The sequence below is a fragment of the Streptomyces sp. NPDC005303 genome (assembly GCF_040607335.1).
Taxonomy (GTDB): domain Bacteria; phylum Actinomycetota; class Actinomycetes; order Streptomycetales; family Streptomycetaceae; genus Streptomyces.
Map to the genome: position 1 here is coordinate 1 of NZ_JBEXGM010000009.1, position 114,753 is coordinate 114,753.

Annotated in this window: 94 protein-coding genes and 1 pseudogene (1 of these 95 only partly in view); 47 read left to right on the forward strand and 48 right to left on the reverse strand. The window is 71.1% G+C overall.

Annotated features, from left to right (window positions below):
- The coding region (locus ABZT93_RS15635; RefSeq protein ID WP_356104278.1) for a hypothetical protein at positions 1–186 on the reverse strand (186 nt) is incomplete at its 3' end.
- Between the two features lie 56 nt (positions 187–242).
- Here ABZT93_RS15635 and ABZT93_RS15640 point away from each other — a divergent pair.
- Complete coding sequence (locus ABZT93_RS15640) at positions 243–1,013, forward strand: LuxR C-terminal-related transcriptional regulator (RefSeq protein ID WP_356104282.1); 771 nt, start codon at positions 243–245, stop codon at positions 1,011–1,013.
- Here the strand turns inward: ABZT93_RS15640 and ABZT93_RS15645 are convergent.
- From ABZT93_RS15645 to ABZT93_RS15670, 6 genes are all read right to left on the reverse strand, one after another.
- The gene (locus tag ABZT93_RS15645; protein WP_356104810.1) at positions 988–2,463 is read right to left on the reverse strand and encodes an MFS transporter; all 1,476 of its coding nucleotides are present in this window, start codon (positions 2,461–2,463) and stop codon (positions 988–990) included. The genes ABZT93_RS15640 and ABZT93_RS15645 overlap by 26 nt on opposite strands.
- Before the next feature lie 107 nt (positions 2,464–2,570).
- Entirely contained in the window at positions 2,571–4,016 is a 1,446-nt protein-coding gene (locus tag ABZT93_RS15650) for an alpha-amylase (protein WP_356104285.1), read from the reverse strand.
- A gap of 58 nt (positions 4,017–4,074) precedes the next feature.
- Complete coding sequence (locus ABZT93_RS15655; RefSeq protein ID WP_356104288.1) at positions 4,075–7,452, reverse strand: pyruvate carboxylase; 3,378 nt, start codon at positions 7,450–7,452, stop codon at positions 4,075–4,077.
- A 147-nt stretch (positions 7,453–7,599) separates the two neighbouring features.
- The gene (locus ABZT93_RS15660) at positions 7,600–8,388 is read right to left on the reverse strand and encodes a DUF427 domain-containing protein (protein ID WP_356104291.1); all 789 of its coding nucleotides are present in this window, start codon (positions 8,386–8,388) and stop codon (positions 7,600–7,602) included.
- A gap of 14 nt (positions 8,389–8,402) precedes the next feature.
- Positions 8,403–9,599 carry a cysteine desulfurase-like protein gene (locus ABZT93_RS15665; protein WP_356104294.1) on the reverse strand — a complete coding sequence of 399 codons (1,197 nt, stop codon included), beginning with the start codon at positions 9,597–9,599 and terminating at the stop codon, positions 8,403–8,405.
- A 376-nt stretch (positions 9,600–9,975) separates the two neighbouring features.
- Positions 9,976–10,344, reverse strand: coding sequence for a MerR family transcriptional regulator (locus ABZT93_RS15670; protein ID WP_356104297.1), 369 nt, complete (start codon positions 10,342–10,344; stop codon positions 9,976–9,978).
- A 99-nt stretch (positions 10,345–10,443) separates the two neighbouring features.
- Here ABZT93_RS15670 and ABZT93_RS15675 point away from each other — a divergent pair, with 99 nt between their 5' ends.
- The 3 genes from ABZT93_RS15675 (at position 10,444) to ABZT93_RS15685 (ending at position 13,621) form a co-directional block, all read left to right on the forward strand.
- Positions 10,444–11,517: an alkene reductase gene (locus ABZT93_RS15675; protein ID WP_356104300.1), complete on the forward strand. Its 1,074-nt coding sequence runs from the start codon at positions 10,444–10,446 to the stop codon at positions 11,515–11,517.
- Between the two features lie 74 nt (positions 11,518–11,591).
- Positions 11,592–12,851 carry a glycosyltransferase family 4 protein gene (locus ABZT93_RS15680; RefSeq protein ID WP_356104303.1) on the forward strand — a complete coding sequence of 420 codons (1,260 nt, stop codon included), beginning with the start codon at positions 11,592–11,594 and terminating at the stop codon, positions 12,849–12,851.
- Positions 12,848–13,621, forward strand: a complete 774-nt coding sequence (locus ABZT93_RS15685) for a hypothetical protein (RefSeq protein ID WP_356104307.1) — start codon at positions 12,848–12,850, stop codon at positions 13,619–13,621. Before ABZT93_RS15680 ends, ABZT93_RS15685 begins: the two co-directional genes overlap by 4 nt.
- Positions 13,622–13,659: 38 nt before the next feature.
- Here ABZT93_RS15685 and ABZT93_RS15690 read toward each other — a convergent pair whose 3' ends face one another.
- Positions 13,660–14,814: a cytochrome P450 gene (locus ABZT93_RS15690; protein WP_356104310.1), complete on the reverse strand. Its 1,155-nt coding sequence runs from the start codon at positions 14,812–14,814 to the stop codon at positions 13,660–13,662.
- A gap of 121 nt (positions 14,815–14,935) precedes the next feature.
- On the opposite strand from ABZT93_RS15690, the gene ABZT93_RS15695 reads away from it, so the two are divergent.
- The 4 genes from ABZT93_RS15695 to ABZT93_RS15710 all read left to right on the forward strand — a co-directional run bounded on the left by ABZT93_RS15695 (position 14,936) and on the right by ABZT93_RS15710 (position 20,015).
- Positions 14,936–16,462, forward strand: coding sequence for a hypothetical protein (locus ABZT93_RS15695; RefSeq protein ID WP_356104312.1), 1,527 nt, complete (start codon positions 14,936–14,938; stop codon positions 16,460–16,462).
- 61 nt (positions 16,463–16,523) lie between these two features.
- Positions 16,524–17,744: an AAA family ATPase gene (locus ABZT93_RS15700; RefSeq protein ID WP_356104315.1), complete on the forward strand. Its 1,221-nt coding sequence runs from the start codon at positions 16,524–16,526 to the stop codon at positions 17,742–17,744.
- Complete coding sequence (locus tag ABZT93_RS15705; RefSeq protein WP_356104319.1) at positions 17,741–19,006, forward strand: VWA-like domain-containing protein; 1,266 nt, start codon at positions 17,741–17,743, stop codon at positions 19,004–19,006. Before ABZT93_RS15700 ends, ABZT93_RS15705 begins: the two co-directional genes overlap by 4 nt.
- A gap of 109 nt (positions 19,007–19,115) precedes the next feature.
- On the forward strand, positions 19,116–20,015 hold the full coding sequence (locus ABZT93_RS15710; protein ID WP_356104322.1) for an amidohydrolase: 900 nt from the start codon (positions 19,116–19,118) through the stop codon (positions 20,013–20,015).
- A 105-nt stretch (positions 20,016–20,120) separates the two neighbouring features.
- Here the strand turns inward: ABZT93_RS15710 and ABZT93_RS15715 are convergent, their stop codons facing one another.
- Entirely contained in the window at positions 20,121–20,897 is a 777-nt protein-coding gene (locus tag ABZT93_RS15715) for an AraC family transcriptional regulator (protein ID WP_356104325.1), read from the reverse strand.
- Positions 20,898–20,967: 70 nt separating this feature from the next.
- Between ABZT93_RS15715 and ABZT93_RS15720 the strand changes: the two genes are divergently transcribed.
- The 5 genes from ABZT93_RS15720 (at position 20,968) to ABZT93_RS15740 (ending at position 25,152) form a co-directional block, all read left to right on the forward strand.
- The gene (locus ABZT93_RS15720) at positions 20,968–21,789 is read left to right on the forward strand and encodes a phytanoyl-CoA dioxygenase family protein (protein ID WP_356104328.1); all 822 of its coding nucleotides are present in this window, start codon (positions 20,968–20,970) and stop codon (positions 21,787–21,789) included.
- Positions 21,790–21,791: 2 nt separating this feature from the next.
- On the forward strand, positions 21,792–22,073 hold the full coding sequence (locus ABZT93_RS15725) for a hypothetical protein (RefSeq protein ID WP_356104812.1): 282 nt from the start codon (positions 21,792–21,794) through the stop codon (positions 22,071–22,073).
- A 92-nt stretch (positions 22,074–22,165) separates the two neighbouring features.
- The gene (locus ABZT93_RS15730; RefSeq protein ID WP_356104331.1) at positions 22,166–23,923 is read left to right on the forward strand and encodes a SpoIIE family protein phosphatase; all 1,758 of its coding nucleotides are present in this window, start codon (positions 22,166–22,168) and stop codon (positions 23,921–23,923) included.
- Positions 23,924–24,223: 300 nt separating this feature from the next.
- A complete protein-coding gene (locus tag ABZT93_RS15735) occupies positions 24,224–24,598 on the forward strand; it encodes a hypothetical protein (RefSeq protein ID WP_356104333.1) in 375 nt (124 codons plus the stop codon).
- Positions 24,599–24,753: 155 nt separating this feature from the next.
- Positions 24,754–25,152, forward strand: a complete 399-nt coding sequence (locus ABZT93_RS15740) for a metalloregulator ArsR/SmtB family transcription factor (RefSeq protein WP_356104814.1) — start codon at positions 24,754–24,756, stop codon at positions 25,150–25,152.
- Here the strand turns inward: ABZT93_RS15740 and ABZT93_RS15745 are convergent.
- From ABZT93_RS15745 to ABZT93_RS15755, 3 genes are read right to left on the reverse strand one after another with little or no spacing between them, the layout of a single operon-like run.
- Positions 25,118–25,663: a hypothetical protein gene (locus tag ABZT93_RS15745; RefSeq protein WP_356104336.1), complete on the reverse strand. Its 546-nt coding sequence runs from the start codon at positions 25,661–25,663 to the stop codon at positions 25,118–25,120. The two genes, ABZT93_RS15740 and ABZT93_RS15745, sit on opposite strands and share 35 nt — an antisense overlap.
- Positions 25,660–27,120: an ATP-binding protein gene (locus ABZT93_RS15750; RefSeq protein ID WP_356104339.1), complete on the reverse strand. Its 1,461-nt coding sequence runs from the start codon at positions 27,118–27,120 to the stop codon at positions 25,660–25,662. Before ABZT93_RS15750 ends, ABZT93_RS15745 begins: the two co-directional genes overlap by 4 nt.
- Complete coding sequence (locus tag ABZT93_RS15755) at positions 27,117–27,812, reverse strand: response regulator transcription factor (RefSeq protein WP_356104341.1); 696 nt, start codon at positions 27,810–27,812, stop codon at positions 27,117–27,119. The genes ABZT93_RS15750 and ABZT93_RS15755 overlap by 4 nt, the downstream gene beginning before the upstream one ends.
- 158 nt (positions 27,813–27,970) lie before the next feature.
- Here ABZT93_RS15755 and ABZT93_RS15760 point away from each other — a divergent pair, with 158 nt between their 5' ends.
- Together ABZT93_RS15760 and ABZT93_RS15765 are read left to right on the forward strand one after the other, a co-directional pair.
- Positions 27,971–28,762, forward strand: coding sequence for a DUF3152 domain-containing protein (locus ABZT93_RS15760; protein ID WP_356104344.1), 792 nt, complete (start codon positions 27,971–27,973; stop codon positions 28,760–28,762).
- Between the two features lie 30 nt (positions 28,763–28,792).
- Complete coding sequence (locus ABZT93_RS15765) at positions 28,793–32,182, forward strand: S8 family serine peptidase (protein WP_356104346.1); 3,390 nt, start codon at positions 28,793–28,795, stop codon at positions 32,180–32,182.
- An 80-nt stretch (positions 32,183–32,262) separates the two neighbouring features.
- On the opposite strand, the gene ABZT93_RS15770 is transcribed toward ABZT93_RS15765, so the two are convergent.
- Together ABZT93_RS15770 and ABZT93_RS15775 are read right to left on the reverse strand one after the other, a co-directional pair.
- Positions 32,263–32,769: an ArsI/CadI family heavy metal resistance metalloenzyme gene (locus ABZT93_RS15770; RefSeq protein ID WP_356104349.1), complete on the reverse strand. Its 507-nt coding sequence runs from the start codon at positions 32,767–32,769 to the stop codon at positions 32,263–32,265.
- A gap of 127 nt (positions 32,770–32,896) precedes the next feature.
- Positions 32,897–34,180 (reverse strand): MFS transporter, encoded by a 1,284-nt coding sequence (locus ABZT93_RS15775; protein WP_356104352.1) that lies wholly within the window; start codon positions 34,178–34,180, stop codon positions 32,897–32,899.
- A gap of 486 nt (positions 34,181–34,666) precedes the next feature.
- On the opposite strand from ABZT93_RS15775, the gene ABZT93_RS15780 reads away from it, so the two are divergent.
- From ABZT93_RS15780 to ABZT93_RS15790, 3 genes are all read left to right on the forward strand, one after another.
- Positions 34,667–35,341 (forward strand): polysaccharide lyase family 7 protein, encoded by a 675-nt coding sequence (locus tag ABZT93_RS15780; protein WP_356104355.1) that lies wholly within the window; start codon positions 34,667–34,669, stop codon positions 35,339–35,341.
- 157 nt (positions 35,342–35,498) lie between these two features.
- Positions 35,499–35,894: an NAD(P)H-binding protein gene (locus tag ABZT93_RS15785; protein ID WP_356104358.1), complete on the forward strand. Its 396-nt coding sequence runs from the start codon at positions 35,499–35,501 to the stop codon at positions 35,892–35,894.
- Between the two features lie 257 nt (positions 35,895–36,151).
- Entirely contained in the window at positions 36,152–38,650 is a 2,499-nt protein-coding gene (locus ABZT93_RS15790; RefSeq protein WP_356104360.1) for a SpoIIE family protein phosphatase, read from the forward strand.
- Between the two features lie 19 nt (positions 38,651–38,669).
- Here the strand turns inward: ABZT93_RS15790 and ABZT93_RS15795 are convergent, their stop codons facing one another.
- The 6 genes from ABZT93_RS15795 to ABZT93_RS15820 all read right to left on the reverse strand — a co-directional run bounded on the left by ABZT93_RS15795 (position 38,670) and on the right by ABZT93_RS15820 (position 47,291).
- Complete coding sequence (locus ABZT93_RS15795; protein ID WP_356104363.1) at positions 38,670–39,830, reverse strand: substrate-binding domain-containing protein; 1,161 nt, start codon at positions 39,828–39,830, stop codon at positions 38,670–38,672.
- Positions 39,831–39,886: 56 nt separating this feature from the next.
- The gene (locus ABZT93_RS15800) at positions 39,887–40,993 is read right to left on the reverse strand and encodes an ABC transporter permease (RefSeq protein WP_356104365.1); all 1,107 of its coding nucleotides are present in this window, start codon (positions 40,991–40,993) and stop codon (positions 39,887–39,889) included.
- Positions 40,990–42,537, reverse strand: coding sequence for a sugar ABC transporter ATP-binding protein (locus ABZT93_RS15805; protein ID WP_356104816.1), 1,548 nt, complete (start codon positions 42,535–42,537; stop codon positions 40,990–40,992). Before ABZT93_RS15805 ends, ABZT93_RS15800 begins: the two co-directional genes overlap by 4 nt.
- 135 nt (positions 42,538–42,672) lie before the next feature.
- On the reverse strand, positions 42,673–45,546 hold the full coding sequence (locus ABZT93_RS15810; RefSeq protein WP_356104368.1) for a SpoIIE family protein phosphatase: 2,874 nt from the start codon (positions 45,544–45,546) through the stop codon (positions 42,673–42,675).
- Between the two features lie 130 nt (positions 45,547–45,676).
- The gene (locus ABZT93_RS15815; RefSeq protein WP_356104371.1) at positions 45,677–46,645 is read right to left on the reverse strand and encodes a cyclase family protein; all 969 of its coding nucleotides are present in this window, start codon (positions 46,643–46,645) and stop codon (positions 45,677–45,679) included.
- 217 nt (positions 46,646–46,862) lie between these two features.
- A complete protein-coding gene (locus ABZT93_RS15820; protein WP_356104374.1) occupies positions 46,863–47,291 on the reverse strand; it encodes a secondary thiamine-phosphate synthase enzyme YjbQ in 429 nt (142 codons plus the stop codon).
- A gap of 132 nt (positions 47,292–47,423) precedes the next feature.
- Here ABZT93_RS15820 and ABZT93_RS15825 point away from each other — a divergent pair, with 132 nt between their 5' ends.
- The 5 genes from ABZT93_RS15825 to ABZT93_RS15845 all read left to right on the forward strand — a co-directional run bounded on the left by ABZT93_RS15825 (position 47,424) and on the right by ABZT93_RS15845 (position 51,484).
- A complete protein-coding gene (locus ABZT93_RS15825) occupies positions 47,424–47,507 on the forward strand; it encodes a putative leader peptide (RefSeq protein WP_349817350.1) in 84 nt (27 codons plus the stop codon).
- Between the two features lie 123 nt (positions 47,508–47,630).
- A complete protein-coding gene (locus tag ABZT93_RS15830; RefSeq protein WP_356104377.1) occupies positions 47,631–48,536 on the forward strand; it encodes an ABC transporter permease in 906 nt (301 codons plus the stop codon).
- Positions 48,509–49,288 (forward strand): ABC transporter ATP-binding protein, encoded by a 780-nt coding sequence (locus tag ABZT93_RS15835; RefSeq protein ID WP_356104381.1) that lies wholly within the window; start codon positions 48,509–48,511, stop codon positions 49,286–49,288. Before ABZT93_RS15830 ends, ABZT93_RS15835 begins: the two co-directional genes overlap by 28 nt.
- Before the next feature lie 41 nt (positions 49,289–49,329).
- The gene (locus tag ABZT93_RS15840) at positions 49,330–50,352 is read left to right on the forward strand and encodes an ABC transporter substrate-binding protein (RefSeq protein ID WP_356104384.1); all 1,023 of its coding nucleotides are present in this window, start codon (positions 49,330–49,332) and stop codon (positions 50,350–50,352) included.
- A 55-nt stretch (positions 50,353–50,407) separates the two neighbouring features.
- Positions 50,408–51,484: an NAD(P)-binding domain-containing protein gene (locus ABZT93_RS15845; protein WP_356104386.1), complete on the forward strand. Its 1,077-nt coding sequence runs from the start codon at positions 50,408–50,410 to the stop codon at positions 51,482–51,484.
- 13 nt (positions 51,485–51,497) lie between these two features.
- Here ABZT93_RS15845 and mltG read toward each other — a convergent pair whose 3' ends face one another.
- Complete coding sequence (gene mltG, locus ABZT93_RS15850) at positions 51,498–52,346, reverse strand: endolytic transglycosylase MltG (protein ID WP_356104388.1); 849 nt, start codon at positions 52,344–52,346, stop codon at positions 51,498–51,500.
- Positions 52,347–52,408: 62 nt separating this feature from the next.
- A complete protein-coding gene (locus tag ABZT93_RS15855) occupies positions 52,409–54,244 on the reverse strand; it encodes an ABC transporter ATP-binding protein (RefSeq protein WP_356104391.1) in 1,836 nt (611 codons plus the stop codon).
- A gap of 94 nt (positions 54,245–54,338) precedes the next feature.
- Here ABZT93_RS15855 and ABZT93_RS15860 point away from each other — a divergent pair, with 94 nt between their 5' ends.
- On the forward strand, positions 54,339–54,776 hold the full coding sequence (locus ABZT93_RS15860) for a MarR family transcriptional regulator (protein WP_356104394.1): 438 nt from the start codon (positions 54,339–54,341) through the stop codon (positions 54,774–54,776).
- A 148-nt stretch (positions 54,777–54,924) separates the two neighbouring features.
- Here ABZT93_RS15860 and ABZT93_RS15865 read toward each other — a convergent pair whose 3' ends face one another.
- The 3 genes from ABZT93_RS15865 to ABZT93_RS15875 form a co-directional block, all read right to left on the reverse strand.
- Positions 54,925–56,283 (reverse strand): cation:dicarboxylase symporter family transporter, encoded by a 1,359-nt coding sequence (locus ABZT93_RS15865; protein WP_356104396.1) that lies wholly within the window; start codon positions 56,281–56,283, stop codon positions 54,925–54,927.
- Between the two features lie 169 nt (positions 56,284–56,452).
- Complete coding sequence (locus ABZT93_RS15870; protein ID WP_356104399.1) at positions 56,453–58,072, reverse strand: peptide-N4-asparagine amidase; 1,620 nt, start codon at positions 58,070–58,072, stop codon at positions 56,453–56,455.
- Between the two features lie 56 nt (positions 58,073–58,128).
- Positions 58,129–58,854 carry a hypothetical protein gene (locus tag ABZT93_RS15875; protein WP_356104402.1) on the reverse strand — a complete coding sequence of 242 codons (726 nt, stop codon included), beginning with the start codon at positions 58,852–58,854 and terminating at the stop codon, positions 58,129–58,131.
- 192 nt (positions 58,855–59,046) lie between these two features.
- Between ABZT93_RS15875 and ABZT93_RS15880 the strand changes: the two genes are divergently transcribed.
- The 4 genes from ABZT93_RS15880 to ABZT93_RS15895 all read left to right on the forward strand — a co-directional run bounded on the left by ABZT93_RS15880 (position 59,047) and on the right by ABZT93_RS15895 (position 64,000).
- Positions 59,047–60,921 (forward strand): ABC transporter ATP-binding protein, encoded by a 1,875-nt coding sequence (locus ABZT93_RS15880; RefSeq protein ID WP_356104405.1) that lies wholly within the window; start codon positions 59,047–59,049, stop codon positions 60,919–60,921.
- Positions 60,918–62,699 (forward strand): ABC transporter ATP-binding protein, encoded by a 1,782-nt coding sequence (locus tag ABZT93_RS15885; protein WP_356104409.1) that lies wholly within the window; start codon positions 60,918–60,920, stop codon positions 62,697–62,699. Before ABZT93_RS15880 ends, ABZT93_RS15885 begins: the two co-directional genes overlap by 4 nt.
- A 491-nt stretch (positions 62,700–63,190) precedes the next feature.
- Positions 63,191–63,661: a DUF5709 domain-containing protein gene (locus tag ABZT93_RS15890; protein WP_356104411.1), complete on the forward strand. Its 471-nt coding sequence runs from the start codon at positions 63,191–63,193 to the stop codon at positions 63,659–63,661.
- Between the two features lie 78 nt (positions 63,662–63,739).
- Positions 63,740–64,000, forward strand: a complete 261-nt coding sequence (locus tag ABZT93_RS15895; protein ID WP_356104415.1) for a type B 50S ribosomal protein L31 — start codon at positions 63,740–63,742, stop codon at positions 63,998–64,000.
- A gap of 23 nt (positions 64,001–64,023) precedes the next feature.
- On the opposite strand, the gene ABZT93_RS15900 is transcribed toward ABZT93_RS15895, so the two are convergent.
- Positions 64,024–64,818 carry a metal-dependent hydrolase gene (locus ABZT93_RS15900; protein WP_356104418.1) on the reverse strand — a complete coding sequence of 265 codons (795 nt, stop codon included), beginning with the start codon at positions 64,816–64,818 and terminating at the stop codon, positions 64,024–64,026.
- Positions 64,819–64,963: 145 nt separating this feature from the next.
- On the opposite strand from ABZT93_RS15900, the gene ABZT93_RS15905 reads away from it, so the two are divergent.
- Positions 64,964–67,477 (forward strand): DUF3516 domain-containing protein, encoded by a 2,514-nt coding sequence (locus ABZT93_RS15905; protein ID WP_356104421.1) that lies wholly within the window; start codon positions 64,964–64,966, stop codon positions 67,475–67,477.
- Between the two features lie 91 nt (positions 67,478–67,568).
- On the forward strand, positions 67,569–68,435 hold the full coding sequence (locus ABZT93_RS15910; protein ID WP_356104424.1) for an acyl-CoA thioesterase II: 867 nt from the start codon (positions 67,569–67,571) through the stop codon (positions 68,433–68,435).
- Positions 68,436–68,445: 10 nt separating this feature from the next.
- On the opposite strand, the gene ABZT93_RS15915 is transcribed toward ABZT93_RS15910, so the two are convergent.
- On the reverse strand, positions 68,446–69,327 hold the full coding sequence (locus ABZT93_RS15915) for a DUF6397 family protein (protein WP_356104426.1): 882 nt from the start codon (positions 69,325–69,327) through the stop codon (positions 68,446–68,448).
- Between the two features lie 123 nt (positions 69,328–69,450).
- Entirely contained in the window at positions 69,451–69,864 is a 414-nt protein-coding gene (locus tag ABZT93_RS15920) for a roadblock/LC7 domain-containing protein (RefSeq protein ID WP_356104429.1), read from the reverse strand.
- 114 nt (positions 69,865–69,978) lie between these two features.
- Here ABZT93_RS15920 and ABZT93_RS15925 point away from each other — a divergent pair, with 114 nt between their 5' ends.
- A complete protein-coding gene (locus ABZT93_RS15925) occupies positions 69,979–70,407 on the forward strand; it encodes a PPOX class F420-dependent oxidoreductase (RefSeq protein WP_356104431.1) in 429 nt (142 codons plus the stop codon).
- A gap of 32 nt (positions 70,408–70,439) precedes the next feature.
- Here ABZT93_RS15925 and ABZT93_RS15930 read toward each other — a convergent pair whose 3' ends face one another.
- The 5 genes from ABZT93_RS15930 to ABZT93_RS15950 all read right to left on the reverse strand — a co-directional run bounded on the left by ABZT93_RS15930 (position 70,440) and on the right by ABZT93_RS15950 (position 75,440).
- Positions 70,440–71,045: an ATP/GTP-binding protein gene (locus tag ABZT93_RS15930; RefSeq protein WP_356104434.1), complete on the reverse strand. Its 606-nt coding sequence runs from the start codon at positions 71,043–71,045 to the stop codon at positions 70,440–70,442.
- Positions 71,046–71,174: 129 nt separating this feature from the next.
- The gene (locus ABZT93_RS15935) at positions 71,175–71,588 is read right to left on the reverse strand and encodes a DUF742 domain-containing protein (protein ID WP_356104436.1); all 414 of its coding nucleotides are present in this window, start codon (positions 71,586–71,588) and stop codon (positions 71,175–71,177) included.
- A 22-nt stretch (positions 71,589–71,610) separates the two neighbouring features.
- Entirely contained in the window at positions 71,611–72,054 is a 444-nt protein-coding gene (locus ABZT93_RS15940) for a roadblock/LC7 domain-containing protein (RefSeq protein ID WP_356104819.1), read from the reverse strand.
- Positions 72,055–72,080: 26 nt separating this feature from the next.
- Positions 72,081–74,606, reverse strand: a complete 2,526-nt coding sequence (locus ABZT93_RS15945) for a sensor histidine kinase (protein ID WP_356104439.1) — start codon at positions 74,604–74,606, stop codon at positions 72,081–72,083.
- A 60-nt stretch (positions 74,607–74,666) separates the two neighbouring features.
- A complete protein-coding gene (locus ABZT93_RS15950) occupies positions 74,667–75,440 on the reverse strand; it encodes an MHYT domain-containing protein (RefSeq protein WP_356104442.1) in 774 nt (257 codons plus the stop codon).
- Positions 75,441–75,592: 152 nt separating this feature from the next.
- On the opposite strand from ABZT93_RS15950, the gene ABZT93_RS15955 reads away from it, so the two are divergent.
- Complete coding sequence (locus ABZT93_RS15955; protein WP_356104446.1) at positions 75,593–76,192, forward strand: class I SAM-dependent methyltransferase; 600 nt, start codon at positions 75,593–75,595, stop codon at positions 76,190–76,192.
- Between the two features lie 6 nt (positions 76,193–76,198).
- On the opposite strand, the gene ABZT93_RS15960 is transcribed toward ABZT93_RS15955, so the two are convergent.
- Positions 76,199–76,954: an alpha/beta hydrolase gene (locus tag ABZT93_RS15960; protein WP_356104449.1), complete on the reverse strand. Its 756-nt coding sequence runs from the start codon at positions 76,952–76,954 to the stop codon at positions 76,199–76,201.
- A gap of 107 nt (positions 76,955–77,061) precedes the next feature.
- Between ABZT93_RS15960 and ABZT93_RS15965 the strand changes: the two genes are divergently transcribed.
- Positions 77,062–77,595 (forward strand): PadR family transcriptional regulator, encoded by a 534-nt coding sequence (locus ABZT93_RS15965; protein WP_356104452.1) that lies wholly within the window; start codon positions 77,062–77,064, stop codon positions 77,593–77,595.
- Between the two features lie 21 nt (positions 77,596–77,616).
- Here the strand turns inward: ABZT93_RS15965 and ABZT93_RS15970 are convergent, their stop codons facing one another.
- Positions 77,617–78,999, reverse strand: coding sequence for a monooxygenase (locus ABZT93_RS15970; protein WP_356104821.1), 1,383 nt, complete (start codon positions 78,997–78,999; stop codon positions 77,617–77,619).
- A 392-nt stretch (positions 79,000–79,391) separates the two neighbouring features.
- On the opposite strand from ABZT93_RS15970, the gene ABZT93_RS15975 reads away from it, so the two are divergent.
- Positions 79,392–79,688: a hypothetical protein gene (locus ABZT93_RS15975; RefSeq protein ID WP_356104823.1), complete on the forward strand. Its 297-nt coding sequence runs from the start codon at positions 79,392–79,394 to the stop codon at positions 79,686–79,688.
- A 135-nt stretch (positions 79,689–79,823) separates the two neighbouring features.
- Positions 79,824–80,843, forward strand: a complete 1,020-nt coding sequence (locus ABZT93_RS15980; RefSeq protein WP_356104455.1) for a hypothetical protein — start codon at positions 79,824–79,826, stop codon at positions 80,841–80,843.
- A 52-nt stretch (positions 80,844–80,895) separates the two neighbouring features.
- Here the strand turns inward: ABZT93_RS15980 and ABZT93_RS15985 are convergent, their stop codons facing one another.
- A complete protein-coding gene (locus ABZT93_RS15985) occupies positions 80,896–81,078 on the reverse strand; it encodes a hypothetical protein (protein ID WP_356104458.1) in 183 nt (60 codons plus the stop codon).
- Positions 81,079–81,208: 130 nt separating this feature from the next.
- Positions 81,209–82,267: an acyl-CoA desaturase gene (locus tag ABZT93_RS15990; protein ID WP_356104461.1), complete on the reverse strand. Its 1,059-nt coding sequence runs from the start codon at positions 82,265–82,267 to the stop codon at positions 81,209–81,211.
- A gap of 410 nt (positions 82,268–82,677) precedes the next feature.
- Here ABZT93_RS15990 and ABZT93_RS15995 point away from each other — a divergent pair, with 410 nt between their 5' ends.
- Together ABZT93_RS15995 and ABZT93_RS16000 are read left to right on the forward strand one after the other, a co-directional pair.
- The gene (locus ABZT93_RS15995) at positions 82,678–85,338 is read left to right on the forward strand and encodes a DEAD/DEAH box helicase (RefSeq protein WP_356104825.1); all 2,661 of its coding nucleotides are present in this window, start codon (positions 82,678–82,680) and stop codon (positions 85,336–85,338) included.
- On the forward strand, positions 85,335–86,603 hold the full coding sequence (locus tag ABZT93_RS16000) for an SWF or SNF family helicase (RefSeq protein WP_356104462.1): 1,269 nt from the start codon (positions 85,335–85,337) through the stop codon (positions 86,601–86,603). The genes ABZT93_RS15995 and ABZT93_RS16000 overlap by 4 nt, the downstream gene beginning before the upstream one ends.
- Here the strand turns inward: ABZT93_RS16000 and ABZT93_RS16005 are convergent.
- Positions 86,583–87,758 carry a cytochrome P450 gene (locus tag ABZT93_RS16005; RefSeq protein ID WP_356104465.1) on the reverse strand — a complete coding sequence of 392 codons (1,176 nt, stop codon included), beginning with the start codon at positions 87,756–87,758 and terminating at the stop codon, positions 86,583–86,585. The two genes, ABZT93_RS16000 and ABZT93_RS16005, sit on opposite strands and share 21 nt — an antisense overlap.
- Positions 87,759–87,810: 52 nt before the next feature.
- Entirely contained in the window at positions 87,811–88,656 is an 846-nt protein-coding gene (locus ABZT93_RS16010; protein WP_356104468.1) for a patatin-like phospholipase family protein, read from the reverse strand.
- Positions 88,657–88,756: 100 nt separating this feature from the next.
- Here ABZT93_RS16010 and ABZT93_RS16015 point away from each other — a divergent pair, with 100 nt between their 5' ends.
- Complete coding sequence (locus ABZT93_RS16015; protein ID WP_356104471.1) at positions 88,757–89,437, forward strand: TetR family transcriptional regulator; 681 nt, start codon at positions 88,757–88,759, stop codon at positions 89,435–89,437.
- A gap of 51 nt (positions 89,438–89,488) precedes the next feature.
- Here ABZT93_RS16015 and ABZT93_RS16020 read toward each other — a convergent pair whose 3' ends face one another.
- Both ABZT93_RS16020 and xylA read right to left on the reverse strand, forming a co-directional pair.
- A complete protein-coding gene (locus ABZT93_RS16020) occupies positions 89,489–89,944 on the reverse strand; it encodes a hypothetical protein (protein WP_356104474.1) in 456 nt (151 codons plus the stop codon).
- A gap of 180 nt (positions 89,945–90,124) precedes the next feature.
- Positions 90,125–91,291, reverse strand: coding sequence for a xylose isomerase (gene xylA, locus ABZT93_RS16025; protein ID WP_356104477.1), 1,167 nt, complete (start codon positions 91,289–91,291; stop codon positions 90,125–90,127).
- A 146-nt stretch (positions 91,292–91,437) separates the two neighbouring features.
- Here xylA and xylB point away from each other — a divergent pair, with 146 nt between their 5' ends.
- The 5 genes from xylB (at position 91,438) to ABZT93_RS16050 (ending at position 97,967) form a co-directional block, all read left to right on the forward strand.
- On the forward strand, positions 91,438–92,883 hold the full coding sequence (xylB, locus tag ABZT93_RS16030) for a xylulokinase (RefSeq protein WP_356104479.1): 1,446 nt from the start codon (positions 91,438–91,440) through the stop codon (positions 92,881–92,883).
- Between the two features lie 7 nt (positions 92,884–92,890).
- Positions 92,891–94,099, forward strand: coding sequence for an ROK family transcriptional regulator (locus tag ABZT93_RS16035; protein WP_356104481.1), 1,209 nt, complete (start codon positions 92,891–92,893; stop codon positions 94,097–94,099).
- 311 nt (positions 94,100–94,410) lie between these two features.
- Positions 94,411–95,010: an N-acetylmuramoyl-L-alanine amidase gene (locus tag ABZT93_RS16040; protein ID WP_356104484.1), complete on the forward strand. Its 600-nt coding sequence runs from the start codon at positions 94,411–94,413 to the stop codon at positions 95,008–95,010.
- Positions 95,011–95,106: 96 nt separating this feature from the next.
- Entirely contained in the window at positions 95,107–96,387 is a 1,281-nt protein-coding gene (locus ABZT93_RS16045) for a GAF domain-containing protein (RefSeq protein WP_356104485.1), read from the forward strand.
- Between the two features lie 56 nt (positions 96,388–96,443).
- Positions 96,444–97,967, forward strand: coding sequence for an aldehyde dehydrogenase family protein (locus ABZT93_RS16050; RefSeq protein ID WP_356104488.1), 1,524 nt, complete (start codon positions 96,444–96,446; stop codon positions 97,965–97,967).
- Positions 97,968–98,549: 582 nt separating this feature from the next.
- On the opposite strand, the gene ABZT93_RS16055 is transcribed toward ABZT93_RS16050, so the two are convergent.
- Both ABZT93_RS16055 and ABZT93_RS16060 read right to left on the reverse strand, forming a co-directional pair.
- On the reverse strand, positions 98,550–99,368 hold the full coding sequence (locus tag ABZT93_RS16055) for a hypothetical protein (protein WP_356104491.1): 819 nt from the start codon (positions 99,366–99,368) through the stop codon (positions 98,550–98,552).
- 84 nt (positions 99,369–99,452) lie between these two features.
- Positions 99,453–102,821: an RHS repeat-associated core domain-containing protein gene (locus ABZT93_RS16060; RefSeq protein WP_356104493.1), complete on the reverse strand. Its 3,369-nt coding sequence runs from the start codon at positions 102,819–102,821 to the stop codon at positions 99,453–99,455.
- Between ABZT93_RS16060 and ABZT93_RS16065 the strand changes: the two genes are divergently transcribed.
- The 3 genes from ABZT93_RS16065 to ABZT93_RS16075 all read left to right on the forward strand — a co-directional run bounded on the left by ABZT93_RS16065 (position 102,810) and on the right by ABZT93_RS16075 (position 105,681).
- Positions 102,810–105,014, forward strand: a complete 2,205-nt coding sequence (locus tag ABZT93_RS16065; RefSeq protein ID WP_356104495.1) for a DNRLRE domain-containing protein — start codon at positions 102,810–102,812, stop codon at positions 105,012–105,014. The two genes, ABZT93_RS16060 and ABZT93_RS16065, sit on opposite strands and share 12 nt — an antisense overlap.
- 198 nt (positions 105,015–105,212) lie before the next feature.
- Positions 105,213–105,470, forward strand: a complete 258-nt coding sequence (locus ABZT93_RS16070) for a hypothetical protein (protein ID WP_356104498.1) — start codon at positions 105,213–105,215, stop codon at positions 105,468–105,470.
- A 10-nt stretch (positions 105,471–105,480) separates the two neighbouring features.
- Complete coding sequence (locus ABZT93_RS16075) at positions 105,481–105,681, forward strand: hypothetical protein (RefSeq protein ID WP_356104501.1); 201 nt, start codon at positions 105,481–105,483, stop codon at positions 105,679–105,681.
- A 4-nt stretch (positions 105,682–105,685) separates the two neighbouring features.
- On the opposite strand, the pseudogene ABZT93_RS16080 reads toward ABZT93_RS16075, so the two are convergent.
- A pseudogene (locus tag ABZT93_RS16080) lies at positions 105,686–105,904 on the reverse strand (transposase); the annotation flags it as partial.
- Positions 105,905–106,590: 686 nt separating this feature from the next.
- Between ABZT93_RS16080 and ABZT93_RS16085 the strand changes: the two are divergent.
- Entirely contained in the window at positions 106,591–107,046 is a 456-nt protein-coding gene (locus tag ABZT93_RS16085) for a hypothetical protein (protein WP_356104504.1), read from the forward strand.
- Between the two features lie 164 nt (positions 107,047–107,210).
- On the opposite strand, the gene ABZT93_RS16090 is transcribed toward ABZT93_RS16085, so the two are convergent.
- The 4 genes from ABZT93_RS16090 to ABZT93_RS16105 all read right to left on the reverse strand — a co-directional run.
- Positions 107,211–109,367 carry an alpha-galactosidase gene (locus ABZT93_RS16090; protein WP_356104506.1) on the reverse strand — a complete coding sequence of 719 codons (2,157 nt, stop codon included), beginning with the start codon at positions 109,365–109,367 and terminating at the stop codon, positions 107,211–107,213.
- A gap of 89 nt (positions 109,368–109,456) precedes the next feature.
- Positions 109,457–110,257: an endonuclease/exonuclease/phosphatase family protein gene (locus ABZT93_RS16095; protein ID WP_356104827.1), complete on the reverse strand. Its 801-nt coding sequence runs from the start codon at positions 110,255–110,257 to the stop codon at positions 109,457–109,459.
- Between the two features lie 103 nt (positions 110,258–110,360).
- Positions 110,361–113,294 (reverse strand): hypothetical protein, encoded by a 2,934-nt coding sequence (locus ABZT93_RS16100; RefSeq protein ID WP_356104508.1) that lies wholly within the window; start codon positions 113,292–113,294, stop codon positions 110,361–110,363.
- Between the two features lie 2 nt (positions 113,295–113,296).
- A protein-coding gene (locus ABZT93_RS16105; protein WP_356104511.1) for an HSP90 family protein crosses the window boundary here: on the reverse strand, positions 113,297–114,753 show its 3' portion. It continues 400 nt past the right edge of the window; only the last 1,457 of its 1,857 coding nucleotides appear in the window; its start codon lies off the right edge, out of view — the gene reads right to left on this strand; the stop codon is at positions 113,297–113,299.

Consider the following 114,753-nt stretch of genomic DNA (forward strand, 5'->3'; position numbering starts at 1 on the left):
CACCGCGCGCTCGATGTCCTGGAGCGTGTTCTTGCTGGCGAGCCGCCACGCCTTGCCGCCGATGAGGTACGCCGGCGGCCCGCACGAGTCGCGGCCGGCGCTGCCGTCCCGCGGGGGAACAGGCGTATCCGACGGGCCGCCCTCCCCCACTGCGGCCCGCCGGAGCTTCAATGTGCTGGAGTACATCCGAGAACGTCGATGTTGCTCGGATGAAGTGTGGGTCAGCGAGGTACAGGGCCGGTATGGGTACAACTGCGTATGAGCGGATGCTGTCGGTCGCCGTGGCCGCGCTCCACGAACACGACCCTGAGCGCTTGTGGCCCCTCCTGGCAGCCGAACTGCCGGCCCTGTGCGGTGGCGACGCCCTGATCTACAAGCTGGACAACTGGAACGAGAGCGAGGGGACGCTGGGACTGTCCCCCGGCGCCGACGCCGAGTTCGGCTCGCTCGGCGAGGAGGAGACGAAACTGCTGCGCGCGGGCTACCCGTTGGCCGGGCACTACGCGGGCCGAGCGGACCGGACGCCGGTCACGGCGCGCCGGCTGGCCGGCCGTTCCTGGTCGGGGAGCCCGACCGCGCAGTTGCTCGACGACCTCCTGGACGTCGATCACGTGCTGGGGATTCCGCTGCCGCAGTCGACCACCCCGGTCACCGGGTGCATGGTGTACCGCTCCGGGCGGGACTTCAGCGACGACGAGCTGCGTCTGGCCGAGCAGGCGCAGCCCCTGCTGGCCGCCGTCGAGCAGCAGCGCCAGCTCCTGCGGCGGCTCAACGCCCCGTCCGAGGAGGCGGCCGACCTGGCGCTCACGCCCCGGGAGACGACCGTGCTGCTCCTGCTCGGCGACGCCCTGACCGCCGTGTCGATAGGCCGCAGGCTGGGGATATCCGAGCGTACGGTCCACAAGCACATCGCGAACATCTACCGGAAGCTCGGCACGCACGACCGCGTCAGCACCGTGCTGCAGGCCCAGCGGCTCGGGCTCGTCCCTACGGCATCGGCGGCCCGCCCTTGAGGCGTTCCAGGTCGGAGGGGCGGACCTGGATGACCACGAGGGCGATGAGCGCGGCGAGCACAGCGAAGATCGCGGCCACGACGAAGGCGGCCGAGACGCCGGCGGTCAGGACCTCGTCGCCCCAGGAGCCCGGAAGTTGACCGGTGCGGGCGAAGAGGCGGCGCTCGGCCGTGGTGGCCTGGGCGAGGAAGTTCGGGACCTGCTTCTCCGCCTCGTTGGTGCTGGCCGTTCCGAACGTGGTGACCAGGATGGACAGCCCGAGCGAACCGCCGACCTGCTGGGTGGCGTTGAGCAGCCCGGAGGCGGCGCCGGTCTCCTCGGTGGGCACGTTGGAGAGCGCCATCAGGGTCAGTGACACGAACTCCATGCCCATGCCGAGGCTGAAGACGAGCATCGGCCCGAGGACACTGCCCGCATAGGTGGAGTGGACGTCGGTCAGGGTCAGCCAGGCCAGCCCGGCCGCCGCGAGGATCGCGCCCACCACCATGAAGGGTTTGGGCCCGTAGACGGGCAGGAACCGGGACGCGAGACCGGCACCGATCGCGATGACCACGCTGACCGGCAGGAACGCGAACCCGGTCGCCAGGGGGCTGAAGTCCAGCACGTTCTGGGTGAAGAGGGTCAGGAAGAAGAACATGCCGAAGATCGCGGCCGCGAGGCACAGCATGATGCCGTAGGTGCCCGCGCGGTTGCGGTCGGCGAACATGTGCAGCGGGGTGATCGGCTGCCGGGAACGCTTCTCGATCAGCACGAACACCACGAGCAGGACGACCGCGGCGGCGAACGAACCGAGGGTGAGCGCGTCCCGCCAGCCTTCCTGGGCGGCCCGGATGAAGCCGTACACCAGCAGCACCATGCCCGCCGTGGCGGTCAGCGCTCCGGCGATGTCGAAGTTGCCGGGATGCCGCTCGGACTCGCGGATCCAGCGGGGCGTGGCGAGCGCGATGAGCAGTCCGATGGGGACGTTCACGAACAGCACCCACCGCCAGTTCAGCCACTCGACGAGCACTCCTCCGGCCAGCAGTCCGATCGCGCCGCCGCCCGCCGAGACCGCGGCGAAGACGCCGAACGCCCGGTTGCGGTCGGGTCCTTCGCGGAAGGTGGTACTGACCAGGGAGAGCGCGGTCGGGGACGCGATGGCGCCGCCGACGCCCTGGAGGGCGCGTGCGGCGAGGAGTTGGCCCTCGTTCTGGGCGAGGCCGCCGAGCAGCGAGGCGAGCACGAACAGCAGCACTCCGCAGACGAACATGCGGCGCCTGCCGAGGATGTCGCCGGTGCGGCCGCCGAGCAGCAGCAGCCCGCCGAAGGTGAGGGTGTACGCGTTGACCACCCAGGCCAGGCTGGTGGTGGAGAAGTCCAGGGAGCGCTGGATGTCCGGGAGCGCGATGTTCACGATGGTGATGTCGAGCACCACCATGAGCTGGCAGGACGCGATGACCAGCAGGGCCATGGCGTTTCCGCCCCCGCCGGAGTCCGGTGGGGTGGTCCGTGGTGCAGAACTCGCCTGCGGGTCAGTGCTCATGGTCTCCGTACGACGGTACGCCCGTGCCGTGGCCGTCACCACTTGAGCACGTGGCAGCCCCAGCCCTCCAGGGCGACGTACAGACCGGAGTCGGTCAGTTCGTCTCCGTCACGGTCGTACACCGCCCCGGTGAGCAGGTCGGTCGCCCGGCACACACGGCCTCTCAGGTCGTCCCACGGCAGGGGCAGCCTGGCCCGGGCCGGCCCCTCGGAGTCGTTGACGACGACCAGGTGGCGGGCGTCGCTGTGGGTCCAGGTCCAGGCGAGCAGACGGCGGTGGGTGTCGTCGTCCGGCCGGCCCTCGGGTGTCACCGACCGCCAGTCCCCCCGGCGTACGGAGGCGGCGGTGGGCAGCAGCCGGGCGTAGAAGTCACGCAGGGGCTCGTCGACGGGCTCCGGCGGCCTGCGCCTCAGGAACACCGGTGGCCGTACCCGGCGGCCCTCGAACTGGCCCTCGTGCCAGAGCGTGGCGCCCGGCAGGGTCGCGACGGCCACGGCCGCCGCCCGTCCCCGGTCGCCGGGCAGGGTGGCGGCGGCCCGTGGCTCGTCGTGGTTCTCCAGGAAGCGGACGAGACCGTGCTGGTAGGTGGGGTCGGCGCTCAGGTGGGCGCGCACGGAGTCGGCGTCCTCGTGCAGGAGCCGGTCGTAGAGGCGCTTGTCGTAGCAGTGGTCGAAGCCCTGCCGCTGGAGGGGCCCTTCGAGATCCCAGTAGGCCTCGGCGACCAGGAGGAGGCCGGGGTGACGGGCCCTCACGCGGGGGATGACGTACGGCCAGAAGTCCTCGGCCGGGGCCGTGCCCACCCGGTCACCCCAGGTTCTGCCGAAGACGTCGTTCATCAGCAGCATGGCCATGTCGATGCGCACGCCGTCGGCCTGGTCGCCGATGGACACGAGGGTCTCGACGGTCCCCTCCCGGAGTGCGTCGGAGAAGGCGTTCAGCTGCACGACGTCGGGCCAGGGCGGGAAGTACGGGTCGCGGCCGCGGGCGAAGATCCGTCCCCCGGCCTCGATGAAGTCGGCCGGAGCGCGGGCCAGGTCGTCGGCGGTGCCCTGGACGAGACGGTCGGGGTCCGAGGTGAGCCAGGGATGGTCGGGGGCCACGTGGTTGGGGACGTGGTCGAGGATCAACCGCAGTCCCCGCGCGGCCAGTCGGGCGCGGGCGGCGGCCAGTCCGTCAGGCCCTCCCAGGGAGGCGGCCACGACGTAGTCGCGTACGCAGTACGGCGATCCGGCGATGTCCGCCTCGGTGACGTCGGGCAGGGCTTCACGGAAGGAGGCCCTGAGTGCCTCGTCACGCAGGGCGATCTCCAGTCCGGCCGGGCTGCGCTCCCACACTCCCATCAGCCACACGGTGTCCACGCCGGGCGGTGCGACGGAGTCCCAGTCCTCGTCGGGCACGTCACCGAGGGTGACGGGACGGCCGTGGCGGTGGCTCAACTCGCCCAGCCAGACGAGGGTGTTGATCTCGTGGATCACGGTCATGACAAGGGCTCCTCCCTGCCACCGCCCGACCGCGGGGACCCCGCCGGTCGCGTCCGGCTCAGCCGATCTCGACCAGCAGGTCACCGCCCTCCACCTGCTGGATCTTGTTGATGGCGAGGCGGGTGACCCGGCCGGCCTTAGCGGCGGTGATCGAGGCCTCCATCTTCATGGCCTCGATGGTGGCGACGGTGGCTCCGGCCGCCACCTCGTCGCCCTCGCTCACGGCGAGCGTGACGACGCCGGCGAACGGGGCGGCGACATGGCCGGTGTTGGCACGGTCGGCCTTCTCGGTGACCGGGATGTCGGAGGAAGCCGCGTGGTCGCGGATCTGGATGGGTCGCAGCTGGCCGTTGAGCGTGGACATCACCGTGCGCAGGCCCCGCTCGTCGGCCTCCCCGATCGCCTCCAGCGCGATGAGGAGCCGTACACCCGGTTCCAGGTCGACGGCGTACTCCTTGCCCGGGCGAAGACCGTAGAAGAAGTCCTTGCTGTCCAGGAGGCTGGTGTCGCCGTAGGACTGACGGTGTGTCTCGTACTCGCGGGTCGGGGCGGGGAACAGGAGCCGGTTGAGGGTCGAGCGGCGGTCCTTCTCCAGGCCGGTGCGGTCCTCGGAGTTCAGTTCCTGGACGGGCTTGGCGTCGGCGCGGCCCCGCAACGCCTTGGTGCGGAAGGGCTCGGGCCAGCCGCCGGGCGGGGTGCCGAGTTCACCGCGCAGGAAACCGATGACGGAGTCGGGGATGTCGAAGCGGTCCGGGGTCTCCTCGAACTCCTTGGGGGTGACCCCGGCGCCGACCAGGTGCAGCGCGAGGTCGCCGACCACCTTGGAGGAGGGGGTGACCTTCACCAGATGCCCGAGGAGCCGGTCGGCCGCCGCGTACATCGCCTCGATGTCCTCGAAGCGGTCGCCGAGGCCGAGGGCGACGGCCTGGGTGCGCAGGTTGGAGAGCTGTCCGCCGGGGATCTCGTGGTCGTAGACGCGCCCGGTCGGGGAGGCGAGGCCCGCCTCGAAGGGGGCGTAGATCTTGCGGACGCTCTCCCAGTACGGCTCCAGGTCTCCGACGGCCTTGAGGTCGAGGCCGGTGGGGCGGTCGGAGTGGTCGGTCGCGGCGACGATCGCGGAGAGGGAGGGTTGCGAGGTCGTACCGGCCATGGAGGCGACGGCACCGTCCACGGCGTCGGCGCCCGCCTGGATCGCGGCCAGGTAGGTGGCGAGCTGGCCGCCCGCGGTGTCGTGGGTGTGGATGTGCACCGGCAGGTCGAACTCGCGGCGCAGCGCCGAGACGAGCTTCGCGGCGGCCGGGGCGCGCAGCAGGCCCGCCATGTCCTTCACGGCCAGGACGTGGGCGCCCGCGTCCACGATCTGCTCGGCGAGGCGCAGGTAGTAGTCGAGGGTGTAGAGGCGCTCGTTCGGGTCGGAGAGGTCCGAGGTGTAGCAGAGGGCCACCTCGGCGATCGACGTGCCGGTGGTGCGTACGGCCTCGATGGCGGGGCGCATCTGGCTGACGTCGTTGAGGGCGTCGAAGATGCGGAAGATGTCGATGCCGGTCTCGGCGGCCTCCTGCACGAAGGCGTCGGTCACCTCGGTCGGGTACGGGGTGTAGCCGACGGTGTTGCGGCCGCGCAGCAGCATCTGGAGGCAGATGTTGGGGACGGCCTCGCGCAGGGCGGCCAGCCGCTCCCAGGGGTCCTCGGCGAGGAAGCGCAGGGCGACGTCGTAGGTGGCACCGCCCCAGCACTCCAGGGAGAGCAGCTCGGGCAGGGTGCGGGCGACCGTCGGGGCGACGGCGAGCATGTCCTTGGTCCGCACGCGCGTGGCCAGCAGCGACTGGTGGGCGTCGCGGAACGTGGTGTCGGTGACGCCGATGGTCGGCGACTCGCGCAGCCACCGCGCGAAGCCCTCGGGGCCGAGTTCGGTGAGCTTCTGCTTGGAGCCCGCGGGCGGCTCCACGCTCGTGTCGACGCTCGGCAGCTTGGAGACCGGCTCGATCAGCTCGGGCCGCTCGCCATGCGGTTTGTTGACCGTCACGTCGGCCAGGTAGGTCAGCAACTTGGTGCCGCGGTCGGCGGACTGCCGGGCCGTCAGCAGATGCGGGCGCTGTTCGATGAACGACGTGGTGACGTTGCCCGCCTGGAAGTCCGGGTCGTCGAGGACGGCCTGGAGGAACGGGATGTTGGTGGCCACACCACGGATGCGGAACTCGGCGACGGCACGCCGGGCCCGGTTGACCGCGGTGGTGAAGTCCCGGCCCCGGCAGCTGAGCTTGACCAGCATCGAGTCGAAGTGGGCGCTGATCTCCGTACCGGCGTGGGTGGTGCCGCCGTCGAGGCGGATGCCGGAGCCACCGGGCGAGCGGTAGGCGCTGATCCGGCCGGTGTCCGGGCGGAAGCCGTTGGCGGGGTCCTCGGTGGTGATACGGCACTGGAGGGCGGCGCCGTGCAGCCGCACCGCCTCCTGGGAGAGCCCGAGGTCGGCGAGGGTGGCGCCGGCGGCGATCCGCAGCTGGGCCTGAACGAGGTCGACGTCGGTGACCTCCTCGGTGACCGTGTGCTCGACCTGGATGCGCGGGTTCATCTCGATGAAGACGTGGTTGCCGTCGCGGTCGAGGAGGAACTCCACGGTGCCCGCGTTGCGGTAGCCGATCTCGCGGGCGAAGCGGACGGCGTCGGCGCAGATCCGGTCGCGCAGCTCCGGGTCGAGGTTGGGCGCGGGCGCGAGCTCGATGACCTTCTGGTGGCGGCGCTGCACCGAGCAGTCACGCTCGTAGAGGTGGATGACGTTGCCCTCGCCGTCGGCGAGGATCTGGACCTCGATGTGGCGGGGCTCGACGACGGCCTTCTCCAGGAAGACGGTCGAGTCGCCGAAGGCCGAGGCCGCCTCGCGCGCGGCCGCCTCGATGGACTCCCGCAGCTGGGCGGGGTCCTCGACCCGGCGCATACCGCGCCCGCCACCACCCGCGACGGCCTTCACGAACACCGGGAAGCCGACGTCCTCGGCGGCCCGCACCAGCTCGTCCACGTCGGTGGAGGGGGCCGAGGAGCCCAGGACCGGCACGCCCGCGGCGCGGGCCGCGGCGACCGCGCGGGCCTTGTTGCCGGTCAGTTCGAGGATGTCGGCGCTGGGGCCGACGAAGGTGATGCCCGCTTCCTCGCAGGCGCGGGCGAGCTCGGGGTTCTCGGAGAGGAAGCCGTAGCCGGGGTAGACGGCGTCGGCGCCGGCCTGGCGGGCGGCGCGGATGATCTCGTCGACGGAGAGATAGGCCCGTACGGGATGGCCCGGTTCGCCGATCTCGTAGGCCTCGTCGGCTTTGAGTCGGTGCAGTGAGTTGCGGTCCTCGTGGGGGAAGACGGCGACCGTCCTCGCGCCCACCTCATAGCCCGCGCGAAACGCTCGGATCGCGATCTCACCACGGTTGGCGACCAGTACCTTGCGGAGCATTCCCGTTCCCTTCGGCCTGCCGGTGACGCCCCCATGTTCTCGGCAAAGGCGGTCGGTGGCCATGAGAGTCAGGTCACGTGTCGCGGACGGTTTGGGGATGATCCGCGCAGGTACAGCGGTTGTACGACCTCGTGCGGCCGACCGTGATCACTTCACCGTACCGGTGAAGGGGGTCACCGGCCGCTCCAGGCGCTCCCCGTCCACGGTGATGTCGACGGCCTCGTTGAAGAAGGCGAGAAGTCCCTTGACGGCTCCCACGGCGGGGAGCGGGTCGGGGTAGCTCCAGACGATGTTCGCGTGGCCGCCCACCGACCAGTACTCGGCCGTGCCCTTGTAGGGGCAGCCGGTGTGGTGGTCGGTGGCTTCGAGGAGGTCGAGGCGGACGTCCTCGCGCGGGAGGTAGTACCGGGTGGGCAGGCCCGTCTCGAAGAGCAGGACGGGGCGGCGGGTGTCGGCGACGAGCGTCCCGTCGATCTCCACCTGGACATGTCGGCTGCCGGCCATGGCGTCGACGCGTTTGTGGGGGTCACGGGGGTGGATGAAGATCTCTTCCTCCTCCTCGTACCAGTGGTCGAGGCCGGTGCCCCAGCGCCGGAACCACGCGAAGGCGATGTGGTCGGCGAGGTCGGCGGCCGGGAAGGTCCAGGCGGCGTTCTCGACGAGCTCGCCGTCGGCCTCCAGGTCGTAGAAGACCTGTGATCCGGTGTGGGTGCCGGTCGCCGGGTTCTTCGCGGGGCGCAGCAGGTCCTCGCGGACGTCGGCGCGCGGGAAGGCGTACAGCGGTACGGGTACGTCGGGCTCCCAGACGAGGACGGGGTGGCGGCTGTCGACGACGGTGACGTCTCCCTTGCGGCCGCGCACCCAGCGCTCGCTGGGCTCCCACAGCAGGCCCTCCGGGGTGGTCCGTACGTCTCGTGCGGTGGGGAACGTGGTCATGATCGGTTCTCCCTTCACCTCTTCAGGAAGTCTGCCAGTCCGGTCAGGAGCCGGTCGACGTCCTGTGTGTCGTTGTAGGGGGCGAGGCCGACGCGCAGGCCGCCGGTGTCGCCGAGGCCGAGGTGGCGGGAGGCCTCGACGGCGTAGAAGGAGCCGGCCGGGGCCTGGACTCCGCGCTCGGCGAGGAAGCCGTACGCGTCGGCCGTGCTGTGGTTCTCGAAGGTCAGCAGGACGGTCGGGGTGCGGTCGGCGGCCCGGGAGTGGACGGTGACACCGTCGAGCGCGGCCAGCCCTTCGTCGATGCGGGCGCGCAGGACGTGTTCGTGGGCTTCGAGGGCGGCGAACCCGGCGGCCAGCCGCTCGCGCCGGCTGCCGGTGGCCGTCGTGTCGAGACGCTCGGCGAGGAAGTCGACCGCCGCTGTCGTGCCGGCGAGGAACTCGTAGGGCAGCGTGCCCAGTTCGAAGCGCTCCGGGACGGTGTCGGTGGAGGGCAGGAGCTTGTCCGGGCGCAGGGTCTGCAGCAACTCCGGGCGGGCGGCGAGGACTCCGTGGTGCGGGCCGAGGAACTTGTACGGGGAGCAGACGAAGAAGTCCGCGCCCAGCTGCTCCGTCTCCACGAGGGAGTGGGCGGTGTGGTGGACGCCGTCCACGTAGAGCAGTGCGCCGACCTCGTGGGCTGCCCTGGCGATCGCGGGGATGTCGGGGCGGGTGCCGATCAGGTTGGAGGCGGCCGTGACGGCGACGAGCCGGGTGCGCCCGGACAGGACGGCGCGGATGGCGTCGACGCTCAACTCCCCTGTCTTCGGGTCGAATTCCGCCCAGCGCACGGTGGCGCCCGACTGGACCCAGGGGCGGATGTTGGCGTCGTGGTCGAGGCGGGTGACGACCACTTCGTCGCCGGGCGACCAGGTTTTGGCGAGGGTGCGCGAGATTTCGTAGGTGAGCTGGGTGGCGCTGCGGCCGAAGACGATCCCCGCCGGGTCCGCCCCGAGCAGGTCGGCCATGGCCCGGCGGGCCTCCGTGACGATCCGCTCGGCGTTGCGCTCCCCCAGCGTGATCCGTCCCCGGTTCGACAGGGGCTGTGCCAGGGCGTCGGCGATGGCGCGGATGACGGGTTCGGGGGTCTGGGTGCCGCCGGGGCCGTCGAAATGGGCGGTGCCGGCGGCCAGGGCCGGGAAGTGGGAGCGGAGGGCGGCGATGTCGTACGTCACGTGGGGCTCCTCGGTCCGGCCGGTTGACGGTGTGACCTCAGCGTGTCACGCCGTGCGCGGCGGCTCACGGTGGGCCCGGTTCGTGGCCGTCGGTCCGTCGGGGCCGTCGGTCCTTCGGGTCCGTCGGTCCGTCGCGGACAGGCGGCACGGGTCCGGACGAGCTCGGCGAAACGCGCGATGCCGGGCCCGGAGCCCCACAGGACACGCGGGGCTCCTCCGTCCGGCGGTCCACGGCGTGGGCTCAACCTGCCACCCCATGCGCGGGGGCTCACGGTGGGCCCGGTGCGTGGCCGTCGGTCGAGATGCCGGGCCCGGAGCCCCCACAAGGACACCTGGGGCTCCTCGGTCCGGCGGTCGACGGTGTGAGCTCAGCCAGTCACCCCGTGCCCAGGGTCTCGTGGTAAGCACGGTTCGTGGCCATCAGTCCGTCCAGGGCGTCCCGGGTGCGGATCAGGTCCTGGATGTGCGCGGAGAGCCGGTCGCGTTCCTCGGCCATCCGCACCAGCGCGGCGTCGGACGTCTCCTCGCTGGGTGACTCGACGCACGGCAGGAGCTCGGTGATCGTGCGGCTGGACAGTCCGGCCGCGTACATCCCCTGGAGGAAGAGGACGCGCTCGACCGCGTCCTCCGTGTAGTGCCGCTGCCCGCTCGCGCTGCGCGTGCTGGTGAGCAGGCCCTGCTCCTCGTAGTAGCGCAGGGCCCGGACGCTGACCCCGGCCCGTGCCGCCAACTCCCCGATGCGCACGACTTCCTCCCTGACGGACTTGACCCTCACGTCGACGTCAGGTTTTAGCGTAACCACGTGCTCGGGACACGGGCACGAGGATCACGAAGGAGACGTGACGTGACAACGCTTTTCACCGGTTTCCGGCTCGGCGGACTGCTGCTGCCCAACCGGGTGGTCATGGCCCCGATGTCACGCGTGCGGGCCGCCGAGGGCGGTCTGGCGACGCCTTCGATGGCGCGCTACTACGCCCAGCGGGCCACGGCCGGCCTGATCGTCAGCGAAGGGGTGCAGCCGAGTTTGATCGGGCAGTCCAATCCGGGCACACCGGGGCTGCACACCGACGAGCAGGTGGCCTCGTGGCGCCCGGTGACCGAGGCCGTGCACACCAACGGGGGCCGTATCTTCGCGCAGATCATGCACGGCGGGCGGGTCTCGCACCCGGACACCAACGGTCTGCGGCCCGTCGGCCCCTCGGCCGTCCCGGCCACCGGCGAGGTGTTCACGCCCACCGGACCGCAGCCCGCGCCGGTTCCGCGGGCGTTGGACACGGCGGAGGTGCCCGAGCATGCCGCGTCGTACGCCGAGGCCGCGCGGCGCGCCGTCGACGCCGGGTTCGACGGGGTGGAACTGCACGGCGCCAACGGCTACTTGATCTCCCAGTTCCTCTCCTCCAACGCCAACCTGCGCACGGACGCTTACGGCGGCTCGGTGGCCGGCCGGATCCGGTTCGCCGTCGAAGCGGCCGCCGCGACCGTGGACGCGGTCGGCGCGGAGAGGACCGGGATACGGCTCTCACCGGGCGGCACGTTCTGGGGAGTCGAGGAGTCGGACGTGACCGAGCTGTACACCGCGCTGCTGACCGAGCTGTCCGGGCTCCAACTGGCCTACGTCCATCTGGAGGCCACCGCTCCCGAGGAGACGCTCCTCGCCCTGCGCCGGGCCTGGCCGGGCGCGCTCGTCATGAATCCCGTACTGCCGATGGGCGCCAAGCAGACCGGCCGCTCGGAGGCCGACCACTGGCTCGGCCTCGGCGCCGACCTCATCAGCTTCGGCCGCGCCTTCATCGCCAACCCCGACCTGGTCGAACGGCTGCGCACCGACCTGCCGATCGCCCCCGCCGACGAGGCCACGTACTTCCAGGGGGGCGACAGCGGCTATCTCACTTATCCCGCATACCAGTACACGGCATGACGTCCGGGTGGCGAGGACACCACGAAAGGGTAACGAGGGTCAACCGTAGGCAATGTCGGGTGGTCTAGCCCGACATGAAGATCTCTTTCCTGCTCCACAACGCCTACGGGATCGGAGGCACCATCACCACCACGTTCAATCTGGCCCAGGCCCTGGCCGAACGGCACGAGGTGGAGATCGTCTCCGTGCTGCGGCACCGGGAACTGCCCAACTTCGTGCTGGATCCCCGGGTTTCGCTGCGGCCACTGGTCGATCTGAGGCAGGAGAGGGATCACCCCTTACATCAGAGACCGGCGCGGGTGTTCCCGCGCTCGGAGTACCGGTACGGGCAGTACAGCGAACTGACCGACCAGCGCATGTCCCAGGCCCTCGCCACCATCGAGGCGGACGCGGTGATAGGCACCCGCCCCGGGCTCAACGTGCATCTCGCCGGCCAGGCGCCACCCCATGTGGCCCGCGTCGGCCAGGAGCACCTCACCCTCGACAACCACTCACCCCGGCTGCGCACCGCGCTGCGCCGGGCCTACCGCGGGCTCGACGTGCTCACCACGGTCACCGAGGCGGACGCGGCCGCCTACCGGCGCCGGATGCGGCTGCCCGGCGTACGGGTCGAGGCACTGCCCAACAGCGTGCCGGACCCCGTGCTGCCGGCCGCGGACGGCTCCGCCAAGGTGGTCGTCGCGGCCGGACGGCTGGTCCCGGTGAAGCGGTACGACCTCCTCGTCGAGGCCTTCGCCGCGGTCGCCGCCGAGTATCCGGACTGGCAGCTGCGCATCTACGGCAAGGGCGACGAACACGACCGGCTGCGGCGGCTCATCACCGATCTCGGCCTGTGGAACAACGTCTTCCTCATGGGTGCCGCCGCCCCGATGGAGGCCGAGTGGGTCAAGGGCTCGATCGGTGTGGCCGCCTCCGACTTCGAACCCTTCGGCATGACCATCGTCGAGGCCATGCGGTGTGGGCTGCCCGTGGTGAGCACGGACTGCCCCCACGGACCCGCCGAGATCATCGCGGACGGCGTGGACGGCCGTCTGGTGCCGGTCGGGGACCGGGACGCGATGGCCGCCGCCCTGCTGGAGCTGGCCGGGAACGACGAGCTGCGGCGCCGGATGGGCAGGGCGGCCCTGGAGAACGCGCGGCGGTTCGCTCCCGGTCCCGTGGTCGAGCAGGCCGAGCGGCTGATCACGGAGGCGGTGTCGGCGCGGCGGGCGGGCCGGCGGGTCGTGCGGCAGCGCCAGGGCGGAACGCTGACCGCCCGGAGTTCCGCCGCCAGGGACACCGCGCTGATCGCGGCGAGCGGCGCGCTGCGCCTCGTACGGAAGGGACGGTCATGACCACGCCACGCGCCGGATGCGCTATCGACCCGGAGGGCCGGATCATCTTCGAGCTGCCGGCGGCCCGCGAGCAGCGGTTGCTGCTGCGGCTGCGTCCGAAGAAGGGGGAGCCCGAGGAGACCCTGCACGTCCTCGACCTGGACACCGTCGGCGAAGGGCGCACCCAGGCCGTGCTGGGCCCCGACCCCGTGCTCGTGGAAGGGCGGTGGGACGTGTATCTCCTTGACGGGTCCGAGCGCACCCGTCTGCGTCCGGGCCCCCGTGACCTGCGGGCCCTGGTCGACGGGGACCTGCGGGAGCGGCGGGGGCCGCTGGCCGTACGGGTTCCGTATGCCACCAAGGACGGCTACCTCGCGGTGCGGACCTGGCTGAGGCCCGCGCACGCGGAGGCCGACCGCGTGGACGTCACGGGCCCTGCACTGAGGGTCGCGGCCCGGCTGCACGGCGCCTCGCTGCTGGACGGTGCCGAGGTGCGGCTGCGGCTGCGGCGCGGTGAAGGGGCCGTACGCACGCTGGAGCCGCTGATCGAGGAGGACGGCCAGGGCTTCTCGTTCACGGTCGACGACGCGACCCTGGACATCGGCATCTGGGACATGTACGTACGGCCCGCTCCCGAAGCCCCGTTGATCCGGCTCGCCCGTCTCCTGGACGACGTGGCCGACCGCAAGCACGTCTTCGTCTACCCCGGTGCCCAGGCCGGGAAAGTCGTCGTGCGGCCGTACTACACCGTCGACAACGACCTGTCCCTGGAGGTGACACGGGCCAAGTGAGACGCCCGGTTCGGTCCGCCGGGACACCGTGCTGAAGGTCAGCCCCAGAGAACGTGCAGCGTGGGTGGCTTGCGGAAGACCAGGCCGTGCGGGGCGGCCGGGTGGGCCGGGTCGAGGCGGAGGGCGGGGAGACGGTCGAGCAGGTGCCGTAGGGCGATGCGGGTCTCCAGGCGGGCCAGGTGGGCGGCGAGGCAGTAGTGGGGGCCGTGTGCGAAGGCCAGTTGGAGGCGGGCGTTCGCGCGGCGGACGTCGAAGCGGTCGGGGTCGGGGAAGACGGCGGGATCCCGGTTGACGCCGGTCAGGGAGACGGTGACGAGGTCGCCCTTGTGGATCGCGGCCGGACCGAGGGTGATGTCACGGGTGGCGTAACGGTCCACTACGGCCGCGCCGGGTTCGAGGCGCAACGACTCCTCGATCGCGCTGTCCAGCAGCGCGAAGTCGGCCTGGACCAGGGCGAGTTGGTCGGGATGGCCCAGGAGGTGCAGCAGTGCGTTGGTGATCATGGCCTCGGTGGTCTCTATGCCGCCGAACATCAGCACCGCGGCGTTGGAGGCCACTTCCGGCAGCGCGAGCCGCCCGGCGGCGGTGGTCAGGAGCGAGTGGGCCCCGTCCGCGACCGTCGCCTCGACCGCCTTCCGGAGCTGTGCGTACGCCGCCGGGCCCTCGGGTCCCGCGGCCCGGCCTTCCGTGAGGTCCGAGACCGACCGCACGATGGCGTCGTACCAGGACAGCACCGTGCCCGTGTCGGCGCCCACCAGTCCGAGTGCCTCGGTGACGACGGCGACGGCGAGCGGGCCGGCGAAGGTGCGGCGCAGTTCGGCGGCGCCCGCAGGTTCGAGTGCGGTGACGAGCCGGTCGGTCTCCCGCTCGATGAACTCGGCGAAGCCGTCCCGCACTTCACGCGGGCGGAAGGGCGCGGTGAACGGCTCGCGGTGGCGGGCGTGTTCGTCGCCGTCCAGCGAGAGCATGCTCGGGCCGACGATCCGGGCGGTCGAGAAGCGGGGGTCGTCGACGGTGAAGGTCTCTGCGTCCCGCATCACGTCGAGCGCGAGATCGCGACGGGTCACCAACCAGCCGTTCAGTTCGGGCAGCCAGGACACGGGTTCGTGCGCGCGGAGTGCGGCCAGGCGCGCGTGCGGATCACTGGCGAGTTCGGCTGTCGTGGTGGCGGCGCCGAGCGGGAATGCGATCACGCCTCAGCCTAACCCGGCGGAAAACACGTGGCAGAGGCGCGTCGGGCGGCTTACGCTGCTCCGCGATGACGACTCACCCTCCCGAACGATTGGGGGTCCCGTCCGCGCAAGGTGAGTGCTGATGCTCACCTCGACCGCGAACGAGGACATCCGTACGTCCTTCTGGCCGCGCGTGCGCGAGTTCGCCGTGCCGGCCTCCATGATCGAGACCGCGACCGCCCGTCGCCTCGCCGGGGACTGGGCGGGGGCGTGTGCCGCCGCGGGCTTCGACGTCGATCTCGACCTCAGGGCCGTGGCGCGCGAGCACGGCCGGGAGCCGGCTTCCCGGGTCCGGGCCGATCTCCGCGCCCTCGCTCCCGACCTGCTGCGCTGGCACATGCCGAGGATCGCCCCGGACGGGCTGCTGCGGCCCGGGCTCACCCTGACCCTGGCGCGGTACGAGGCCGCCGAGGGCCCGGTGCATCTCGTGGCCCGCACCGCGCCCGCCTGGGCGGATGCCGGGCAGCGGATCAGCCTCGCACTGTGGTCCCGGTCCACGGCCGACGCCGTACGGCATCCGCACTCCCGCCCGAGCCGACGCTTCCGGCTGGATCTGCACCGGCATCTGTGGGATGCGGGCAGGGTCGGGGAGTTGCGGGGACGGTCGGGGGCAGGTGGGGAGCGGGGCTGGGGCGGTGAGGTCGGCGACCGAACCGAAGCGAATGACAACCACGCCCGGTCCGGAACCCGCCGGACCCACGACCGGACCGGAACCGGAGAAGACCACCACCGGACCAGGACCGATGAGCTGCAGCAAGGGTCTGAAGCCGGTGAGCCCTCGCTCCGGTCTCGATCTGATCAACTCCCCCTCCATACAGCGGAGTTGATGATGTCGACCGCTTGTGCCGTCGATCGGTGGGCGGCGGAGGCGCGGCTACTGCTCGCGGCCGAAGGACGGACCGGCGGACTCCTGCTGGTGCGGCTCGGCAGGCGGCAGCGGCTGGTGCTGGAGCTCGCCGCGGACGACGACCTGATACGCCCCGTGCCGACCCCCTCGGGCGGTACCGTCTCCGCACTCCCCGTCCTGCCCGACGCGGCGACCTGGGTGCTGCCCGACCTCCGGCTGTTGCGCGCCGGCGCGATCGAGGCGGATCGGCTGCACCCCCTGGTCGCCACCGCGTTGGCACCGGGCCGCGCGGCCACCGGACCACCCCGCACGCCCGACCGGTCCGGACGACCGCGTCTCGTGGAGTGCCGGGGAGCCCGTCACCGGATCGGTCTTGTCGACGGGGTGCTGGTTCCGCTGGACCACGACCCGGACGAGATCCGGCGGGAAGAACTGCTGGTCGCGCTGACCGGCACCCCGCTCCCCTGTCTCCAGGCCATCGATGAGGCACATCGCCGTCCGCACTGCCTCGAGGGCGTCCGCGAACGTCTCCTGCACGGCGACACCAGCGGCGCGCTGGCCGTCGTGGAAGGCCTGCTCGGGCCAGAGGCACTGCTACGCACCGGCCCGTTCCGGGACGAACTGGAGGCGGCGGCGCTGCGGCGCGTCACCTACGGCCTGTTCAGGGCGGGTCTGACGGGCCCCGGGCCCACCTGGTTCCGGCCGCGCCCGACTGGTCGCGACTCCCGGATCCGGCGCACCCATCCGCGTCACGCGACCTGAATCCTGCACCGGGGAAACCGCTCCCCCTCCTCACCCGCTCCTAGCCCAAAGGTGATCACACATGCCCATGACAGCCCCTGCGCCCGCATCCCAACTCGACATCGCTGCCGACCTGTTGACCCTCCTGCGCGATTCCACCACCGAACCGCGCCCCGACTCCCAACTGGAGGCCCTCACCCTGGCCGTGGCCGCCGATCTGCCCGTGCTGCTGTGGGGTGAGCCGGGCATCGGCAAGACCGCCGCCCTGACCCAGCTCGCCGCGGCCCTGGACCTGCCGCTGACCACGGTGATCGCCAGCGTGCACGAGCCGTCCGACTTCTCCGGGCTGCCCGTGGTCGGGGACGATCCCGCGACCCAGGGCGTGCCGATGGCCCCGCCGGACTGGGCCGTACGGCTGGTGCGGGCCGGGCGGGGGCTGCTGTTCCTGGACGAGTTGTCCACCGCGCCGCCCGCCGTCCAGGCCGCGCTGCTCAGGCTCGTCCTGGAACGGCGCATCGGCACGCTCCAGCTGCCGCCCGGCGTAAGGATCGTGGCGGCCGCCAACCCCCGGTCCTCGGCGGCCGACGGGTGGGAACTGAGCCCGCCGCTGGCCAACCGGTTCGTCCATCTCCAGTGGACCCACGACCACGAGGTCGTCGTACGCGGACTCGGCGGGACCTGGCCGCGGGCCACCCTGCCGCGGCTCGACCCGGGCAAGCTGCCGGAGGCCGTGGAGTTCGCCCGCCGCGCGGTGTGCGGGCTGCTCGCCGCGCGGCCCACGCTCGTGCACCGGCTGCCCACCAACGAGACGCGGCGGGGCGGCCCTTGGCCCTCGCCGCGGAGCTGGGACATGACGCTGTCCCTGATCGCCTTCGCGACCGCCGCCGGTTCCGCGCGGGACGTGCTCTCCCAGCTGGTCCGGGGCACGGTGGGCGACGGTCCGGGCCTTGAGCTGCTGGCGAGCCTGGACCGGCTGGACCTCCCGGACCCGGAGGACGTGCTCGCCGATCCCGCGGGGGCCGTCCTGCCCGAGCGCGGAGACCTGCGGCAGGCCGTGCTGGACGGTGTCGTGGCGGCCGTACGCGTGCGTCCGGACCGGGCCCGCTGGGACTCGGCGTGGGCGGTGCTGGCCCGGGCGCTGGAGACCGGGGCCCCGGACCTAGTGGTGGTGCCCGCGACCACGCTCGCCTCGCTGCGGCAGCAGGACTGGGAGGTGCCGGCGACGATCGAGCGGCTCGCCGGGACGGTGGCGCTGTCCCGGCGGGCGGACCGGGCGGCAGTCGCCTCCAAGGCCCGCCGATGAGCACGAGCACCCCCGAAAAGGGGGGCCATCTGGACCGCGACAAGCTCTTCGCCGCCCGTCTCCACGCCGCTCGGGCCCGTCCCTATCTGGCCACCGCGCTGTTCGCGCTGCACACCGTCGCGTCGAAGCAGGTGCCGACGATGGCCGTCGACCGGCACTGGCGGTGCTATGTCTCACCGGCGTTCGTGGACCGCATGCCGGTGGAGGAGCTCGCGGGCGTGTGGGTGCACGAGGTGTCCCATCTGCTGCGGGACCACCACGGGCGCGGTGACCGGGTGGCGCGTGAGCGCGGGCTGACCGGTGTCGGAGACCGGCTGCGGATGAACATCGCCGCGGACTGCGAGATCAACGACGACGTGTACGGCGACGGACTGGTCGCGCCCAAAGGCGCCGTCCGGCCCGGGCGGTTGAGGCTGCCCGTGGGGCAGCTGATGGAGGAGTACCTGAGCGGGATCAGCTTCGGGCCGCTCACCCTTGACCTGTCCTGGCTGGACTGCGGCAGCGGTGCCGACGGTCTGGAGCGCGAGTGGGACCTGGGCTCCGACGGCGCGGACGGGCTGAGCGAGCAGGAGCGGGACGCGGTTCGTTTCCGGGTGGCGCAGGGCATCAAGGCGCACCCGGGGAGCACTCCGCAGGGCTGGCAGCGGTGGGCACAGGAGGCGTTCCATCCGCCGCAACCGTGGCGGGACCTGCTGGGCGCGGCGCTTCGTTCGGCGGTCTCCGGCTCCGGCGCGGGCGACGACTACAGCTACGGGCGTCCCTCGCGTCGTTCGGCGGGGGTCCCCGGCGCGGTGCTGCCGAGCCTGCGGCGTCGGCCGCCGCGGGTCTGCGTGATCATCGACACCTCCGGCTCGGTCAGTGACGGCGAGCTGGGCAGCGCGCTCCTGGAGGTTGCCGCGATCTCCCACGCCGTGGGCGGCCGACGTGATCTGGTCCACGTGCTGTCGTGCGACGCGGCGGCCGGGGTCGTGCGTCCGCTGTGCCGGGCCGAGGGCATCCCGCTGGTCGGCGGCGGGGGTACGGATCTGCGCACGGGCTTCGAGAGGGCGCTGCGCTCGCGGCCCCGTCCGGACGTCGTCGTGGCCCTGACCGACGGGCAGACCCCCTGGCCGAGCGCACAGCCCTCGTGCCGTACGGTCATCGGCCTGTTCCCCCGGCCGGGGAGGAGCGGGGCACGACGCGAGAACAATCCCGAGTACGTACCGGACGCACCGCCTCCCTGGGCCCGCGTGGTGGAGATCGGCTCTGCTGGTAACCGGTGAGCCACTGACCTCGCGGCGCCCTTGGGGTGGACGTGAAGGTGGTGGAGCACGAGATCATGGGGGCCGGAGGAGTCCGGAGCACAGCGCGGGCCTGGGTGGGAGGAGCGGCATGACCAATGTCGACGTGCACCAGCATCTGTGGAGCCCGTCGCTGGTGACGGCCTTGAGGGCGCGCCGCGAGCCGCCGTACGTGGACGGTTGGACGCTGTATCTGCACGGTGAGCCGCCCTACGACCTCCCGCCCGCCGACCACGACGTGAACCTGCGCGCGGAACTCGCCGCCTCCGACGGCCTCGGCCTCGCGCTCGTCTCCCTCTCGGCGCCGATCGGCGTGGAGTGGCTGCCCGCGGCCGAGGCACGGCCGCTGCTGGACGCCTATCACGAGGGCGCGGCCGCGCTGCCCGCGCCGTTCGGAGCGTGGGCCGCCGCCTGTGTGCGGGACATCGACGCCAGGGCGACGGCCGCATACCTCGACCAGGGGTTCGTCGGCCTCCAGCTGCCCGCCGACGCCCTTGTGGACGCGGCCGGTTACGCCCGGTGCGCCCCACTGCTCGATCTGCTGGCGGAGCGCGACCTCCCGCTGTTCGTCCATCCGGGGCCCGCCGCCGGTGGCTCCGAGGGGCCCGGCTGGTGGCCCGCGATGGTCCCGTACGTCCAGCAGATGCACGCCGCCTGGTTCGCCTTCCGCGCCTACGGCCGTCCCCGTCACCCACGGCTGCGGGTGTGCTTCGCGCTGCTGGCCGGGCTCGCCCCGCTGCACGGGGAGCGGTTCGCCGCGCGCGGGGGCGGCGGGACACAGCCGGACCCGTCGGTCTTCGTCGAGACGTCCTCGTACGGCCCGCGTGCCGTCGAGTCCGTCGTGCGTGCCCTGGGCGTGGAGGCCGTCGTCCAGGGTTCGGACCGGCCGTACGCGGAGCCGCCCCAGCATCCCGGCCACGGGCTCGGAGGGGCGGCGGCGTACGCCTTCCGTATCGCCAACCCCCGGCGCCTGCTCACCGGGAAGGAGTGACGGGGGCAGGCAATTATCGGCAACGGTTTTCACAGGCGCGCGTGCTGGGACCGAACGGCGCCGAGTGCCCGGCGTACGGTTGCGACGCCCGCCTGAGGGTCCGCGCTATCCGCTCCGCTCCCGCACGGTGCGCGGTGAGGCCCCCAGCTCCTTGCGGCAGGTCTTGTTGAAGGCCTGGAGGTCGGGGATGCCGACGGTCGCCGCGATGGCCGGGATGGCCAGGGTCGAGGCGATGAGCAGGTGCCGGGCGCGTTCCATGCGGCGGCGCCGGATGTAAGCGACGACGGTATGTCCGGTGTCCTCGCGGAACAGCCGGGTCAGATGGGTGTGCGAGACCCCGGCGGCACGGGCGATGCCGGGGACGGTCAGGGGCCCTGCCAGGTGCTCCTCGATGTGGGCTACGGCCGTCCGCAGCGCGGGGTGGCGGGCCCGGTCCTCGCCGGCGCCGGTCAGGCCGGTGGTGCGCCACAGCACCGTCCACAGCTCGGCGGCGGCCCGGGCCGGGGACTGCGCGCTCGCCGCGACCGTCTGCCGCAGCAGCCCGGTCAACACCGCCGCGTCCGCGCCGGCGTCCTGCATCACCGGGACCCGGCACCGCTCGCCGCCGCCCGGCAGCCGGAAGTGGGCGTACAGGTGCTCGCAGCGCGCGGCGTCGTAGTGGAAGTGCACCTCGGTGTCGGGCGGGACGAGGCTCACGTGTCCGGGGCGGATCGGGTGCCGGGAGCCGCCGAGCTCCAGGGCGCCCGAGTAGTCGTAGAGATGGAGCTGCCACAGGTGCGGGAGCCGGAACACGTCGTGCGGGCCCGCGGTGCCGTGCACACCGACGCCCGCGTTCTCCACCTGCGGGGGCAGGTGGAGGGCCAGGTCGACATGGCGTGTCATGGTGGAAAATTACCAGTGGTCGTCGATTACGACCCACGACAGCGGCCGCTGTTGTTCCTACGGTTGCCGTATGTCAACCACACGACAGCTGCTGAACTCCGCCCAGGTGGCGCGGTTCGTGGCCCACGGCTTCCTGCGCCTGGACGGCATCGTGCCCCGGGAGATGAACGAGGAGGCGCTCGGGGTCTTCGCCGACGGGCTGCCCTCCGTGCCGTACGGCACTCCCGTGCCGAAGGCGTTCCCCGAGGGTTCCTTCGCCCGCCGACTGGTCGAACTGCCCGCCGTCGCGGGGGCGTTGGAGAGTCTGGTGGGCCCGGACCCGACCGTCGACCACCATTTCGTACACACCCGTGAGCCGCGTGAGGGCAGTGCGCAGCCGCTGCACGGGGACGCCGTCATCGATGTGCGGCCCGACGCGTTCGACGTGCAGCTCATGTACTACCCGCAGGAGGTCACCGCCGAGATGGGCGGCACCCTCATCGTGCCCGGCAGCCATCTGCGGCGTACCAACGAGACCGACACCGGCCGCTATCAGAACCTGCGCGGGCAGATCCGGCTGACCTGCCCGGCCGGCACGGTCGTCCTGCTGCACCACGGGATCTGGCACGGCGGGCGGCGCAACGACAGCGACATCGTCCGCCACATGTACAAGATCCGCTTCAACCCGACCGTGCCCCAGGTGCGACTGTGGGACACCGCGGACCTGGACGCGCCCGCCGTCCGGGAGGAACTGGGACGCGGTTTCCCCTGGTACGAGCAGGCCACCGGCCGGCTGGAGATCCTCAACCGGATCAGGCTGTGGCGCGCACTGTCCGGCGACCCCGCGTTCGACGTCGAGTACTGGGCCACCCGTATCGCCAACCGGCCCGCCGCACAGAGGAGCCAGGCGTGACCATGTCCACCACCGTGCGCCAGCAGGTTCTCGTCCTGTACCTGGACACCTCCGCGCTCGACTCACGGGTCGTCGGCTGGGCCCGCTACGACGGCACCGGCGCCGCCCGTCCCACGACCGGGGACAGCGACGAACCGCCGTACGAGACGGGCGTCGCCGCCCTGGAGGACGGCTGGCGGCTCTTCCAGGCCGCGCAGCTCGTCCCGCCGTATCCGGGGACGGAGCACGAGACGTCGTTCCTCAAGCACGAGTTCTTCTTCGAGAAGCTGGTGAGCGGCGGATGAGACAGAGCTCATAGCCGTGAATGCCTCGAATATGGTCCAATACGCCGTAAGTATGACGAATCGGACTCCGGATCTTCGAGGAATCACACCAGATGACCCACCCCCGCCTGTCCGCGCGATCCGCCCCGTTCCTGCCCTCGGGGGCGCTGCGGGAGCTGACCGAGGCGGCCCGGACGGCGGGCACGGGGCAGGTGCTGGACGAGCTGTGGACGGCCCGCCGGTTCCTGGACGGGACACCGGCTGCCGTCGCGGTCCTGGACGGTGACCTGCGCTATCTGTACCTCAACGACACCCTCGCCGAGCTCAACGGGCTGCCCGTCCAGGAGCACCTCGGCCGCCCCATGCCGGAGGTGACCCCCGGCTCCGGACCCTCGGCGGAGGTGGCCCGCGAGGTGCTCCGCACCGGACGGCCGCAGACGGTCGTGTTCGACGGCCGGACGCCCGACGACACGATGGATGTGCCGCGCTGGTGGCTCGGCGCCTTCCACCGGCTGGAGGGCGAGGACGGCGAGATCCTCGGTGTCGCCGCCGTCGTCATGGAGGTCACCGATGACATCCGGCAGCGCGAGTCGCTCAGGCGGGCCCAGCAGCGTCTGGAACTGCTGGAGGAGATCGCCGCCCGGGTCGGCGGCACGCTTGACGCGGCCGAGGCCTGCCGGGCACTGACCGATGTGCTGGTGCCGCGCTTCGCCGACTACGCCGCCGTGGACGTGCTCGACCCCGAGGGCACGCGCCGGGCTCCGGCCACACCGGTCCCGGTGCGGCTGCGGCGCATGGCGGTGGCCGCCGCACCGGGGGTGCCCGAACCGGTCACCCCGGCGACCAGAAGCGGCGAGGTGATCTTCCACCAGGCCAGTTCGTCGATGTCCCAGGTACTGACCGCCCACAAGCCCGTGGTGCTCAACCGGCCCGACGACGACACCCTGCGCATGCTCGCCCCCACGCGGCAGCGGCTGGAGCGCTACCGCGCCCTGGAGCTGCACTCCGTGGCCTACCTGCCCCTCATGGTCGGCGGCGAGCCCGTCGGGGCGGTCATCCTCGGCCGCAGGGCGCACTCCCCCGAGTTCGCGCCGGACGACGTCGAGCTGCTGGAACTGCTGACCGCGCGGGCCGCGACCGGCATCGGACACGCCCTGCGCTACACCCACGAGCACGAGACCGCACTGGAGATGCAGCGCGCCTTCCTGGCCACCCCGCACATACCGGGACCGGGCGTGGAGATCGCCAGCCGTTATCTGCCCGCCGGGAGGGGCGCCGAAGTGGGCGGCGACTGGTTCGACGCCGTCGCGCTGCCCTCCGGACGCACCCTGCTCGTGGTCGGGGACGTCATGGGGCACGGGGTACGGGCCGCCGCGGCCATGAGCGAGTACCGCTCGCTGCTGCGTGCGCTGGCCCTGCAGGGCCTCGCGCCCGACCGGCTGCTCACCGAGGCGGACCGCACCGCCCACGCGCTCGACCTGGACCGCGTCGCCACCTGTGTGCTGGCCCTGCTGGATCCCGCCGCCGGACAGGCGGTCCTGGCCACGGCCGGTCATGTCCCGCCCCTGCTGGTCCGGCCCGGCGCCACCCCCGACCTCGCGGACCTGCCGGTCGGACCTCCGCTGGGCACGGGTTCCGGCGGATACGAGAGCCGGCCCTGCCCGATGCCGCCGGGCACCCTGCTGCTGGCCTACACCGACGGGCTCGTGGAGCGGCGCGGCGAGGACATCGAGACGAGCCTCGCCGCCCTCGCCGGCATCCCCGTCACGGCCGGACAGGCCCTGCCGGACGTCCTGAACACCGTCCTCGACCGGCTGGCGCCGGCTGACTCCGAGGACGACGTCACGCTCCTGGCGGCCCGCATCCTGTAGACACGGCTCAGCCGTCCGGTACCGGGGGCGACGGCCGCTCGTCACCTGTGCGCGGCACGCGCCTGTGCCTTTCGGCCGAGGCGGTCCAGGAAGCGCCGCGTCCGCTCCGGGCGTCATCTTCGGCCCCTGGAAGGCCAGTTGTGGGTCCGTGGGCGGTCCTGTCGGTATGGCGTTCGGTCAACGGGAGGCAGTCCCGAAGACCCCCGCGCCCGGCCCCCGCTCCGCGCATAAGGTCCCGGCATCCGGCGGACGGGCCCGACCACGGGTCCGCCGCGATCCACAGGCACAAGGGGAGGCACCGTGGCGAGTGTGGAAGTGTCGCTGAAGGAGATGATGGCCGGCACCGAAGGGGCGGTGGCGGCCGCGGTCGTCGACTACACCAGCGGAATGGCGCTGGGCACCCTGGGCGGCGGCAAGGACCTGGACCCGACCATCGCGGCGGCCGGCAACACCGACGTCATCCGCGCCAAGGTCCGCACCATGGAACAGCTGGGGATCAAGAGCGACATCGAGGACATCCTGATCACGCTCGAGAGCCAGTACCACCTCATCCGCCTGGTGACGGGCCGCACCGGCAACGGGCTGTTCCTCTACCTGGTCCTCGACAAGGCCCGCTCGAACCTGGCGATGGCCCGCCACCAACTCAAGCGCGTGGAACAGCAGTTGGAGGTCTAGAACGGCTCCCGGCCGGGACGCCGTGCGCCCACGATGTGAAGACTTCTTCAAGTCACCACATCCACATGAGCCCAATCCCTGGCCGCCCGGCGTCCCCGCCCAGCAGGATCGGCACCGACGACCCCGTACCGTCCGGCAGGGAGCGAGCGCCGCCCATGCACGTCCCCCTCTACCAGGCCAAGGCGGACTTCTTCCGCATGCTCGGCCACCCCGTGCGCATCCGCGTCCTGGAACTGCTCCAGCACGGGCCCGTGCCGGTCCGCGATCTGCTCGCCGACATCGACATCGAGCCCTCCAGCCTCTCCCAGCAGCTGGCCGTGCTGCGGCGCTCGGGCATCGTCGTGTCCACCCGCGAAGGCTCCACGGTGAGTTACGCCCTCGCCGGCGGTGATGTCGCCGAACTCCTGCGCGCCGCCCGCCGTATCCTCACGGAGCTGCTGGCGGGCCAGAACCAGCTCCTGAGCCAGCTCCGGCAGGCCGACACCGCCGAGGCGGAGTCTCCAGCGGTGGAAAGAGTCCTCACCGATCGGGGCAGCTCTCGTCCGACCCCCTGACCCGCCGTCCGGAGCCGCCGGTCACCTGGGCGGTGACCGCGTCGACCGACGGGCGGGTGAGGCGGTACGCGGCGGCGGCCGTGCAGATCATCTGCCGCACCCCGGTGTCGCTCAACCTGTCCACGCCCGGGGGGAGTCGGATCGTCATCGTGCCACCCGCCACGGTCACCGTCGGGGCGTCGGACGAGGGCTTGCCGGGCACGTCGGCGGTGGCCGTGGGGAGGGGCGCGGAGGTCGCCGGGCCCGGTACCTCGGTGAACAGGCCGCCCAGGCCCCCCTCCCCTTCCAGCGGACCGGCCATCAGCAGCCGCAGCGCCGCCTCCGGGTCACCGGGCGACTCGGTCGTGCGGGGCGTCGCGACGAGCGCGCCGTTCTTCTCGACGAAGTAGACCGGCGTCTGGGGCAGGGTCCCGCTCGCCGGGCCGCCGGCCTGGACCACTCCGGTCGCGGGGATCCCGCAGGAGGTGAGCGCGAGGAGCGCCAGCAGCGGGACGCGGCGCAGGGGCTTCATGAGGGATCCTCCTCGACCGACTCGTCCCGCCTCAGCGGAAGTTCTACGGTGAAGACGGCACCGCCCGCCGGGTGGTTGGCCGCGTGGACGGTGCCGCCGTGGATACGGACGTTCTCCGCGGTGATGGACAGGCCGAGCCCGCTGCCCTCGGAGCGGATCCGGGCGGAGTCCGACTTGTAGAACCGCTCGAAGACATGGGGCAGGACGTCGTACGGGATGCCGGGGCCGCTGTCCCGTACCTCGATCACGGCCACCGCGTCTGCGGCGCTCAGACGCACCTGCACCGGAGGGGCGCCGTGTTTGAGGGCGTTGCCCACCAGGTTGGCGACGACCACGTCGAGGCGGCGCGGGTCGACGCCCCCGCGGACCGCGTCCGGTGGTGGCAGATCGGTCGCCACCGTGTCCGTCCAGCCGCGTGAGGCGAGGGTGCGGCGGATCGACTCGGCGAGGTCGATCTCGTCCAGGTGCAGCACCGCCGCGCCCGCGTCGAAGCGGGAGATCTCCATCAAGTCGTCCACGAGACGGGCCAGTTTGACGGTCTCCTCGCTGATGAGCCGGACCGCGGTGGCGGTGTCCGGGTCCAGTTCGGCGGCGTCCTCGTCGAGGACGTCGGTGACCGCGGACATGGCGGCGAGCGGGGTGCGCAGTTCGTGCGAGACGTCGGCGGCGAAGCGACGGGCCCTGGACTCCATTTCGCGGAGCTCCGCGACCGACGCCTCCAGCGCGGCGGCCGTCTCGTTGAACGTGTGGGACAGGTCCGCGAGTTCGTCCGAGCCGTTGACCGCGAGCCGGGTGTCCAGGCGCCCTTCGGCGATCCTGCGGGTGGCGAGCCGCAGCTTGCGCACCGGCACCAGCACCCCGCGGGCGGCGAGGAGCGCGAGCACGACGGCCAGCGCGAGCGCTGCCACCATGGCCCGTTCGACGGCGGTGACCAGGGCGTCGACATACGCCTGTTCCGTGGTCTGCGGAACGACGAGGAAGACCTGGACCCCGGTGGCCGTGGGGGCGGTGTCCCGGCCGCCGAAGAGGAGCGACATGCCGACGACGAGGGAGGTGCGTCCCTCGCCGCGCACCCGCTGGAACACGGTGGCCCGGCTGGATGCGACTGCCTCACGCAGGGCCGGCGTCACCTCGGTGAAGGGGTCACCCGGAGCGGAGGAGCCGCTGAGGTCGCCGTAGTTCACCAGCACCCGCCAGCTGCCCTGCGACTCGGTGGCCGCGGTCTCCCGCGCGAACTTCCGCAGGGCGGACTCGTCGGGGGGCACGGCGAGTTCGGCGGCATGCTGGTTCAGCTGGGCCCGCAGTTGTCTGATGGTGGCGTCCTGGCTCTGCTGGAGCACTCCGGTGCGCGCCTCCCGGAAGGTCAGGGCGCCGGTCGTGATGGCCGCGATGGTGGCGACGAGTCCGAAGGCCACCACCAGACGGGCACGCAGGCCCCGCAGCCGCCGCTTCCTCACGGCGCCGAGAAGCGGTAGCCGAAACCGCGCACGGTGTGGATGTAGCGGGGTGCGCGGGGCGGCTCGGACATCTTGGTGCGCAGTCGTTTGACGCAGGCGTCCACCAGGCGGGCGTCGCCGTGGTAATCGTGCTCCCAGACGGCCTCCAGGAGTTGCTGACGGCTGAACACCTGGCCCGGTGAGGCGGAGAGGGTGAGCAGGAGCCGCAACTCGGAGGGGGCGAGGGCGATCTGATCGCCACTCAGCGAGACGGTCAGTCCGGCCCGGTCGACGGTCAGGTCGCCGTACGTGTCTATCTTGGGCAGGCCCTCGGCGCCGGGCGCACCGCCTGCCGCCCGGCGCAGGACGGCGCGTATGCGCGCGTCGAGCACCCGGGCCAGTACGGGTTTGACGACGTAGTCGTCGGCGCCCGCCTCCAGGCCCACGACGATGTCCACCTCCTCACCCCGTGCCGTCGCCATGATGATCGGCAGGGTCTGGTCCACGGCCCGGATGCCCCGGCACACGTCCAGTCCGGTCATGCCGGGCAGCATCAGATCGAGGACGACGATGTCCGGCCGAAAGGCCCGCAGCCGGTCCATCCCCTCCTCGCCGGTCGCGGTGGCGGCGACGTCGTGGTTCTGGCGGCGCAGGGCCAGGGCGACGCCCTCCCGCACGGCGGGGTCGTCCTCGATCAGCAGTACACGTGGCATGCGCACAGTATCCACACGGCCATGACCACGAGGAGGGTTATCGGTTCGTTATCTTCCGGGCCAGGTCCGATCACATGGCGATCACATCGTGAACGACCGTGACAGCGCACAGACGAAACCCCGCCGGCAACCGTCGCCGTAAGCGCTCCGAGCGGAGCGTGAAGAGACAACTGACGGGCGGACTGGCCGCGTTGGCGGTCTTCGCGGCAGTCGGTGGCGCGGTGGTGGCGTGGCTGCCGTCCGACGCGAAGCGAACGTCCGCGGCTTCCACACCGGTTGAGAGTCCGACGCCTCAAGAGACCGCCGGATCATCGGAACCGGACCCGCAATCGGAGCCGGACCCGGAACAGTCCAGCGCGCCCCCCGGCCCCGCCACGACCCCCCTCCCCCAGAGCGGTCCGGGGACCTTCGTCACCGCGCCCGGCGGGAGCGGACGGGTCGGCAAGGGAACACCCCTGCGCTACCGGGTCGAGGTGGAGAAGGGCATCACGATCTCCCCCGAGGACGTAGCCGCACAGGTGGAGCGGACCCTGGCCGACCCGCGCGGCTGGACGGCCGACGGACACTCGGCGTTCCAGCGGGTCTCCGACGGTCCCACCGACTTCGTGGTCCGCCTCGCCACCCCGGCGACCGTCGACAGGAAATGCGCCGAGGGCGGCCTCGACACCGGCGGCAAGGTCAACTGCAGTGTGAACCGCACTGTGATGGTCAACCTCAGACGCTGGGTCCTGGCCACCGAGTTCTACCGCGAGGACGTCGTCGGGTACCGCTCGCTGATCATCAACCACGAGGTGGGCCACTTCCTCGGTCACGGCCATGTGACCTGCCCCGGCAAGGGGCAGCCGGCCCCCGCGATGATGCAGCAGATCAAGGGCCTGCTCGGCTGCGTCCCCAATGTCTGGCCGTACGACAGCGACGGCCGTCCCCTCACGGGCCCCTCCGTCCCGTGACGTCTTGATCCCCAACTGTCAGGAGTTCAGATGGAGTTACGCGTACGCCACAGACATGCGGCCATGGCCGCGGGGGTGGCTTCCGCGGCCCTGGTCCTCGCCGGGCTCCCGGCCGGCGCGGGTGCCGTCGACGCCGTCTCTGCCAAGAGCGCCCGTACGGCCTCCGCGGTGCGGACCGTCACGCTCGTCACCGGCGACCGGGTCCTGGTGGACGCCACCGGCCAGGTCTCGGGAGTGGAGCGGGCGCAGGGCCGGAAGAACATGCCGTTCTCGATCCGGGTGGTAGCCGGGCACACCCGGGTCGTCCCCGGTGACGCCGAACTGCTTCTGGCGCGGGGCAAGTTGGACCCGCGCCTGTTCGACGTCACCCAGCTGGTCAAAGACGGCTACGACGACGCGCACCGCTCCGACCTCCCCCTGATCGCCACGTTCCGCGGCGGGAAGGCCCCCTCGACGAGCCCGTTCACCGAGGCCGGGGCGCGGATGGGACGGCGATTGGCCGTCGTCAACGGCCGGGCGATGCGCTCCGCGAAGAAGCGCGGCGCCGGGTTCTGGAAGGCCGTCACCCACAAGTCCTCGCAGGGCACGGCGGAGTTCACCGCCGGCACCGGCGTCGAGAAGCTGTGGCTGGACGGGAAGCGCCGGGCCTCCCTCGACAAGAGCGTCCCGCAGATCGGCGCACCGGCCGCCTGGGCCGCGGGATTCGACGGCACCGGAACCAAGGTCGCCGTACTGGACACCGGAATCGACACCAGCCACCCCGACCTGGCGGGCAAGGTGGTCGCCGAGCAGGACTTCAGCGGCACCGGCGCCACCACCGACAGGTTCGGCCACGGCACCCATGTCGCGTCCACCGTGGCGGGCAGCGGGGCGAAGTCGGACGGGAAGTACAAGGGGGTCGCGCCGGGCGCGAGGCTCCTCAACGCCAAGGTCCTCAACGACACGGGCGGCGGCAGCGACTCCGACATCATCGCCGGCATGGAGTGGGCGGTGGCCCAGGGCGCGGACGTCGTCAGCCTCAGCCTCGGCGGCCCCGACTTCCCCGAGGTCGACCCGATGGAGGAGGCCGTCAACCGGCTCTCCGCCGAGTCCGGCACCCTGTTCGTCATCGCGGCCGGCAACGAGGGCGAGTCCGGCGAAACCACCGTCGGCTCGCCCGGCAGCGCCGCGTCCGCGCTCACCGTCGGCGCGGTCGACAAGTCCGACGCGCTCGCCGCCTTCTCCAGCCGCGGTCCGCGGGTCGGCGACAGCGGGGTCAAGCCCGACCTGACCGCGCCGGGTGTCGCCATCACGGCCGCGTCCGCCGCGGGCAGCGTCCTGTCCGAGTGGTACCCCTCCGACATCCCCGGGTACCTCACCATCGACGGCACCTCCATGGCCACCCCGCATGTCGCGGGCGCGGCCGCGCTCCTCGCCCAGCAGCACCCCGACTGGAGCGGTGAGCGCCTCAAGGCGGTCCTGACCGGTTCGGCACAGCCGGGCGCGTACAGCTCCTACCAGCAGGGCACCGGACGGGTCGATGTGGTCCGGGCGCTGGACGAGAACGTCGTCACCGAGCAGGGACCGGTCGACTTCGGCGTCCAGCAGTGGCCGCACGACGACGACAGGACGGAGACCAAACAGCTCACCTACCGCAACCTCGGCTCCACGCCGGTCACCCTCGACCTGTCCGTGGACGCCTACGCGGTGGACGGAAAGCCCGCCGCCGAGGGCATGTTCACCGTCTCCCCGCAGCGCCTCACCGTCCCGGCGGGCGGCGAGGCGAGCGCCGAGGTCACCGCGGACACCCGTGTCGGCGCCGTGGACGGCAGCTTCGGCGGGTCGGTGACAGCCGCCTCCGCCGACGGCAAGCTGCGGGTGCGGTCCGCCGTCGGTGTGGTCCGCGAGGTGGAGTCGTACGACCTGACGCTCAAGCACATCGACGAGGAGGGTGCGGCGACGGGCGACGCCGTGACCTCCGTCGCGGGCCTCACCGGCAGCTTCTACGCCGACTACGCCGACGAGCGGGACGGCGAGCTGACGGTACGGCTGCCCAAGGCCGACTACCTCCTGACCGGGGTGATCCACCCGTCGCTGTCCGCCGCCCGGCACGCCGTGCTGATCCAGCCCAAGCTGCGGCTGGACAAGGACATGACGATCAGCGTCGACGCCCGGCAGGCCAAGCCGGTCGGCATCACCGTGCCGGACCGGGCGGCCGTGAACAACGACGCCGCGGTCGCGATCGGCTACGGGCGGGGCGAGGGCCTGGACGACGGCTCCCTGCAGTTCCTGCTGCCCACCTTCGAGGGCTCCCGGTTCGGGCGCCTCGGCTCCGACGAGCCCGTGCCGGGGCTCAACTCCCTGTACTCGGGCGGCTGGGCCGGCAAGGACAAGCAGGGCAGGCGGGTCGACTACCACCTGGGCTGGTACCGGGAGGGAACCCTGGACGGCTTCACCGCGAACGTCCGACGCAAGCAGCTGGCCAAGGTGAACCTCCGGGTCGGTGCGGCGGTCGAGGGCCGGCGCGTCCAGGCCGAGGTGACCGCGCACCTGCCCGACGGCCGACTGGTGAGCGGCTACACCGACATGCGCGGGGAGCTGCCGTACCGGAGCACCGAGTACATCCTCGACAACGGTGTGAAGTGGTCGGTGCGCACCTGGCAGCGCTGGGGTGAGGGCCGGGACGCGGTCTTCGAGGGCTTCCTGATGCGTATGCCGCGGACGTGGAAGGCCGGCCACAGCTACGACGAACGGTTCGGCGTGGGCGTCTTCGGGCCTGTCCTGAACGGCCCCGCCGACGCAGGACCCGCCAGGGGTTTCCCCGGCGTCGGCCGCGACGGGAACACCCTCAGGGCCTTCCTGCCGCTGTTCGGCGACGGCTCCGGGCACTGGGGTCTCACCGACACCACGACGGTGACGACGAAACTGGAGGCGAACGGCAAGGAGATCGCCGACGACTACGGCATCGCGCCGACCCTCGAACCCACGGAGTACACGCTGCCCGCCGAGGACACCGCGTACAAACTCACCGTGGACAGCTCCCGTGACCCGGCCGTGTATCCGGTCAGCACCCGCGTCCGGGCGCAGTGGACCTTCCGCTCGGCGAAGGCCCCCGAGGGCGAGTTCGCCGCACTGCCGCTGTCGACGGTCCGCTTCAGCCCCGACCTGACCCTGGCCAGCACCGCGAAGGCCGGCAAGCGCTTCGAGGTGCCCTTCACCGTCGAGGGGGCGGCGGCGGGACAGCGCCCGGCGAAGCTCGCCTTCCAGGTGTCGTACGACGACGGAAGGACCTGGCAGCCCGCCAAGTCCGTCGGCGGCACCCACCTCTCGCTCAAGCACCCGGCGACAGCGGGTTCGGTCTCCTTGCGCGCGGAGCTGACCGACCGGGCGGGCAACACCCTGACCCAGACGATCGAGAGGGCCTATCTGACCACCCCGTAGTCCCCTCCGTACGCATCTCTGCCCGGGCCGGCCTCACCGCTGTCCCGGGCAGAGGGCCGCCTGGGCGGGCAAGCCACGGGTCAGCTTCCGCAGGCGCATCCCGCGGCGGCCTTGGCCTCGGCCGGGCTCTGATCGGGATCGAGAGCCTGCTCCTCGGGAGTGCAGCAGGCGGTGGTGCCGCAGCAGGCGTCCGGGGACGCGGCGGCCTTCTCCAGGGTGTCGGCGTCGGCCTTGACCACGTACACCTCCCACGGCTCCCTGCCCGGGCCGTGCACCCACACCTTGTCCTGGAGGGCGTAGCAGCAGGAGGTGTCGTTCTCCTCGAACGTGGCCAGGCCCGCCTCCTTCAGCCGGGTCGTGGCGGCGTCGACGTCCTCGGTGCCGGCGACCTCGACACCGAGGTGGTCCAGGCGGGTCTCCTCGCCGCGCTCGCCCTCGATGAGGACCAGCTTCAGCGGGGGTTCGGTGACAGCGAAGTTGGCATAGCCCTCGCGGCGCTTGGCGGGCTCGGTTCCGAAGAGCTTGGAGTAGAAGGCGATCGAGCCTTCCAGGTCGGCGACGCGCAGGGCCAGCTGGACTCGGGACATGGCGGTCTCCCATCCGGGTGATGCCGTATCGACCGATGTCGATACAGGTGACACAGGCGAGGGTGCCACCTGGATAGACAGACGTCAACATAGAAGTACATCGAAACAAGCTGGACGCCGAGGCTCTCTACGCGCCCTCGGCCGTCGCGGTGCTCGGGGCGCTCGGGGTGCGGCCGCCCGGGGCGACGCCCGGGCCGCCGAAGCGGATGCCCTTGGCCTCCTTGCCGACGGCGCTCAGCAGGATCACCACGGCCAGGGCGGGCACCACGGTCCAGGCCATCGCCGCCGGGTAGCCGTGCCGTTCGGCGAGGGCTTCCTGGATGGGGAGGTTGAGGGCGGCGATCAGGTTGCCGAGCTGATAGGTGACACCGGGATAGAAGCCGCGGATCGCGTCCGGGCTCATCTCGGTCAGGTGCGCGGGGATGACGCCCCAGGCGCCCTGGACGCACATCTGCATGAGGAAGGAGGAGAGCATCAGCCAGCCCACGGCCGTGGACAGGACGAAGAACGGCACCACAACCAGGCCCCCGGCCGCCGCGATCCTGATCGTGCGCCGGCGCCCCAGCCTCTCGGAGAAGGCGCCGAGCAGTGCGCCTCCGATCATGGCGCCGATGTTGTAGACGACGGCGATGGCGATGGAGGTGTCCGGGGACAGGCCCAGGCCCTTCTTGACGAAGGTCGGGTAGATGTCCTGGGTGCCGTGCGACATCCAGTTGAAGGCGGTCATCAGCGCCACGAGGTACACGAACCGCTTCAGCACGGCCGGGTTCCTGAACACCTGGTACGCGGGGGTGCGGTTGAGCTTGACGCTCTTCTCCCACACCTCGCTCTCCTCCACCCGGCTGCGCACCCACAGGGCGACCAGGGCGGGCACCAGACTGAAGGCGAACAACCCGCGCCAGCCGAAGGCGGGTTCGATGACGAAGAACGCCACGGCGGCCAAGAGGTAGCCCAGCGAGTAGCCGCTCTGGAGCAGTCCCGACCAGAAGCCGCGCCGCTCGGCGGGGATCTTCTCCATGGCGAGGGCAGCGCCCAGGCCCCACTCGCCGCCCATGCCGATGCCGTACAGCAGGCGAAGTACCAGCAGGACGGCGTAGTTGGGCGCGAAGGCACAGGCGAATCCGACGATCGAGTAGAAGACCACGTCGACCATGAGCGGGAGCCGGCGGCCCCGGCGGTCGGCCCACATGCCGAAGACGAAGGCACCGACCGGCCGCATCACGAGGGTGGCGGTGGTGAGGAAGGCCATGTCGGTGAGGGAGACATGGAAGTCGTCCGCTATCTCGCTGTAGACGAGGACCACCAGGAAGTAGTCGAACGCGTCCATGGCCCAGCCCAGATAGGCGGCGACGAACGCGTTGCGCTGGTCCTTGGTGAGTCCGGTCGCCTGCTCTCGAACGGTCGTCAGCATGCCGGTCCTTCCCACGGTTCGCAGGCGAGGCTAGGTCCGGGTGACGCGACAGACAACGCATGCACGGGCAAAGCAAGAACCACAATTGCCCCAAGCCGAAGCCCTGTTCATCGACCGAAGGCCGTCCCCCCACGCCGGGTCCGGCCGGGCACACCGAAGCGACGGCCTCACGGCGCGGGGCTCGATTTGTCCTTCGCACCCGCAACACCGCACCACAGCACCCCCGGTGACCCGACGGACGTCCAGGCACCCACTACTTCGCGACCGCCTACGTCTGCCATCGCGGAGCGACACCGGCGTCCAGTGCGGCCGGGACCTCCGAGCAGCGGCTGATCCCCAACACATCGGGTGTATAGCGAGGATGCGCACCCACTCATGCACCCAGAAAGCGTCGGATCCAGCACTGGACGTCGTCGAAGCCATTGACTCCTCCGATGTATTGGTGTTGCCTCCCGACCGCCCCTCCCACCACGGAAAGGACGCACCATGAACAGGAGATCCGTCTTACGGACAGCGGCCGGCCTACTGGCCGGCGGCGCCGCGCTCGCCCTCCCCGGGTCCGCGGACGCGGCGACGGCCGCCGACCCGACCGACGGCTGGCGGCAGACGTCGTTCACCTACAGCTGGCAGAAGCCCTGGAACCTCGACCTGGGCGAGCGTCACACCTACAGCGGCGGAGTCCACCGGATGTGGGTGTACGCCACCGACGAGCCTTTCGAGGAGGGCAGCTCCACCGATCCGCGCACCGAGATGCGCTGGAAGGTCGACTACACCACGGGCGATCACATGTGGGACGCCGACGTGTATCTCCCTGCCGGCTCGGACGGCGCCTCCTTCGTCCAGATCCTGCGCAGCGTCCACCCCTCCGGAACCCCGGCCACCGACATCATGCTCAACGTCTACGACACGGGCGGGGGCACCGTGCGCCGCTACGACGGCACGGTCCTCAGGAGCGGGGCCTACGACACCTGGTTCAACGTGAAGATCGCCCACCAGGCGAGCACCGGAACGGGAACGGTCAAGGTCTACTTCGACGACTCCCTCGTCCTGACGGTCGCCGACCGGGGCCCTGCCACCCGCTACTTCAAGAACGGCGTCTACGACCACGGCTCGGGGCGCGCGGAGGCCCGGTTCCGCAACATCAAGTACTGGACGCGGTGATTCCGAGGGGAATGCCCTCAGGGGACCCGACCTTGCTAAGCGGATAGCTGTCCGGTACGTTGCAGCGCACCGGACAGTTGTCCGCTTAGCCCGTCACGCCGCCCGCGCGGTCGGCGGCAGCGGCAGGCCCCGCCCCACTCACCCGCGTTTCCTCGCCATGAATCTGCTCATCCTCGGCGCGACCGGCCCCACCGGACGCCACGTCGTCGACCTGGCCCTTCAGTCCGGCGACAGGGTCACGGTGCTGGCGCGCAGGCCGGAGGCACTGGAGGACCTGGCGGACCGGGTCATCGGCGACCTCCCGCGCGCGGTGCGGCTGCTCGCCGCCGCCGAGCGGTGGCGCGGCGGCGACCCGCGCCCTCACCCCGAGCGGGTGGACGCCGTCTACCCGACCATGCTGACCAAGGGCCCGGCCAAGGGCGGTTCTCTCGTCGGCGAGCGTCTCCCGATGAGGGGCAACCCGACGATCAGCCGCGCGGACGTCGCCGACTTCCTGCACAGGGCGGCCCACAGCACCGAGTGGATCCACCGCGACGCCGTCATCACCGACTGAGGCGCCCTCCTCCCCACCTGCCGGAGCGAGTACACACGGCTCGGTTTTTGCAATACGGGCCGCATCCAGCACTCCGCCAGGACACGCAGCCAACGCCCGACCCCCCGAGGCCGACTCGCTCTCGCTCATGATCGGGCAACCTGGCGAACGTTCCCCCGCTCATACCGGCCCGACATCCATCCACAGAGAGGTGCGAATCACCATAAACTGGGAAAAGCACTCCATGGATGATCGAGGGCAGCGTGTCGGCCAACGGTATGGCATCGAGCTCATACCCGCTCAGCGCCGCGGGTGTCGGCGAAGCGCCCGAGCTCGAAGACGCGCTGGTGAGGGCCGTGGTCCATGCCGTGGAGGTCACGGGAGCACATACCGGAAGCGTGTTCCTGCTCTCCGGCGACCATCGCTCGCTCGTCGTGGCCGCGTCCTGCGGGACACCGCCCTCCCTGCTCAGCGGGTGGCGTCGGATCCCGGTCAACAGCCGTATGCCGGTGGCGGAGGCGTGCCGCTCCGGGCGCATGGTCCACCTGGCCGGCGCGGAGGAGACGATGCGCCGCTTCCCCCAGCTCTCGATCGCCCTGCCCTACCCGTTCGGCTCTGCATCGGTCCCCGTACGGGCTGGCGAGCGGACCTTCGGCGCCATCGCCGTGGTGTGGACGCCCAGGCCGGACGGGACAGGACTGTCGAGGGCGCAGCGCGGGCAGTTGCGCTCCGCCGCCGACCGGCTGGGCACCGCCCTCGCCGGACTGCGGGCCCGCGGCACGCTCGGTGAGTACGACGAGCGGACGCCTCCGGTACTGGTCGCGCTGCCGTCCGCTCCGGCGATCCGGGTGGGCCTGTTCGACTGGAACCTCGACACCGGAGCCCTCACTGCCGACGACGAGCTGTGCGCGATCTTCGGGATTGCGCCCCGCGCGTTCGACGGTCGGGCGGCGACACTGGCGGCCTGCATCGAGCCGGCGGATCTGCCCGGTTTTGGGTCCGCCGCCCGCGCCGCGGTCGAGGAGGGACACCTACTGGCCCACCGCCTACGCATCCTGGACGGCCGTGGCGGACACCGCGTCGTCGAGCTGTGGGGCCGGGTACCGGAGAGCCCCGACGGCTCGGAGGCCTCTTGCCACCTGGTCGGCGCCGTGCTGGACACCGGGAGCGGCATGGCCGCCGTGGCGGCGATCGAGCGGCTCGCGGACGGTTTCTTCGCGCTCTCTCCCGACGGACGCCTCGCCTACGCCAACCACAGCCTGGAGGATCTGCTGCGGGTCCGCCAGGACGAACTGCTCGGCCGGCGCCCCTGGGACATCCTGCCCTGGCTGGCCGATTCCGTGTACGAGGACCGCTACCGGGCCGCCGCCGTCTCCCAGCAACCGGTCTCCTTCCTGGTCCGCCGCCCACCGGACGAGTGGCTGGTCTTCTCCCTCCACCCGGGCGCCCAGGGCATGACGGGATGGGCCTCACGAGTGCGGCAGCCCGTACCGGCCGGCACCGTACCCGGTGCACCAGTCACCGAGGAGGGGCCGCCCATCTCCTCGGCGCCTGTGCCCGCGGCCCCCCGCGTGGGTTCCCTCTACCGGGTGCTCACGCTGGGCAGCGCCCTCACCGAGGCGGCCACCGCGGTCGAGGTGTTCGATGCCGTCGCCGACCAGTTGCTGCCGGCCTTCGGCGGCCAGAAGCTGGTGATCGCCGTGGTGGAGGAACAGCGCCTGCACCTGCTCGCTCAGCGCGGCTACTCGAAACGCTTTCTCGCCCGGTTCGAAGGCACCCCGCTGCACGCCCGGCTGCCCGTGACGGACGCGCTGACCTCCGGCGTCCCGCTGTTCATCGAGTCCCGGGAGCAGCTCCACGAGAGCTACCCCGGGCTCATGGTGGGGCACACCAACTCCTGGGCGTTCCTTCCGCTGATCGCCTCGAACCACCCGGTCGGCGCCTGCATCCTCGGCTTCGACGACATCCACCGGTTCCCCGACGAAGAGCGCGGAGTCCTCACCGCGCTGGGCGGCCTGATCGGCCAGGCGCTGGAACGCGCCAGACTCTACGACGCCGAATTCGCCCTCGCCCGCGGCCTGCAGGACGCACTGCTGCCGCACCGGCTGCCCACGGTGCCGGGGCTGCACGTCACCGGGCGTTATCTTCCGGGCACCAGGGGGATGGACATCGGCGGCGACTGGTACGACGTCATCCCCACGGGCGACGAAGTCGCACTGATCGTCGGGGACGTCGAGGGGCACAACGTCCCCGCCGCGGCCGCCATGGGCCAACTGCGCAGCGCCATGCGGGCATTCGTCGCCGCCGGCCACCGACCGAGCGATGTCGCCGCCGGCACCAACCGGCTCCACATGGACCTCGACCCGGTGCTCCTCGCCAGTTGCTGCTACGCCCAATTCCATCCCCGCTCGGGGATCGTGCGCATCGTCCGCGCGGGCCATCTCCCGCCTCTGCTGCGCCTGCCCGACGGGCACACCGAGATCCTGGATGTGCCCGGCGGCCCACTGCTCGGCATCGACGCGACGGCACGTTTTCCGGAGACGGAGCTGCGTCTCGCTCCCGGGTCGGTCCTGGCCCTCTATACGGACGGGTTGATCGAGAGGCGCGACTCGGACATCGGCTCCGACATCGAGCGGCTCCGGGGGGCGCTGGCCCGGCTTGGCGGGGGCCGCCTGGACGATCTGGCCGACGGGCTGCTGCGGGACGTCTGCCACGCCTCCCCCGACCGGGCGGATGACATCGCGCTCCTGCTCACCGAGTACGCCCCGCCACGTTGACCAGTCCCTGCCGCCACTGTCACGTGCCCCAGATCTTCCGGTACGCCTCCCGGTATCCCGCCGGATCCCAGGTCGTGGCCCCGCGGCTGTTGTCGGCCGTGCTGATGTGGACGGGGGCCACATACCCGCTTGCCGGCCGGCGGGAGAAGGCGCGGTTGAACTCGTCGACGATCTGCCAGCCCTGCAGGGACAGCGGCTCCGGCACGGTGGCCGCCTGGTACTGCTTGCTGTTGATGCGCTGGAAGGCGGAGGGGTCGCCGTCGCCGGCGCCGATGTTGAAGGGCGGGCCGGAACCCTGCTTGCCGGCCGCGCGGAACGCCGGGGCGGCATCGGCGAAGTACAGGTCGTTGATGGCGACGGAGTGGGTCCATCTCCCCTGGAAGCGGGAGAGCAGTGAGGAGATCTCCCGGGGCGTGCGGCTGCCGGCATCCGGGATAGGGATGTTCTCGTACGCCAGCAGCTTCACCCCCGCGCAGGTGGCCAGCTCCTTCCTGATCAGGTCGGACTTGTACTTGGCGAAGGGGATCGAGGCATCGGTGAAGACCACGGCCCCGGCTGTGCCGTCGGAGCTCGAGATGACCCACTGCGCACTGGCTCTGGCCACGTCCTCGACTTTGGTGGTGACGTTGGTGAAGAGCCTGGAGCGCCGGCTGGGGCCGGGGGAAGCGACCGCGTGCCAGCCGATGAGCGGGATGCCTGCCGCGTTCGCACGCGCCACCTGCTGTGAGGTCGAGCTCGGGTCGAAGCCCCCGATGACGATGCCCGAGGGTCTGACGTCCACGGCCTCGCTCATCGCCGCCTGGATGCCGGCGGGGGTGCCGCCACCGTCGATCACCCGGGCGTGCCAGCCGATGACGCGCGCGGCTTCGCGCACGCTGTCCGCGGCGCCCGCGACTCCGGGGTTGGTCATGGTCTGGGCGACGTAGACGATGGTCTTGCCGGCCACCGCGGCGGGACCGCCGGTCGGTCCGTTCCAGGGGATGTCGGTCCGCTCCGCCCGGCTGACGGCGGCCTGGGCCCTGGTCTGGGCCGCGGGGCAGCCGCTCGGACCCGAGGTGGAGTGCGCCGGGCCGCTCGACGAGCCGCGCTCACAGCCGGCCAGCACGAAGACCACGACCACCAGGGCGGTGGCAGTGGACCGCGCGTTGCGGACGGTGGGGGCGTTGCGGTTGCGGTGCACGGAAGCTCCTTGCGGAGGATGCCGCCCGGGCACTCTGGCGGTGCCCACGGCGTGGGTCATGGAGGGCTGCCCGACGTGGTGTCGTCCTGTGTCACGGCGGGCGAATCGCGGGCGCCGGCCGCGCCGGTGCGCAGTCGGCGGCGAGCGGAGTAGCCGGCCAGTCCGACGGCGAGGAGCAGGGTGCCGCCGTAGAACAACGGGACCGTCCAGAAATCGCCGCCCATCTGGGCGATGCCGGTGAGGCCGACGGCGAGGACGGCGACGGCGACGAGGGTGCCCAGGGCGTTGGGGCGGCCGGGTTTGATGGCGGTGGAGCCGAGGAGGGCCCCGACGAACGCGGGCAGCAGGTAGTCGAGGCCGACGCTGGGATTGCCGATCTGCTGCTGGGCCGCGAGCAGCACTCCGTCGAAGCCGACGATCAGTCCCGACGCGGCGAATGCGTAGACGGTGTACTTGCGGGTCGGGATGCCGACCAGGTCGGCGGCGCGCGGGTTCGACCCGACGACGTACAGGTACCTGCCGAGGGGCAGCCGCTCCAGAACCACCCACAGGGCGACCGCGAGCGCGAGGACGTAAAAGGCGGGAATCGGCAGGCCGAGGAAGGTCGAGTCGTAGATGTCGGTGAAGGCGGCCGGGAGGCCTTGCGGGCCGGGGACGATCCGGCCGCCGCCGGTGACCCATCCGGTCACCGCGTACATCATGCTGCCGGTTCCGAGCGTGGCGATGAACGAGTCGATCCGTCCGAATTCGACGACGACACCGTTGAGGACGCCCACGACACCCCCTCCGGCGATCACCGTGAGGCAGGCGAGCGGCCAGGGCCACCCGTCGACCACGACGAGCTGCATCACCATGACGTGCGCCAGGCCGAGACCGTAGCCGATGGAGAGGTCGAACGCGCCGGTCACGATGGGGACCATCGCGGCGAGTGCGAGGACGGCCGGGATCGACTGGTTGGACAGGATCGAGTCGACGGTGTCCCGGGTGGGAAAGGTACGCGGCAGGGTGAGGGAGAAGATCAGGAAAAGCAGGGCGGTGAGGGTCAGGAGGCCGTAGGCGCCGATGAGTTGCCCGCTCCGGCCGCGCAGTCGGGCGAGTCGCCTCGGTGGGCCCGAGCGACGCGGCCGTGCCGGGGGCCCAGCCGGAGAGGGGGAGCCGGTCACGGATTCGCCGAGGTTCCGGAGGAGGGCAGGGCCGAAGCCGCCCGCGTGAGCTCGGTGACCGTGAGAGCCGGGCCGGTCAGCTCGGCCGTCACGGATCCGCGGACGAAGACCAGGGCGCGTCGGCACACGCCCGCGACCTCCTCGAAGTCGCTGGAGATGAGGAGGACCGCCAGGCCGGCGGCGAGCGCCTCGTCGAGCAGGCGGTGGATCGCGGCTTTGGCACCGACGTCCACGCTCGCCGTCGGTTCCTCGAGGATCAGCAGGCGCAGGGCCGGCCGCAGCCACCGGCCGATCATGACCTTCTGCTGGTTCCCCCCGGACAGGGTGGCGATGTCGGCCTCGCTGTCGCGGGGACGCACCGAGAACCGTTCGATCAAGGTGTCGGCCTCGGCGCGTTCGCGGCGGGGGCTGATCCAGCACAGCGCCGACTTGCCTCCCGCCCGGGGGTTGGCCAGGAGGTTCTCCCGTACGGTCAGCTCGGCGAGGCAGCCCTCCCGCTGTCTGTCACCGGGTACGAGGGCGACACCCCGTCCGACGGCGTCCGCGACCGTACGGGGACGGTACGGGCGACCGCCGAGAAGAGTCCGTCCACCGAGGAGGGGACGGGCGCCCGCGAGGGCTCGGGCGAGGCCGATGTGTCCGGCGCCCGTGAGGCCGACCAGGCCGAGGACTTCCCCCCGCCTGAGCTCCAGACTGACCGGTCCCGCGTCGGGGGTGCGCACCCCGTCCAGGGTCAGGACGGCCGGGCCGCCAGCCGGGGTGGTGGCGGGGCGGTGATCGGTCGGCCCCTCGCCGGTGATGGCGCGCACCAGGGTGGCAGGAGTGTGGGTCGCCGGCGAGCCGTGGCTGACCAGGCGTCCGTCGCGCAGCACGGCGAAGGTGTCGGCGACCTCGTACACCTCGTCCAGGCGATGGCTGACGTAGAGGATGCCGTGCCCCCGGTCGCGCAGGGTGTGCAGCACCCGGAACAGCCGGGTGCAGTCCGCGGCGGGCAGGCGGGCGGTCGGCTCGTCGAGGACGATGAGTTCCGCCCGTGCCGCCAGGGCTCGTGCGACGGCGACGAGCGAACGCTCGGCCGGGGCGAGGCGGGAGATCGGCGTGTCGGGGTCGAGATGGCCGGCGACGACCCGCAGGGCCTCGGCGCAGTGTTCTCGGGTGAGCCGCCAGGAGATCAGTCCGGCGCGGCGCGGATAGCCGGTGCTCAGAGCGATGTTCTCGGCCACCGTCATCCACTCCACCAGGCCGAGATCCTGATGGATGAAGGACATGTGCCGGGAAGCGGCGTGACTCCCGAGCGGGTGCCCGGCCACGGTGACCTGCCCCGAGTCGGCGTGGTGGACGCCGGCGAGCACCTTGATGAGCGTGGACTTCCCGGCTCCGTTGGGACCGAGGAGGGCGAGGACGCTGCCGGCGTGGATGTCGAGGTCGACCCCGGCGAGCGCGAGGGTTCCCCCGAAGCGCTTGGCAAGTCCGCGGACACGGACCAGAGGTTCCGCCCCGAAGGGCGGGACCGCGTACGCAGAGGTGTCGTGGGCCTCGTGCACGGACATCTCCGGGGTTGGACCTGGCGGGCTCTTCCCGATGTGCATCAGTGATATTAGCCGTACATATAGCGCATTTCCGGCATCCTGCCACTGTCTGTGACCCTGACGGAGCAGTGCATCGCCTGGGTCGGCGCCTCAGGCCGCCTCGATCCCGCATTCGGCCCAGATGACCTTGCCCTGCTGGGTGTAGCGCGTGCCCCAGCTCTGCGTCAGCTGCGCGACGAGGAACAGGCCGCGGCCGCCCTCGTCGGTGCCGGCCGCTCGGCGCAGATGCGGGGCGGTGTTGCTGGTGTCGGAGACCTCGCAGATCAGGGTGCGGTCGTGGAGCAGCCGTACCCGGATGGGCCCTGCGCCGTGCCGGATGGCGTTCGTGACCAGCTCGCTGAGCACCAGTTCGGCGGCGAACGCGGCCTCGTCGAGTCCCCAGTCGGCCAGCTGCCGGGTGGCGGAGGCGCGGACCTCGCTGACCAGGGCCGGATCCGCGGGCAGGTCCCAGGTGGCTATCCGCTGGGGGTCCAGGGCGTGGGTCCGGGCGACGAGCAGGGCAATGTCGTCGCAGGGATGGGCGGGGGCTACGGAGTCGAGTATCGCCTCGCAGGTCTCGTCGGGCGTGCCGTCCGCTCGGGCCAGGGTGGCGCGCAGCTGATCGAGGACCACGTCGACGTCGCGGTGACGGTCCTCGATGAGCCCGTCGGTGTAGAGGACCAGCTGGCTGTTCTCAGGGAGGTCGAGCTCGGCGGATTCGAACGGCAGACCGCCGAGGCCGAGCGGGGGTCCGGCGGGCAGGTCGGGGAACCACACGGTGCCGTCGGGGCGGACCAGAGCGGGCGGGGGATGGGCGGCGCGGGCCATGGTGCACCGCTGTGTGGTCGGGTCGTAGATGGCGTAGAGACAGGTCGCGCCGATGATGCCCGCGTCCACGGCACCGGGGTCCTCCCGGTCCAGGCGTCCCACGAGTTTGTCGAGGTGGGTGAGGACCTCGTCCGGGGGGAAGTCGAGTTCGGCGAAACTGCGGGCGGCCGTGCGCAGCCGCCCCATGGTGGCGGCGGAGAGCATGCCGTGGCCGACGACGTCGCCGACGAAGAGCCCGATGCGGCTGCCGGACAGGGGTATGACGTCGTACCAGTCACCTCCCACGTCGGATTCTGCGGGAAGGTAGCGATGGGCGACCTCGACGGCGTCCTGGTCCGGCACTCCGTGCGGGAGCAGGCTGCGCTGCAGGGCCAGGACCATGGCACGTTCGCGCGTGTAGCGCCGGGCGTTGTCGATGGACAGTGCGGCACGGGCGGCCAGTTCCTGGGCCAGCGACCGGTCGTCGTCCCCGAACGCCGGCGAGTCCTGCGCGCGGTAGAAGCCGGCCACGCCCAGGACTGCGCCGCGGGCCACCAGGGGCGCCGCGATGAGAGAGTGGACGTGGCTCAGCAGCTGTGCGGAGTGCTCAGGCTCCTGCGCGAACCAGCCCGCGGCAGTCTTCAGGTCCGGTTCAAGCACTGCCTGGCCGCTCGTCAGACACCGCGACTGCGGCATTGACGGACCGTAGTCGACCTGCTTGCCGACCGGGTGGAAGGGACAGTCGTCATGGATGCCGTGGACCACCGTACGGCGTAGGTCACTGCGGGGATCGGCGGCCTCCTCGCCGCGGAGCACGGCTTCCGGCAGATCGATGGTGACGAAGTCGGCCAGTTGCGGCACGGCCGACTCGGCGAGCTCCCGGGCGGTTCTGCGCACATCCAGGGTGGTGCCTATGCGGACGCCGGCCTCGGACAACAATTCCAGGCGGCGGCGCGCGGCCAGGGCGTAGGTCCCCACGTGCGGCTCCCCCACCATCATGAGCCCTCTCGCCGGGGGCGGGGAGTCGGAGTGCTCGTCCGTCGTGCCGTCGCCGGCCGTGACGCGCTCGACGCCCACGGCGAGGCCCTGCTCCGTGCCGGGAAGATATTCCGACGGCGGTGTGACGTGGAGCCGCCCGGCCGCCACGTCGGGAACGGCCCCGGACAACGTGAGGGGGGTGGCGACGGCAAGCTCGGCAGGGAGGCCCAGCGGCTCGTGGACCGGATGTGGGGAGGCGAGGGGCTCGCGCGGTGAGGGACCGGGGACAACGGCCTCGATGGCGAAGCCCTCCACTCCGGAGGCACTCGTCATCGGCCGGCTCACGAGCGTGACCCGACGGCCGTCGGACAGGGGCACGTCGACACAGGCCCGCTGCGCGCAGGCGATCAGCTCGGCGGCCTTCTCCATGAGGATCGCCCGGTCGCGGGGGCTCATCTCCACGGCCAGTTCCGGCACCCCTGTGCGGTGCCGAAAACCTGCGGCGGCCTCGGCTCCGCTGTCCAGGTACGCCCGCAGCAGAGCGCGCTCACGCGAGGAACTCTGCCCCAGCAGCCGCCGCTCGATGGTCTCGGCCGCCTTGCGTATCACGGTGTCCAGCGCCGGGTCCTCGGCGCTGCGCGGATAGCCGAAGCACAGGACGCCCTCGATGCGGCCGCTGAGCGGGTCGCGGACGGGAAGCGCGCGGCAGGCACTGCCCTGGGAGCGCTCGGCGAAGTGCTCGGCACCGTAGACCCGGATGGGTTGGCGCTCGGCCAGGGCGAGACCGATGCCGTTGGTGCCTGCGACATTCTCGGCGAACACGAACCCGGGGACACTCTGGATGGCCGGGAGAAGTCTGGCCAGCGACGCTTCTCCGAAACGGCGCAGGAGAACCGTCCCGCTCGCATCGGCGACGGAGATGTTCATGGCGCTGCCGGCGAACTTGGCCTGCAGCCGGTCGAGCACCGGAACGGCCGCGCGGACGATCCGCCCGTCCGGTTCGAAGTCCTCCCGGAAGGGAAGGTCGGACTGGTCCGGCGACAGCCCCAGGGTCCGGCAGCGCCGCCAGGAATCCAGGATCGACGTGCGCACACCCGTCTCGACCGGCTCACCCTGCAGGAACCGCTCACGGAAACTGGCGGGCCCCGTGCCGCCTGGCGCACGCCCCGTCGGTATCGGATCTTCGCCGGCCCGAACCACGCTCCGCCTCACTCGCGCCTTCGACAGTCAACCCTTCCGAAATGTCTGATATGGACGAGGATACGGGCATTGGAGGCGCGAGTCACCGTTCCCAAGGCCCCTCACACACGGTGACCGGACCGGATCGGTGTCACAGGACCGCGACCGGGCTGACGGGCGAGCCCGTCCCGCCCGGGACGTTCAGCGGCGCGACGACGAGCATGAAGTCGTAGCGCTCCGCCGTCGCGGTCGCGGCGGACAGCGCTTCCAGGTCCAGGTTGTCCAGCAGCGGCACCCCCATCGCGGCCACAGCCAGGGCGTGGACCGGCGAGTGCACGCCCTCCACGGGTGAGGGCCGTACGTCACTGTCGCCGTCTCCCCCGAGCAGCGCGATGCCACGCTCGGCAAGCAGCGGCAGGGCGTCCACATGAAAGCCCGCGCTGGCCGTGTCGAGGTCCCAGGCGCCGAGTTCCTCGCGGCGCCGGACGTGTCCGGAGCGCAGCAGTACCGCGTCGCCCTCGCCGATCGTCACATCGAGCGCCTTCTCCACAACGACGATGTCCTTGGCGCGCACCGCTCGCCCCGGCTCCAACCAGCGGATCCCGAGGACGGCGGGCAGGTCGAGGAGCACTCCCCTCGTGACTAGGGACCCGAGCGTCGACACCGCGCCGAAGCGGGCGCCCGCGGCATCGACGACCTCGTGTGCCGTGCGGCCGTCGTAGAGCTGACCCCGATAGGCGATGTGGCACAGCGCGTCGAGATGGGTGATGCCCTTGCCGTGGTAGTCGGCGGCGATGAAGTCCTTGTGGGTGGAGGGTTCCGGCGCCTCCACGTCACCGAGGTCGGTCATGTGGTGCAGGGCGGGCTTGCGGTTGCCGGGGCCGGGCCGGGTGTTCCACGGCAGCGCCAGCGGGACGACCGTCCCGGTCCGCACGCGCGCTGCGGCCCGCCGTACATGGTCCGCGGTGACCCGGTTCCAGGTACCGCGGTCGGCCGGGGACCAGCGACCCCATGTGCGAACCGCCTCGAAGAGTGCGTCGAACTCCCGACGGGAGACGGCGGGCCCATTGCCGACGCCGGTCGGCGGGGGATTCGCGGCATCGGCGGAACTCGGACTCATCTGTACTCACCGCTCCCAGGCTGGAACGGCTCCGACGGCAGGACGTCACCGGACGCGACACGGATCGGGCTTAGCGGGTGTGCGCCCGGCTGACGCCGTGACACGGAGAAGCACCGTCCTCGTGATCGGAAAACCAGCTTCGCACATTCACACGGCCCGTTCACCGAGGTGGGCTCCGGCACGGAGGAAATGAGTCGCCCAGGGACCGAGGTTGCAGTCAGGAGCCCGAAAGAAACGAGAAACGTACCTTCCGCTCCGGATTATCCCTGTTCGTGTCCACCAGGCACACCGACTGCCAGGTCCCCAGTTCCAGTTGCCCGTTCACCACCGGCAGGGTGGCGTGCGGGGGCACGATCGCCGGGAGGACGTGGTCGCGGCCGTGGCCGGGGCTGCCGTGGCGGTGCTGCCAGCGGTCGTCGGCGGGGAGCAGGGTGTGGAGGGCGGCCAGGAGGTCGTCGTCACTGCCGGCGCCCGTCTCGATGATCGCGACGCCCGCTGTCGCGTGCGGTACGAAGACGTTGAGGAGACCGTCGCGGCCTGCGGCGGCCTCGCTCAGAAAGGCCTCGCAGTCGCCGGTGAGGTCGACGATCCGCTCCGACGAACCGGAGGAGACGTTCAGGACTCGGGTGGTGAAAGCGTCTGACATGCCCCCATCCTCACCCCTCGCGCCGGATTCACTCGTCCTCACCCGGCCTGCATGGCTCATCCCGCGATACGGCGGGTCCAGTCCGCGAGACGCCATTGACCGTGGACACGCCGACTGGCTAGCTTCGGCCCCATGTTGCGTTCAGCTCTGCTCACCACGCGCGGTCACATCGACCTGCTGCGGGTGGCCTCCGCCGCGTGTCGCCGCGGCTGCTGACGTCCTTCTCTCCCTTTTCCCACCCTCGCTCCACTGACCGGCGCGTGCACTGATCCGTGCCGTCCTGTGCGGTGGCGTCGAGGCGTGCCCCTCACCGTTCGCTCTCCCCCTCCGTGGAGCAACATGAGCATCAGCCATGCCCCGCCCGGCTCTCCCGTACCCGACATCTCGGAAAAGTCCCGCCACGATGTCGCCGAGACCACCCGCCCCGCTTCCGGCCTCGACCTCGATCTCGAACCCATCGTCCCCACCTCCTCCCGCCGCACCCGCGTCCCCCGCTGGCTGCGCCGCACCACGGGCCCGGTCCTGCTGCTGGCGTTGTGGCAACTCCTCAGCAGCACTGGTGTGTTGACCCCCGACGTCCTCGCCTCCCCAGGCCGCATCGCCCAGGTGGCGGGTGATCTGATCGCCGACGGTTCGCTGACCTCGGCGATGACGACCTCCCTCCAACGGGTCGCGGGCGGGCTGCTCCTCGGCACCCTCGTCGGCACCGGACTCGCCCTCGTCTCGGGCCTGTTCCGGGTGGGCGAGGACGTCGTGGACGCACCCGTGCAGATGCTGCGGACCGTGCCGTTCGTCGGTCTGATCCCGCTGTTCATCATCTGGTTCGGCATCGGCGAGGCCCCGAAGATCGCCATCATCACGCTCGGCGTGACCTTTCCGCTCTATCTCAACGTCTACGCGGGCATCCGTGGCGTGGACGCGCAGTTGATCGAGGCCGGCGAGTCTCTCGGGCTCTCGCGGTGGGGGCTCGTGCGTCATGTCATCCTGCCGGGCGCGCTGCCCGGCGCCATGACGGGTCTGCGCTACTCGCTCGGCATCGCCTGGCTCGCGCTCGTCTTCGCCGAGCAGGTCAACGCGGACTCCGGTATCGGCTTCCTGATGGTGCAGGCACGGGACTTCCTGCGCACCGACGTCATCGTGGTCTGCCTGATCGTCTACGCCTTCCTCGGCCTGCTGGCCGACTTCGTCGTCCGCTCCCTCGAAAGGCTGCTGCTGCAATGGCGACCGACGTTCACCGGCCGGTGAGCCCCCAGGTGACCGAGGTGTCCGGAGCCGAGGCACCCCGACCGGCCCAGGCCGTGCGCGTCGAAGGCCTGACCCGCTCCTTCGACGGCCGTGCCGTCATCGACAACCTCCGACTCGATGTCCGGCCGGGCGAGTTCGTGGCCCTGCTGGGCCGCAGCGGCTGCGGCAAGTCCACCCTGCTGCGCATCCTGGCCGGACTCGACCGGGACATCGAGGGCACCGTCCTGGTCCCGCGCCGCAAGGCGGTCGCCTTCCAGGCACCCCGCCTGATGCCCTGGAAGAAGGTGTGGCGCAACGTCCTGCTCGGCCTGCCCGGAAAGCCGGCACGTGCCGTCGCCGACCGGGCCCTGGAGGAGGTCGGCCTGAGCCACCGTGCGGACGCCTGGCCCAAGACCCTGTCCGGCGGCGAGGCCCAACGTGCCTCGCTGGCGCGGGCGTTGGTGCGCGAACCCGATCTCCTGCTGCTGGACGAACCGTTCGGCGCGCTCGACGCGCTCACCCGGATCAAGGCCCAGCGCCTGGTGGGCGAGCTGTGGCAGCGCCGCGGCTGCGCCGTGCTGCTGGTGACGCACGACGTCGAGGAGGCCGTACTGCTCGCCGACCGGGTCCTCGTGATGGACGACGGTGTCATCGCGCACGAGCAGGAGATCGACCTCGCCCGGCCGCGCGACATCACCGACCCCCGGTTCGCGGAGATCCGCGGGCAGCTCCTGGAGCGCCTGGGCGTCGACACGGCCACCGAAGCCGCCTGAACTCCCCTACCCACAAGCCAAGTACCACAGAACGGATCGCCATGCGACGTCGCCTCGCCCCCGCCGCACTGCTCCTCCCCCTCGCCCTCCTGCTCACCGCCTGCGGTGGAAACGCCTCCGCCGGCACCGGCAGCGACACCGACGGCAAGGGCTCCCTCACGCTCAACGTCGGTGACCAGAAGGGCGGTTCGGAGGCGATCCTGCGCGCCGCCGGGGAGCTCGACAACCTCGACTACAAGATCAAGTGGTCGACCTTCACCTCCGGACCGCCGCTCCTGGAGGCCGTCAACGCCAAGGCGGTCGACATCGGCGGGGTCGGCAACACCCCGCCGGTGTTCGCGGCCGGCGCCGACTCGAAGATCACGGTGGTGGCCGCCTGGCACGGCACGTCCAAGGGCGACGCCATCCTCGTACCGAACGGCTCCAAGCTGACCGATCCCGCACAGCTCAAGGGCCGGTCCGTCGCCGTGGCGCAGGGGTCGTCCGCCAACTACCAGCTGGTCGCGTCCCTCAAGAAGGCCGGGCTCAGCCTGTCCGACGTGAAGGTCAAGTATCTCCAGCCGGCCGACGCCCTCGCCGCGTTCACCTCCGGCAAGGTCGACGCCTGGGCGGTCTGGGACCCGTACACCTCACAGATCCTGCAGGCGAAGCAGGGCCGTGTGCTGACCACCGGCGACGGCGTCACCAATGGCCTGACCTTCCAGGTGGCGGCACCGAGTGCACTGAAGGACGGGAAGAAGGCCGCCGCGATCAGGGACTACCTGGAGCGGCTGCGACGCGCCTACAAGTGGGTCTACTCCCATGAGCCGGAGTGGGCGAAGGTCTGGGCCAAGGAGACGGGGCTGCCCGAGGACGTGGCGCTGGCCGCGGTGAAGCGGACGTACACCACCCGGGTCGCGGTCGCCGTGGACCAGCAGCTCATCGCCTCCGAGCAGGAGATCGCCGACACGTTCACCTCGCTGAAGCTGATCCCGAGGAAGGTGGACTTCGGGGACTTCGTGGACACGCGGTTCAACGGCGATCTGCCGGCGTCGACCTCCGCGGTCCGCCCCTCCGAGGGCTGACGCGGGAAGCTGCCGGCACGGGAAGATCCACGACCTCGCCAGGGTTGGTAGAAATGTGAACAACACGCGCGAGGTCGAGGTAGTCGTCGTAGGCGCTGGTCAGGCAGGTCTGTCCAGCGCCTACCACCTGCGCCGCACCGGTTTCGAGCCGGAGCGCGACTTCGTGGTCCTCGACCACTCCCCCGCTCCCGGGGGCGCCTGGCAGTTCCGGTGGCCGTCGCTGACCTACGGCAAGGTCCACGGCATGCACGCGCTGCCGGGGATGGAGCTCACCGGCGCCGATCCTCAGCGGCCGTCGTCGCAGGTGATCGCCGAGTACTTCACGGCGTACGAGCGGGCCTTCGACCTGCGCGTACACCGCCCGGTCGACGTCCGAGCGGTGCGGGAGGGCGGCGCCGGGAGGCTGCTCGTGGAGACTTCCGACGGGGACTGGTCGACGCGGGCGCTCATCAACGCGACCGGCACCTGGGACCGGCCGTTCTGGCCGCGCTATCCCGGCCAGGAGACCTTCCGGGGGCGGCAGTTGCACACCGCGCAGTATCCCGGGCCCGAGGCGTTCGCCGGGCTGCGGGTGGTCGTGGTGGGCGGGGGCGCGTCCGGCACCCAGCACCTCATGGAACTCGCCCCGTACGCGGCCGCCACCACCTGGGTGACCAGGCGCGAACCCGTGTTCCGGGAGGGCCCCTTCACCGAGGACTTCGGCCGGGAGGCCGTGGCGCTCGTCGAGGAGCGGGTACGGCAGGGACTGCCGCCGAAGAGCGTGGTGTCGGTGACCGGACTGCCGCTGAACGACGCTGTCCGGCAGGCGATCACGGACGGGGTCCTGGACCGGCAGCCCATGTTCGACCGGATCACGCCCGAGGGCGTGGCATGGAACGACGGACGGCACGTGGACGCCGACGTGATTCTGTGGGCGACCGGCTTCCGGGCCGCCATCGACCATCTGGCCCCGCTGAAGCTGCGCGAGCCGGGTGGCGGGATCCGGGTCGACGGCACGCGCGCGGTCGCCGACGAGCGGATCCATCTCGTCGGTTACGGCCCGTCGGCGAGCACCATCGGCGCCAACCGGGCGGGCCGTGCGGCCGTACGGGACATCAGGCGGCTCCTGACCGCGGAAGCCGCCGCTGCCTGAGGCTCGGTCGACGTCACCCCGACTTGGCCGAGTCCCGCTGGTTCTTGTTGAACTCGGCCACGTTGCGCCGGTGTTCCTCGAAGCTGTTGGTGAAGCGGGTGTCCCCGGGCTTCACCGTCACGAAGTACAGCCAGTCCCCCGGGGTCGGGTTGATCGCCGCGCGCATCGCCTCCTCGCCCGGGTTGTCGATCGGGGTCGGTGGCAGACCCATGCGCTGGTACGAGTTGTAAGGGCTGTCGATGCGGGTGTCGGCGCTGGTCGTCCTCAGGGTGGAGCGGTTCAGCCCGTAGTTGATGGTGGAGTCCATCTGCAACGGCATCCCGCGCTCCAGGCGGTTGAAGATGACCCGGGCCACCTTCCCCATGTCGGCCTCGGTCGCCGCCTCGGCCTGGACGATGCTCGCGATGGTGACGGCCTGGTAGACGTTCATCGCGTTGCGCTGGGCGCCGGCCGCGATCGGGGCGCCGTTGAACTTCTTGTTCGCGGTGTCGACCATGAACGAGAGCAGCGCCTCGGGCGTCGTCTTCTTCCCGTGCCGCTCCAGTGGGTACGTCGCCGGGAAGAGATAACCCTCCGGGTTGCCCTCCGCTTCGTCGGGCAGCTTCAGGTGCGCCTTGGCCAGGGACTTCTTGGTGGTGCCCGGAGGCCGGGCGAGGGCCTTGTCGACTGCGTCGTAGATCTGCCCGGCCCGCCGGCCCTCCGGGATCACCAGGGTGGTCGACTCCCTCTGCCCCCCGCCCCGCAGGCTGAGCAGCGGCACCGCCACGGCGGTGCCGGCCACGACGGCCCCGGTCGCGATGAGGACGAGTCGGCCCCGGCGCGTCAGTCGAATCGTGCTCCGTGGCGGAGTGTTCCTGTGCATGCGGGCACGGTAACCCGCATATCGTCACAAACCAGGCATATCTTCGGCTTGTCGGTTTCGGTTCAGCTGGTCGGTTCCAGTTGCGCGTCCCCGTGCGCGGGGTCCAGTCGGGCGTCCCGGCGTACGAGCTCCGCGTACCGCCCCTCCTGCTCCAGCAGCTCCTCGTGCGTACCGCGCTCGGCCACTCGCCCGGAGTCGAGGACCACGATCTGGTCGGCGTTCCGGATGGTGGACAGGCGGTGCGCGATGGTGAGGGTGGTGCGATTGGCTGAGAGCGCGTCGATGGCCTCCTGCACGGCGTGCTCGGTCCGGGTGTCCAGCGCGCTGGTCGCCTCGTCCAGGATGAGGACGGGAGGGTCTCGCAGAATGGTCCGCGCGATGGCCAGGCGCTGCTTCTCCCCACCGGAGAACCGGTGGCCGCGCTCGCCCACGACCGTCTCGTACCCGTCCGGCAGCGAGGCGATGTGGTCGTGGATCTGGGCGGCCCGGGCCGCCTGCTCGATCTCCTCGTCGGTCGCGTCCGGCTTGGCGAAGCGCAGGTTGTCGGCGACCGAGGCATGGAAGAGGTACGTCTCCTGCGAGACGACCCCGATACCCCGCGCGAGGGTGTCGAAGTCCAGGTCGCGGACATCGACCCCGTCGAGGGTGACCCGGCCGCCCGTCACGTCGTAGAGCCGCGGGACCAGATAGCCGAGCGTGGACTTGCCGGCGCCGGTCGGGCCGACGACCGCGAGGCTGCTGCCCGCGGGGACGTCGATGTCGACGCCGTCGAGGATGGGGCCCCGCTCGTCGTCGCTGTCGTACCGGAACTCCACGTTCTCCAGGCGGACCTCGCCCTTGACGCGGTCGAGGTGGACCGGGTTCTCCCGCTCGGTGATGTCGATGGGCAGGTCGAGGTACTCGAAGATGCGCTGGAAGAGCGCCAGGGAGGTCTGGATCTGGACGCCGGTCGACAGGAGGCTCACGGCCGGGCGGAACAGGCCCTGCTGGAGCGAGACGAAGGCAACGATGGTGCCGATCGAGATGTCCGGGCCGCCGGTCCGCAGGGCGAGACCCGCGGTCCAGTAGATGACGGCGGGCATCGCGGACATGACGATCCCGATGACGGCCATGCGCCAGCGGCCTGCCATGTTCGACCTGACTTCGAGGTCGACCAGGCCCTCGGACTCGTCGGCGAAGGACCGGGTCAGCGAGTCGGAGCGGCCCATGGTGCGGCCGAGCAGGATGCCGCTGACGGAGAGCGACTCGGTGACGGTCGCGGCCATCGCGGCCATCTGCTTCTGGCGCTGGGTGGTGATCTTCTTGCGTTCGTTGCCGACCCTGCGGCTGATCCACACGAACACCGGGAGCAGCAGCAGCGAGACCACCGTCAGGCGCCAGTCGAGGGCGATCATCGCGACGATCGTGGCGATGACGCTGGTCAGGTTGGAGACCAGGGAGGTGGCCGTCGAGGTGACGGTGGCCTGCATGCCGCCGATGTCGTTGGCGATGCGGGACTGCACCTCGCCGGTGCGGGTGCGGGTGAAGAAGGCGAGCGACATGCGCTGCAGGCGGCCGTAGACGGCGGTGCGCAGGTCGTGCATGACGCGCTGGCCGACCGTCGTGGAGATGAGGGTCTGCAGGACGCCGAAGATGCCGGTGAGGACGGCACTGAGGATCATGCCCAGCGCGAGCAGGCTGAGCAGTCCGGTGCGGCCCTCGGGGATGGCCACGTCCAGCGTTTCCTTCAGCAGGAACGGGGTGGCCACCGTGACGAGGGAGGAGGCGCCGACCAGCAGGCCGACGACGGCGAGCCTGGCGCGGTACGGCTTGAAGAGCCGGAGGATACGGCGCACCTGACGCGGTTGGTCCGTCGAGGTGCCGGGTGCGGGGGTCCAGTCGATGTGATCGCGGGGCATGGTCTCCTACGGAGGGTGAGGTGATGCGGACCAGCGGAGCCTAGCTCATTGTTACCTATGCTCACAATGAACCAGGTCCTGATATTGTTCCCGCATGACCACGCCAGATTCCGACAGCCTGCTCGCCGAGCAGTTGCTCAGGCTCACGCGCCGGGTGCACCGCATCCAGAAGCGCCAGCTCCATGAGCGCGGTCTCGGCGTGACTCCGGCCCAGTCCCGGCTGCTGCGCACCCTCGCCCACTGGGAGACGCCGCCCCGCATGGCCGATCTCGCGGAGCGGCTGGAGGTGGTGCCGCGTGCGGTGACGAGCCTGGTCGACGGCCTGGAGGCGGGCGGCAAGGTCCGGCGCGTGCCCGATCCGGCCAACCGGCGGGCGATCCGCATCGAGCTCACCGAGGACGGCGTGAAGACGCTCCAGGAGCTGCGGGACGTGCGCAGGGCCGCCGCGGAGGAGACCCTCGCCCCCTTGTCGGGCGAACAGCGCGAGGTGCTGAGCCAGTTGCTGGACACATTGGCGGACGGACCGTGCTGAACGGGGTGTGGCCACCACTTGGGCGAAGTGGTGGCCACACCCCGTTCGGGGACCGGTGCCAGCTCAGGAGTCGGTGTCAGCTCATGGACCGGTTTCAGCTCATGGACCGGTGTCAGCTCATGGATCGGTTTCAGCTCATGGATCGGTTTCAGCCGACCTCGGCCACCGGTTCTTTGGCGGTCGGAGCCGGTACAGGCTCCTCGTCCGCCTCGGGCACGACCTCGCCGCCCAGCACCTGCTTGGCCCTGTCGATGTCCAGCGCCCCCTCCCAGCGGGAGACCGCGAAGACCGCGACGCAGTTGCCGAGCAGGTTCGTCACGACGCGCATCGAGTCCATGATGCGGTCCACGCCGAGGAGCAGGGCGACGGCACCGGCGGGGATCGCGCCGAGCGAGGAGGCGGTCGCGGACAGGGCGAGGAAGGCCGAGCCGGGGATGCCCGCCATACCCTTGCTGGTCAGCATCAGCACCAGGACCACGGTGATCTGCTGGCCCAGGCTGAGGTCGACGCCGACCGCCTGGGCGATGAACAGCGTGCCGATGGAGAGGTAGAGCGAGGCGCCGTCCAGGTTGAAGGAGTAACCGGTCGGCAGCACCAGGCCGACCGCGTCGTCGCGGGCGCCGGCCTTGCGCAGCTTCTGCATCACGCGCGGCATGACGGACTCGGTGGACGCGGTGCCGAGTGCGAGCAGCATCTCCTCGCGGATGTAGCGCAGGAACTTCCAGAGGCTGAGCCCGGTGACCGCCTTGAGCGCGACGGCGAGCAGCACGATGAAGAGCGCGGCTGCCGCGTAGCACAGGACGATCAGCTTGGCGTAGGTCTCGATGACGCCGAGGCCGTACTGGCCGATCAGGACGGCCATCGCGCCGAAGACCGCGATCGGCGCGAGACGCATCACGAAACCGACGACCGCGAAGATGATCTCCTGGGCCTGCTCGATGGCGGGCAGCACCTGCGGGACCCTGGTGTGACCGAGGTGCAGCAATGCTGCGCCCACCAGACAGGCCAGGATGAGCACCTGGAGCAGGGAGTTCTCGGCGAAGGCGCCGATGAAACTGGTGGGCAGCGCGTTCACGATGAACTCGGTCGTCGAGGGCAGGTGCCCGCCGCCGGTCTTGGCGTCGACGGCCGCGGTGTCGAGCGTGGCCGGGTCGACATGCATACCCGAGCCGGGCTGGACGATGTTGGCGGCGAGCAGGCCGATGATCAGCGCGAGGGTGCTCGCGACCTCGAACCAGATCAGCGCCTTGAGCCCGATCCGGCCGAAGGCCCTCAGGTCACCGGCCTTGGCGATGCCGACGACGACCACGCAGAACACGAGCGGCGAGATGATCGTCTTGATGAGCCGGGTGAAGCCGTCGCCGAGCGGCTGGAGGTCCGAGGCGAAGCCCGGCCACAGCTTTCCGACGAGGACACCGAGCACGAGCGCGCAGGCCACCTGTGCGAAGAGAGAGGTACGCAGTATGCGTGCGACACGTCGCGGCAGGGACGGGACGGACGGCGGCACGGGCACTCCTTGAGCGACGGGGGACGCGCAGCAGCCTGGGGGAGACTTCTGCGATACGGAAAGCGGCTTCCGTGATGCCTACTCTGGAGGGCCCGTTGATCACGCGCGAAACCGTCGCGTTTCAGCCGCGTAAATCACCCCACCTGTGACGCGTCGCACACAACTCTCCTCAGCAGCCGCTGCGTTGCTCGGTCAGCACCCCCTGGACGGTGGCGAGGAAGCGGTCGTAGCAGCCGGCCGAACCGCGGATCCGATAGCGCTCACTCGTCGTACCGATCGCGTGCCGCTGGTCGCGCGGGACGTTGATCGTGTACGTGGCGTCGCCCGCGTAGGTGTCGTCGAGCCGGTACCACCCCGAGCGGTGGCCCGCTCGCGTCATGGTGACGTCAGCGTGATCACCGAGGGTCAGTACGGTGCGCAGCCGGTCGCCCGTGCCGATCGTGGTCGTGCCGTCCATCGTGTACGTGCGGTGGGTACGGGTGGTCCGGGCCGGGCCGCGGCCGTCGACGGTGACCGACTCGTCGTCGGCCCAGGTCGCCTTGAGCGCGTCTGGGTTCTCACCGTCGGCCCAGCGGTGGGTGGAGGTGTTGGCCAGCGAGCGGCGGACGGTGGTCGTGACGCGGCCGTGCGAGGTGTCGACGTATCCGGCGACGGTGAGCCGGTGGTCACCCTCGGTGTCCACCCGGTGTTCCGAACCGGGTGTGTACGTCGAGGTGTCGGCGAGGTCGCCGCTTGTGAGTGCGGTGAGCTTCCCGGTGACGTGGGCGCGTTCGGCGTCCTGCCAGACGAGGACGTTCACGGGGGTGCTCCAGCCCGGCTGCCCCTGGGGGACGCCGACGACCGAGACCTCCACGCGGTGCGGCCGCCCGTCGTTGAGGATGCCGGCGAAGGGGGTCAGGTCGTATTCGATCGGCTTGATGTCGAAGGCGCGGGGGCCTGGGACGACGTACCAGAGGAAGGGATTTGACCAGCCACCGGTCCACACGGTCGGGAACGGGGCGGCGATGCCCGCGAGCCGACCGTCCACGTTGATCTGCACCTCGCGGTAGGGGCCGCCGTCGGCCTGGCAGGAGTACGGGGCGTTCGACGGGACCGCCAGGTACCAGTACTCCTCGCAGCCGCCGCCCGAGCCGGTGGCGTACACCTCGGCGACGATGCGTTCGCTGTTGCGCGGGGTGGTGAGGGTGCCCCCGTCGAGCGTCAGCACGCGGTCCGGCGCCGAGGCCTCGCGCCCCGGGTAGAAGGTGAGCGTGACCTTGACGTCGATGATCCCGGTGTACGTGTCGTCGACCACGTTTCCGATGAGCATCTCGATGTCGTGGCGGGCGCGGAACGTGTCGCTGTAGCGCGTGACGTCCTTCTCGACGGACCACTCGATGCCGTCGGGCGAGGGCTCGGGTGTGGAGGTACGGAAGATCTCGACCCCGCCGATGTGCAGATACCCGAGCCGGTCGAACTGCCGCCCCTTGACCTTGCCGTCCATGCGCAGCACGACCTTGCTCCAGCGGTCGCCGCAGCCCTCGGGCGGTGTGTAGGTGCCGGTGTACGGCGTGAAGTCGCGGAACTGCGCTTCGGCGACCGTGACTCGGCAGGACCTGCCCGAAGGCCTGGCGACGGGCGGGGCCGCGGTGATGGGGTCGTGCCAGTCGGTGCCGAACTCCGCGGGGGCGTCGGCCTGTCGGGCGTCGGGGGATCCGGCGTCCGCCGACTGGGCGGGTGCCGCTCCGAGCAGGGTGCTCGCCAGAAGGGTCGCTCCTGCGAGCATGGACATGACGATCCGTCTCTTCATGGCCGTGTTCTACGGCGAGTCGGGCGTCTCCCGCAATGACGCCTCCCTCATCGGCCTCAGTCGTCCAGGTCCGCCCTGTCCCCCATCACCACCACGGGATGCCGATCCGGATCGAGCGTGCGCAGCAGATACCGCATCGCCGACCGGGACACGCTGACACAGGCCGACGTGCCGCCGCCGTGGTCCAGGTGCAGCCAGATGCCGCCGCCCTTGGCATAACCCCCGGGCCGCGTCTGGTTGTTCGGCGGGGTGCCCTCGACCCGGTTGTAGTCGATGGCGATGACGTGGTCGAAGTCGTGCCAGTAGGACTTCGGCCACCAGCGCGGGGCCGCGATGGCAGCGGACCGCGTGTATGGCAGCCGGGCCCCGGGGGCCGGCAGCACGCCCCCGGCGTCGCTGAGCGTGAACACGCCGACGGGGCTGCGCCTGTCGCCCTCGTGATGGTCGGTGGTCCAGCCCTTCCTGCCGTTGTGCGCGGGCCAGCCGCGGACCCGGTGCCATCCGGATCCGCGCTTGGTGTAGAGCACGACGGTGGCGTCCGGGGAGTCCTTGCCGTCGCCGTAGACCGCGACGACCTGGCGGGAGGCGACGGGGATGCGGCGCTGGAGACGGTCGCCGACGCCGGGGACGCGGGTGGGGGCGGGGCCGGGCTTGTCCGCGGCCTCGGGGTGCTCGCCGCCGCTGGGTTCCGGGCCGCCACCGCTGCACCCTCCCAGGGGGATCAGCAGCGCCGCCAGGACCGTCGCCGTCACCACGGCACACCGCACGCCTCCGACTCGCATCGCTCCATGCTCCCACCCCGGTCCGGGGAAGGCCGATTCCGCGGACGCAGCCGGATCCGTACGGCGCGGCGGAAAACCTGTTGCCTCCGACCACGCTCTGCCGCGAACCTTTCACGGTTTGCAGCCGCAGTGTGCGGCTTCCTCCCATCCCCCTGACACGAGCCACCACAAGCCACTGGGACATCACACGTCATGCAGATCCAAGACCTTCCGTATCCCGACCCGGGAGTGCCGGACGCACGCTCGGGCCCCCGGTTCCTGTGGTGGCTCTTCAGGAACCAGCTGGGCGGACAGCTCAAATCCCTGGCCTGGGGGCTCCTGCACTTCCTCTCCGTCTCCGCGCTTCCCTTCTGCGTCGGCGTGGCCATCCAGGCGGTCGTGGACCACTCCGGCCGCCGACTCGCCCTCGCGGGCGGCCTGCTGGCGCTGTGCTGCCTCGGCAGCGCGCTCGGCGACACCTTCCTGCACCGCACCGCCGTCACCAACTGGATCACGGCCGCCGCGCGCGTCCAGCAGTTGCTGGCCCACAAGGCCGCCAACCTTGGCTCGGCGCTGACCCGGCGGGTCGCGGCCGGCGAGGTCGTGGCCGTCTCCACCGGTGACGTCGAGAAGATCGGCTGGTTCGTGGAGGCCTGGTCACGGTTCACCGCGGCCGCCGTCACCATCGTCGTGGTCTGCGCCGGACTGGTCGTCTACCAGCCGGCACTCGGCGGAGTCGTCGCCGTGGGCCTGCCCTTCCTGGCTCTCGCGGCACTGCCGCTGCTGCCCCGCGCGACCAGACGCGCCGACTTCCAGCGCGAGAAGGCGGGCCGGGCCACCGAGCTGGCCTCCGACACGGTCGCCGGTCTGCGGGTGCTGCGCGGCATCGGCGGCGAGGAGCTCTTCCTCGACCGCTATCGCAAGGCCTCCCAGGAGGTCCGCCACGCGGCCGTGCGCAGTGCCCGCATGTGGTCCCTGATCGCCGCGATCCAGGTGCTGCTGCCGGGGCTGCTGCTGATCGCGATCGTCTGGTACGGCGTCCATCTGGCCCGGCAGGGCCGCGTCGAGATCGGCGAACTGGTCACCGTCTACAGCTCGGTCATGATCCTCACCTATCCGCTGCGGCACTTCGAGGAGATCGCCATGGCGTACTCCTTCTCCCGGCCCTCGGCCACCCGGGCCGCCCGGGTGCTGTCGCTGGAGCGGGCCACGTCCGCCGAAGGATCGCCGGACAGGGCCGGGGACAGCTCGCCGAGCGGGGATCTGTACGACCCGGCCACCGGTCTGCTCGCCCCCTCCGGCCGGCTCACCGCGGTGGTGTGCGGCGACCCGGACGCGGCGGGGCTGCTGGCCGAACGCCTCGGCGGGCACCCTTCGCAAGAGAGCACATCGGTGCTGCTCGGCGGGGTGCCGCTGGACGAGCTGCCGCTTGGCTCGGCGCGCACGGCGGTGCTGGTCCAGGACAAGGACCCGGTCCTGCTCTCCGGGACCCTGCGCGAACTGCTCGACGTGCCCGCCTCGGGTGACGTCGGCGCCGAGGAGGCGCTCGCGGCCGCGCAGTGCGCGGATGTGCTGGCCGCCCTGGTCCAGGGGTCGTTGGACGCCGCGGACCCTCTGGACGCGCGCATCACCGAACGCGGGCGGTCCCTGTCGGGCGGCCAGCGCCAGCGGCTCGCCCTGGCTCGGTCGCTGTTCACCGACCCGGAGGTGCTCGTCCTGGACGAGCCGACCTCCGCCGTCGACTCGCACACCGAGGCACGGATCGCGGAAGGTGTGCGGGCCCTGCGGGCCGGGCGCACGACCGTGGTGTTCACCTCCTCGCCGCTGCTCCTGGACCACGCCGACCGCGTGGTGCTCGTGCACGAGGGCGAGGTCGCGGCGGTCGGCGTGCACCGCGAACTGGTGCACAAGGAGCCGCGGTACCGGGCGATCGTCACCCGCGAGACGGACGAAGAGACCGCGTCGCACGACGTACAGCACGAGCAGGACGCGCTGAACGAGCAAGACGTACGGCGCGAGCAGCAACACGTACTGCACGAGCGGCAAGACGTACTGCACGAACTGGAAGAGATCGAGGAGAGCGCATGATCGGCGTGGCGCCACCGGCCTACGACCCGGCGGCACCGACCACCGCGAACACCCTGCCCGTCGGAGCCACCGCGACCGTACGGGCCTACGTGGCCGAACTGTTCCACCGGCACCGCCGCGCCTTCGGCCTCCTCGTCGGCGTCAACACCGTCGCGGTGGTGGCCTCCATGGTCGGCCCGTGGCTCCTCGGCGACCTCGTCGAGCGGGTGTCGGACGGGGCCCGGGAACTCCATCTGGAGCTGACCGCCGCACTGTTCGTCATCGCGCTGGTCGTCCAGGCGGTGTTCGTCCGACAGGTGCGGCTGCGTGGTTCGATGCTCGGCGAGCGCATGCTGGCCGACCTGCGCGAGGACTTCCTCGTCCGGGCGGTCGGCCTGCCGCCGGGCATCCTTGAGCGGGCCGGAACCGGTGACCTGCTGTCCCGGATCACGACGGACATCGACCGGCTCGGCAACGCGATGCGCGAGGCCGTGCCACAGTTGGCGATCGGTGTGGTGTGGGCGGCCCTGCTCCTCGGCGGGCTCGTGATCACCGCGCCGCCCCTGGCCGCCGCCGTACTGCTCGCCCTGCCCGTACTCGTCATCGGCTGCCGCTGGTACTTCAAGCGGGCGCCCTCGGCCTATCGCTCGGAGGCCGCCGGATACGCCGCCGTGGCCGCCGCGCTCGCGGAGACCGTGGACGCCGGCCGCACCGTCGAGGCGCACCGGCTGAGCGCGCGTCGCATCGAGCTGTCGGAGCGGCGGATCAAGGAGTGGACCGCCTGGGAGCGCTACACCCTGTGGCTGCGATCGGTGCTCTTCCCGTGCATCAACGTCAGTCACGTGATGATCCTCTCGTCGGTGCTGATGGTCGGCGGGGTGTTCGTCCTCCAGGGCTGGATCGGGGTCGGCCAGCTGACGACGGGCGCGCTGATCGCGCAGATGCTGGTCGACCCGGTCGGGCTGATCCTGCGCTGGTACGACGAGCTGCAGGTGGCGCAGGTGTCGCTGGCCCGGCTGGTCGGGGTCCGGGACATCGAGCCGGCCGGCGGGGATGCCGGGCTCGCTCCAAAGGGGCGGGACGTCCACGCCGACCGGGTGCACTTCGGCTATCTGGAAGGCGTGGACGTCCTGCGCAAGGTGTCCCTGGAGGTCGCGCCCGGCACCAGGCTGGCGCTGGTCGGCCCCTCGGGCGCCGGCAAGTCCACCCTGGGCAGGTTGCTCGCCGGCATCTACGCGCCCCGGGACGGCCGGATCACCCTCGGCGGGGCCGAACTGTCCCGGATGTCCGCCGAACGGGTCCGTGAGCATGTGGCCCTCGTCAACCAGGAACACCACGTCTTCGTGGGCTCCCTGCGCGACAACCTCCTGCTCGCCCGGACGGACGCCACGGACGCCGAGCTCTGGGCGGCCCTCGGCGCGGTCGACGCGGACGGATGGGCGCGGGCGCTGGACGACGGCCTCGACACCGAGGTCGGCTCCGGCGGGCTGACCGTCACTCCGGCCCAGGCCCAGCAGGTCGCACTGGCCCGGCTGGTGCTGGCCGACCCGCACACGCTGGTCCTGGACGAGGCGACGTCGCTGCTGGATCCCCGGGCGGCGCGTCACCTGGAACGCTCCCTGGCCCGCGTCCTCGACGGCCGCACCGTGGTCGCCATCGCCCACCGCCTGCACACCGCCCACGACGCGGATGTCATCGCCGTCGTGGAGAACGGCCGCATCAGCGAACTGGGCAGCCATGACGAGCTGGTCGCGGCGGACGGGGCGTATGCGGCGTTGTGGAGGTCTTGGCACGGGTGACGGGGCACGGGTGAGTTGGCACGGGTGAGGGGTCGGGGGCGGGTGAGGGGGTCGGGGGCGGCGGGAGGCCGGGCGTCAGGTGCCGGACTCGGGTTCGCGGATGCCCGGGTCCGGAGATGCTGTGTGGGAGGCCGGGCGACGGCCGCTCCCTCCCACATCCCAGCCCTTCCGGACACCCGCACAACGCCGCTCGTCCCCTCGGACACCCGCACGGCACGCCCCACCCACCGAGACCCGCACAGCCCACACCCCGCCCCGCCCATCAACCACGCACCCCCCACCCCGGCCCCCATCACCCGCTCCAGCCAGCGCAGCGACCACGTGGCGTTGCGCAGTCCCGAAAGGGAGTGGAAGGCTGGACAGCAACACCGGCTCAGGGAGCGCCCGCGGACGGCACCGTTCGACGGCGGGCGCGGCGAGTGCCCCGTGAGGCCGTGGTCCGCCACGGGCCGCGAGAGGACCGGGTCCGTCCCCTTCACCTGGAGGAAACCGTGGACAGCTCCGACGGATGGGGAGACGACGTCTACCAGCCCGACGGATCCGACATCCAGGACGACGCGGGTCTGCTCGACGCGGAGGACACCCTGGAGGACGACGGAGTCGGCGATCCCCTCGACCGCGGCTGGTCCCCGCCGGAGCGACCGTGGGCGGTCGAGCACAGCGGTGTGACGGCCGCGGAGCGCCGGGAGGGCGAGACCCTGGAGCAACGGCTCGCCGAGGAGACACCCGACCTCGCACCGTCCGACGGTGACGGCATCGGCGACAGCGACGGCACCGACGGCGAGCTCCTGGACAACGAGGTCGGCACCCTGCGTTCCGGCCGTCTCGTGGCCCCCGACGAGGGGGCTCACGAGGACGAGGAGAGCGCGCTGGTCGCCACGGACGTGGGCATCGACGGTGCCGCGGCGTCCGCGGAAGAGGCCGCGATGCACGTCGTCGACGAGGATTCCCTGTCCGGCTGACCGTCGCGGCCGCCCGGCCGTTTCCGCCCCGCCCACCGCACTGCCCGTGCCGTACCGCGGGCCTCCCGAGGAGCATCCATGCAGCAGGACAAGCACCCCGACTACCACGAGGTCGTCTTCCGCGACCGCTCCGCCGGCTACGCCTTCCTGACCCGGTCCACGGCCACCAGCGACCAGACCATCGAGTGGGACGACGGTGAGACCTACCCGGTGGTGGACGTGGAGATCTCCTCCGAGAGCCACCCCTTCTACACCGGCAAGGCGCGGACGGTGGATTCCGAGGGACGCGTGGCCGCTTTCGAACGGCGCTACGGCGGCGGGACCGGTCAGAGCAGCTGACGGAGGACGTGGGCGCTTCGGCCTCAGATGAAGTTGAGCGCCGCCGCGCAGCCCACTCCCCCGAGCAGCATGAACGCCGGCATCAGCACCTTCAGCTCGACCCAGCTGCCGGCCCGGAAACGCATGACCTTCGGCGGGCCGATCGGGTACCAACGCTTGCGGCCCACCGGGATCGGCCACAGGATCGGGCAGCCGGACACCGTCAGCGCGTCCCCGATGTCGTGCACGAGCGCGCCCAGCACGACGGGCAGACCCAGCCACAGGTACTCCTGGCCCGGCTGCGTGAACAGCCAGTTCGAACCGTTGCCCGGCTTGTCCAGGACGCCCGCGATGATCCACGCGCTGGTCGCGGCCAGCAGCCACACCAGGACGTCGGCGCTGGAGCCCCGGGTCGCCCGCCACAGCAGGCCCTCGATGGCCAGCACCATGTGCGCGAACAGGATCGCCAGCACCGCCCAGCGGCCACCGGTGATCGCCGCCACCGAGCAGCCCGCGCCGATCAGCACCGCCCACAGCCAGGTGTGGGTGAGCGTGCGGTGCCCGCCGGAGCGACGCGGGTCCCCCTGCTTCTTGGTGGCCTTGTAGACGGCGTAGGAGAGCTTGTCGACGATCTCGCACAGGGCCCGTGAGATCGGCCCGAAGGCCCGCGAGATGGTGGCTGCCTTGTGGTCGAGGTCGGGGGCGAGCGCGGCCCCCGCGCAGATCAGCGCTCCGGCCAGCAGTACGGGCCACGGCATGGTGTGCCCCGTGGCGGCGGCCGCCGCTCCTACGCCCAGCCAGGCCGCGGCGCCCGACAGCGAGTGTGCTGGTCCCATCATCGGCGTTGCCCGCCCCATTCCTCGTGTGCCACTGTCCAGTTGACCGGCGCCGCTGACGCTTCGTCGGCGACACAGCGTACTGGTCGTGATCTTCGGACTCGCATCCGATTCCCCCATCGGGCATCCGGGCAGGCAAGATGGGTGGGTGACCCTCATCGATCAGCTGCCGCCGACCGCCGACCCCGACGCCCTCTACGAAGCCTTCGAGTCGTGGGCCGAGGAGCGGGGGCTGACGCTCTACCCCCATCAGGAGGAGGCGCTGATCGAGGTGGTCTCCGGCGCCAACGTGATCGTGTCGACGCCCACCGGCTCCGGCAAGAGCATGATCGCGGCGGGTGCGCACTTCGCCGCCCTCGCCCGTGACGAGGTCACCTTCTACACCGCGCCCATCAAGGCGCTCGTGTCGGAGAAGTTCTTCGAGCTGTGCAAGATGTTCGGCACGGAGAACGTCGGCATGCTGACCGGCGACGCCTCCGTCAACGCCGACGCCCCCGTCATCTGCTGCACCGCCGAGGTGCTGGCGTCGATCGCGCTGCGCGACGGCAAGAACGCCGACGTCGGCCAGGTCGTCATGGACGAGTTCCACTTCTACGCCGAGGCGGACCGCGGCTGGGCCTGGCAGATCCCGATCCTGGAGCTGCCCCAGGCGCAGTTCGTCCTGATGTCGGCCACGCTCGGCGATGTCGCGATGTTCGAGAAGGACCTGACCCGGCGCACCGGCCGACCGACGTCGGTGGTCCGCTCGGCCACCCGTCCGGTCCCCCTCTCCTACGAGTACAAGTTCACCCCGCTCACCGAGACCCTGACGGAACTCCTGGAGACCAAGCAGGCACCGGTGTACATCGTGCACTTCACGCAGGCGCAGGCCGTGGAGCGGGCGCAGGCGCTGATGAGCATCAACATGTGTACGCGCGAGGAGAAGGACCAGATCGCCGACCTGATCGGCAACTTCCGCTTCACCACCAAGTTCGGCCGCAACCTCTCCCGTTACGTCCGGCACGGCATCGGCGTGCACCACGCCGGCATGCTGCCCAAGTACCGGCGGCTGGTGGAGAAGCTCGCGCAGGCAGGTCTGCTGAAGGTCATCTGCGGCACCGACACCCTCGGCGTCGGTGTCAACGTGCCCATTCGCACGGTGCTGTTCACGGCGCTGACCAAGTACGACGGCAACCGTGTGCGCACCCTGCGCGCCCGCGAGTTCCACCAGATCGCGGGCCGCGCGGGCCGGGCGGGCTACGACACGGCGGGCTTCGTCGTCGCCCAGGCTCCCGAGCACGTCATCGAGAACGAGAAGGCGCTCGCCAAGGCGGGCGACGACCCGAAGAAGCGCCGCAAGGTCGTCCGCAAGAAGGCGCCCGAGGGATTCGTCGCCTGGTCGGAGAACACCTTCGAGAAGCTCATCACTTCCGAGCCGGAGCCGCTGACGTCCCGTTTCCGGGTCACCCACACGATGCTGCTGTCGGTCATCGCCCGTCCCGGCAACGCCTTCGCGGCGATGCGGCATCTCCTGGAGGACAACCACGAGCCGCGCAAGCAGCAGCTGAAGCACATCCGGCGGGCGATCGCCATCTACCGCTCGCTGCTGGACGGCGGCATCGTCGAAAAACTCGACGAACCCGACGCCAGCGGCCGCATCGTACGGCTCACCGTGGACCTCCAGCAGGACTTCGCTCTCAACCAGCCGCTGTCCACGTTCGCGCTCGCCGCCTTCGAGCTGCTCGACCCCGAGTCGCCGTCCTACGCCCTGGACATGGTGTCCGTGGTGGAGTCCACGCTGGACGACCCCCGGCAGATCCTGGTCGCCCAGCTGAACAAGGCGAAGGGCGAGGCCGTGGCCGCGATGAAGGCGGACGGCGTCGAGTACGAGGAGCGCATGGAACGCCTCCAGGACATCTCGTACCCGAAGCCCCTGGAGGAGCTGCTCTTCCACGCGTACGACACCTACCGCAAGAGCCACCCCTGGGTCGGCGACCATCCGCTCTCCCCCAAGTCGGTCATCCGTGACATGTACGAACGGGCCATGTCCTTCACGGAGTTGGTGTCCTTCTACGAGCTGGCACGCACCGAGGGCATCGTCCTGCGCTACCTCGCGAGTGCCTACAAGGCGCTCGACCACAACATCCCGGACGACCTCAAGTCCGAGGATCTGCAGGACCTGATCGAGTGGCTCGGCGAGACGGTCCGCCAGGTCGACTCCAGCCTCCTGGACGAGTGGGAGCAGCTCGCCAACCCGGAGCAGATGACCGCCGAGGAGGCCCAGGAGAAGGCCGACGAGGTCAAGCCCGTCACCGCCAACGCGCGCGCCTTCCGGGTCCTGGTCCGCAACGCCCTGTTCCGCCGCGTCGAGCTCGCGGCCCTGGACCAGGTCGAGGAGCTCGGCGAGATGGACGGCGAGGCCGGCTGGGACGCCGACGCGTGGGGCGAGGCGATGGACAAGTACTGGGACGAGTACGACGACCTCGGCACCGGCCCGGACGCCCGCGGTCCCAAGCTGCTGCGGATCGAGGAGGAGCCGCAGCACCGGCTGTGGCGCGTACGGCAGACTTTCGCCGACCCGAACGGCGACCACGACTGGGGCATCAGCGCGGAGATCGACCTCACCGCGTCCGACGCCGAGGGCCGCGCGGTCGTCCGGGTCACCGATGTCGGCCAGCTGTGAGCCCGCGGCCGGTTGTGAGCCCCAGTCCGGTTGCGAGCCGAAGCCCGGTTGCGAGCCGGCGCCCGGCTGTGAGCCAAGGAGAATCCCACCCATGACCAACCCGGCCGAGAGGCTCGTCGACCTGCTCGACCTGGAGCAGATCGAGGTCAACATCTTCCGTGGCCGAAGCCCGCACGAGTCCCTCCAGCGGGTCTTCGGCGGCCAGGTGGCGGGCCAGGCGCTGGTCGCCGCCGCCCGCACCACGGACGGCGAACGCCCGGTGCACTCGCTGCACGCGTACTTCCTGCGCCCGGGCCGGCCAGGCGTACCGATCGTGTACCAGGTCGAGCGGGTGCGGGACGGACGGTCGTTCACGACGCGCCGGGTCACCGCCGTGCAGCAGGGTCGCACGATCTTCAATCTCACCGCCTCCTTTCACAAGCCTGAGGAAGGTCCCTTCGAGCACCAACTGCCTCCCGCCCGCAAGGTCCCGGACCCGGAGTCCCTGCCGACGGTCGGGGACGAGATCCGGGAGCATCTGGGCGAACTGCCCGAGCAGTTGGAGCGGATGGCGCGCCGCCAGCCCTTCGACATCCGGTATGTGGACCGGTTGCGCTGGAGCGCAGAAGAGGTCAAGGACGCCGAGCCGCGGAGCGCGGTGTGGATGCGCGCGGTCGGGCCGCTCGGGGACGACCCGGTCGTGCACACCTGCGCGCTGACCTACGCGAGCGACATGACCCTCCTGGACGCCGTCCGCCTCCCGGTCCAGCCCTTGTGGGGCCCGCGGAGCTTCGACATCGCGTCGCTGGACCACGCCATGTGGTTCCACCGGCCGTTCCGCACCGACGAGTGGTTCCTGTACGACCAGGAGTCGCCGATCGCGACGGGTGGACGTGGTCTGGCCCGTGGCCGGATCTACGACCTGGAGGGACGTCTGCTGGTGTCCGTCGTCCAGGAGGGGCTGTTCCGGCCGCTGTAGGGCAGGCGCGTCAGGCGCTTCTGCGTCGGAGCCAGCCCAGCAGCCCGCGGGACGGTTCCTGGGGTGCCGGCTCACCCGGTGGCAGGGCGGAAGGTGCCGCCCTGCCTGCGGGGCGTGGCGCGGGCCGGAACCGGCGCGCGTCCTGAAGAACACCGGTCAGTTCGGTCGTCAGCCAGGCGATCTCGGCCGGGTCGTCCGCCGTCATGATCTTCTCGATGAGGTGCGCGGCCGGCGTGCCCTGCGCCCCTTGGGCGGGTGGTCCCGGCCGGAAGCGTCCGAGGTGGGACCGCTCGTAGGGGTCCGGGACGAGCTCCGCGATCTGGGCGGGGTCGAGGAAGGCGGCGAGGGCTCCGGCGCTCTCCCAGGGGTCTTCGGCCAGGCGCAGCAGGAATCCGCGGTGGCGTCCGCGCCAGTTGCGGGCCCGCAGGTCCACGCCTTCGTCCAGCATGTCGCGCAATCCCTCGGGCATCCGCCGTGCGGTCAGCAGCGGGGTGTTCTCCTCGACTGTCGTGAACTCCTCCAGTTCAGCGGCCAGATAGAGCCACACGACGGCCCGGTACCGGTTCAGATAGAACCGCACCGGCGAGAACAGGCCGAGGCGCGCCAGGCGGGTGAACCTGCCGACGGGGATGTGCATGACCTCCGCGCCCTCGGTGGTGCCCACGAGCCGTACGCGTCGACGCAGTGAGTCGGGGAAGCCGCCCGTGGTCCGCAGCCGGTCGATCTCGGAGCGCGTGACGCGTCGGCCCCCGCCCCCCTCGTCGGGCACCGTCCGGATCTGGCCGAGGTGTACGGCGAGGTCGAACTCACTTCGCTTGAGGCCCAGTTCCCGCGCGGCGCGGCTGGGATTGTAGGCATTCCGCTGGAGTTGGGTGATGGTGCTGCTCGCCATGCTCGCTCCCCCGTGGAGTCGTCGCTCACGCTGTGTGCGTTCGCTGTGACAGAAACCGTAGCCGGTCGGGCGAGTTGCGTGGCGACCCTGTGGATAACTCCAGCTGGGCCGAGAACGCGCAGGTCAGAGGTCTGTCACCGGGCTCCGCTCGGGCTGGCGGGCGTCCACGTCGAGGTGTTCGCCGACCCGGTTGACGAGCAGCGTCATCTCGTAGGCGATCCGGCCGATGTCGGCATCGGAGCCGCTGAGCACGCACAGACAGCTGCCGGTGCCCGCCGCGGTGACGAACAGGACCGCGTCGTCGAACTCGATCATCGTCTGCCGCACCTTGCCCGCGCCGAAGTGGCGCCCCGAGCCCTTGGCCAGGCTGTGCAGTCCGGACGAGACGGCGGCGAGATGGTCCGCGTCCTCACGGCGCAGTCCCGTGCTGGCGCCCGTCACCAGACCGTCGTTGGACAGCACCAGCGCGTGCCGCACATGGTCGACGCGCTCGGTCAGATCGTCCAGCAGCCAGCCGAGCCCCTGCTTCTGCGGCATGTGTCCCGTCTCCCCGTGTGACGTCCTGTCCTGCCCGGAGGATCTCCGAGCAGGCCTTCCCCACGACCGTCAACCCTTCCCCACGACCGTCGGCAGGGCAAGGAGAATGGGGACATGGCACAGAAGATGACCGATGAGGAATGGCGGGAGTTCGTCTCGCACGGCACCCGTACCGCAAAGTTGTCGACCGTCCGGGCCGACGGGAGTCCGCATGTGGCACCGATCTGGTTCGTGCTCGACGGTGACGACCTGGTGTTCAACACCGGGAAGGCGACCGTGAAGGGGCGCAACCTGGCGCGGGACGGGCGTGTCGCCCTGTGCGTGGACGACGACCGGCCGCCCTTCGACTATGTGGTGCTGCAGGGCCGGGCCCGGATCTCGGAGGACCTGGACGAGGTCCGGCACTGGGCCGGGCGGATCGGGGCGCGGTACATGGGCGAGGAGCGGGCCGAGGAGTTCGGCACCCGCAACGGCGTTCCGGGGGAACTCCTGGTCCGCGTCAGGATCGACAAGGTACTGGCGGAGAAGGCCGTCGCGGAGTGACGTGAGGTGCCGGTGACCCGGCCTTGCCAGGGTCAGCCCACCGAGTCGAGCAGCCGGGCGGTGTGCATCCGCCCGGCGTACTCGACCAGCCTGATCAGCACTTCCTTGCCCGAGTCGCGGTCCCGTGCGTCGCACAGCACCACGGGTGTGCCCTGGTCCAGGTCGAGAGCGCGCGAGACGTCATGGGCGCCGTAGGTCCGGGCACCGGTGAAGCAGTTGACGGCCACCACGAACGGGATGTGCCGGTGCTCGAAGTAGTCGACGGCCGGGAAGCAGTCCTCCAGGCGCCGGGTGTCCGCGAGGACGACGGCACCGAGGGCCCCTTGCGACAACTCGTCCCAAAGGAACCAGAAGCGGTCCTGGCCCGGGGTTCCGAAGAGATAGAGCGACAGGCCGGAGCGGATGGTGATCCGCCCGAAGTCCATGGCGACCGTGGTGGTGACCTTCTGGTCCACACCGTCGGTGTCGTCCACCAACTGGCCCGCCTCGCTGAGCAGTTCCTCCGTGCGCAGCGGCCTGATCTCGCTGACCGCGCCCACCAGGGTGGTCTTGCCCACGCCGAACCCACCGGCGACCAGTATCTTCAGCGCGAGGGCGGTCGGCTCGCCGCCCTGGGCGTCGGAGTTCTCGGAGACCATCGATCACTTCTCTCGGGAGGGCCGGCAACGGGCGGCGACGACGGTAGGGGGTCGCGAAGGCAGCATCATGACAACTGGAGCTCTCCTTCGAGGGGTTGGACCACATATTGCCCGGTTCTGAACGTTCATCTACAGCGCCCGGAGCCCTTCGATCACCTCGCGCAGAATCCGTTCGTCGGGGAGCTGCGCGGGCGGCACCGGACGGCTGACGCTGACACAACCGAGCTCCAGGAGGTCCCCCAGGAGCACTCTGACCACGCCCACGGGCAGGTCGGCGCCCGCGGAGAGCTCGGCCACCGACTGCGTCTCCGTGCGGCACAGGTCGATCAGGGCTCGGTGTTCCGGCCCGAGGGCCGTGTCGTCGCCGGCCCCGGGCGCACCGACATCGAGGGTGACGAGGGCGATCAGGTCGAAACGCACCCCGGTGGGGCCGGGTTCGGTGCGTCCACCCGTCATCGCGTAGGGGCGCACGAGAGGCCCGGCCTCGCCGTCGTACCACTGGCTGCCCTGTTCGTACGGGACGCCCGCCATGTCCTCGGTCATCTGAGCCGACCGCCCTTCCCTCTCATCCGGCGGCGGGCGGCCGCGCGCCCACGCGCGGAGGCGTGTAGAGGTGCTCGCCCACCCGCTTGACCAGTCGTGCCATCTCGTAGGCGACCAGGCCTATGTCCGCGCTCACCGCGGTGAGGACGGCGAGACAGGAACCGTCTCCCGCGGCGGCCACGAACAGGAAGCCGTCGTCCATCTCCACCATGGTCTGGCGCACTCCCCCGGCGCCGAAGTGCCGCCCCGCGCCCTTGGCCAGGCTGTGGAAACCGGAGGAGACCGCGGCGAGGTGTTCCGCGTCCTCACGGCGCAGATCCGTCGAGGCGCCCACGGCGAGACCGTCGTTGGAGAGCACCACGGCATGCCGTACCTCGCTCACGCGCAGCACCAGGTCGTCGAGCAGCCAGTCGAGTTCTCCGGACCTGCCCCACTCCCGGCTTCGATCGACCGGGGGGACCCCCATGTCGGCCCTCATGTTCGGGTCCTGGATCATCCTCGGTCTCCTTCGCTGCTGTCTCTGCCCGCTGGGGAATCTGGGGTGGCACCGCGGCCGGGCTGCCTGCCGCCGCCGCGCGCCCAGCCGTCTCGGTACGCCGCCATCCGGTCCCGGACGACTTCGGGTGTACGGCCGTCGTCGTCCCGGCGGGTGGCGGCCGGGGCCGGTTCCTCGGAGCGCTGCTCGCGCAGCTGGGGAGCGAGGTGCGCCTGCCGTACCCGGCGGGGCAGGTCGTCGGATGCCTCCGGCTCGTCGGGTGGTCGGTGCAGGCGCAGGGCGGTGACTCCGGAGGGCGGTGTGTCGGTCGTTCCCCTGCCGGCCGCGGCCGGCAGGGGAGCCACCAGTGCGGGCCTCTCGGCGGGGGCGGGGACGGACTCCTGGTCGCCTTCGGCCGTGCTCACGCGCGCGTACTGGCGTTCTGTGAGCCGTTCCCGGTCCGTGGCCTTGGCGGGCGAACGTTCCGCCGCCTTGATGTGCAGCAGCGCCGTGGGCAGCAGGACGACGGCGGTGGTGCCGCCGTAGGGCGAGGTGCGCAGGTGCACCTTGATGCCGTGCCGGGCCGCGAGCCTGCTGACCACGAACAGGCCCAGCCGGTCGCTGTCGAACAGGTCGAGTGCCTCGGACTGCTCGATGCGGCGGTTGGCCTCCGCGAGGGTCTCCTTGCCCATGCCGAGGCCGCGGTCCTCGACCTCGACGGCGTAACCGTTGCCGACGGGTTCGCCGGTGACACGCACACGCGTGTGGGGCGGTGAGAACTGGGCGGCGTTCTCGATGATCTCGGCCAGCAGGTGGGTGAGGTCGGCGACCGCTGCGCCGACGACGGACGCGTCGGGCAGCTGACGCACCTCCACGCGCGCGTAGTCCTCGACCTCGGAGACGGCCGCGCGGACCACGTTGGTCAGCGAGACCGGCATGCGCCAGGCGCGGCCGGGGGCTGCCCCGGAGAGGATGATCAGGCTCTCCGCGTGGCGGCGCATGCGGGTGGTGAGGTGGTCGAGGCGGAAGAGGTCGCTCAGTTCGTTCGGGTCGTCGGAGCGGCGTTCCATGCTGTCGAGCAGGCTGAGCTGGCGGTGGACGAGGACCTGGCTGCGGCGGGCGAGGTTGACGAAGACTCCGGAGATGCCGCTGGCGAGTTCGGCGCGTTCCACCGCGGCCCGCAGGGCGGCGCGGTGCACGGTGGTCAGGGCCTCGGCGACCTGGCCGGCCTCGTCCTCCGCGGGCGGTCCGGGCGGGGCCTCGGACCGGATGTCGATCTCGTCGCCTGCGCGCAGCCGCTCCATGGCCTCGGGGAGTTTGCGGCGGGCGATCTCAAGGGCGCTGTTGCGCAGGCTGACGAGCTCGACGACGAGGCCGCGTCCGATGCGCACGGAGATGATGAGCGACCCGGCGACGGCGAGCAGGCCGAGCAGGACCGCCGCCCCGGCCGGGGTGAGCAGACCCCGGGTGAACGGGTCGGCGCGGTGGGCGACACCGCTGCCCGCCGCCTTTTCGACGGTCCGCATGCCGTCCTGCACGCGTGTGTGTGCCGCCTGCCAGGCGGCCTCCGGCGTCGACTCGACTGCGCGGACGCCAGGGGCGGCGGCAAGTGTCCGGTCCTCTGCGGCGGTCACGGTGGCGTAGGCGCGACTCCCGGCGACCCTCTGCCAGGCGGCGCGGTCGGAGCCGCGCAGGTCGGCCACGGCGCCCTCGGTGAGGGCCCGGCGGGTGTCGACGGCCCCGGTGAACAGCCGCAGCCGCTCTCCGGCCAGAACGCCCGCCAGGCGCGCGCTCGACAGCACGGCGTCCTCCCGCGCGAGCGACTCCCTCGCGCGGGAGAACTCGAGCAGCACGCGCGCGTCGGAGCCGAGTTCGGCGTCCTGGATGCCGGTGAGGGCACCGCCCACGGCGAAGGCGCCGGCGATGGTCCTGGTGTAGTGGCCGTACGTCTCGTCCCAGCCGACGCTGCGGTCCAGCACGGCGGCGCGCACGGAGCGCAGTTGTTCGGCGCCGGTCACGAAGGCTTCGAGCCGCTGGGAGACTCCGGCGGGCAGTTCCTCGCTGTCGGCGACGGTGCTGTCGTCGCCGAGCCGCAGTCGTGCCACGGCCCGGTCGGTGCGCCCTGCGAGCTTGCGGAGGTCGTCGCTCTGCGCGGCGGACGGGTCGGTGGCGTAGCGGACGGCGGCGGCACGCTCCGCCTGGAGCGCGGTCACGGCGTCGGCGACGGGAGAGCGTACGGCGCCGTCCACGCGCTGCAGCTGCCGCAGCCGGGACACGTCCTGGGCGGTGCTGACGGTGGCGTACGCCCACAGCGCGAGCAGCGAGACCACCGGCACCATGAGCAGGCAGACGATCTTGGCGCGGACCGTGCGGGGGCGTATCCGCCAGTGTCCCGCGCGCGTGGGTATGTCCTCGGCCGGGGAGCCCACGGGGCCGTCCGGGCTTTCGTCGGCCGGTGGTCCGGCATGTGCGCGACGCCCGCGCGCGGGTGTCTGGTCCGGCGTCTCGGCGCCGGCTGTGGGGGTCCTACGCGGTGTACGCATGGCCTCCTCGCTCGGGAGTGGGTCGGGGGCGTGGCGGGCGTCCGGGGCCCGGATCCGCCGCTAGGAGGTGACGCTCTCGACCGTGCGCTGCGCCGAGGCGGATGCCTGGCGCTCTCCTGTCGTGGGCGACAGCGCCACGAAGGCCGAGGTCAGGAACAGGTAGGAGCCGAGTCCGACGGCGAGCGGGAAGATGAACTGCATCGCGGTCGCCCCGGGGAGGACCTCGTCGGAGGGCGAGACCCGCACGCTCACCGCGAACATCCCGGTGTAGTGCATGCTGCTGACGGCGGCGCCCATGATGAGGGAGGCGATGGTGACGGCGACGGGCGACTTGATGTTGAGCGCCGCCCACAGCGCAGCTGTCGCCGCGACGACGGCGATGAGGACGGAGAGTCCGACGAGTACCGGGTCGTAGTGGACGCCGCCGTGCAGCCGTACCGCGGCCATGCCCAGGTAGTGCATGCTCGCCACGCCCAGGCCGGTGGTGAGTCCGCCCAGGAGGAGCGCGCGGACCCGGTCACGGCTGTAGCCGACCGCGAAGACACCGGCGGAGACGACGACCATCGCGACCAGGAGGCTCGCGATGGTCAGCGGTACGTCGTAGCGGATGTCGGTACCGCTGACGCTGAAGCCGAGCATGGCCACGAAGTGCATGGTCCAGATGCCGGTCCCGATGGCCGAGGCCGCGGTGATGAGCCAGTTGCGGCGCGAACGTCCGGTGGCTCCGAGCGCGCGCATGGTGCAGCGCAGGCCGAGCGCGGCGCCGATACAGGCCATGACGTACGAAAGTGTGGGCGTCAGCCAGCCCAGGGCTGCGTGGTCCAGGTGTCCCATGGCCAAGGGACGCTAGTGGGGGCAGGGGCGCACAAAGAGGGCGCATTTCGAAAAGTGCTGCAATATGACGCAGAGATGCATCTGAACGATCGCGTCACGCTCGAACGTGTGCACCCGGGCTTCGTCCGTGTCGGTGAGGGATCATGCGCACCATGAGCGACGACCACACAGATGTCCAGGATTTCTTCTCGGCCCGCGCCACGGGCTGGGACGGCAAGTTCCCGAACGACGGTCCCGCTTACGCCGCCGCGGTCGGGGAGCTCGGGCTGCGCGAGGGCGACCGTGTCCTGGACGCGGGCTGCGGCACCGGGCGGGCGCTGCCGCCCCTCCGCGCGGCCGTGGGGCCCTCCGGACTGGTCCTCGGAGCCGATCTGACCCCCGCCATGCTGCACGAGGCCGTACGGGCCGGCAGGGACCGGGACGGGCGGCTGCTGCTCGCCGACGTGGCCGCGCTGCCGCTCCGCTCCCGGTCGCTCGACGCCGTCTTCGGAGCGGGCCTGATCTCCCACCTGCGCGACCCGGCCGACAATCTGCGCGAGTTGGCCCGGGTGGTGCGGCCCGGCGGCGTCCTCGCCCTGTTCCATCCGATCGGCAGGGCGGCGCTCGCCGCGCGCCAGGGCCGGCAGATCACGCCGCAGGACCTGCGCGCGGAGCCCAACCTCCGTCCCTTGCTGGCCGGTTCGGGCTGGCGCATGACGTCGTACGTCGACGAGGACGCCCGCTTCCTGGCGCTGGCCGTCCGCGAGGACTGACCGCGCTCACCCGATCCCGGCGACCACCGCCGCGAAGGCGTCCGGGTTGTCGAACATGACGTTGTGCCCGGCGCCGGGGACGGTCACCACGCGCACGCCTGCCGCGTCCAGCGCCTCCCGCCCCTCCAGCTCGCCGCTGAGCTCGCCCTGGAGATACACGCGGTCGATCGGCAGGCCTTCGAGGATCGCGCGCATCATGGGCATGGATCCGCGCCTGAGCCCGGCCGCGCTGCGGTGCAGGGCGCGCGGGTCGGCGAGCCGCATGGTCGCCGCCCACAGGGGGCCGACCTTCTCGAGCACGCGCGCGTGGGCGCCTGCCGCGAAGTCGTCCTCCTCGTAGGCGTCGATCCAGGTGCTGCCTGCCGTGGCCGGGGGCGAGGCGTCGAGGTTGGCCTCCGTGAGCACCAGTCGGGAGACGAGCTCAGGTCTTCGATGGGCGAGCACGAGGGCGACCGACCCGCCCATGCTGTGCGCGATCAGCTCGGCGCCCGTCAGTTGCGCGGCGTCCAGGGCGGCGGCCAGGGCGTCCGCGTGGTCCTCCAGCGTGTATCCGAAGCACTCGGGTCGGTCACTGATGCCGTGCCCGGGCAGATCGACGAACAGGCTGCGCCGGCCCATGAGTTCGGGCCGGGCCGCGATGTGCCCGTGGTACACGGCCGAAACCGCTCCCAGACCGTGCACGTACACGCGTGCCGGCTCCTCGCCGGGCGTCTCGGTCCAGCGGATGCGGCTTCCCTTGCCGTCGAACTCGGCCTGCCTCATGTGCCCTCCCCGGGTACGTCACCCAAGACAATACATCGGCAGCGATGTATTACGAGGGCGATGTAAAGCAGCAGGGATGTACAGCGCCGATGCGACAGAATGCGTACATGCTGGAGCTCGCCATCCTCGGATTCCTCTACGACACCCCGCTGCACGGCTACGAGCTGCGCAAACGCATCACGGCACTGGCGGGTCACGTGCGGCCCGTGGCCGAGAGCACGCTCTATCCGGCCATCAAGCGGCTGGAGAAGGCGGGGCTGCTGGCGCGCGCGACGGAACCGGGTGCCGTGGCCGCGCCCCGCCATGTCCTGACGCTCACCGACGAAGGCCGCCAGGACTTGCGCCGCCGGCTCGCCGAACCGGCCGCGCGCGACATCACCGACGAGAACCGGTGGTTCACGGTCCTCGCTTTCCTCCGGCACCTGGACGACGCCGGCGCGCAGGCGACCGTACTGCGGCGCCGGCTCGCCTTCCTCGAGGAGCCCGCGAGCTTCTTCTACGAGGGCGACCGCCCCTTGAGCGCCGAGGAGTTGGACGATCCCTTCCGGCGTGGTGTGCTCACCATCGCCCGCGCCACGTCCCGGGCCGAACTCGGCTGGCTGCGGGAGACGATCACGTCACTCGACAGGGGCTCCTCGTAGGCCCGGGTTCAGCGCCGAGCTTCACTGTCCGAGCGGTTCGATCACCGCGTCCCGAGACCCTGGCCCCTCCGGTGTCGCGGGCGGCTCGGTGGGCGTCTGCGCCGGTGGACCGAAGAGGACCGCCCTGGCCACGGGTGGAGCGAACAGGGCGGTGACGGGCGCGGAGAGCGTCAGGACGGCACGGAAGGCCTGTCCGACGACGGGGTCGCCGGGGGCCCGCTCCTGGACGCGCCTCAGGTACCACCCCGCGACCTGGTCCGCGGGCCCGCCGTCGAGCGCGGTACCGACCGCGCCGGGCATCTTGCGGTCCGCCCCGGCTGAGATGTCCCACGCGAGCCGGGACGCCGCGAGGAGTGCCTGCTGCACGCGCCGGGTCGTGGCCGGCCGGCGCCGGTCGGCCAGCGCGTCACGCAGGGCCACCGCGCTCATCGCGGCCACGGCCATGCCCTGGCCGTAGATCGGATTGAAGGTGCACAGGGCGTCGCCGGTGGCGAGGAATCCGGCCGGACCGCCGGGGAGGTCGTAGCGTCGGCGGGTGTTCGCTGTCCGTCGGTAGCCGAACGCCGGGGAGAGCGGTTCGGCCTCGTCCAGCCACCGGTGCAGGGGCGGGTGCGGCAACCTCTTGGTGTACGTCACGAACTCGTCGTCTCCCGTGGGCGGTTCGTTGCCGCGCAGGCCCGAGACGATCACCAGGTGGCTGCCGTCCTCCAGGGGAAGCGCACCGCCGGCGTGCACCTGCTCGGGGTCGGGATAGGCGTAGTAGCCGCGGGTCTCGCCGTCGAGGGCGCCGTTCTTGCCGCGATAGACGCGGGAGGCGTAGGCGAGTCCGGTGTCGATGGTCTCCTCGTGCGGGCTCCGGGCGCCGATCGCCGCGAGCCACTGCGGTGCCTTGGTGCCGCTGCCGGAGGCGTCGACGACCAGATCGGCCTCCAGGGGACGGGACTCCCCGCGGGTGTCGCCGGAGCGGTCCCGCACCAGCACGCCACGCACGCGCGTGGAGTCCCCGAGGAACCCGACCACGTCGGTCCCCTCCAGCACGCTGATCACCGGATTGGCGAGGACCCTCCGCCGTACCAGTTCCTCGAGCTGCGCGCGGGAGCCGGTGTAGATGTGCGTGGTCGCCGGCACCCGCCGGAACCAGCGGCCGCTCTGCCAGAGGACCATGTCGGCCGGCATGCCCACCCTGGGCGCCCCCGCCTCCCGCAGCTCCGCCAGGAACCCCGGCAGCAGCGACTCCAGGGCTGTCTGTCCACCCTGGAGCAGCACGTGCGGGTGCCGTCCCTGCGGCACGCCGGGCCGTGGCGCCGCGCCCTGCGGGAACCGGTCGCGCTCGACGACGGTCACCCGGTCGGCGTGCCCGGCCAGCACGTGCGCCGCGAGAAGCCCCGCGAGGCTCCCGCCCACGACGACGGCATGCCGTCCGCCCCTGCCGCCGCCTTCTCCCCGCCGCCCTGTCTCTCCGGCAGAGTTCACCGGACCACCCCCTTGGTCGCCATCTCGCGAGAAGGCACAAGTATCCCGTCCCGCACCTCTGGTTGACCGCTTTCCGGCCCTTCTGGGCGCGACGAGAAGACCCACCCGAGGCCGCCGGGGCTCCCCGACGCGATCATGGGCGGTGCCGAGATCATCGAGGTGCGCCGTACCGGGCGGCCGGCCGCCGGGCTGCGGTCTCGGTGTCGGCGACGACCACACCGCCGCACTCCGGGCCTCTTCTGCGGCCGGAGCTCCAACTCTACGTTGAGAAGCAGAGGATGAACGTTCGACGGGATCACGTCATGCAGGGAAAGGTGGTCGGCATGTGGAGCAGGATCCGCAGGTCCAGCGCCAGGTTCGTCGATGCGTTGCGCACCGGGACGCCCACCGGCCGGGGGACCCGCCCGCACAATCTGTTCGAGGCCGCCGCCGCGTACGTCTCGGCCTGCGCGGAGGACGACCAGGACCGGATCGACGAGGCCTCGGCCTGGGTCTCGCCGGAGGCGCTGTCGTTCGGGGTCAACGAGCTCGCGTGCCGGGCCGTGCTCGCCCTGGCGCGGGAGCGCGACGAGTCTCCGCGTACGGTGGCACGTGCGCTCCTCGGACTGCCGGCGGCCTGAGCGGCCGGCAAGGCGTGGTCGATTCGCCCCGTCCAGCCGGAAAACTGCAGCTCCGGGTGTTCTTGGGAGTCGTGACAAGCGCCTTCCGCGCACACTAAGGTGCGCGCCGTTGGAGAAACCGATGGGGAGGCTGGGATGGCCGGGACGGACGAGGACACCGTCGCCGCCGCGGACGACGCGCTCTATGTGCTGACGGCGGCGCTGCTGACGCCGGCGAAGTTCCCGAGCGTGCTGGGCGACGACTATCCGGAGGCCTGCGCGGCGCTCGGTCTGGCGCCGCTGGCCGACGGGTACGGCCTGGTGATCGGCCAGGACGGGAGCGGTGCCCGGTGGACGGTCGTCGTCGACGACGTCTCGCTCGTCGCCGTCGCCATCGCGTCCTGGGACTGCGGCATGGAGTACGACCTGTCGCCCGACGAGCGCGCGGTCGTGGCCGCCCTGCCCGGCTGGCCGCTCGCGGTCGCCGTCGCCGCACCCGGGGTGCCGGCGCCGCACGACCCCGACCCCGAGGCCGGAGACGGCCCGCTGCTGACACCGCCGGACACATCCACGTGGGGATCCGCCCAGCGGCGTCTGGGCGCCGACGAGATCGCGCTCCAGTGGGCGATGTGGCGGGAACAGATCGACGACGCGGCCTTCCCGAGCCCGAGCGGCGGGCCCTCGGGGGGCGACAGGGCCGTCGTGGACCGCGAGACGACGGACGGCGGGAGCACGGACGGCGAAACCGCTGCCGACCCGACAGGCGACGGCAACGCCTCGGCCCCCGGCGCCTCGGCCCGCGACGCCTCGAAGGACACAACCACGGCCACCGGCGCCGCGGGGGCGGGGGGCAGCGCCGCGGGACACCCAACCGCCGGTGGCGAGGCCCGGAAGGGAGCCCCCAAGGGGCACAGCGGCGTCCGGCGCGTCCTCGCGGAGGCCCGCGCCTACCTGGATTCGCCGCCGCCCCTCGGACGGGTCCGGTCTTCCTTCGCCTCGGGCAATGCGCGGACGCTGCGCGCCGACGGTCCCGGCTGGTCACTGGTGGCCAGGACCGACGACATCGCGTTCGTGCTGCTCGACGACGAGCCCGGGGAGGTCCTGCCGGTGGGCCGGGGCCCGGAGCTCCCGGGGCTGCTGGAAGCGCTCGACAAGATGGCCGTACGTCCCAGCTGAGCCGCCGCGCCGCACCGTCCGGGTCTGTCGGCTCCCGGGCGGTGCGGGTGCGTCAGCGGCCGAGTTCCTTGCGGGTGACGCGGCGCAGCCTGCGCCGCTGTGAGGGGTCCAGGGTGAGGTACGCGGCGGCCGGGACTCCCAGGATGATCAGGAACGCGGCCCACCAGGGCAGCCAGAACAGCAGGAGCAGTCCGACCGCCACTCCCCCCGCGGCGATCTTCGCCTTCTTCGACATGTGCGTCGCCTCCTTCGCGGCGGTTGCCGCTCTCTGTCCGGAAAAACGGGTCCGCGCTTCCTGCAGTTCCGGATCGCGACCCTGAGACATCCCTGAGACCTCGCCCTGAGACACCCCGGATACGCGCCGTCTAACGGTTCGCCCGCAGCGGTTCGCCCACCTCGTGCAGGTGGCTCAGGGCCTGTCGGTAGGAGTCGACGAGTCCGGTCTCCGTGTAGGGGATACCCAGATCCCGGCAGTGGGCGCGCACCAGCGGCTGCGCGAGGCGCAGATGAGGCCTGGGCATGCTGGGGAAGAGGTGGTGCTCGACCTGGTAGTTGAGGCCGCCGAGGAACCAGTCGGTGAGGATGCCGCCTCGGATGTTGCGGGAGGTGAGCACCTGGCGGCGCAGGTGGCCCCAGGACTCGCCGTCCGGGTCCGGCATCTCCATGCCCTTGTGGTTGGGGGCGAAGGCCATCCCGAGGTGCAGGCCGAACAGCGCCTGATGGACGGCCGCGAAGGCGAGCGCCTTTCCGGGGGACATGGTGGTCAGCAGCAGCGTGGCGTAGGCGGCGAGGTGGCTCACCAGAAGGGCGCCCTCCACGGCCCGCTCCCCCGGCGCCTGTCGGCGCAGGTCCCGGAAGCCCTGGATCTTGAGGGCGATGCCTTCGAGAAGGGTCAGCGGGAAGAACAGCCAGGCCTGGTGGCGGGTGAGCAGGCGCTTGAAGCCGGTGCGGTGCTCGGCCTGTTCGCCGGTGAAGACGAGGACGTCGGCGACGACATCGGGGTCCTTGCCGATGTGGTTGGGGTTGGCGTGGTGGCGGTTGTGTTTGTGGTTCCACCACGAGTAGCTCATTCCGAGCAGCAGGTTGCCGTGGACGAGTCCGAGGACGCGACCGGTCGTTCTGTCGCCGGTGATCTGCGCGTGGCCCGCGTCATGCCCCAGGAAGGCGGTGCGGGCGCAGAAAACGGCGAGGAGCGGTGCCAGCAGCGGGGTCCGCCAGGAGTCGCCGGACAGGGCGACGGCCGTGACGAGACAGGCGAGGGCGAGCGCGTTGCCGGCGACGGCCCGCGCGTACCAGCCGTGGCGGCGCTCCAGGAGACCCTGGCCCTTCACCGCACGCAGGAGGGGGGCGAACTCGCTTCCGCCGGGCGGGGAGCCGGACGTACCGCGCGGGTGGGGTACGAGGGTTGCGGCGCTCTGGGGCATGTCCGGACTCCGGCTCTCTCAGGAAACGTGCTGACCTGAGGAAACGTACGAACCGGTGTCCTGTCGCGACCATGCGGCGACCCCCCGTGTATGTGCGGGGGACAGCACCGGGCGCACAGGGGGGTTGACGACACCCCTCACGCGAACGTGACCCGAACCACTGCCCTGCAGGCGGGAGAGGTGATGTACCCTCGACCACTCCGACGACGTAGTCAAGTTTGAGGAGTCCCGCGATCTCCGTCCAGAGGTTCCCCGCGGCATCACCTTCCGAGATCTCCGAACTGGCCTCGTGCTGCGCCGTGTTCGTGCCCGGCGACCCCGCCCGCACCGGCCGTGTGGCCTTCTGGCGGCCCGACGGCGCTCCTCCTCCCGCTGTGGCGGCGGGGACGGTCGAGGCCCTGGCGCTCGTGATGCCGGGCGACAGCGGTGTGGAACTGGTGAGCGTGCCCACGGTGTCACTCCCGGTCCGTGCCGCCCTACCGGTCCTCACGCGTGCGCGTACCTCCACGCACGCGCACCGGGCGACCGTCTTCTGGGGCACCGCGGCCGTACTGGCCCTGCAGTGCGTGGCACGAGGACTGCTGTTGCCCGGCCTGTCCCCCACCGACCACGACGCCTGGCGCGTGGGGCCCCTGGGCGCCGCGGACGTCGAGCGGGTCCACCGGCTCGCCGCGGCGATGCCGGCCGAGGCGCACGCCGTACCGCTGAGCACCGCCGAACCGCTCCGGCTGCCCGGACCCGAACAACTGCTGCGCTCCTTCCTCGACGCGATCGCCGACGCCCTGCCCCGTTCCCCCGCGGCCCCCCTCGTGACGGGCGGACCCGCCTACGCCGCCCGGGAACCGCAGCACGTACCCGAGCAGCGGGCGTGGGCGGCGGACGTCGCCGCGGGTCACGACGTGGGCGTACGGGTCTCGCTGCGGATCGAGGTGCGCGGCCTGACCGGTGGCGAGGCGCCCACCTTCCGGGCCGTTCTCCAGGTGCACAGCGTGAGCGATCCGACGATCGTGGCCGACGCCGCCGACGTGTGGGGCGGTGCCACCGCCTTCGGGCCCCACGCACGGATGGACGGCCTGCTCGCGCTCCGCAGGGCTGCACGCGCGTGGCCCCCGCTCGCCCCGCTGCTCTCGGCGGCCGTCCCGGACGCGGTCGAACTCACCGACGAGGAGATCACCGATCTGCTCGGAGCGGGTGCGCGAGCTCTCGGCGACCTGGGCGTCGAGGTGCACTGGCCGAAGGGCATGGCCGGAAAGCTCACCACGCGCGCGATGGTCGGTCCGCCGGACGACCACGACCGGGCGGCGTCGGACACTCCGTCGTTCCTGTCCGCCGACGCACTGCTCGCGTTCGACTGGTGGTTCGCGCTGGGCGACCAGCAGCTCACGCGCGAGGAGCTGGACCGGCTTGCCGAGGCCAATCGTCCTGTGGTGCGGCTGCGAGACCAGTGGGTGCTGGTCGACCCGCAGGAGGTGCGCCGGGCCCGTGCCCGGCAGGACCACAAGGTGACGCCCGTCGACGCCCTGAGGGCCGCTCTGACGGGCTCCGCCGAGGTCGAGGGCCACCGGGTCGAGGTGCGGCCCACCGGGTGGCTGGCGGCCCTGCGGGACCGGCTGGCGGACCCGGAGGCGCAGGAGCCGGTCCCGCAACCCGCCGCGCTCGCCGCGCCCTTGCGCGACTACCAGCGCCGCGGCCTGAACTGGCTGGCCCGGATGACGTCCTCGGGCCTCGGCTGCTGTCTGGCCGACGACATGGGGCTCGGCAAGACAATCACCCTGATCGCGCTGCATCTGCACCGGCAGACCGACCCGGCGACCGCCGGCCCCACCCTCGTGGTGTGCCCGACGTCCCTGATGGGCAACTGGCAGCGCGAGATCGAGAAGTTCGCCCCGGGTACGCCCGTGCGCCGCTTCCACGGTCCGCGACGCGAGCTCGACGGCCTGGTCGACGGGGAGTTCGTCCTCACCACGTACGGCACGATGCGCCTGGACGCGCCCCGCCTCGCCGAAGCCTCGTGGGGGATGGTCGTGGCGGACGAGGCCCAGCATGTGAAGAACCCGTACTCGGCGACCGCCCGGGAGCTGCGTTCCATCGGGGCACGCGCACGCGTGGCGCTCACGGGAACCCCGGTGGAGAACAACCTATCGGAGCTGTGGGCGATCCTCGACTGGACGACTCCGGGTCTGCTGGGCCGGCTCGGCACCTTCCGCGCTCGGTACGCGCAGGCCGTCGAGAGCGGTCAGGACCCGGCCGCCGCGGAGCGGCTCGCCCGGCTGGTGCGCCCCTTCCTGCTGCGGCGCCGCAAGTCGGATCCGGGAATCGCCCCGGAGCTGCCGCCGAAGACCGAGACCGACCGTGCCGTGTCGCTCACCCCGGAACAGACCGGCCTGTACGAGGCCGTGGTGCGCGAGACCCTGGCGGAGATCGCCGGGGCGGACAGCATGGCTCGGCGCGGGCTGATCGTGAAGCTGCTGACCGGGCTGAAGCAGATCTGCAACCACCCGGCGCAGTTCCTCAAGGAGGAGCGGCCGAGGATCGCCGGCCGTTCCGGAAAGCTCGAACTGCTGGACGAGCTCCTCGACACCATCGTCGCCGAAGGGGCGAGCGTCCTGGTGTTCACGCAGTACGTGCGCATGGCCCGTCTGATCGAGCGGCATCTCGTGGCGCGTGGCATGCCGTCGCAGTTCCTGCACGGCGGGACGCCGGTCGCCCGGCGTGAGGCGCTGGTGCGGCGGTTCCAGGAGGGTGAAGTGCCCGTGTTCCTGCTGTCGTTGAAGGCCGCCGGCACCGGGCTGAACCTCACCCGGGCCGAGCATGTCGTCCACTACGACCGCTGGTGGAACCCGGCCGTCGAGGCGCAGGCCACCGACCGCGCGTACCGCATCGGCCAGACGCGCCCCGTACAGGTGCACCGGTTGATCGCCGAGGGGACGGTCGAGGACCGCATCGCCGACATGCTGCGCCGCAAGCGGGAGTTGGCCGACGCGGTGCTCGGCTCCGGCGAGGCGGCACTGACCGAGCTGACGGACGCGGAGCTGGCTGATCTGGTGGAACTGCGAGGGGGCGCACGATGAACGGGCACAACGGTGACACGGAGCGCACGTTCGCGGCACTGCCGCCCGCGCACGGGCGGGGTTTCGCGCAGACCTGGTGGGGCCGGGCCTGGTTGCGGGCGCTGGAGGACACCGCGCTGGACTCGGGGCAGGTGAAGACGGGCCGCAGGCTGGCACGCGCGGGCGCGGTGGGCGCGGTGTCGGTACGCCCCGGGCGGATCACGGCCGTCGTCCTGGACCGTGACCGCACCGCGCACCGCGCCGACGTCCTGCTGGCCGAACTGCCCTCCGAGCAGTGGGACCGCCTGCTCGATCTGGCCGTCGAACGGGCCGGGCACGTCGCGGCGCTGCTCGACCGCGAGATGCCGCCGCATCTGGTGGAGGACGCGGCGTCCGAGGGCATCGAACTCCTGCCGGGGCTCGGCGATCTGGAACCGGAGTGCGACTGCGGCGCCTGGGACCACTGCGGACACACGGCGGCCCTCTGCTATCAGGTGGCGCGACTGCTGGACCAGGATCCCTTCGTGCTGCTGCTGATGCGCGGTCGCGGCGAAGACGCGCTCCTGGACGGCCTCCAGGCACGCAGCGCCGTGCCCGCGGAGGAGGCTCCCGAACCGGAAGGTGTGGATGCCGCCGAGGCGTACGCGTCCGGCGACCTCCTGCCGCCCCTTCCCGCGCCCCCGGAGCTGCCCGAGGAGCCCGGGGTGCCGCCGTCGCTGGACACCGAGACCCAGCCGGGACCGGGTGTCGACCCGGTCGCCGTCCACCATCTGGCCGCCCGGACCGCCGCGGAGGCTCACCGCCTGCTCGCGGAGGCTCTCCGGCGGCCGTCCGAACGGCCAGATGACGTGCGCGAACTGACGATCGCTCAGGATTCGGTGCGGCTCGCCGTCGCCGCTCCCGGCCCGGCACTGACAGAACGGCTCGCCGACGGCTCGGGCCGTGATGTGCGGTCCTTGGCGGATGCCACGCGCGCGTGGGTGCTCGGTGGTGCGGACGCGCTGTCCGTGCTGGAGGAGGAATGGGAGCCTTCGGGCAGCGCACTCGCACGCGCGTGTGCTGCTCTCGACTCGGCCTGGGACGAGGGCGAGCGGCCCTCGCTCACGGCAGACGGCAACCGATGGACGGTCGTCGGCGCGCCGACCCAGGTGCGCCTGGGGCGGGACGGGCGGTGGTGGCCGTACCGGAAGGAGCGGGGGCGCTGGACACTCGCGGGCCCGGCGGCGCTGGATCCGGCGACGGCTCTGGCTTCGGCGGAGTTCGTCTCAGCCGAACCTCAGCGGTAGTTCGGTCAGGCCCCGTAGGAGGGTGCTGCTGCGCCAGGTAAGGCTGCCCGGGTCGGTCGCGAAGGCCAGAGCGGGCCGGTGGCGCAGCAGCAGACGCAGGGCGACGGTCGCCTCCGAGCGGGCCAGCGGGGCGCCCAGGCAGTGGTGCGGGCCGTGGCCGAATCCCAGGTGCGCGCGCGTGGTGCGGCGCAGGTCGAAGCGGTCGGGGTCGGGAAAGCGCAGCGGATCGCGGGAGGCCGCGGCGAGCGAGACCTGCACGGAGTCCCCCGCCTCGATCCGGGTGCCGTCGATGTCGAGCGGCTCGGCCGCGAAGCGGAACGCCGTGGCGTGGACCGGTGAGTTGTAGCGCAGCGACTCCTCGACCGCTGGTCCGGTCAGATCCGGCTCGGCGCGGAGCAGGGCGAGTTGGTCCGGGTGGGCCAGCAGCGCGTGGACGGTTCCGGAGATCAGGTCGACGGTCGTCTCGTGGCCCGCGACGAGGATCAGGAACGCCATGCCGAGAATCTCCTCGGAAGTGAGGTCGGCGGCTGCCACGAGGTCACCGAGCAGGCCTGACGCCCGTCCTTCGCGTCCCCGGGAGATCAGGTCGCTGAGGTACTCGGTCAGTGCGCCTCCGGCGGCGGTCGCCCTCTCGGGAGAGGTGGGCCTGACCAGTTCGTCGGACCAGGTGTGGAACACCGCGCGGTCGGCCGCGGGCACGCCCAGCAGGCCGCAGATCACCGCTACGGGCAGCGGCCTGGCGTATCCGGCGACCAGATCGGCGGTTCCGCGCTCCGGCAGTGCGTCCAGGAGTTCGAGCGCGATGGCTTCGATCCGCGGGCGCAGGGCGGCGACGCTCCCGGCCGTGAAGCGGGCCGCCACCAGCCGGCGCAGCCGGGTGTGCTGCGGAGGGTCGGTCTGGAGCATGTTGCGGCCGACCGCGTGTCCGCCGTCGCTCCGCCAGGACGAGGAGTGCCGGATGTCGTTGCGCAGACTGGGGTCGGTCAGCGCCACTCGCGCCGCGTCATGGCCGACGACGAGCCAGCTCTCTCCGCTTCCGGGGACGAGGACGCGGTGAACGGCGCCCTTGGCCCGCAGCGCGGCGTAGAAGGGGTAAGGGTCCGAGGCCGGTCCACAGCCGTGCGGGGCCGGCTCCTCCATTGGGGGCGCGGGCATGGTGCTTCCTTTCGGTCGCGGTCATCAGGCTTACGGCGTTCCGGTCCGGCCTCTACCGCCCGGCGCGCCAGACCGCGTTCAGCGAGGCCGCGAGTTCCGTCGCCTGGGCGTGGCCGGCCCGGGCGGCGGCGGGGCCGCGCGCGACGGAGGTCATGTCGCGGCCCATGGCACGGCGTGCGGCGCGGTCCGGGGTCACGAGAGTGACGTCGGCGCCTGCCGCGGCAAGGGCCGCCGCCTGCTGCCCGGCGTCGGGATGGGGGCCCACGGCAGCGGGGATCGGGGCGACGGCCAGGACGTGGTGATGGCCGCGCGCGAGGTGGATGTTGGCCGTGGCGCGACTGCCTCCGTCCATCCATCGGCGCCCTGCCACGGTGACGCAAGGCCAGATCACGGGGACGGCGCAGCTTGCGACGACCGCTTCGAGGAGGGTCACGCCCGAAGCGGCGTCGAAGGCTGTCAGTTGCCCGGACAGGGCGTCAACGGCCGTGATCCGCAGCGCGTGGTCGGGCCAGTCCCCCAAGGTGTGCAGCAAGGGGCGCAACGCGTCGAACACGTCGGATTCGGGGCCCGTACGGGCCTTCAACGCCGCTCGTCCCAGGCGCTGCACGGAGCGCTGCGGGTCACGGGAGCCCAGCGCGGCCCACAGGAAGCGGAGTGTCCGGCCGAGGCCGACGCGGAGGTCCACCCGGTCGGCGCCGGCCAGTTGGCGTTCGTACAGTTCGCCCGCGGGCTCGCCGGCGAGGAGACGCGAACCGAAGATCGCGCCGGCCGATGTACCGATCACGACGTCCGCGCGGGTCGGGTCGACACCGGCGTCGGACAGGCCCGCGAGAACTCCTGTCATCCAGGCTCCGCCGACGGGGCCGCCCCCGCCGAGGACGAGCGCCGTACTGTCCATGTCCCACCCCTCCCGTCGAAGTGGGGAGTACTCCCCATTTACCCGGCCGACGATAGCATCACTACCGGGGAGCACTCCCCGGTAGTGCGAAAGGGCGATCATGACGGACGACGTGACGGCGCCGGTACGGCGCCGCGATGCGCGACGCAACCGGGAGTTGTTGATCGAGGCCGCTCATGAGGTGTTCACGGAGCAGGGGCTGGAGGCACCCCTGGACGTGATCGCGCGGCGGGCGGGGGTCGGGAATGCCACGCTCTACCGGCACTTCCCGAGTCGTGCCGCACTCGTCGACGCGGTCTTCCGCGACCCGCTGGCAGACACCATGGCCGCCGGTGAGCGGGCCAGGGCCGCCACGGACCCTTGGGAGGGACTGGTCGGCTACCTGGAGGCCGTGTTCGCCGTGCTGGCCACGGATCGCGGCACCAACGACCTGATGACCACCCACCTCGAGGGCGTCGAGTCGCTGCAGGCCGTGCACGCCCACAACCGGGCGACCATGGAGCTGCTGCTGCGTCGGGGCCGCGAAGAGGGAAGCGTCCGCGCGGACGCCACGGCGGAGGACGTCCTGTTCGCGCTGGCGGCGCTCGGCCGGGCCGTCCCCTCCCTCGCCGCGGCCGTCGGCCCCGAAGCCTGGCGCCGCCCCCTCGCCCTGCTCCTCGACGGCCTGCGCGCCTCACCGGCCGTCACGCCCCTGCCCTCCTCCGCGCTCACCGCGGACGAACTCGGCGACGTCCTTCAGGGCTTGGGCCCACACCGGGCGCCGCGCGGTTCCCCGGAGTGAGCGGGGTCGAGACGACGGTGGCCCACGCCGGGTTCCCGCACCGCCTGCGACTCATCCGATCAGGGAGGGCAGCAGTGACTCCAGGTCGCTCGGGAACTCACTGGGGATGCCGCTCGGGAGCTGCGACGGGAGCTCGCTCGGCAACTCGCTCGGCAGCTGTGTGGGCAGGCTGAACGACGCCTCGGGAGAAGGGCTCGTGCTGGTCGAGACGGGCGGGCTCTTGTCCGGCGAGTCGTCGCTGCCCGAGGCCATGAAGACCACGACGAGGACGACGGCAACGGCCGCCGCGATCACGGCGAGCAGGGCGAACAGCGGGTTCCGGCGCCTTCTCGGCCCGCTCGGACCCGGGTCGCCGACGGGCCCCATCGGCTGGGTCGACGGCATACCGCCGTAAGGGTGCGGGCCGTTGTGCCCGAAATCGTCGGGAGGTGGTCCGAAGCCACCGCCCGGAGGCGGTGTGCCGCCCGGCGGTCCGGGCGGCTGGGGCGGTACCGGCGGCATGGCCATACCGTCCAGAGTCTCCTCGAACCGGTCAAGGGGCGACCCCCGCGCGGAGGTTGATACCGCCTCATGCCGTGGATCGCATGATTCCGGAACATTCCGCGCAGGGGTCGGGGCGGGTCCGCACGCGCGCGTGCCGTCGGCGCAGGCCACTCACAGCCGACGGCACACGCGCGCGGGTTTCGTTCAGCCGCGCGCACCCAGCAGGTGGTCCATGGCGAGCTGGTCGAGCTGTTCGAAGGCCATACCGCGCGCGGCGGCCGCCTCCACGTCGAACTCCTCGAAGGCGCTGCGGTCCGCGAGCAGCGACTTCAGGCCGTCCGCGGCCGTCTGCTGCGCCAGCTCGTCCAGACGCGACGCGCGCAGGGCCTCCTGGACCTGCGGGTCGGCACGGAAGGCGGCCGCACGCTCCTTGAGGATGAGGTAGTTGCGCATGCAGCCCGCGGCCGACGCCCACACGCCGTCGAGGTCCTCGGTCCGCGGCGGCTTGAAGTCGAAGTGCTTCGGACCGGCGTAGCCGGCGCTCTCCAGGAGGTCGACGAGCCAGAAGGCGGCTCGCAGATCGCCTGCGCCGAAGCGGAGGTCCTGGTCGTACTTGATGCCGGACTGGCCGTTGAGGTCGATGTGGAAGAGCTTGCCCGCCCACAGGGCCTGCGCGATGCCGTGCGGGAAGTTCAGGCCGGCCATCTGCTCGTGGCCGACCTCGGGGTTCACGCCGTACAGCTCGGGGCGCTCCAGGCGCTCGATGAACGCGAGCGCGTGGCCGACCGTGGGCAGCAGGATGTCGCCGCGCGGCTCGTTCGGCTTGGGCTCGATGGCGAAGCGCAGGTCGTAGCCCTGCTCGGTGACGTACTCGCCGAGGAGGTCGAAGGCCTCCTTCATGCGGTCGAGAGCGACGCGCACGTCCTTGGCCCCGCCGGACTCGGCGCCCTCGCGGCCACCCCACGCGACGTAGGTCTCGGCGCCGAGCTCGACCGCCAGGTCGATGTTGCGGATCGTCTTGCGCAGCGCGTAACGGCGCACGTCGCGGTCGTTGGCGGTGAACGCGCCGTCCTTGAAGACGGGGTGCGTGAAGAGGTTGGTGGTCGCCATCGGCACCTTCATGCCGGTCGCGTCCAAGGCCTCACGGAAACGCTTGATGTGACCCTCGCGCTCACTGTCCGAGGACCCGAAGGGGATCAGGTCGTCGTCGTGGAAGGTCACGCCGTGGGCGCCGAGCTCGGCCAGGCGCTGCACCGTCTCGACCGGGTCGAGGGCACGGCGGGTGGCGTCGCCGAACGGGTCCCTTCCCTGCCAGCCGACGGTCCACAGGCCGAAGGTGAACCTGTCCTCGGGGGTGGGCTGGTAGTTCATGACGCGGCTCCTTGCTGCTGCGGACTATTTCGTCATGGCGGTTTACAAATTAGTATGCACACACGTCTCCGGGAAGAGACAAGGTGTCTCCGGGGGGAGACACGAACCGCATCAAGATCATGAGCCGCGCAAAAAGGGAGAGCCCGATGTCAGCAGCCGAGGGTCCGCTCGTCGTCGGCGTGGACACGTCCACCCAGTCCACCAAGGCGCTGGTGGTCGACGCGGCCACCGGCCAGGTCGTCGCGCGCGGCCAGGCACCGCACACCGTGTCCTCCGGGGCCGGCCGCGAGAGCGACCCGCGCCAGTGGTGGGACGCGCTGTCCGAGGCCCTGCGCCAGTGCGGGGACGCCGCGCGCGAAGCCGCCGCGGTGTCGATCGGCGGCCAGCAGCACGGCCTGGTCACCCTGGACGCGCAGGGCGAGCCGGTGCGGCCGGCCCTGCTGTGGAACGACGTGCGCTCCGCGCCGCAGGCCCTGCGTCTGATCGAGGAACTGGGCGGCCCGAAGGCCTGGGCGGAGCGGACCGGAAGCGTGCCGGGCGCCTCGTTCACGGTCACGAAGTGGGCCTGGCTCGCCGAACACGAGCCGGAGGCCCTGCGCGCCACGAAGGCCGTCCGTCTGCCCCACGACTACCTCACCGAGCGGCTCACCGGGGAGGGCACGACCGACCGCGGCGACGCCTCCGGCACCGGCTGGTGGGCGTCCGCGACGGAGTCGTACGACAGCGAGATCCTCGCGCACGTGGGTCTCGACCCCGCGCTGCTCCCCCGCGTGGTCCGGCCCGGCGAGGTGGCCGGCACCGTGCGCGACGGCCATGACCTGCCGTTCTCCAAGGGCACCCTGGTCGCCCCCGGCACCGGCGACAACGCGGCCGCCGCGCTGGGGCTCGGGCTGCGCCCGGGGACGCCGGTGATGAGCCTGGGCACCTCCGGCACGGTCTACGCGGTGTCGAAGCGGCGGCCCACCGACCCGAGCGGAACCGTGGCGGGTTTCGCCGACGCCCACGGCGACTGGCTGCCCCTGGCCTGCACCCTGAACTGCACCCTCGCCGTGGACCGTGTCACCGCCCTGCTGGGCCTGGACCGTGAGGCCGTGGAGCCGGTCTCGGGGGTCACCCTGCTGCCCTACCTGGACGGCGAGCGCACCCCGAACCTGCCGAACGCCTCCGGGCTGCTGCACGGCCTGCGTCACGACACCACCGGCGGCCAGCTCCTCCAGGCCGCCTACGACGGTGCCGTGCAGGCGCTGCTCGGGGCGCTGGACCTGGTGCTCGACGAGGACGCGGACCGTTCGACGCCACTGCTGCTGATCGGCGGCGGCGCCCAGGGCACGGCCTGGCAGCACACCGTACGACGGCTCTCGGGGCGTCCCGTCCAGGTGCCCGAGGCCAAGGAACTGGTCGCTCTCGGCGCCGCCGCGCAGGCCGCGGGGCTGCTGACCGGCGAGGACCCGGGTGCGGTCGCCCGGCGCTGGAACACCGCCGCCGGGCCGGTGCTGGAGGCCGTGGAGCGGGACGACGAGACGCTGGCCAGGATCGCCGGGGTACTCTCCGACGCGGCGCCGCTGCTGGAGCGGGGGACCTCTGAGAAGTGAGGGAGGCATGACCGCACCGCTGCACGACGCCCGCCCGACGGGTCCGGGGCGCGGCCTGCCCGACACCCAGCAGGGCATGCGCCGCCGCAACCTGGCCCGTGTGATGCACACCGTGAGCGCCGAGGGGCCGCTGTCGCGCGCCGCGGTCGCCTCGCGCATCGGTCTGACCCGGGCCGCGGTGTCGACCCTCGTCGACGAGCTCATCCGCTCGGGACTCCTCGAGGAACTCGGCCCCGAGCGCCCCGGCCGGGTCGGCAGGCCGGGTTCCGCGCTCGCCGTCAGCGGGCGCGGGCCTGCCGGGATAGGCGCCGAGGTCGGCGTGGACCACCTCGCGGTCTGCGCTGTCGATCTGCGCGGGCAGGTGCGCGCGCGGTCGGTGCGGTACGGCGCGAACCGGGGCCGCTCCCCCGAGCCGGTGGTCGCCGAACTCGCCTCGCTGGTACGCCAGGTGGTCGCGGAGGCGGAGGGCGAGGGCCTGTGGCCCGCCGGTCTCGCGGTGGCGGTGCCCGGTCTGGTCGCGCGTGACGCCCGGACCGTCGTCCGCGCCCCGAACCTCGACTGGCAGGACACGGACCTGGGCACCCTGCTGCCCGAGGACCTCCCCCTGACCGTGGGCAACGAGGCCAACTTCGGCGCGCTGGCCGAACTCTGGCTCGGCGACGGCACCCCCCATGACTTCCTGCACGTCTCGGCGGAGATCGGCATCGGCGCCGCGCTGGTCGTGGACGGGCAACTGCTGCGCGGCACCCGGGGGTTCGCGGGCGAGCTCGGCCATGTCCCGGTCCGCCCGGACGGGCCCCGGTGCCCGTGCGGCGGGCGCGGCTGTCTGGAGCAGTACGCCGGCGAGGAGGCGGTGCTGCGGGCGGCCGGTCTGGAACCGGGCGAGGACCGGGTCGGACTCCTCGCCCAGCGCGCGGCCGACGGCGACGAGGGCGTACGGGGCGCCCTGCGTGAGGCCGGGGAAGCACTCGGCATCGCGCTGACCGGGGCGGTCAATCTCCTGGACCCGGAAGCCGTGGTGCTCGGTGGTGCGCTGGCCGGGCTCGCGCCCTGGCTGCTGCCCTCCCTGCGGGACGAGCTGGCCCGGCGCACGGCGGGTCCGGCCTGTCCGGTGTCCGTGTCCGGCCTGGGTTCGCAGGGCCCGCTCCTGGGGGCCGCCCACTCGGTGGTGCGGGCCGTGCTGGACGACCCTGCGGTCGTGGGCGAACGGGCCTGAGCACCCGTCAACTCACCCCATCGGGTGATCTGGTTATCCACATTCCCTGCGTCGTCCACCGGAAGGTCGTGCACCCCTGCGCCCAACGGGCGGCCGCCGTACCGTGATTCACGCGAGGCACGCACTGGTCGTGGACGAGCCGGTCTTCGCGAGGTCCCGTTCGTCCGCGACACCAACCACACCCGCGTGGCGGAGATCCGCAAGGAAGGGCTGCCGGCGCGCGAGACTCACCGCGGAGCGCCCGACCTGCTCCGTGAGACCGCGGTGACCCCGCTTGGACGAACACCGCTGAGACGAAAGGCACTCGACCCATGGAACGCGCCAGACCGCTGCTCGACAGACGGAGGCTGCTGAAGGGTGCCGTCCTGGCCGCCGTACCGTACGCGCTGCTTCCCGAGGCGCAGGCCGGGGCTGCCCCACAGCCCGTCGACCACCCGCTCGCCGAGTGGCAGCCCGCCACGCCGTCCAACTTCACGGCGTCGGACCGCCCCTGGTCCTACGAGGTGGACCGAGTGGTCATCCACGTCACCCAGACCTCATTCACCGACGCCCTGGACATCTTCCGCAACCCGGCGAAGGCGGTGTCCGCCCACTACGTCGTGCGATCGGCCGACGGTCATGTCGCGCAGTGCGTGCGGGAGGCGGACATCGCCTGGCATGCCGGGAACTGGGACTACAACACCCGCAGCGTCGGCATCGAGCACGAGGCATGGGTGGACAGGCCGGCCTACTTCACCGAGGCCCTGTACCAGGAGTCCGCGAAGCTCACGGCGGGGATCTGCGAGAGATACGGCATCCCAAGGGACCGCGCGCACATCATCGGCCACTACGAGGTGCCGGGCACGGACCACACCGACCCGGGGTCGTACTGGGACTGGGAGCGCTATCTGGGCATGGTCGACGCCGTGTGAGCGCCGCATTGTTCGGCTGCGCCGGTCGAAGAGGTTGTTTGCGCGCGTACCGGGAGTGACGATGTTCCCAGCCGCATCGCGTTCCGGGAGGCCGAGTTGACCGATCCATGGGTTGCCCTGGAACCGGGGGCCGACCCTGCCGAGCGTGTCCGGCTGCTGCGGCGCGCGCACGAGACGTTCACCGAGGCGGGCACGGTGCAGCGGCCGGTGCGACCGGTGGTGGCCGACTCGTGGCGGCGTTCCGCGCGGGCCGGTGTCGGGCCCGACGGGACGGCGGACGTCGAACTCAGCGACGGCGACCTCGGTTCGTACCGGTCCGAGCATCCTCTGGCGCGGGTCATGCCGCTGTTCCGTGAGCTGATGGGGACCTTCGCCTCCGACGGGGAGCATCTGCTCGCGGTGTGCGACGAACACGGCAGGCTGCTCTGGGTCGAGGGCCATGCGAGGACCCGGCGGCAGGCGGAGTGGATGAACTTCGTGCCGGGTGCGCGGTGGGCGGAGACCGCCGTCGGGACGAACGCCCCGGGTACGGCGGTGGCGGTGGACCGGCCGGTGCAGGTGTTCGCGGCGGAGCATTTCATCCGCCGGGTGCAGCCGTGGACCTGCGCGGCGGCGCCGGTGCACGATCCGCGCACCGGGCGGGTACTGGGGGCCGTGGACATCACCGGCGGGGACGGGCTCGCGCATCCGCACAGCCTGGGCTTCGTCCAGGCGGTCGCGCGGGCCGCCGAGTCCCAGCTGGCGCTGCTCCTCCCCCAGCAACCGGCCACCGACAGCCCCGAGCTGAGCGCACTGGGCCGGGACGAGGCACTGCTGGCCGGCGACGGTCGCAGCGTCCGGCTCAGCCGCAGGCACAGCGAGATCCTGGTGCTGTTGTCCCGGCACCCGGAGGGTCTGAGCGGGGACGAGCTGCTGTGCGCGCTGTACGAGGACGAGTCGGTGACGCCGGTGACGCTGCGGGCCGAACTGGCACGGCTGCGCAGGGTGTTGGGGCCGGGGCTGCTGGCGTCACGGCCGTACCGGCTGACCGTGCCGGTCGAGTCGGACGTGGCGATCGTCGAGCGGCGGCTGGAGAGCGGGGCGGTCGCCGCGGCGGCGACGGGCTACGCCGGTCCGCTCCTGCCTGCGTCGCAGGCTCCGGCGGTGGTGCGGCTCAGACGGCGGGTCGCGGACGGACTGCGGACGGCGCTGGTCGCCCGCCGGGATCCCGACCTGCTGGCGGACTGGGCACACGCGCCGTGGGGCGAGGACGACATCGAGGTGTGGCGGGCCCTCGCGGCCGTACGGCCCACGGCGAGCGTCGGGGCCCGGCTGGCCGCGCTGGAGTCGGAGCTGGCCGCGCCGACGGCAACGTGGTTGCAACGTCCGCGCTCCTAGCCTCACGCGCAGAGCCGCCCAACGGCGGGCGGCGCTGCTGAAGGAGGCCGGCCAGCATGACCCGATACGCGGCACCCGGAACCGAGGGCGCGATCGTCTCCTACCAGGCGCGCTACGACCACTTCATCGGGGGCGAGTACGTGCCGCCGGCGCGCGGCCAGTACTTCGACAACCCGTCCCCGGTGAACGGGCAGTCCTTCACCGAGGTGGCGCGGGGCACCGCGGAAGACGTGGAGCGGGCGCTGGACGCCGCGCACGCCGCCGCGCCCGGCTGGGGCCGGGCCTCGGTGACCGAACGCTCCGACATCCTCCTGAAGATCGCCGACCGGATGGAGGCGAACCTGGAGCAGCTGGCCGTCGCGGAGAGCTGGGAGAACGGCAAACCGGTGCGCGAGACCCTGGCGGCCGACATCCCCCTCGCCATCGACCACTTCCGGTACTTCGCGGGGGCGATCCGTGCGCAGGAGGGTTCGCTCGGCGAGCTCGACGACGACACGGTGGCGTACCACTTCCACGAGCCGCTCGGCGTCGTCGCGCAGATCATCCCGTGGAACTTCCCGATCCTGATGGCCGTGTGGAAGCTGGCCCCGGCGCTCGCGGCGGGCAACGCGGTCGTCATCAAGCCCGCCGAGCAGACCCCGGCCTCGATCCACTACTGGATGAGCCTGATCGCGGACCTGCTGCCGCCGGGCGTGGTGAACATCGTCAACGGCTTCGGGGTGGAGGCGGGCAAGCCCCTCGCGTCGAGTCCGCGGGTGGCCAAGGTGGCGTTCACCGGCGAGACCACCACAGGGCGGCTGATCATGCAGTACGCCTCGGAGAACATCAAGCCGGTGACCCTCGAACTCGGCGGCAAGTCGCCGAACATCTTCTTCGACGACGTCTGGGCGCGGGACGACGACTTCCGTGACAAGGCTCTTGAAGGGTTCACGATGTTCGCTCTCAACCAGGGCGAGGTCTGCACCTGCCCGTCCCGGGCCCTGATCCAGCGCGGCAACTACGCCGAGTTCCTCGAGGCGGCCGTCGCCCGCACCGAGCTCATCAAGCCGGGCCACCCGCTCGACACCGACACGATGATCGGCGCCCAGGCCTCCAACGACCAGCTGGAGAAGATCCTCTCCTACCTGGACGTCGGCCGGCAGGAGGGCGCGAAGGTCCTCACGGGTGGTGAACGCATCGAGTACGACGGCGAGCTGAAGGGCGGCTATTACGTCCAGCCGACGATCTTCGAGGGCGACAACCGTATGCGGATCTTCCAGGAGGAGATCTTCGGCCCCGTCGTCTCGGTGACATCCTTCGACGACTTCGACGACGCCGTGAAGATCGCCAACGACACGCTGTACGGCCTCGGGGCGGGCGTGTGGACCCGGGACATGAACACGGCGTACCGGGCAGGACGGGCGATCCAGGCGGGCCGCGTCTGGACCAACTGCTACCACGCGTACCCGGCGCACGCCGCGTTCGGCGGGTACAAGCAGTCGGGGATCGGGCGGGAGACGCACAAGATGATGCTGGAGCACTATCAGCAGACGAAGAACGTTTTGGTTTCATACAGCCCGAAGAAACTTGGGTTCTTCTAGAGGCTCAAGTCGGTTGCCTGGAGGTGCCGATGCGCTCCAGGCAGCCCGACACGACAGCTACCCAATGCAATCAGTTGGTTTCTTCCAGTCACTCTCTGGCGCCCAGTGAAGATCCACTCGGACCAGTCGCGGACCAATTTATGCCGGAGGACGTTACCCCCGCGAGCCGCCCGCCCACAGGCGCAGCGACCCGTCCAGTGCCCGGAGGCAGCACCCGAACCGCCGAGAGAGGACAGCAGAAATGGCCGGGCAGGAAGGCCGCCGTGAAGTCGGCCCGCCCCCCAGCTTCCCGGCGTGAACAAGGCCGTTGTCAGTGCCGCATGCGATCCTCCCTCGGAAGTGAACAATGCAGGGGGAGGCCGGGTGGCGACGGGACGTCCGCGGAAGGATCCGCGCGATCCGGTGTTGATCATGCGGGAAGCCGGGCTCGAACCGCTGGAGCCCTATCCAGGCAGTGATAAGCCCTGGCGTTGCCGCCATGAAGCGTGCGGGAGAGAAGTGACACCGCGGCTGGGGGCCTCCCCAGGCAGCGGGACAGCCTTGAGGAAAGAGCCCTCAGGAATCGGATCGGTCGAGGGCCGCTCAACGGACCTGGCTGGCGTCTCGCAGCACGAAGCGGAGGTTGGGATGGGCCGGATCCGGCACGGGTTGGCCTTCCGGCAGTACGGGGGCGAGCACCGTGAACACCCGTTCCATGACTTGGTCCGTGTATCCGCTCAGTGTCTCCGAAGCTTGCAGGAGGACTCCACCCGCTTGCAGCGGTACCACGCGGTGGAAGACTCCGGAGTCCGCCAGCGACTGAGGGCCACCCAGCCGGATTGCCAGTTCTTGAGGGCACACCGTGACCCATGCGTAGCCACGCAGGAACTCCCGGCCCTCTGGCAGCGATTCATCGAGATCGCGCGTCAGGGCGGCCTCGATGTTCGACCAGTCCGAAAAGGAGTCCCTTTCAATGCGGGCGAACATCGGATTCAGCTCGTCGAGGGCTTGAGCGAAGAAATCGACGAGTGCTGTGCAGTACTCCGCATCGGACAGCCGCGGCATTCCCGCCTGGAGGGCCACGACGAACCGCGACCATTCCCCCTCCACTGGGAAGCAGGAACACTGCACGCGCGCGAGAACATCTTCGCCGTAGAACTCCGTGACAGCCCATTCCGGACTCTTTTCAAGTTCCTCATCCAGCCGACTGCGGTTCCTGCCCAGATGATTTATATGAGTTCGCCGACTTCCCTCGGACTGCCGGATGGACGTCCCGCTGTGCACACCATTCTCAGCCCGCTCCTCCTGCCGGACGAGTTCGGCGAGCGGCCCGGACAACGCCTTGTGAAACCAGGAAACCGCCGCTGCGCCCCGCTCAGCCACGCCGCGCGGGTCAAGGGTCGCCTCCATGTACACGTCCATACGTCACTCATCTTTCTCAAGCGGCTTCACCGTCCGGAGCCGCCGCCCACGATACGTGGACGGCGAGCCACCAGCCGTGAAATCTCAGCACATGCCACCCACGAGGCAGCCAGGCCCCTTGGACAAGACGTTGCCCGCTGCCATCACGATGGAGAAGAACGTCACTCCGCCGCCGACCGCGACGACTTCGCCGCTGTAGTCACCGGCAGGCGATCCCGGGCCGTAAGTTCCGGTCGCGGAGGGGGTCGGTTCGGCCGTCGGGGTGCGTGTCGGCTTCTGGATGTCGGTCGGGCCCGGGCTGGGCTGCGGTGTGGGCTCGTCGTCATCGTCATCGTCGAGGCCGTAGTACCGCATTCCCGGATAATCCGCTCTGGACCACACAGCGCCTCTGTACCTACTCCAGGTGAATTCCTTTCTGGCGATCGACGGACCCACTTGAACGGCGCGGGCGTCTCCCTCGCTCCGGAGGTACTTCCTTAGCTTGTTCACATAGTTGGCTAGTTGGTCCGGGCCGTCTCGGAAAGCGTACGTATCGTCCTTCCCCTTTCCAGGGTTGGGCTTTACCTCCCAGATGTAGACCCGCCCCTTGGCCCAGAGAATGACGTCCGCTTCACCGTTCGATCCAGCTTTCTTCTTCCGGTGGCCCTCCGGGATATGGTTGAAGGATCTGGATCCATCTCCAATGTCCACCGTGACGTACCCGTCGACGTTGTGGGCCGCTGCCCACTCCGCAGCCGCCTCCCCGGTCTTGCAGACAGCTACGTCGTGCGGGTTCTTCATCGCGCCCATGGCCGCGCCGCTGCAAGCCGTAGTCAGGTTGGATTCTCCCCCGTTGCGGACGACCGTCTTGCCCTGCTTGTCCTTTCCCTTATTGTCGTCGCCGGCGGCCCCACCTCCGGTACCACCTCCACCCTTGTTGATGGTGTCGATGGTGTCCCTGGTGCAGCTGTAATTGGAGGGGCCGCAGCTTTCGAGGCCGGTGGGATCGCTCCGCGTGACCGGGTTGTTGTTCGCGTAGGCATACCCGTTCATCTGGAGCGGGTCGGCGATGTCGAAGACCGGGTCGGCGGAGACGAAACGGCCTGTGTTCTGGTCGTATTCACGGGCGCCGAGGTGAGTAAGGCCGGTGTTGGTGTCGTCGATGCCGACGCCGAGGTAGGTGTGCTGGTTGGGCCAGCTGCCCGGCTTGGTGCCGCGGGTCTCGCCGTAGGGCTTGAAGGCTCGGCGGGTAACCGTCTGGTCCTTGCCGAGGTCTACCGCGATGCTCGCGGTGCCGAGTTGGTCGGTGATCAGACAGCTCAGTTTGTGACCGGTGGTCGAGCCGTTGGTCGTGCGGACGACGGTCGGGGCTCCGGCCTGACTGTAGGTACGGACGGCGTTGAGGGGAGTGCCAGAGCCGTCGGCCATGATCTCGGTCTCGCCGAGGTAGAGCGTGGTGCCCGCGGAGGAGTGTTGGAGGATGCGGTTGCCGTCGGTGTCGTAGACGTACTGGGTGGTGGTTCCCTCGGCGGCCGCGGTGTCCAGCTTTTCCTCGGCCGTCCAGGTCAGGGACTGGTTCTGGGTGGTACCGGGACGGGTGATGGTGTTGCCGGCAGCATCGAAGACGTAGGACTGCGTGCCGGTGGCGGTTCCGCCCTTCGCACTGGTGACGCTCGTGAGGGTGTGCGGCTGAGTGAGTGTCGACTGGGTTGTGCCGTTGCCTGTGACGAGTTTTCCGTAGCCGTACGTGCGTGTGACGTCCTGGCTGGTGTCAATGCCGCTTGCAGTGGCGTGCTGGGTCTGGGTGGCCCGGCTGCCGATGGCGTCGAAGGTGTACGAGTCCCAGTAGCTGGTGCCCGTGGCCACGGTGGTGGTGTCCGGTGCGGCGTTGGCAAGTGACGTCTTCAGGGCGTCATCGGGTGCCGTGGCATCGCTCTGGACGTCCGGGGCGTTGGCGATGGGACCTGTGGAGCGCTGTCCGTCGCTGCGGTAGCCCCAGGCGGTTCCGTTGGCTGCTTTGCAACCGGTGCCACTGGTACCGGGGGTGATGTTCGAGGTCCAGGCGTGGACCAGTTCCCCCATCGCGTCGTAGGTGAAGCACTGGGTGTCCCAGGCCGTGGAGGTAGCGGTGGCGTCCTGGGATGCTTCGGACGTCACGTTGCCGACCGTGTCGTACGAGTAGCGGGTGTCCGCGAGCCTGTGCGGGCCTGCGGTCTCGCGGTCGGTGACTGTGCGCAGGAGGCGTCCGGTGTGGTCGTCGATGAAGTTGGTGCTCCATACCCTGTAGGGCTGAGGGCCTGTGGCCGTGCGTAGGGCTTCGCCGTAGGGCGAGTAGCTGACGTCCGCGGTGTACCAGGCCAAGCCCGAGGTCGATTCGGCCAGGCCGTCGCTGTCGTACCGGGTGATCACTTCTTCCCGGGCGAGTCCGCCGGGCGTGGCGGGCAGGGTCGTACTGCGCAGCTTGCCGGTCGATGTGTAGGTGTACGCGTACTGGTATGTGCCCGCGACGCCCTTGGTGAGCGGGGATGTGTTGGGGATGACGACTTCTCGGCTCGTGATCCGGTAATCGGCGTCGTAGCCGGTCACGCGGTTGACGTAGTCGCCGCTGGCGTCGTGGCGGACGGTCGCGGCAAGCATGCCGTCGGCGCCGGCCAGGGTGTCGTACTCCCATTCGCGGGTCGGGGCCGCGGATTCGCTGCCTTCACGTGTGGCCTTGATGCGACCGATCGCGTCGTACTCGGTGTAGACGGCCCTTTCCCGTCCTTCTACGGTCTTCGTCCGGCGGTCGACGTCGTCGTAGCCGAAGGAGGAGTGGCCGGTGTCGGGGTCGTAGGAGTCGGTGACCCTGCCTCGTGCGTCGTAGAGGTAACTCCAGACGTTTCCGGCCTCGTCGGTGACCTTGCTTCGGTTACCGCGGGGGTCGTACTCGTAGACGGTGTCCCGCCACTGGCTCAGGTCGGACTTGGTGTAGTGCTGGATACGGGTGACGCGACCGAGGGCATCCGTCCATGTCTTGGTGGCAGGTGTGGCGCCGCCGGCGGGCTTGGTGAGCGAGTAGTCGTCGCCGTAGACCGTGGAACCGGAGTAGACGGCGGCACCGCTCTGGACGGTGGTGACCTTGACCGGACGCTCCAGACCATCGAAGGTCGTGGCACTCCCGCTGGGCACGAGCGTGTCGCTCTTCGGCTTGAACTGCTCCGCCTCTGGTTCGCCCTGGGCGAGGTAGGGGTTGTTGGTCTGGGAGACCAGGCCGTGATCGTTGTACTTGGTGTCGGTGACGATCCGGCCGGGCCCGTGAGCGGGGCTCTGGGTCTGGATGGGCCGCAGCATGCCGTCGTAGAGCGTGATCTGTGCGTCGTACCCACCGTCGTCGCGCAGGGATTTGACGGTGACGGCCGTGGGCTTGGTACCGGAGGTGATCTGGTAGGAGATCTGGACGTCCGGATTCTGGGTTCCGGAGGAATGGGACGGCATCCAGCCCTTGACCAGGCGGCCGAAGGCGTCGAATTCGCTGCGTGTGAGGCCAAGTTCTACAACGGCAAGGGCTTCAACTCCGGTACGCACGAAGCCCGTGTCGGCTTCGAATCCGACACCTGGGGAACCTCCCGCTCCTTCTTCACCATCGACTGGGATCCCAAGCTGAAGGGCGCCAAGGTGTACAGCGCCACTCTGCACGCGCGCGAGACCTACTCGTGGTCCTGCGACGGGCGCGTCGTCGAGGTGTATCGGACCGGTGCCATCGACGGCGACACCTCGTGGTCGAATCAGCCGAAGTGGTACGAGGAGCTGGATTCCAAGGACGTCGCGCACGGCTACCGTTCGTCACGCTGCCCCGACGACTACGTGGCCTTCGACGTCAAGGACGCCGCTGTCCAGGCCGTCGACGGCGGCTGGGACACCCTCACCCTGGGCCTTCGCGCACACAACGAAAACGACCAGTTCGCGTGGAAGAAGTTCCAGGCCGACGGCGGCGACGACCCATACGTGGATCTCGACTACAACCGGCCGCCCAAGGAGCCCACCAACCTCGACATGGATCCCGACTTGTACTGCGACACGACCGCGGACAAGGACGGCAAGTACGTCAACGTCGGCAAGACGGCCATCACCCTCTATGCCAGCGCCAGCGACCCTGACGGCAACCTGTCGAAGATCCACTTCGACCTATGGCCCACAGGTGATGGGGACCATCCCATCACCCACCCCGACATCTCCGTCGGCGACGGCGGAGGGTCCAAAGCTCGCGTACACACCGACGAGATCCCCGCTTCGAAGTTCGTGACCGGCAAGACCTATTCCTGGCAGGCTCGCTCGATCGACAAGAGAGGCTCCTCCTCGACGAACGCGCCCAAGGGCGACATACCGTGCCGCTTCACCTTCGACGGCACACCGCCCCAATCGCCCAAGGTCACCTCCACCGACTTCCCGGACGCCGACGCCAACCACGACGGCGACACCGACGACAACGGCGACAGCGCCTGGAGCGGCAAGAAGTTCGGCACCGCCGGCGGCTTCAGCTTCAAGAGCTCCAGCGACGCAGTGCGTTTCGAGTACGGCTTCAACGGCTCCTACGACCTGCCGCCGGTCACCCGCAAGCTCACCGACTCCACCACCGTGACCGTCAGCGGCGTCAAACCGCCGGAGGCCGGACCCAACCTGCTGTATGTCCGCGCCGTGGACAGCGCGGGGAACGTGTCTCAGCCCAGCAAATACTTCTTCTACGTCACGCCCCGCGACACCGCTGACGCACCCGGAGACGCGACCGGCGACAAGCTGCCCGACGTGTTCGTCATCGACGGCAACAGCGATCTTCGGCTCTACCCGTCCGAGGCGACCACGGACCTCACCAAGGGCACCGGTGACCTGCACATCTCCATGCCCGGCGCCTACCGCAACAACCCTGACCGGGACCCGAACGATTCGGACGAGCCGAAATACTCGTCCCTGCCGACGGGATACTGGAAGGACGCCCTGATCACCCACTTCGGCGACAGCTACCACGGCGACGGGGTACAGGACCTGGTGGCCCGCCTGGGCGGCAAGCTCTGGCTCTACCCCGGCGACGGCTACGGCGCGGTCAACGTCGACAAGCGCCAGGAGATCTACCTGCCGTCCACGGCTCCTGACCCGGCCTCGTACAGCCAGATCGTAGCCACCGGTGACATCACCGCCGACGGCAACCCGGATCTGTTCGTCGTCACTACCGATGGCCAACTCTGGGTGTTCTCCGGCTACGAAGGCGGCTCCTACAAGTCGGCCAGCATGCTTGCCTCGTCGGTATGGACCGACCGCGACCTCGTCAGCGTCCAGGACATCAGCGGTGACAACGTCGCCGACCTGCTGTACCGCACCAACGCCAGCGGCCGCCTGCTGCTCCGCACGGGCAAAGCGGCTACGAGTGGCGGAGGCGTCGACCTGAACTCACTGGCTTCCGCGGCGGCTTCTGCGGGTGGCAAGGACGGTGAGTACGCAGCGTCCGGCTGGTACCGCACCGACATCCGGCTGTTCCGTGGCACACCGGACGTCAACGGGGACAAGATTCCGGACATCTGGGCACTCATGGCCGACGGTTCGGCCCGCTTCTATCCCGGAGGCCGCAGCACGGTCGGCACACCCTCCACCGTCATCGGCTCCGGAAGCTGGACGTACAAGCAAGCCCTCGGCTGACCTGGAGGCCGCCAGGCCACCCAACAGGCACACAGCGACACGCAGGGCCTCCTGGTGGGGAAAAGGGGGTGGCGCCCCCGTTCCCGAGTCTCGGGAGGCCCTGTGTCGCCTCGGCGCAGGATCCCGGAACCGTCGCCGTCGGGCGACGGTTCGACGACGCTGTGTACTTGCAGTGCGGGATGTGGGCACGCTGGTCGTATGACGAGCCCTTTGGCGGACGGCCGGTTGGCCTGTGGCTGTGGTGAAGATCAGATTCCCTGGATGCTGGCGAAATTCGGGTTCCTGGGGCTGGCGGGGCTGTTTCTGGCGGTTCTGGTCGTGATGACTCTGGCGGGGTGGTTGATGGCCTCGGCGGTGTCGCTGGTCCTGCGGTGGCGGCATCCGCCGGTGACGGTCGAGGAAACTCCACCTGGCTCTCTGGACGGTTTCACCTGGCGGACCGACGAGCCCCGCTAGGGTGCGGTCCGTGACCGCCGAGACCCCTGATTTCATACGGCCCACCCGTACCTCGTACGACACGATCGCCGACGACTACACCGCTCAGTTCTCCGACCATCTGGCCGACAGCCCGCTGGAACGCTCCCTGCTCGGTGCCTTCGCTGAGATGGTGGGCGGGAACGGTGACGGGGACGGGGCACCGGCGCCGACGCCGACGCCGATGGTGTAGCGGATCAACCGGTGGGCGCCTTCGTGGTGTTCGGTAGCGCTGGGGCACTTTCGGGGAGTTCGCGGTAGATCTCGTCCATGCTGCCTTCGGGGAGGTAGCTCCGGGGGAAGGCGATCCACTCGTCATGCATCTCGAAGAGCACGGTGGTGACTAGTCGCAGCAGGGCGTCGTCGCTGGGGAAGAGCTGGACGACGTCGGTCCGGCGCTTGATCTCGCTGTTGATCCACATCAGCTCAACGTAGCCCTCGACCGAGCAATGCCTTTAGCGACGCCGCGGCGAAACTTGACGACCAGCGGCAGCTGCGTCTGTGAACGCCTCGCATGGAGTAGGCCGAGGGGTAGTCCGACTCACGTGTCCGAGACCAAGATCCGGTCCATTCCCGGACCACGTTGCCATATGCTCGCTGGCAGCGCACCGTCACCGCAGGTCAGCGTGGATACTGCTCGTGTACCACCATGAGACCAAGAACATTCTTTGTTCTTACAGCCCTAAGAAGCTCGGCTTCTTCTAGACCCTCAAGTGGGTGGTCCGGAGGCAGTGTTGTTCTCCGGCCCCCAGGTGACACCTGCCCGGTCCAGCCGCGGACCGGGCAGGTCGCGATTCACGCATGCGGCATCGTCGGCGTGCCACAGCTGCGGGAGCCGGGCGATTCGGTCCTCCGCAAACGGCCGGCGGAGTGAGCGACTCCCACTCCTGGTCGAGCCGTTTCGAGGCGAGCGACGTAAAACGGCACGTCCCACCTGGCAAAATTGGAGCAAATCAACACAAACAGTAATTGGGGGCTTTGGACTGGGAAAGCGCTTACGGTAGGCTACGTGCGTCGCTTGACTCCCGCATTATCGACTGTAGGCAGAGCAGCCGGACACCAAGCGGAACTCCAATAGTGCAGGTCCTTCCCGGAGAGATCGATGCGCCGACGCCGCCGTGACCAGCCCAGCGAGCCCGAGATACCCCCGAGCCCGAATGCGATTGCGATCACGCCCCGCGAAGTCGGTGCCCTCATAGAGGTCATGGAGCATGCTCATAACTGCATCCTCGAATTGAGCGATACAGATGGAGACACCCTCGCCAGAGCCAGCGGGTCCGAACTCATACCATCGCTTTACGCGCGCGCCGGATTCAGCTCAATCGGAGGACGCGGCAGCATTCCTCTGCTTGCCGAAGAAGTCGGCCTTCTCGAGGCCGCAGTAATCAACCTGGAATCATACCAGGGAAATGAAGTCGCCCTTTGCGCCGGCTACCAATTGCTGGATGATTTCGCGAATCGCGGTAGCGGCTCCCACCCGTTGCGCTACGTGCACGGAATCCTTGCCTTCGCCGGAGATGCGCAGGACGTGCCGGCGGCCCAGCAACGCCTTCCCTGACATGAGACGGGGCTGAGGCGTAGGGCCCGCGATCGCCGAGCGGGGACAGCCGCACGGCACCGGTCTGGACACGTTCCTGGCTGCATGGCTTCCGGCGGCTGCGGATTCGTCGGGAACGACGCCACGACCCCACGAAGCCTTGCTCGGACTCGCCGTCGGTCTGATCACCCACCGGCACGTCCAGTGGGTTGGCCGGAGGCACTGTTGCCCTCCGGCCGACCTGGGTCGAGGCGGAGGAGTACGGCCGTGTCGGGGCGGGGCAGACGGACGGTGAGCCGGCCGTGGGCGATGTCCCAGTCCGCGGTGGCGTCGGCGGTGGCGGGGTAGAGGGGTGTGGGTGTGAGACGGGCGCCGCGCAGGTGGTCGATCGTGACGGTGCAAGTGCTGTCGGCGGCCTGGTCGGCAGACGCTTCGCGTCGCCATACCGTGAGCCAGGTGGCGTCGGCGCTGCTCCAGCCGTAGGCGATCCACGCGTCCTCCCACGAGGGCAGTCCCAGGGGCCAGAACGGGCGGCTGTGCGGGATAGCCGAGCGGAGGGCCTTGTAGACGCCGATGCCCGAACGCACGAGGTCGAACTGCTCCGGGCTCATGCGGTCGAGGAACCCTGACAGGTGGATGCGGCCGGCCAGCGCGCCGGTGAGGGTGAAGGCGATCTCGTCGGGGGTGAAGTGCGGCTGGGGGTAGGCCCAGACGGCGGCCTGTTCGGGGGTGGCCCCGGTGGCCGCCGCCGCTGCGATGGGCGGATAGCGCAAGGGATCCTGCTGGTCGCTGGTGGACTGCAGCTGGGCGACCGCGAGCTGCGCGTAGTCCATGCGCAACCCGCCCGACGAGCAGTTCTCCAGGACCAGGTGGGGGTATCGGTCGAGCAGGGAGCCTAGCCAGTCGAGATGGGCGCGATGGTGACCGAGCAGGCCCGCGCCCGCGCTCTCGGCGCCGTTCTCCGTGCCGGGACCGATGTTGATGTTGTAGTCGAACTTCAGGTAGCCCACCCCCCACTCCCCCACGAGCCTGTCCACGACCTGGTCGAGGTGGGCGCGGGCGGCGGGGTGGCGCAGGTCCAGATGGTGGCGGCCGTGTTCGGTGACGCGGATTCCGCCGCGGCGGAAGAACGCCTCGGGGGGCAGCGCGGCGGCCAGGGGGCTACGGACTCCGACCACCTCGGGCTCCATCCACAGTCCCGGGGTCATGCCGTGCTCCCTGATGGCGTCCAGGACCCGCTGGATGCCGCCCGGAAAGCGGCTGTCGGCCGCCTCCCAGGCCCCGACGGCATCCCACCAGCCCTGAGCGTCGTCGTCGTACCAGCCCGCGTCGATGACGAACACCTCGGCGCCGGCGGCTCCCGCGGCCTCGATGAGCGGCAGGAGCTTGTCGGTGGTGGGGTCTCCCATCAGGGTGTTCATGTAGTCGTTGTAGATCACCGGAAGGTGCGTGTGGTCCGGGTGGTCGCGGCGGATACGGCGGCGGTAGGCGGTGAGTTCGCCGAACGCGGCGTCCAGGCCACCGCTCTCGACCCCGGCGAGTACGGCCGGGACGGTGGTGAACTCCTCGCCGGGCTCCAGGGTCCGGCGCCACTGGTGGTGGGCGTCGTCGGGGCCGAACAGGGCGACATAGGCGGCACCTTCGCGTTCACCGGTCTCGTACCGCCAGCCCGCGCCGGACTCGATCTGCCACAGCCACGCCCGCCCGCTCGCGTCGGTGAGCGCGGCCGTCGGCAGGTGTCGTCCCGTGGACCAACTGCCCTGCGAGTACCGCTCGAAGCAGCCGCGTCCTTCGTGACCGTGGGCGGACCGGTTCAGCGCGACGACGTGATCACGGAAGGCGGCGGCACGCCAACGGCACTCGGCGAGCCAGTCGTTGTCCGCCCAGTGCAGGGTCAGTTCGTCGAGGGCGCCGCCGGCGATGCCGCCGAGGGCCAGGCTCGACACACTCTCCAGTTGCAGCGGACCGCTGCCCTCGTTGACCAGACGCGCTTGCGTGCGCAGGGAGCCGGCGCCCGGGCAGGTACGCAGACTCACCTCCGCGACCAGGCCGGTCTCCGGGTCCCGGAGCCGTATCGCGGTGCAGTGCCAGTCCCCGTCCTGGCTCGTCTCGTGGCCGCGATACGTCAGGCGCTCGCCGATGGCCGTGTCGATGAAACGCTCCCCCGACCAGGTGCGGCCGTGTCCGGTGGCGGTCACCTCGACCAGCGGGAGCAGCGTGCTCCGTTCCTGGCCCGGCGCTCCCAGCCTGACCACCCCCGCGACATCCGCGACGGCTTGCAGCCCGAGGGCTTCATGGGACCAGAGAAGCGTTTCCTCGGATGCATCGGCAGCGGTGGTCAACGCGTCTTCCTTTCTGCGGGTGGGGGCTGAGTGCCGGGTGGCTTGCGCCATGATCCCGAAGCAGCGGACTTCCCCGACCGATCGCCCGGCTACGCCGGGTTCACGTCGGCGTACAGCACGTGGTGGTCCGAGACCGCGTTCGGATGCACCCGGTGCCTTACGGGGACGTAGCCCCGCAGGAAGACGTAGTCGAACTTGCTCTGCCAGTCGGTGGTCGGCTCGCAGGTGGCGTCGGCCCCGGGACGGCACCGCTGGTCCGCGTCCGCGGCCAGCTTCCACATCGGGTTGAGTTCGTAGGCGTGCGGCACGGCGTTGAAGTCGCCGATGACGATCGCGCGGTCGTGCCGGGCCACCTCTTTGGCGAGTACGCGCACCTGGTTCGCGCGGACCGCCTCCTGACGCCGTTCGGCGAGGTGGGTGTTGAAGACCCGGACCGGGCGGCCGCCCACCGTGGTGGTGACCGCCATGTATCCGCGGTCCTCGGAGCCGCCGTCGGGATATTCGTCGGTGACGACATCGGTCATCGGTGCGGCCGAGAGGATCGCCTCGCCGTAACCGCCCGGGTTCCAGGGCGCTCCCCCGCAACGGCCCCAGCTCTGGAGAACCGGCGCGTACTCGACGTGGTAGACGAGCCCGTGGAGGTTCTCCAGATAGTCCCGGATCTTCTCTACGTCACCCACGCACGCTTCCTGCAGGCCGACGACCTGGGGCGCGAACGTGGCGATCTCGGCAGCCCGGTCGTCGTTGCCCGTCTCGCAGGGGTTGCAGAGGTTCCACGTCATGACCCTGTTCGGTACGACGTCCTCGACCGCTTTGGGGGGCACCGACCCGGCGTCGAGGGCTCCGCTCGGGGCGCTGGGGCCGGAGAGCACCATCCAGGCCACGACCATGGCACCCACGAGCAACCATGTGCCCTTTCCGAGCACCCTTGCCTCCTCGACGTGGATCCGCAGGGCGACTGACGTCTATGTGAACGATGTTATGGGACCCGGCTCACCCCTCGTCACGCAGCCGGGCCGCCAGGGAGGTCAGCGGCTCGGTCTCCTCGGTGTGGCCGAGGGCGGTCAGGTGGGAGACCGCGCTGTCGAGGCGGGTGAGGGCGGGGGCTGGGCGTTTGAGGTAGAGGCCCTCCACGGCGCCCGCGAGGCGGACGCACTCTGCCCACTCACCGACCCGGTCGTCCTGCGGTCCCGGCTCACCGAGCAGGGCCAGGGCCTTCTCCAGGGCGGCCAGCGCGTCCTCGTACGCGCCGGCGTAGGCGTTGACCCGGCCGTGTTCGTAGGCCAGGGCGCTGCCCAGGGAGCGGCCGCGGGGCTCGTACCCGGCGGCGCGGGCCTCGTCGGCGATCCGGCCGGCGTCGGCGAGGAAGGCGAGGGCGTCGGTCAGTCCCTGGGGGCCCTGCTGCTGGGCCTGGAGGCGGGCGAGTTCGCGCAGGCAGTTGCTGAGCAGCTCGTAGCGCGGGTCCCGGGCATGGGCGGCGATCGCCTGGTCCGCGGCCTCGCGGGCCGGGCCGAACTCGCCTGACTCGCCGAGGAGTACGGCCGTCTCCGCGGCGATCATGGCGTGGCTGCCGGGGTCGTCGTCCCAGCCGGCCGACTCGGCCGCGAGCGCGGCGAACTCGGCGGTGGCGGCCTTGACGTCCTCCCCCGCGCGCAGCGCGCGGGCCCGGGTCAGGCGAAGCTGGGCGGCGAGCCGGTCGTCCAACTGTCCAGAGACGACGTCGGGTTCGGCCAGCAGGGAGTCCAGCAGGGCGATGCAGTCCTCGACACGGTCCAGGTCGAGGCTGAGCTGGGCAGCGTTGCTGTAGGTGCAGAAGGCGTCGATCCGGTTGCCGCGGCGGAGGTTCACCTCCGCGGAGCGCGTCAGGTGCCGCAGTGCCTCGTCGGGGCGGCCCAGGTGCATGCAGGCCTCGGCGAGATCGCCGAGGAGGCGGGAGGTGTCGACCGTGTCGGCGGGCCAGTCGGCGGCCCGTCGCAGAGCCTCCGTGAGATCCGTGTGCGCGGCCTCGGGGTCCCGGAGGGCGAGCTGGAGGCGGCCCCGCAGTCCGAGGGTACGGGGCAGATGCCAGGCGGGGCCCTGCGCCTTCAGCCGGTCGAGGAGGGCGTCGATCTCGGTGACAGCGGCGGGCAGGTCGCCGGAGATGGCGTGCGTGCTGGCCCGCAGCAACAGGGCGCCGGAGATCTGCCCGGCGAGGTCGTGCCGGGCGGCGAAGTCGTGCAGCAGGCCCGTCTCGGCGAAGACCGGCGCGACATGCTCCTCGCTTCCCGTGGTCTGGAGGCGCAGGCCGAGCGCGGTGGCCCGCAGCCGCAGCAGGCGGGCCTCCTGGTAGGGGGCGAGGCCGGTCGTCTCCTCGTGCAGGCGGACCACGGAGGCGTGGACGCCGGTCAGAGCGGCCGCCTTCGCCGCGGGTTCGTCCCCGTCCTCCCCGGGGATCTGGGCGGTGGCGAGCAGGGCGCAGGCGCGGGCGAATGCCGCGTGTCCTGGCTCCGCCGCGTCGTCGTAGAGGGCAGCGGCCTCCTCGTGCAGGGCCGCGGCTTCGGCGAACTCGTCATTGTTGCCCGCCCGGTTCGCCTCGTCGGCCAGCAGGTCCGCGCGCAGTCGGACGAGTGGGCCCACGGCGGGGTCGTCGGGGTGGGTGTAGTCGCGGGCGGCGGCGAGCGTGCGCAGCCGGGCGAAGCAGGTCTGGGCATCCGGGTGCCCCTGCTCCTCCAACTTCCTTGCCTGAAGGATGAGTTCAGGCAGGGTGTCGGGCACGGAGGCGGTCGTACGGGAGGTCGGCGCGGTGCCGGGGGCGGCCGGGGCCACCTCGTCGAGGGTGCGGGTGCGCAGGGTCAGTTCCAGCGCGTCGAGGAGGGGCGCCCGGTCGAGGCGGGCCCGGCGGCGCTCGGTGTGGGTCGACGTTCCGTTGCGGGTGTCGAAGCGGGCGGCGAGGTCGTCCGCGCGGCTCCGGATTTCGGTGTGCAGCGCGGCCACGGTCCAGGTGCGGCCGGGGTACCCGGCGGCGGGCAGTTCGCCGTGGCCCAGGTGCTCGACGCGCCGGAGGAGGACCTCGACGCCGGTGAGGAAGTCGAGCTGGTCCAGGGGTGAGTCGACCTCGTCGAACAGGTTCCGGTTCTCGGCGAGCAGCTCCAGACCCCGGGCCTCGTTGCCGGTCAGCGCGCAGAACTCCAGGTGCCGGCCGACCTCACCGGACATCGAGGGGTTGCGGCGGCAGCCGCGGTAGCCGGCGAGGTGCAGTTCGCGGGCCCGGTCGGCGGCACCGGTGCGCAGCAGGGGCAGCAGCGCGTGGGAGACGGAGCGGGCCGGCTCCTCCTGGCAGGACTCCTTCCCGTTCAGGACGGGCTCCCAGGTGCGCAGGGCCCGCTCGTCGTCGCCCGCCGCCAGGTGGAACAGGGCGCGCTCGCAGATCTCGCAGGCCTCGCAGTCGCTGAGCCGGGTGCGGCTGCGGGCCGCCCACAACTCGTAGGCGAGGGCGGTGTCCTCGCCCACATGGGCGGCGAGCTGGTACGACTGTCCGTAGTAGGGCTGCAGGCCGAGGCCGGCCCTCTCGTAGCGGTCGCGCATCTCCTGCAGCCACTGGCGCAGGCTCGCCAGGGGGATCTCGGGCAGCTGGCGCAGTGCGTGGCCCACCCACTTGAACCGCCAGAACAGCGTGTGCCGCAGGCGCTCGTCGAAGACGTCGGGTTGCTCGTCGAAGAGGGTGAGCAGCCGGGCGAAGACGACGGGCGACTTCCGGGGTTCGGAGCCGTAGGTGTACGCCTCCTGGAGTTCGAGGAGGGCGTGGACGAGCGGGACGGGCTCCCCGAACTGCTCGGCGGCGTCCACGAGTTCCTCGGCGGTGACCGTGCGGGAGCGGCCGTAGGGGCGCTCGTCGTTCTCCTGGAGCGCCTGGTACAGCTCGTCGGTGGTCTGGATCGTGGTGGGCATCGTCAGCTGTCCTTGCGGAGGGCGTGGGCGAGAAGGTCGAGGAAGGAGCGGTTGATGAGGCTCGACTCGGAGGGCCTGAGCGGGCGGCGGGACAGCATCGCGGCCTGACCGTAGAGGGCTTCGGCGCTGGTGCGCGCTAGCTCGGGCTCGTCGATGGTGACCGCGGTGCGCACCAGCGGGTTGAGCTGGTTGAGGATCAGCTGGGCCCGCGGGGCCTCCTGGCGCAGGGCGCCGAGGATGTCGCCCCACACGCCGCCCTGCTGCTCGCGGGCGAGCTGGGAGCGGGTGCGTTCGTGCCGGGCCTCGCGGCTGTCGAGGAGGAGGGCGGGGGCGGAGGCCGGCTGGAAGGTGCGCAGCGCGACATCGCAGTCGAAGACGGCGAGGGCGTCGCGGGCCTGGGCGAGATAGGCCGCGGCGGCGAGCTCGGTCTCCCGGTCGACGGGGTCGAGGTGGGCGGTGAGGGTCGCCGGGTCGAGGTCGGCGACGCTGACCTCGGGCCTGACCTCGGGCAGCCGGTGCACCAGTGCGCGGTCGTAGGTGTAGCCGCCGTTGACGACGCCGAGCCCGGCGGCCGAGGCGATCGCCGCGACCTGGCGGAACTCCTCCACGCTCGACGTGACGAGCACGGTGCGGTGGGTGCGCGCGAACTCGTCGAGGGTGGCGTGCCCGTCGGTGGTCTCGAACGGCAGCCAGGGCAGCAGCATCCGCATGATCTCGTCGTCGTGCACCGCGAGCGACTTCACGGCCAGGTGGTGGACCTGGAGGAAGCGGCCGAGCAGTTCGGGGTCGCTGGCGGCGGCCCTGGCGATCCACGCGCGCAGGCGTTCGGCGAGCGCGTCGCGTACGGCGGCGAGCGTGTCGTCCTCGTACAGGGACTCGCGGGACGCCGTGGGGCGCAGGCTCTCTGCGTCGACGACACAGCGGACGAAGAACGCCCAGTCTGGCAGGATCTCCTCGGCCTGCTCGGACAGCAGCATGCCCTTGACGTGCACGCGGTGGCCGTGGCGGCGCCCTGCCGGTACCGCCTCGGGCAGCACGCAGGCGATGCCCTTCAGGCCCACGGCCGGCAGGTCGAGTTCGATGGTGTCCAGCGGCGTGAACCCGAAGACCTCCTCGCCGTAGGCGGCCAGGGCGCGGGAGCGGGCTCCTGGGGTGGGGTGGGTGCGCGCCCAGGGTGCGGGTTCGGGGTTGACGGGCGCGCCCTGGCCGCTGGGGCCGGCGGTGCCGTCGTCGAAGGTCACCGGGTGGCGCAGCAGGGAGCCGAAGTGGCGGGCCAGCGCGTGGACTTGTGCCGGGCGGGTCCACTCGCCCGCGTCGGCGCGGGGCGTCAGGGTGACAGTGGTGCCGGGCCGTGGGCGGGTGGAGGCGGGCAGGGTGCGGACGGTGTAGCTGCCGTCGCCCCGGCCCCGCCATTCGACGGCGGGGGCGTCGGGGGTGCGGGCGGAGCGGCTGACGACGT

Bases quoted from the DNA above. Each gene is read 5' to 3' on its own strand.
- ABZT93_RS15640 (WP_356104282.1), top strand. From the start codon at position 243: ATGGGTACAACTGCGTATGAGCGGATGCTGTCGGTCGCCGTGGCCGCG.
- ABZT93_RS15645 (WP_356104810.1), bottom strand. From the start codon at position 2,463: ATGGCCCTGCTGGTCATCGCGTCCTGCCAGCTCATGGTGGTGCTCGAC.
- ABZT93_RS15650 (WP_356104285.1), bottom strand. From the start codon at position 4,016: ATGACCGTGATCCACGAGATCAACACCCTCGTCTGGCTGGGCGAGTTG.
- ABZT93_RS15655 (WP_356104288.1), bottom strand. From the start codon at position 7,452: ATGCTCCGCAAGGTACTGGTCGCCAACCGTGGTGAGATCGCGATCCGA.
- ABZT93_RS15660 (WP_356104291.1), bottom strand. From the start codon at position 8,388: ATGACCACGTTCCCCACCGCACGAGACGTACGGACCACCCCGGAGGGC.
- ABZT93_RS15680 (WP_356104303.1), top strand. From the start codon at position 11,592: ATGAAGATCTCTTTCCTGCTCCACAACGCCTACGGGATCGGAGGCACC.
- ABZT93_RS15685 (WP_356104307.1), top strand. From the start codon at position 12,848: ATGACCACGCCACGCGCCGGATGCGCTATCGACCCGGAGGGCCGGATC.
- ABZT93_RS15695 (WP_356104312.1), top strand. From the start codon at position 14,936: ATGCTCACCTCGACCGCGAACGAGGACATCCGTACGTCCTTCTGGCCG.
- ABZT93_RS15700 (WP_356104315.1), top strand. From the start codon at position 16,524: ATGCCCATGACAGCCCCTGCGCCCGCATCCCAACTCGACATCGCTGCC.
- ABZT93_RS15705 (WP_356104319.1), top strand. From the start codon at position 17,741: ATGAGCACGAGCACCCCCGAAAAGGGGGGCCATCTGGACCGCGACAAG.
- ABZT93_RS15710 (WP_356104322.1), top strand. From the start codon at position 19,116: ATGACCAATGTCGACGTGCACCAGCATCTGTGGAGCCCGTCGCTGGTG.
- ABZT93_RS15715 (WP_356104325.1), bottom strand. From the start codon at position 20,897: ATGACACGCCATGTCGACCTGGCCCTCCACCTGCCCCCGCAGGTGGAG.
- ABZT93_RS15720 (WP_356104328.1), top strand. From the start codon at position 20,968: ATGTCAACCACACGACAGCTGCTGAACTCCGCCCAGGTGGCGCGGTTC.
- ABZT93_RS15725 (WP_356104812.1), top strand. From the start codon at position 21,792: ATGTCCACCACCGTGCGCCAGCAGGTTCTCGTCCTGTACCTGGACACC.
- ABZT93_RS15730 (WP_356104331.1), top strand. From the start codon at position 22,166: ATGACCCACCCCCGCCTGTCCGCGCGATCCGCCCCGTTCCTGCCCTCG.
- ABZT93_RS15740 (WP_356104814.1), top strand. From the start codon at position 24,754: ATGCACGTCCCCCTCTACCAGGCCAAGGCGGACTTCTTCCGCATGCTC.
- ABZT93_RS15745 (WP_356104336.1), bottom strand. From the start codon at position 25,663: ATGAAGCCCCTGCGCCGCGTCCCGCTGCTGGCGCTCCTCGCGCTCACC.
- ABZT93_RS15755 (WP_356104341.1), bottom strand. From the start codon at position 27,812: ATGCCACGTGTACTGCTGATCGAGGACGACCCCGCCGTGCGGGAGGGC.
- ABZT93_RS15765 (WP_356104346.1), top strand. From the start codon at position 28,793: ATGGAGTTACGCGTACGCCACAGACATGCGGCCATGGCCGCGGGGGTG.
- ABZT93_RS15770 (WP_356104349.1), bottom strand. From the start codon at position 32,769: ATGTCCCGAGTCCAGCTGGCCCTGCGCGTCGCCGACCTGGAAGGCTCG.
- ABZT93_RS15775 (WP_356104352.1), bottom strand. From the start codon at position 34,180: ATGCTGACGACCGTTCGAGAGCAGGCGACCGGACTCACCAAGGACCAG.
- ABZT93_RS15780 (WP_356104355.1), top strand. From the start codon at position 34,667: ATGAACAGGAGATCCGTCTTACGGACAGCGGCCGGCCTACTGGCCGGC.
- ABZT93_RS15785 (WP_356104358.1), top strand. From the start codon at position 35,499: ATGAATCTGCTCATCCTCGGCGCGACCGGCCCCACCGGACGCCACGTC.
- ABZT93_RS15790 (WP_356104360.1), top strand. From the start codon at position 36,152: ATGGCATCGAGCTCATACCCGCTCAGCGCCGCGGGTGTCGGCGAAGCG.
- ABZT93_RS15815 (WP_356104371.1), bottom strand. From the start codon at position 46,645: ATGAGTCCGAGTTCCGCCGATGCCGCGAATCCCCCGCCGACCGGCGTC.
- ABZT93_RS15820 (WP_356104374.1), bottom strand. From the start codon at position 47,291: ATGTCAGACGCTTTCACCACCCGAGTCCTGAACGTCTCCTCCGGTTCG.
- ABZT93_RS15825 (WP_349817350.1), top strand. From the start codon at position 47,424: ATGTTGCGTTCAGCTCTGCTCACCACGCGCGGTCACATCGACCTGCTG.
- ABZT93_RS15830 (WP_356104377.1), top strand. From the start codon at position 47,631: ATGAGCATCAGCCATGCCCCGCCCGGCTCTCCCGTACCCGACATCTCG.
- ABZT93_RS15835 (WP_356104381.1), top strand. From the start codon at position 48,509: ATGGCGACCGACGTTCACCGGCCGGTGAGCCCCCAGGTGACCGAGGTG.
- ABZT93_RS15840 (WP_356104384.1), top strand. From the start codon at position 49,330: ATGCGACGTCGCCTCGCCCCCGCCGCACTGCTCCTCCCCCTCGCCCTC.
- mltG (WP_356104388.1), bottom strand. From the start codon at position 52,346: ATGCACAGGAACACTCCGCCACGGAGCACGATTCGACTGACGCGCCGG.
- ABZT93_RS15855 (WP_356104391.1), bottom strand. From the start codon at position 54,244: ATGCCCCGCGATCACATCGACTGGACCCCCGCACCCGGCACCTCGACG.
- ABZT93_RS15860 (WP_356104394.1), top strand. From the start codon at position 54,339: ATGACCACGCCAGATTCCGACAGCCTGCTCGCCGAGCAGTTGCTCAGG.
- ABZT93_RS15870 (WP_356104399.1), bottom strand. From the start codon at position 58,072: ATGAAGAGACGGATCGTCATGTCCATGCTCGCAGGAGCGACCCTTCTG.
- ABZT93_RS15875 (WP_356104402.1), bottom strand. From the start codon at position 58,854: ATGCGAGTCGGAGGCGTGCGGTGTGCCGTGGTGACGGCGACGGTCCTG.
- ABZT93_RS15880 (WP_356104405.1), top strand. From the start codon at position 59,047: ATGCAGATCCAAGACCTTCCGTATCCCGACCCGGGAGTGCCGGACGCA.
- ABZT93_RS15885 (WP_356104409.1), top strand. From the start codon at position 60,918: ATGATCGGCGTGGCGCCACCGGCCTACGACCCGGCGGCACCGACCACC.
- ABZT93_RS15895 (WP_356104415.1), top strand. From the start codon at position 63,740: ATGCAGCAGGACAAGCACCCCGACTACCACGAGGTCGTCTTCCGCGAC.
- ABZT93_RS15900 (WP_356104418.1), bottom strand. From the start codon at position 64,818: ATGATGGGACCAGCACACTCGCTGTCGGGCGCCGCGGCCTGGCTGGGC.
- ABZT93_RS15910 (WP_356104424.1), top strand. From the start codon at position 67,569: ATGACCAACCCGGCCGAGAGGCTCGTCGACCTGCTCGACCTGGAGCAG.
- ABZT93_RS15915 (WP_356104426.1), bottom strand. From the start codon at position 69,327: ATGGCGAGCAGCACCATCACCCAACTCCAGCGGAATGCCTACAATCCC.
- ABZT93_RS15920 (WP_356104429.1), bottom strand. From the start codon at position 69,864: ATGCCGCAGAAGCAGGGGCTCGGCTGGCTGCTGGACGATCTGACCGAG.
- ABZT93_RS15925 (WP_356104431.1), top strand. From the start codon at position 69,979: ATGGCACAGAAGATGACCGATGAGGAATGGCGGGAGTTCGTCTCGCAC.
- ABZT93_RS15930 (WP_356104434.1), bottom strand. From the start codon at position 71,045: ATGGTCTCCGAGAACTCCGACGCCCAGGGCGGCGAGCCGACCGCCCTC.
- ABZT93_RS15935 (WP_356104436.1), bottom strand. From the start codon at position 71,588: ATGACCGAGGACATGGCGGGCGTCCCGTACGAACAGGGCAGCCAGTGG.
- ABZT93_RS15940 (WP_356104819.1), bottom strand. From the start codon at position 72,054: ATGGGGGTCCCCCCGGTCGATCGAAGCCGGGAGTGGGGCAGGTCCGGA.
- ABZT93_RS15945 (WP_356104439.1), bottom strand. From the start codon at position 74,606: ATGCGTACACCGCGTAGGACCCCCACAGCCGGCGCCGAGACGCCGGAC.
- ABZT93_RS15950 (WP_356104442.1), bottom strand. From the start codon at position 75,440: ATGGGACACCTGGACCACGCAGCCCTGGGCTGGCTGACGCCCACACTT.
- ABZT93_RS15955 (WP_356104446.1), top strand. From the start codon at position 75,593: ATGAGCGACGACCACACAGATGTCCAGGATTTCTTCTCGGCCCGCGCC.
- ABZT93_RS15960 (WP_356104449.1), bottom strand. From the start codon at position 76,954: ATGAGGCAGGCCGAGTTCGACGGCAAGGGAAGCCGCATCCGCTGGACC.
- ABZT93_RS15965 (WP_356104452.1), top strand. From the start codon at position 77,062: ATGCTGGAGCTCGCCATCCTCGGATTCCTCTACGACACCCCGCTGCAC.
- ABZT93_RS15975 (WP_356104823.1), top strand. From the start codon at position 79,392: ATGTGGAGCAGGATCCGCAGGTCCAGCGCCAGGTTCGTCGATGCGTTG.
- ABZT93_RS15980 (WP_356104455.1), top strand. From the start codon at position 79,824: ATGGCCGGGACGGACGAGGACACCGTCGCCGCCGCGGACGACGCGCTC.
- ABZT93_RS15985 (WP_356104458.1), bottom strand. From the start codon at position 81,078: ATGTCGAAGAAGGCGAAGATCGCCGCGGGGGGAGTGGCGGTCGGACTG.
- ABZT93_RS15990 (WP_356104461.1), bottom strand. From the start codon at position 82,267: ATGCCCCAGAGCGCCGCAACCCTCGTACCCCACCCGCGCGGTACGTCC.
- ABZT93_RS15995 (WP_356104825.1), top strand. From the start codon at position 82,678: ATGCCGGGCGACAGCGGTGTGGAACTGGTGAGCGTGCCCACGGTGTCA.
- ABZT93_RS16000 (WP_356104462.1), top strand. From the start codon at position 85,335: ATGAACGGGCACAACGGTGACACGGAGCGCACGTTCGCGGCACTGCCG.
- ABZT93_RS16005 (WP_356104465.1), bottom strand. From the start codon at position 87,758: ATGCCCGCGCCCCCAATGGAGGAGCCGGCCCCGCACGGCTGTGGACCG.
- ABZT93_RS16010 (WP_356104468.1), bottom strand. From the start codon at position 88,656: ATGGACAGTACGGCGCTCGTCCTCGGCGGGGGCGGCCCCGTCGGCGGA.
- ABZT93_RS16015 (WP_356104471.1), top strand. From the start codon at position 88,757: ATGACGGACGACGTGACGGCGCCGGTACGGCGCCGCGATGCGCGACGC.
- ABZT93_RS16020 (WP_356104474.1), bottom strand. From the start codon at position 89,944: ATGGCCATGCCGCCGGTACCGCCCCAGCCGCCCGGACCGCCGGGCGGC.
- xylA (WP_356104477.1), bottom strand. From the start codon at position 91,291: ATGAACTACCAGCCCACCCCCGAGGACAGGTTCACCTTCGGCCTGTGG.
- xylB (WP_356104479.1), top strand. From the start codon at position 91,438: ATGTCAGCAGCCGAGGGTCCGCTCGTCGTCGGCGTGGACACGTCCACC.
- ABZT93_RS16035 (WP_356104481.1), top strand. From the start codon at position 92,891: ATGACCGCACCGCTGCACGACGCCCGCCCGACGGGTCCGGGGCGCGGC.
- ABZT93_RS16040 (WP_356104484.1), top strand. From the start codon at position 94,411: ATGGAACGCGCCAGACCGCTGCTCGACAGACGGAGGCTGCTGAAGGGT.
- ABZT93_RS16050 (WP_356104488.1), top strand. From the start codon at position 96,444: ATGACCCGATACGCGGCACCCGGAACCGAGGGCGCGATCGTCTCCTAC.
- ABZT93_RS16055 (WP_356104491.1), bottom strand. From the start codon at position 99,368: ATGGACGTGTACATGGAGGCGACCCTTGACCCGCGCGGCGTGGCTGAG.
- ABZT93_RS16065 (WP_356104495.1), top strand. From the start codon at position 102,810: ATGGGACGGCATCCAGCCCTTGACCAGGCGGCCGAAGGCGTCGAATTC.
- ABZT93_RS16060 (WP_356104493.1), bottom strand. From the start codon at position 102,821: ATGCCGTCCCATTCCTCCGGAACCCAGAATCCGGACGTCCAGATCTCC.
- ABZT93_RS16070 (WP_356104498.1), top strand. From the start codon at position 105,213: ATGACGAGCCCTTTGGCGGACGGCCGGTTGGCCTGTGGCTGTGGTGAA.
- ABZT93_RS16085 (WP_356104504.1), top strand. From the start codon at position 106,591: ATGCGCCGACGCCGCCGTGACCAGCCCAGCGAGCCCGAGATACCCCCG.
- ABZT93_RS16095 (WP_356104827.1), bottom strand. From the start codon at position 110,257: ATGGTCGTGGCCTGGATGGTGCTCTCCGGCCCCAGCGCCCCGAGCGGA.
- ABZT93_RS16100 (WP_356104508.1), bottom strand. From the start codon at position 113,294: ATGCCCACCACGATCCAGACCACCGACGAGCTGTACCAGGCGCTCCAG.